Here is a 115,343-nt window from a genome sequence, read left to right on the forward strand (position 1 = left end):
TGATACCCAACGACAACTACCCCGTTGACCGGCCAAAATAGTTGTCGCTGACCGGCCGTGCTGCTTGACGCTCTCTACGCTATTGGAGCGAAGGAAACGTCGGTGCTGTTGCCATGGGCGTGCGACATGGGCTGGTCTGTGTCGGTTGCTGCTGGGCGCTAATGGCGGTGATGTTCGCCGTTGGTGCCATGAGCCTCACGTGGATGGCGCTACTGACTGTGTTTATGTTCGCCGAAAAGGTTCTGCCGCAGGGCAAAAAGCTAACGCTCCCGATCGCGTGCTTTCTTTGGGCCATGGGAATCTGGATCGCCGTTTCTCCCGGCACGGCGCCGCTTCTCAAGGATCCAATGATATTCGCCGGCCTCTGTCGCGCCCTCTGACCACGTGGCCGGAGTCGAGTTACTACATATGGCATTACGTCCCGTCATGGAAATCGGCATTGTTCTTTATCCGGGTGTGCAGCTTGCGGCTGTCCATGGTTTGACCGATCTTTTCGATGTCGCAGACCGTTTCGCCAAGCAGCACCATCGCGAGGAAAAGGCCTTTCTGAGAGTTAGCCAATGGCAAATCGAGGAGCCGGGTGCCACGCCAGTTCGGAGTCCCTCTAATGAGAACGGCGCCAACGTGCCACCTGATGTGCTTATCTTGCCTCCCTCCTTGGGCGGCCCGGTATCGCAAGAGGACGCAGCGCTGTTCGTCGACTGGCTGGTGAATCGCCATCGCGTGGGGACAACACTTGCTTCGGTCTGTGGGGGAGCTTTCGTTCTGGGGGAAACGGGTCTTTTGGCGGGACGATCGGTCACCACGCACTGGGCCCATGCCGACATTTTCCGGCAGCGGTTTCCGAAGGTGCGTCTCGACGTCGACAGACTCATCATCGATGACGGCGATTTCATCAGCGCGGGCGGCATGATGGCGTGGGTCGATCTCGGGTTGAAGTTGGTCGATCGCTTTCTTGGGCCAACCATCATGTCCGAGACCGCGCGCTTTCTGCTGGTCGATCCCCCGGGGCGCGAGCAACGCTACTACAGCGCCTTCTCTCCCAACCTGAATCATGGAGACGCTGCGGTACTCAAGGTGCAACATTGGTTGCAGGCCACGGGGGCGAGAGATGTGACTCTCGCGGCGCTCGCTTCGCATGCCGCTTTGGAGGAGCGAACGTTCCTGCGTCGATTCCGGAAGGCGACAGGCTTGACTGCAGTCGACTACTGTCAAAGATTGCGAGTAGCAAAAGCGCGCGAGTTGCTGCAATTCAGTACGACCCCCATCGAGACGATTGCCTGGGACGTCGGTTACGGTGACGCAGGCGCGTTCCGACGAGTATTTGTCCGGGTCACGGGGCTCACGCCCGGTGAATATCGCCGACGGTTCAAGGTCGGCCACTCGTAGGACGCGGATATGCTGATGCGGCGCCCTTCCTGTTTTTGACGGCCGGCCACGGTTGACACCTGAAGGTGCGCTTGCCTCAACCGATTGAGGGGCTGGAACGATGGGCCTCCTAGGAGATTCGGCCATGGCAACTGTACGTCTTTACGGAGCGGCTACAGGCAACTGTCGAAGGGCGGCTATTGCCCTGGAAGAGGCTGGCATTTCGTATTCTGTCATCCGGGTGGATCCGAGAGCCGGAGAGCACAAGACTGCAGCGTTTCGAACGCTTAACCCACGTGGCCTCGTCCCGGTCATGGTCGAAGCACGGAATGCGCAGCCGGATCTCGTCCTCACCCAGTCGAATGCGATCATGCTGCATGCAACGAGCCGAAGTCGGGAACGACTAATGCCCGACGCGGGGCCGGCAGCAAGCCTGTTTTTCGATCGGTTGTTCTATTCCATTACTAAAGTTATCGCGCCCAGCGGCAGTGCTTTCTCGCTAACACAAGACGGCCACAAACACAGCGCCGGATTACTCGCCCGCTGCTCCATCGAGGCGCTCGCTCAGGCCGAAGAACTCCTCAGCGACGCCCCATACATGACAGGTGACAGTTTCACGCTCGCCGACATCGCGGCCTACACGAGTGTCTTTGCCGCGAGGCATGACCTCGACTGGACGAGGCTGCCTCTGCTCGCCGCCTGGTACGCGAGGATCAATACGCGGCCCGCTGTCATCCGTGGCATGGGGGCTTTCTAGTGCGCCCCTCATCTACGCTCCAGGAGGCGCCGCATGGCTGCCCCGCATTGCGCACGAAATATCAAGGGAAACAGAACTTGCACATACGTGCATATGCACCAATAGTGACTAACACGAGCATATGTGCTTAATGTTCGAAAGGATCAAGACCATGAATGAGTCGACCATTCTCGTAAGCGGCGCAACCGGCCGTTGCGGCCGAATGAATGGCCGCGCCGAAAGGAGGGCGCATCGCCGATCCCTCCATTCGCTGCATCGTCTACCGAACGCACTCGCTTTGAACCGTCGCCCAGACGGCAATGCGTTTACCCCTGCCCCGCGGCGCGATGCTAGATGATGACCCATCCGCGATCCTGGAAGTCGCGGACGGTTGCTTCCACCCGGTTAGCCGCATCACGCAGGTCGGGTAGAACGTTGGCCGACAGATCCTCGGGCGTGCGCCTCGACCTGTGAGAGGCAAAGCTCATTGCGGCAATGACCCTGCCTGTCCGTTCCCGCAGCGGGACCGCAAGCGACAGCGTCCCGGGTTCCATTTCATCGATCGCCAGTGCGTAGTCCACCGTCCTGACCTGTTGCAGGGCAATCTTCAACGTTGCAACGTCCGTGATCGACGCCGGGCCTTGCGCCTTCAGCGTCACGCCGTCCAGCCGTCGATCCAGTTCCGCTTCCGGCAGGTTGGCGAGGAGAACCTTGCCGCTCGCCGAGCAATGGGCGGGAAGCCGGTCGCCAATGCCGAGCCGTGACGTAAAGATGCGACGTGTCGCGTCGCGGCACACGAACAGGATGTCGAGCCCCTCCAGCACGGAGATCGAGCACGCGTCATCGAGCCGGTCGGCGAATTGAAGAACCTCCGACGCAACCGTGCTCCAGAGGCTGCCTTTCGCCAGCATGCCGCGACCCAGGGACAACACCTTGGGCGACGAATTGTATTCGCCTCGGTCTTCGGCAACGTAGCCCAAATGCGTGAGCGTCAGCAGGATGCGGCGTGCCGCCGCGCGGCTCACGCCCATTGCAGTCGCGACTTCGCTGCATCCCAACGGGGCAGTCGCATCCGCCAGCACCTCGAGGCATGCAAGGCCTCTCGCGAGGGTTTGGGCGAAGTCCTGCTTCTGTAATTCCTTGGTCGAGTCCATAGCCGCCGATACCGAATGTCGTGCCCGATTGTCTCATGCGTGCGATAAACGCGCAATCGTGCGAAATATTAGGTGTTTTCCCGGAAACATTGAACCGAACGGCCCCGGATCAGGTTTGAAAAAATCCATACGGCTCCTTATAGGACGGGCATCTCGTGGGAATTTCACGTGTGTCGAGCGATTCATGTGCGATAAACGCACAAGCGCGCGATATGTTGACACTGATCGGGGCCACTCCTACACTGAACTCATCAACCGCATGTAGACGATGAACTTTTCAGGAGACGAACGAAATGGCACGTTGGCTCAAGCAGGGCATGGACGAAGCAGCGCGACGCGAGATCGACAGCAAGGTCAGGCAGACGGTCGAGGACGCGATTCGCGACGTCGAGGTCCGCGGAGACGAGGCGGTGCGGGAAATGTCGATCAGGTTCGACGGCCTCGATCGCGAGAGTTACCGGTTGACCGACCAGGAAATTCAGGCATGCCTGAGCGAGTTGTCGGAAGGCGAACTCGAGGACATCCGGTTTGCGCAGGCGCAAGTGCGCAACTTCGCGGAAATCCAGCGTGCGTCGATGCTCGATGTCGAGCAAGAGACACTTCCCGGCGTATTTCTCGGCCACAAGAACATTCCGATGAATTCGGTCGGTTGTTATGTGCCGGGCGGGAAATACCCGCTTCTCGCGTCGGCGCATATGTCGGTGCTCACGGCGAAGGTGGCTGGCGTGAAGCGTGTCGTGACGTGTGCGCCGCCGTTCAAGGGCAAGCCGGCGGCGGCGATCGTCGCCGCGCAGCATCTGGCGGGTGCTGACGAAATCTACGTGCTGGGCGGCATTCAGGCGATCGCGGCGATGGCCGTCGGTACGAAGACGATTCAGCCGGTCGACATGCTGGTCGGGCCGGGGAATGCCTTCGTCGCCGAGGCGAAGCGCCAACTGTTCGGGCGAGTCGGCATCGACCTGTTTGCGGGGCCGACGGAAACGCTGGTCATCGCCGACGACACGGTCGACGGCGAAATTTGCGCGATCGACCTTCTGGGTCAGGCGGAGCATGGCGCGAATTCGCCTGCGATCCTTCTCACGGTTTCGGAACAGCTGGCACGCGACACCCAGCGGGAGATCGAGCGCCTGCTCGACCTGATGCCCACGGGGCAGACCGCGCGTGCGGCGTGGAACGACTATGGCCAGATCATCGTTGCGGACGACTATGAAGACGCGCTGCGCGTGGCCGATGGCATCGCATCGGAGCATGTGCAGGTCATGACCGACCGTGACGACTGGTTCCTTGAAAACATGACGAACTACGGCGCGCTGTTTCTCGGGCCCCGGACCAACGTTGCGTATGGCGACAAGGTGATCGGCACCAATCACACGCTCCCCACGCTCAAGTCGGCGCGTTATACCGGCGGGTTGTGGGTCGGCAAGTTCCTCAAGACCTGCACTTATCAGTATGTGAAGACCGACGCGGCGACGACCCTGGTCGGCGAGTATTGCTCGCGTCTGTGTGCGCTCGAAGGGTTCGCCGGGCACGGCGAGCAGGCGAATATCCGCCTGCGCCGGTTCGGCGGTCTGGACGTCAAACCCTATACCGCCGCTCCCCGCACCGCGGCGAACGCAATCGGCTGAGCGGACGATCATGATGCTCCCAGTCACTCCTTCCATGCGTCTGGATGGCCGTCGTGCGCTGGTCACGGGCGCGGGCCGCGGCCTCGGCCTTGCCGCTGCGTGTGCGTTGGCCGCGGCGGGTGCCGAAGTGGTTCTGGCGGCCCGCTCACCGGAGGAGGTGAACGAGGCGGCGACGGCGATTCGCGAGGCTGGAGGCGAGGCGAGCGGCGTCGCGCTGGATGTTGTTGACCTGGATGCGACTTCGGCCTGGCTCGAGCGCTCGGCCGCCTTCGACATCCTCGTCAACAACGCCGGAACGAACCGGCCGGCCGCCTTCCTCGATACCGAAGCGAGCGACTACGACTTCGTGTTCGACGTCAATGTGCGCGCCGCATTCTTCGTTGCGCAGGCGGTGGCCCGAAAGCTGGTGCGCGAAGGGCGACCGGGCTCGATCATCAATGTGTCGTCCCAGATGGGGCACGTCGGTGCGGCGCGCAGAACCGTCTATTGCGCGACCAAGCACGCGGTGGAAGGCATGACCAAGGCAATCGCGGCCGAACTGGGCGAGCACGGGATACGCGTGAATACGATCTGCCCGACGTTTATCGAAACACCGATGACGAAGCCGTTTTTCGCCGACAGTGCATTTCGCGACTTCGTGCTCGGCAAGCTGAAGCTCGGCCGCCTCGGCGTACCCGAAGACATCATGGGCGCGGTCGTGTTTCTCGCCTCCGATGCGTCGGCGCTGATGACCGGATCCGCGTTGATGCTCGACAGCGGCTGGACGACCACGAGCTGACCCGCGCGCGCCCCCCAACAAAATCATTTGGAGACAATCAGGATGGAAACGGTTCGTTTGACCCTTGCACAAGCCATCGTCCGGTTTTTGATCGCGCAGAAGATCGATACGGACGGGGAAGTGCTGCCGCTGTTCTCGGGCGTGCACGCCATCTTCGGGCACGGCAACGTCACGTGCCTCGGCTCGGCACTGGAAGAGGTCCAGGACACGCTGCCGACTTATCGCGGTCAGAACGAGCAATCCATGGCGCTCGCGGCCGTGGCCTACGCTCGAGCCCGGCGGCGCAAGCAGATCCATGTCTGCTCGGCGTCGGTGGGCCCGGGGTCGTCGAACATGGTCACCGCCGCGGGCGTTGCATTGTCCGATCGCCTGCCCGTATTGCTCCTGTGCGGGGACAACTTCGCGTCGCGTTTTCCCGACCCGGTGCTGCAGCAGGTCGAGCATTTCCACGACCTGACGATCACCACGAACGATGCGTTCAAGGCGGTGTCGGCATTCTTCGACCGGATCACGCGCCCGGAGCAGATCCTCAGCTCGCTGCCGCAGGCCGTATCGCTGCTGCTCGATGCGGCCGATTGCGGGCCCGCCACGATTTCGCTTGCCCAAGACGTGCAGGGCGAGGCGTTCGACTACCCGGTCGAGTTCTTCAAGGAGCGCGTGCATCGCATCGAGCGCTATCAGGCGCCCGACATTCAGCTCGACGAAGCAGCCGAGATAATTCGTAATGCGAAGCGGCCGCTGATCGTTGCCGGCGGCGGCGTTCATTACTCGGGCGCCTGCGAGGAACTCGCCCGGTTCTCCGACGCGTTCGGCATTCCAGTCGTGGAGACCGTGATGGGCCGCTCGGCGCTTCTGCACGAGCATCGTCTCAACCTGGCTTCGATTGGCGTGATGGGGGGCCATGCAGGCAATCGGATCGCGGCGGAGGCCGACGTCGTCATCAACATCGGCACCCGTCTGGCCGACATGACCACGGGGTCGTGGAGCGTCTTCCGGAATGGCGACGTCCGGTTCGTCTCGCTCAACACCAACCGCTGCGACGCCAACAAGCATATGGCGCATCCGGTCGTCGGCGACGCGAAGCTCTCGCTGAACGGATTGAGCCGGCGGCTCGAGGGGTGGACCGCGCCGGCGGCGTGGGGCGCGCGTGCCGTCGAGGAAAAGGCTTTGTGGGACGCCATCGTCGAGCGGGATACGGCGTTTCGAGTGCAGCCGGTGCCGAACTACGCGCAGGTCATCGGCGCCGTTCAACGCAATGCCCGGCCGACCGACGTCATCGTTTCGGCAGCCGGCGGTTTGCCCGGGGAACTGTATTGCACGTGGAAGTCGGTCGGCGTGGGGACGTTCGAGTCCGAGTACGGCTTTTCCTGCATGGGGTACGAAATCGCCGGCGCGTATGGGCAGAAGATCGCCAATCCGGACCGCGAGATATTCGCCATGCTCGGTGACGGCTCGTACCTGATCATGAATTCCGACATTTATTCGTCGGTCCTGACCGGGAACAAGTTCATCTGCATCGTGTGCGACAACGGCGGGTTCGCCGTCATCAACCGCTTGCAGACGAGCAAGGGCGGCGCCGAGTTCAACAATCTCTTTGCGTCGTCGAAGCGTTCCGGCGATGTGCCGCGTATCGACTTCGCGATGCATGCCCGCTCGATGGGGGCGCTCTCGGAGAATGTCACGACGATCGCCGAGTTCGAAGCGGCGCTCGTGCGCGCGCGAGAAGCGGATCGAACCTATGTCATCGCGATTCGCACGCATCCGTACGAATGGGCCGAAGGCGGCTCCTGGTGGGATGTGGGCATGCCGGAGGTGACGCGTCGGGCATCGATCGAAGAAGCCCGCAACGCGCAGGAATCGCAGCGTGCCCATCAGCGCAAAGGTATCTAGGAGGCGCCATGACTGCGGCTAAGCGCGTTCTGGTGACCGGATCGACTGGAAACCTCGGAGCGAAGGCGATGGCAGCGTTGAACACGCTCGACAACCTCGAAGTCACGGGTATCGGGCGGAATTCGACGGGCGACCCGAACGTCATCACGGCCGATCTCGAGTGCTTCGACCGCTCGTGGGCGCAACACTTCGACGGGGTGGATGCCGTGCTGCATCTGGCGGCCGATCCGAAGCCGGTCGGCTCGTGGGATTCGATCACGCGGCTGAACATCGAACTGGCGCTGAACGTTTTTCGTGCGGCCGAGGAGGCGCACGTCAGGCGGTTCGTCTTCGCCAGTTCGAACTGGGTGCTGGGTGGGTATCGCTTCGGCGACGAGCGGCTGACCAGCGGACTCAGCCCGCGGCCTGTCAATCCGTATGGCGCGTCCAAGCTTTTCGTCGAGCGCTACGGTCTGGCTGCCGCCGAGCGCACCGGCATGTCGGTCATCTCGCTGCGCATCGGCTACTGCCAGCCCGGTGCGAACGTGCCCGGCCCGCATATGGCGTTCGGGCGTTGGGGCCAGGAAATGTGGCTGGGTAACGAAGATTGGGCGCAAGCGGTCATCCGGTCCGTATCGAGTCCGTACGAAGGCGCCGCGGTTCTCAATATCGTGTCCCGCAATCACGGCAGCCGGTGGGATCTGGACGAGGCGAAGGACACGATCGGCTACCTGCCGGTCCAGTCCCACCGGCCGATATTGACTGCAGGAAACCTGATGAAAGACCGGGGCGCCGCGCTACGCGAACGGTTCGTTCCGACGGGCGCGTCGGTGCCGCTTTTCGGCGCGCGCTGGTGAGACCGCTGGTGACACATGAGACAGACATGAAAAAGATACTTTGCATCCAACCGCTCCATCCCGAAGCGCTTCGCCTGCTCGATGCGCGAGCCGACGTCACCTATGAGGTCGTGACCGATTTCTCGCGCGAGAACCTGCTGAAGCACGTGAGCGACGCCAATGCGATCACGGTGCGCGACGCGCTGTTGCCCGCCGACGTTCTGGACGCCGCTCCGGGGCTTCGGATCGTATCGCGCCACGGTGTCGGTTACGACAATATCCCGGTCGAATACTGCACCGGACGGGGCATACCAGTGACCGTCGTCGGCGACGTCAATTCGAATTCGGTCGCCGAACACACGCTGTTCCTGATGCTGGCGGTCGCGCGCTCGGGGATCCAGCTGGATGCCGCGGTGCGCGCCGGAGACTTCTCGGCCCGCGCGAAGATTCCGTGCTTCGAATTGCGGGGCCGCAGGCTGCTTGTCATCGGGTATGGGCGAATCGGTCAGGAGGTTGCCGCGCGAGCGCGAGCCTTCGGCATGGACGTCCTCGTTTTCGATCCGTTCGCGAAGCAGGCGAATTTCCCGGGTGTTGCGTTCGCGAACACCCTCGACGAGGGGTTGGCAAGCGCCAACATCGTGACGCTGCACGTGCCGCTCGCACCTGAAACACGCAACCTGATCGGCGCGCGTGAGCTCGCGCTGATGCCGGCAGGCGCCGTTCTGATCAACAGCGCGCGTGGCGGCATCGTCGACGAGGCGGCGCTCGCCGAGTCGATCAGGAATGGGCATCTGCGCGGAGCGGGTATCGATACGTTCGCGGTCGAGCCGCTTTCCGCCGATTCACCGCTTGCCAGCGAGAAAAACGTCGTGCTGAGTCCGCACTCGGCGGCGCTCAGTACTGAAGCCCTGATCGGCATGGGCGTGATGGCGGTGAGGAATGCGCTGGCCGGCCTCGACGGGAATCTCGATCCCGCGCTGGTCGTGAATCGTTCGGTTCTCAATGATGAGGTGTCCAATGCGTCCAAATAAGGTGCGCGATTGCTGGGAACGCGGCGCCGCCGCGGTATCGGCGTGGCTGTCGATCGGCAATAGCTACAGCGCCGAAATGATCGGGTGGAGCGGCGTCGATTGCGTCACGGTGGATCTTCAGCACGGCATGACCGACGTTCAGACGATGATCGGCATGCTGCAGGCCATTTCCGCCACGCCCGCGACGCCGTTCGTGCGGGTTCCGGATTGCGATCCCGCGCTGCTGATGAAGGCCCTCGACGCGGGCGCTTACGGCGTCATTTGCCCGATGATCGACAACGCGGAGCAGGCGCGCGCATTCGTCGCCGCGACACGTTATCCGCCGCACGGCGACCGTAGTTTCGGTCCGTCCCGAGGGCTGCTCTATGGCGGTCCGGATTATTTCGAGCACGCGGACCGGACCATCGTTCGCCTGGCCATGATCGAAACCGTCGCCGGCCTCGATGCAGTGGAGGAGATCGTTGCGGTCGATGGCCTGGACGGCATCTTCATCGGGCCCAACGACCTGGGACTGACATTGGGCAAGGGCACGGCCTCGGACCCGACCGATCCGGTCGTGCTGGCGGCAATCGAACGATGCAGGGAAGCTGCCCGGCGCGAGAACAAGCATCTCGGCATTTTCTGCCCGTCGGGCGCGGTCGCTGCACGCTGGTCCGCGCAGGGATTCGATTTCGTCGTGCCCAATAGCGATGCCAATCATCTCAAGGCGGCGACGGCGGCCGAGGTGCGGGCGGCGCGCCAGCATCACCGGACATAAGAAATCCGTCACGGCGAGCGGCATCGACGGACGGGTGAGCTTGCCGAACAGCGTTGAAGGCGGAAGCCCGATCAAAGTGAGTGGAGGAGACGTGTACGAGACTGTCAATGAAAAGCGACTGATCGATCGATTGACGCTGCATCTGATGCCGCTGTTGGGGCTGCTTTACCTCATGGCGTACATCGACCGGCAGAACGTGAGCTACGCCAAGCTGCAGATGGTCGATAGCCTGCACATGAGCGAGGTCAGCTACGGACTCGGTGCATCGCTTTTCTTTATCGGGTACCTGCTGTTCGAGGTGCCGAGCAACATGGCGCTGTATCGCGTCGGCGCACCGCGCTGGCTCGCGCGAATCATGCTGACCTGGGGTGCGGTGACGCTGATGCTGGCTTTTACCCGCAACGCGCCGATGTTCTACGTTTTGCGCTTTTTGCTCGGTGCCGCGGAAGCGGGCCTGTATCCGGGGATCATCTATTACATAACGTTGTGGTTCCCGGCGCGCCATCGGGCCAGGATCATGGGTTACTTCGTGCTGGGGAGCGCGGTCGGCAACATGTCCGGTGCCGCGATCTGCGGCGCGCTCCTCGACCTGCAAGGACTCTGGGGGCTGCATGGCTGGCAATGGGTATTCATTGCGACCGGTCTCCCGCCCGTCGCCCTGGCGTTCGTCACGTGCTTCCTGTTGCCCGCCGGTCCGGCCGCGGCCCGGTTTCTCAGTCACGACGAGCGGGCGTGGCTTGCCCAGGAGTTGAAAAAGGATGCGGCGGGACATCCGGCGCACGGCCCGGTGCTCAAGGTTCTGGTCGATCGCCGCGTGCTGCTCCTCTCCGGCTATTTCATGATGGTGTCGATGTCGATCGCGGCAGTGAGCTATTGGATGCCCACCCTCGTGAAAGGGTTCGGCGTGTCGAATACGGCGAACGGACTGCTCGGCACGATCCCGTGGCTGATCGTGACCGCGATCCTGATGTCGCTTCCCAAGCGTATGGGAAGCGGAGCGAAGCTGCTCAAGGGAATCGCCATTGCCGCCTCCATCGGCGCCGTCGCCTTCGTGTGCAGTGCCTTGTTCCCGAACAACGCATGGAGATTCGCAGCGTTGTGCGTGGCCGCTCCGTGCATGTACATCATCGTGCCGTGCTTCTGGACGTTGCCAGCCGAATTCCTGTCTGGCGCACGGGCCGCGGCGGGAATCGCGGCAATCAACTCGATCGGGAACATGGGCGGCTTCCTGGCGCAAAACCTCGCGCCGTGGATTCGCAACCAGACCGGCAGCGCCGCGGCGCCGATGCTGATGCCGGCGGTTTGTCTGTTCATCGTTCTGGGCGGGACGCTGGTGATGCTGGCCCGGCGCGGACGAGAGGGTACGGATGCCATGCCGGCCTGCTCATCTGCTCAGACTGCTCGAACCGGAGGTATTGCGCATTAACGTGCCCATCAATTGTCGTAGACCGAAAAACTATCGATATCAGGAGACGAAGATGTTGAATGCATGGAAGAAACTCAAGACCCTCGTGCTGGCCGGTACCCTGGCGGTCGCCGCGGCGCATGCCGGTGCCGCGGAGTCGGAGAAGATCATTCTGATCACGCATGGCCTCGCGAGCGATCCGTACTGGAATATCGTCAAGCACGGCGCCAACGACGCAGCCAAACAGCTGGGCGTTACCGTCGAGTACCGTTCCCCGCCTACGTTCGACATGGTGCAAATGTCGAATCTCATCAATGCGGCCGTGAATCAACGACCGGCGGGCATCATCGTCAGCATCCCAGATGCAAACGCGTTGAGCGGTGCAATCAAAAACGCCGTGGCGTCCGGCATCCCGGTGATCTCGGTGGACTCGGGCGCGGATGTGGCAGCGAAGTTCGGCACGCTCCTTCACATCGGACAACCTGATTACCCGGCCGGCAAGGCGGTAGGGGAGCGCCTGAAGGCGTTGGGCCTGAAGAAGGCCATCTGTATCAATCACGAAGTGGGCAATACGGCGCTCGACGATCGTTGCCGCGGCGTGAAGGACGGATTCGGCGGCAATGTGACGGTGCTGCCGACGACCGCCGACTTCCAGCAGGTGAAGGCCAAGGTCGCTGCCGCGCTCGCACAGGATCCCTCGGTCGACGCGGTCGTCGCGCTGAGCGCGGGTCAGTCCGGCGAGCCGGCCGTGGCCGCCGCACAGGAGTCGAAGCGCGCGAATCTGAAGGTGGTGTCGTTCGATCTCTCGCCGGGCTTTCTGAAAGATGTGGCCGAAGGCAGGGCGCTCTTCGCCGTCGAGCATCAGCCCTATCTGTTCGGTTACCTCGGCACGGTCTTGCTGGTCAACGAAATCCGCTATGGCCTGCTTCCGACCAACAAGGTCATCGAGACGGGGCCCAAGTTCATCACCAAAGCCGATGCGCAGCGCGTGACGAGTCTGTCCGCGAAGGCCATCCGGTAACAGGAGGAAACCATGCAACACATTCGTGCTTCGAGAGCGCCAGCCATGCCGGATGAGCGACTCAAGAACGTCTCGCAGCTCCGGCGCCTGATGCGGCGCCCCGAGCTTGGCGCAATGGCGGGCCTCATTCTGGTGGGTCTGTTTTTCTTCGCGACGGCAAGCAGCTCGATGTTTTCGGTCGCCGGGATCATGAACTTCATGACGCCCGCCTCGCAACTGGGCATTCTGGCCATCGGCGCGGCGCTGCTCATGATCGGCGGGGAGTTCGACCTTTCGATCGGATCGATGATCGCGTTTGCGGGGCTTGTTTTCGGCACCTGTCTGGTGGTGTTCCACCTGCCGCTCGTCATCGCGATCGGTGTCACGTTTCTGGTGGCGGCCCTGTTCGGCGCGATCAACGCGCAGATCGTTCTGCGCACCGGGCTGCCATCCTTCATCGTGACGCTGTCGTTTCTGTTCATGCTGCGCGGGCTCACGCTGGTGGGCCTGAAGAAGGCGACGGGCGGGCTGACCCAGCTTCGGGACATCACCGAAGCAGCGGATGGCTCGTGGCTCGTTCACGTGTTCTCCGGCAATGCCCTGACAGGGCTGTTCAGCTGGCTCGCCCAGCACGACCTGATCGCGACGTTCCCGAATGGCGAGCCGAGCGTGAAAGGCGTGCCTGTTTCGGTGTTGTGGTTTATCGGCCTGACCATCGTCGCGACGGTCATCCTGGTCCGGACCACCTTCGGCAACTGGATCTTCGCGGTCGGCGGCGACACGGCAGCGGCCCGCAATTCGGGGGTGCCGGTCACCCGCGTCAAGCTCATCCTGTTCATGACGACGGCCTGCTGCGCCGCGCTGGTCGCGGTGCTGACGGTGCTGGACGCCGGATCCACCGACGCGAGTCGCGGGTTCCAGAAAGAGTTCGAGGCCATTATCGCGGCGGTCATCGGCGGGTGCCTGCTGACGGGTGGGTACGGCTCCGTCATCGGCGCGTTTATCGGCTCGCTCATCTTCGGCATGGTGGTCATCGGTTTGAGTTACACGGGCATCGACCAGGACTGGTACCAGGTGTTCCTGGGCGCCATGCTGCTCGTGGCCGTGCTTTTCAATAATGTCGTGCGCAAGCGCGCGACGGGGGAGCGTTAAATGGAAGCCACGCCACTTATCGAAGCTCGCAATCTCGTCAAGCACTTCGGTTCGGTGATCTCGCTGAACGGCGTGTCGCTGACGGTGTACCCGGGCGAGGTCCTGTGCCTGCTGGGTGACAACGGGGCAGGCAAGTCGACGTTGATCAAGACGCTGTCCGGCGTACACAAGCCGACCTCCGGTGAACTGTTGGTCAGCGGCAAGCCGGTCGAGCTGGACAGTCCACGGGATGCGCTGGATCAGGGCATTGCGACGGTGTATCAGGATCTCGCGATGATTCCGCTCATGTCGATCGCGCGCAATTTCTTCATGGGGCGCGAACCGAAGAAGGGTTTCGGACCGCTCAAGTTCTTCGACGCGCAGCATGCGCTCAAGGTGACGCGCGAGGAGATGCTCAAGATCGGTATCGACGTGCGCGATCCGGAGCAGGCCGTCGGCACGCTGTCGGGCGGTGAGCGGCAGTGCGTGGCGATTGCCCGTGCGGTCTACTTCGGCGCAAAGGTCCTGATCCTGGACGAACCGACCTCGGCGCTCGGTGTGCGTCAGACCGCGATGGTGCTGCGCTACATCAATCAGGTCCGGGCAAAGGGGCTGGGCGTGATCTTCATCACGCACAACGTGCGTCACGCGCATACCGTGGGCGATCGGTTCGTCATTCTCAAGCGCGGCACGACGCTCGAGACGCGCAAGCGCGGCGACGTGACCCTCGAAGAGCTTTACAACCTGATGGGCGGAGGCGACGAGCTCAACGAAATTGCCAACGATGTCAACGAAAGCAGCATCAGTCGCAGTCGCGATGCGGTATCGCATTGAGTAAGGCCATTCACGTGGGGGGAGGACGTTGCTCGTCCGAAGCCCGCTGTTTCCAAAACCAGATTCAAGGAACGTTTGAAATGTCAGTGATTCGAGTCGGAATGATCGGCGCCGGTTGGATGGGGCGTGCGCACGCGGCAGCGTTCGAGAGTGCGACACGCATTTTCGGTACCGAACCCGCAACACTCAAGATTGTTGCAGTGGCAGACGTGAGCGAGGCAGCAGCCGGCGACTTCGCGCAACGTTTTGGCGTCGACCGCTGGACGACGGATTGGCGCACGGTGGTGAACGATCCCAACATCGACGTGATCGATATCACCACGCCCAATGACGTGCATCCGGAAATCGCGCTGGCCGCGATTGCGGCGGGCAAGCACGTCTATTGCGAGAAGCCGATGGCGAACTCGGCCGCCGAAGCCAAGGCCATGCGGGACGCCGCGGAGGCCGCGGGGGTTGTCACCATGGTCGGCTTCAACTACCTCTGCAGTCCTATTCAAGCGTATGCGCGCCAGCTCGTGCAGTCCGGTGCGCTCGGCGAGATTTTCCATTTTCGCGGCATGTTCGACAACGACTACATGGTCGGGCCGGAGTTTCCGTTCACCTGGCGCACCGATGCCGCGGTGGCCGGCCGGGCCGGCGCGCTGGGCGACATGGCCAGTCACGTGCTGAGTCTCGCGCACTACCTGGTCGGTGATGTCACCGAGGTATGCGGCACCCGTCAGGTTCTGCATGCCGAACGCAAGACGGCCGCGGGCGTGGTGCGCAAGGTCGAGAACGACGATCTGGCGCAGTTCGTCTGTCGCTTCGAGAATGGCGCGTCGGGTTATATCGAGGCCAGCCGCATCGGCACCGGCCGGAAGCTCTATCTCGCCTACGAAATCCAGGGCACGAAGGGTTCGCTGCTGTTCGATCAGGAGCGCATGAACGAGCTCTACTTCTACCGACAGACCGACGATCCGGCCGAGCGCGGCTACAAGCGGATTCTGGCGGCACCCGAGCATCCCGACTATGCGGCCTTCTTCGGCCTGCAGGGGAATCCGCTCGGTTACAACGACCTCAAGATCATCGAGGCGCGTCGCCTCATCGAGTCCGTCGCGCTCGGACAACGCTGGATCGCCGATTTTTCGTTCGGCTATCGCGTGGACCGCGTGGTCGAAGCCGTACTGACTTCCGTCGAACAGAACCGTTGGGCCAGCACCGAGGAGATTGCATGATGTCGTCGAACTACCGTCTTGCCAATGCGCCCTGCTCGTGGGGCGTGGACTTTGCCGATCGACCGGAAAACCCGGCCTGGACCCGTGTGCTCGACGAGGCTGCCGCCTCGGGATTCGCGGCCATCGACCTGGGGCCGGTCGGCTATCTTCCCACCGACCCGGTGCGTCTCGCGCATGAACTCCGCGAACGCGGACTGGGCCTGTCCGCGGGCGGCCTGTTCGATCCGCTCACCGATGCCGCGGCCTTGCCGAAGGTCCTCGACAAGACCCGCAGGACCTGCGAAATCCTGAAGGCACTCGATGCGCCGCGCCTGGTGATCATCGACTGCGTGTCCGCCGAACGCGGCAGGACGGCCGGGCAGTCGGCCGCCGCGCCGCGGCTCTCCGATGCGGAGTGGGGGGCGATGATGCAGCGGATCATTCAGATCGCGCTGATCGCACGGGACGAGTACGGCGTGAAGTCGTATCTGCATCCGCATGCGGGCTGCTACATCGAGTTCGAGGACGAAGTCGATCGCGCGATGCGTGATCTTCCCGAAGACCTCGTGGGTCTCTGCGTCGATACCGGTCACTCGGCGTATGCGGGAATCGATCCGGTGAAACTGATCGAGCGGTACGGTTCGCGAATCGGTCACATGCACTTCAAGAACATCGACCGCGACGTGCACGCTCGATGCGTCGCGGAGGGTGTCGATTTCTTCAGCGCGATTGCGCGCGGTGTCTTCTGTCCGCTGGGCAAAGGCGTCGTCGATTTCGTGGCCGTGCGCGATGCCTTGAGCCGGATCGGCTACAAGGGGCTGGCGGTGGTCGAGCAGGACGTCGATCCGTCGGGCGCCGCGTCGCCTTTCGACAACGCGCGCGAGAGCTACGACTATCTGGAATCGGTCGGCATCGCGCCTGCACGCAGGTCCGTCGCATGAATGCAACCTGTCTGGTCGACGCACGCAATACCCTGGGGGAAGGGTGCGTCTGGGATCCGCGCGACGACAGCCTGTACTGGACGGACATCGAGGAGAGCCGGATCCATCGGCTGTCCTCCACGCAGGAGGTCACGTCGTACGCGCTGCCCGAGCGGGCCGGTTTCATCTTGCCGCGCAAGGATGCCGGATTCATCGTCGGTCTGGCGAGCCGGATCGCCCGGGTCGACGCGGGATTCTCGCGCTTCGACACCGTGACGGAAGTGGAGCCGGCCCTTGCGCAAACCCGTGTGAACGACGCGGCGGTCGACCCGTTCGGGGGGATCGTGTTCGGTACCTTCGACGAGCGTGACAGGCAGCCCGTGGCGAGCCTGTACCGGCTGTCCCCCGAGGGCGAACTGCGACAGCTGCTTCGCGACATTACGATCAGCAACGGGATCGCGTTCTCGCCGGACGGGCAGATCATGTATTTCGCGGACACGCCCGTCGGTGTCATCCGGCGGTTCAAGGTCGGCGCGGCGTTCGCAAGCCTCGACGAGATCGAGCCGCTGGCCGCCGCGCAGGTGGCGCCCGGCTCGCCGGACGGCGCCATCGTGGATCGCGAGGGCGGCTACTGGAGTGCCCGCGTGTGGGGCGGATGTGTCGTGCGCCTGTCCGCCGACGGCGCGGTGACGGATCGGATCGACCTGCCGACGAAAGGCCCCACGTGCGTGGCATTGGGCGGCCCGGCCGGCAATCGTCTTTTCATCACGACGCTGCGCGTGAGGCACACGCAAGAAGAACTCGAAAGTGCCCCGCATGCGGGCGGACTGTTCGTCGCCGATGTCGCCGTGCCCGCGCAGTCGCCGCGACTCGCGTTGCTTTAGAGAGAACATCACCATGTCGAAAAAAGTACGGATTTGCGTCTTCGGTGCGGGCCGCATGGGCGAGCGGCACATTGCGAACGTCGCGGCGAACGAGCGCGCCGAACTCGCGTACGTCGTCGATACGGATCTGTCCCGTGCGACGGCGCTGGCTGAAAAATATGGTTCACGGGCAGTCGACCAGCCGTCGGCGGCCTTGTCGGACCCGAGTGTCGACGCGGTCATGATTTCGTCCGCGACGAATACGCACGTCGACCTGATCGTCGCGTCGGCCAAGGCGGGGAAGGCGATTCTGTGCGAAAAGCCGATCGATCTCGACATGTCGAGGGTCGATATGTGCGCGAAGGCGATCGAGGGCTGCAACGTCCCCATCATGATCGGCTTCCAGCGCAGATTCGATGCGACGCACCTCGCCGTGAGCGACGCGGTCAGGCGCGGCGAGGTCGGTGACGTCGAGGTCATCTCGATCGTCAGCCGCGATCCGAGCCCGCCGCCGGCTGCGTACATTGCCGTCTCCGGCGGCCAGTTTCACGACCAGATGATTCACGATTTCGATCTGGCGTTATGGCTGTCGGGCGCGACAGGACGCGTCGAAGTCTTCGCGATGGCCAGCAATCTGGTCGATCCCGCGATCGGTGAACTGGGCGATTCCGACACGGCTCAAGTGACGTTGAGATTCGAGAACGGCGCATTTTGTCGCATCGATTGCAGCCGGCGCGCTGCCTATGGATACGATCAACGGGTGGAAGTGTTCGGGTCGAAGGGCATGGTATGTTCCGCCAATCCCAGCCGCACCGCGATCGAGCGATATTCGGCGCACGCCACCTCCGCCCGCGACGTGCTCAACCCGGGCTTCATGGAACGCTATTGGCCAACTTACGCGGCGGAACTCGATGCGTTCCTGGACGTCGTGTGTGGCACTGCACGCGCTGCGCCCGACTTAGAAAGCGGTCGGCGCGCGCTGCTGCTTGCCGATGCGGCGCGTGAGTCCAGCAGGGCCGGGCGGATCGTCGTGGTCGACATCGGCTCCGGCGAGCACCGCTGAAGATTCGATCCGATGGTTCCTCCTCCGGCGCGCTTCGACGCACCGTGCCGGGGAGGCCCGCGGCGTATTTTTCGACGAGTCAGCACGATGTCGACCGGCTGGCTGGAGTCCCGGGTGCCAGTCGCCGCTCGAGCGGTCTCGGATGATCGACCGATCCGGATGCCGGCCGTGGAAATGCCTTGATCATCCGATTTCATGGCCGCATGAATTGCCATCTGGCGTCCACCAGTTGGCTCGCATTGCAGTTGGATCATTCAGTCTTCATCTAATTAAATAGGATGGCTGATAAAAATGACTGAGAGACGCATTGAGGAATTTTCCGATATTGACGGCGAATCTCTTCAACGCGTGAACATGGTGGTGGCTTTGAAGTGACTGTAACGGCCCGCTAGAGGCCAGGATGTTGTCAATGGAGATCTTTTCGTTAAGGAAAACGAAATGTACAGGAAATCGGTGTGTGGCCTCATTTTGTCCGCCGGATTATGCGGCGCTCACGCGCAGAGTAGCGTGACGCTGTACGGGCGGGTTGCTTCCGGACTTGATTTCGTCACGAACGTGGCGACGCCAAGCGGTCAATCAAAGACCAACTATCGTTTCGGAAGCAATCAGTACGGGATCAGCTGGTGGGGATTGACGGGCAAGGAAGATCTTGGCGGCGGGTTGAAAGCGGAATTCAAACTCGAAAGCATGTTCACCGCCGGAACGGGTCAGTTGCCCGGGCAAAGCCTGTTCAACCGATACGCGTACGTAGGCCTCGGCAAGGACGGTTGGGGAAGCGTGTGGGCAGGCCAGGTCATGAGTCTGACCGACGAGACCGGATTCTATCTCGACCCGTTCGGGCAGCAGGCAACGGGTATCGCGAACTTTGCCAAGGGGCGTGCGTGGGGTTCGCGTTCCAATACGTTGACCTATAACTCGCCGAAATGGGCAGGCTTCTCGTTCCGTCTTCAGAACGGCTTCGGCAACCAGGCCGGAAATTTCCGCGGGAGCCGGCAGTTCAGCGGAAGCGCGGCCTATTCTCTCGGTGACTTCAACGCATACGGGGTCTACGAGGAGATCCGCGACGCCAACGGGAAATTCTCGGATCCCTACACCGCATCGCGCGAATACATGATTGGCGGTACCTATCAGTTCGGCGCGCTGAAGGTTTACACGGGGTATCAGGCGCTGGTCTCATCCGGGCGCGATACGGTCGTCAGTTCGGACAATCCGTCGGGCGCCACGCGGAACGAACAGGAATGGCTGGGGGCAACCTATCAGGCGAACGCCGCGTTGGCATTCCAGGCAGGGTGGTACCACGGCAACGCGAATCACGGCGGCGGCAGCGGAAACCTCGGGGTGGTCGGCGCGACGTACAGCCTGTCGAAGCGCACGTTCGTGTATGCGACGTTCGGCGCCATGTTCAATGGCCGGACGTCAAACTTCCCGGTCGAAACGGCGGATTCCTTGCCGTTGCCGGGGCACAACCAGCAAGGCGGGTACTTCGGCATGATGCACTACTTCTGAAATGTGACGGAGGCCAGGAGGACGGGCGTGTCGGTGCCGGTCCTTCATCGGCGGGGCGCCCCGTTTTCGCGGGGCGCTTTGGTCATGCAGGAATCGGACCGGCGGCGAGCGCGCTTATTTTCCGACCTCGACGGCACGGCTTCGCGGCAGTCTCCCATGGAGCAAGACAAATCATGAGTAAGCGAATTCTTTTCGAGAACACCCTCGCCCGCCACGTCGCAACCGGCCAGCCGAGACTTCCTGGCGCGGCGAACGACAGCGCCTCAACGCCCGCGTCCTCGTATGCGAAGCTTCTCGAGGGGCCCGTTTCCAAGATCGCCGGTAACGTACCCGAGCGCGCAGACGCCACCTCGGTTGCGATATTGGGCTATAACTGATGCCTCGCGAGCAGGGTGTCGGGGCTGCTTGCTTCCGGTTGCGCGGTGTCCGGCAGAAAGTGAGAGAAGCACGCTGTCACGCTTGACGGCCATGGCCGGGGAACGGTGCGCCGCTTCCCGCCCAAGTGCGACCGAATCGGCAAGGCAAAGGGAATCGAGTTCGGCGCAAACAATTACAAAACGTAATGAGATGTTATATCATCTCAAAATCGATCGGTCGCGCATATTCTCGTGATTCGTTGCTTTGACTGCCCAGGTGAGGCCGTTGAACAAGTCCCGATTCGACGTTCTCCACTCCGTACCTTTGCTCAATGTCTCCTCGTTCCATTCCTGTTGCGCTTGTTGCGCCAGCGAACGGCGGCGCTCGCTTGATCGCGATCGATGCGCTGCGCGGTCTTGTGATGCTGCTGATGCTCATCGATCACGTTCGCGAAACGTTCTTCCTGCATCGACAGGTGTCGGATCCGATGGATGCGCTGAGCGTTGATCCGTCGCTGTTCTTCACGCGACTCACGAGCCAGATTTGCGCGCCGGCGTTCGTATTCCTCACCGGCCTCTCCGCATGGCTGTACGGTCGCGACCGTCCGGTCGCCACCACGACGGCCTTCCTCGTCAAGCGTGGCGCATTCCTGATCTTTCTCGAGCTGTCCTTCGTGTCCTTTGCGTGGACCGCGGAATTCCCGCCGTCGACGCTCTGGTTGCAGGTCATCTGGGCAATCGGTTTTTCGATGCTCGTACTGGCGGCGCTGTTGCGCCTGCCACGGGCAGGGCAGTTCGTGCTTGGCGTCGCGATTGTCGCCGGGCACAACCTGCTCGATGGCTTCCGGCTCGAGCCGAACTCGACCGGCTTCGTGCCGTGGGCAATCCTGCATCAGCGCGCGTTCGTCGATCTGTGGGATGGCATCAAAGCGCGCACCAGCTACCCCGTTCTGCCGTGGATCGGCGTGATCCTGCTCGGCTACGCGGCCGGCCCATGGTTCGCGCGTGGCGTCGCGCCCGGCGCGCGGGCCCGACGGCTGATCGTGCCTGGCATCGCATTGGTCGCCGCCTATGTCGGGCTGCGCTGGCTGAACGTGTATGGCGACAAGCCATGGATCGCGACCGGTGACGCGCTACGCACGACGATGAGCTTCCTTGCCGCGACGAAATATCCGCCGTCGCTGATGTTCCTGCTGCCAACGCTGGGCGCCACGTTGCTGTTGCTCGCATGGTTCGAACGGCGCGACCGTTGCCCTGTCGCGCAGCGGCTCGCGATACTCGGTGGCGCGCCGATGTTCTTCTACTTGCTGCACCTGTACGTGCTCAAGGTGCTCTACCTGGTCGCACTCGCGACGTTCGGCGCGAATCAAGGAAAGTACTTCGGTTTCGATGCGCTATGGGGCATCTGGCTGACCGCGGCGCTTCTGATCGTTCCGCTGTACTGGCCAGCTGCGTGGTTCGCGCGGCTCAAGCAAGGCCGCAAGGATATCGGATGGCTGAAGTATCTGTGAGCGTCCGGACGAGCCCGCGTGCCGCGATGCACGCCAGCGTCGCGCTCGCGCTGCTGGCGGTTGACGACGCGGGCGCATCGTCGGTCGCGCTTTACGGGATTGTCGACACGAGCGTCGTCTACACACGTGGCAGCGGCACGGCCGGCGGAATCGAACTGCAGAGCGGCAGCTTGTCCGGTTCGCGTGTTGGCGTGAAGGGCGTCGAGCCGCTGCGCGGTGGTGCGGCGGCGTTGTTCCAGCTTGAGAACGGCTTCAATGCGGTGAACGGCCGAGCGAACCAGGGCCGCCGGCTGTTCGGTCGCCAGAGTCATGTGGGTTTGCGCACGTCCGGCGGGCACACACTGATTGCCGGGCGGCTGTACGACCCGCTGACCGATCTCGTGCAGCCGCTCCAGGGAGACGGTTATCTCGGCCAGACATTCTCGACACCGGGTGACGTCGACAACGCTGACGCCAGCGCGCGGTTGAATCACGCATTCAAGTGGTCGAGCCCGCGTACGGCCGGCTGGCAGGCGTCAGCGCTCGTGTCGCTCAACGGTGTGCCGGGCTCGACGGGTTCCGGGCTTGCGCATGGTGCGGCGGTCGCGTATCGGCGCGGTGCGTTCGCGGCTGCGGCCGGTTATCTGCACGTCGACCTCGGTCATCAGATGCACGGGAAACGCGGTGAGTCCAGTGCGGATTCACTGTTCAACAGCGCCGTCAATGCCGCCTATGCGTCGGCGGCTTCCGCGCATATCGTCCGCATCGCGGCGCAATACGCGTTGGGTGCGATGACCTTTGGCGGCTACTACAGTGACGCGCGCTACCGGCCCGATGGGGCATCGCGGTTCGCGCGCACGCAGGTGTTCCGCAACGCCTCCGTTTATGGCGTCTGGCAGGCTACGCCGGCACTCATGGCCGTCGTTGCGTTCAACCAGTTGCATGCATCCGGAGATTCGGCGGCGCGTTATCGACAATTGAGCGCGGGAGCGAGCCTGTTTCTCAGCAAGCGAACCGATCTCTACGCGATGGGCGGTTACGCGCATGCCGATGGCGTGAACGGACGTGGTGCCGCGCAGGCTGTCATCGGTGCGACCGGGATCGATGCAAACGGATCGTCCCAGCTCCGGCTGAATGCCGGATTGCGCCATCGCTTCTAGCCGTCCTCGCCATGGTCCGGATGCAGGCTGCCGCGTTGACCATCGCTCCTGCTGCCGCTCAATTCCGCCCGGTGGCAAGCTGACGGCTGCGGTATCCCCATTGCGGTCCGTTGCCGCTTGAGCTGACCGTGGGCAAGCCGTGTTCCGCCGGCATGTATACGCCGGCCGTCTATCCGCGGCGTCGAAATGGATGCGCGGTAGGCGGCCGGTCGTGGAGTCGCACGTCAGTGCGGGATATCGACGATGCCGTTCGCCACCTGGATCGCATTCGCGGCGGGCACGCTCGCGATCGGCGGCAGATTCGCCACGGCGAGCTGCGGCGCCTGTCCGGGCACGCCGCCACGCGGTGTCGTCCGAACCACTTGCGACGGCGGCAACGGCGTCCCGCGCGTCAGGTGATCCCACATCAGGTTCAGCGCCTGCAGATAGTAGTAGTGAACCGGGATGAAGCGCGTATCGAAGCCGGCCACGGACAGGAACGCGTCGAAGTGCTGGCCATTCGTGATTTCATAGAACGACAGCGGGCTATGCGCACCGTCGGCGATGCTGTTCTGCGCAAGATACGCGCGTGACGCATGGTTGACTGGAACGAGCGCATCGCTGCGGCCCTGCACGATGATGGTCGGCTTGTTCTGCAATTTGCCCGTCACCCGCACGGCCGAGACGCTGGCCGCCATCGCCGGATTGCCTTGCGCCCACAGCGCGTGCAGGCACGCGGCGCCCGCGTAGCTCGCGTCACCGGTGGCGAGCCGATGGTCCGTCGCCCCGTTCGTGCCGGCGTTGTAAACGAGATTGATGCCGTTCGTCGGCGGCACGCCGTTGCCCGTGCCGAAGATGTTGAGCATCGGCGAACTACCGGCAGGTGCCGCCGCTGCGCCCGAGGCATTCGTCGTGCCGAAGCTGAAACCGCACAGGTTGTCGGTGACGCTCGAACGCGTATAGGCATTCGCATAGGTGACCGCGACGGCCGGCACGGCCTGCGAATCCCACATCGGTGCCTGCAGGAAATCCGAATCGGTTTCATAGCCCGCCGCATGCAATTGCGCGAGCGCACTCGAAGCCTGGCTTTGCAGGTCGCTGCCGGAAATGACGCCCGCCGCCGCGAGGGACGAGCAGCGTGCCGCACGGATCGCATTCGTGGTGGCGCGCGGCAGCGCGCTCAAATACGGTGCCGTAGCGAGTTCGCTGGCGGCCGCGGCACACGGCTGAAGCAGGTTCGCGAGCGTCATGTAATCCGCCAGCGGTTTGCCGGCGGAACTGATCGCCGAACCGCCTTCGCGGACCTGCGCGCCCGCGCCCATGTTCACGTTGACCTGCGGTTCGCCGACGACCACGGCCGTGATCCAGCCTTGCGTGTCCTGCTCGGCGGCAGCGAGCGACGCACCGCCGCCGTTGCTGACCGATGCGGCGATCGTCGCAATGCTGCCGGGAAGATAGCGGACGCCGCGACGTGCCCCGTCCAGCAGCGGCCCGAATTGCTGGTTGAGTGCCCAATAGGCGAACTGCACGGCCTCGAGCGTGTCCTTCCCCCAGCTCTGCTCCGGGTTCTGCTGCGAATGCGCATGCTTGAACGCGTAGCGGTTCGGGAAGTCGCGGTTGTATGCCGCGAGTGCCGCTGCACCCACGTTGGCGGTGAAGATGCTGCGATGCCCGGCCGATGCGGCGCCGGCGAGTGTCCCGTCGATCAGTGTGACGGTATCGGTCGCGAGTTCGTGCGCGCCGTTCCCGGTGCCCTTGTCGGTATAAGCGACCGCGCAGGCGCGTTTGAGGCCCCATTCGCCGGCCGCCGAAATCGCGCCGTATACGCCGCGCGAGCCCGACGAGGTCGCGGTGACGATACAGGGATGGACCGGATCGAACCCGGCGGGCACCTGGACGAGCAGGCTGACGTTTTGCGTGCCGCTGCCGTCGTCGGCGAACGCGAGATACTCGGTGCCGGCGATCTTGCCTTCCCCGAGCGTGTCGTTGCCGGCGAGATCGACATTGGGCCCCCAGAAGCGGCCATACCCGCCGTTGGACGACATGTCGACCAGCGCCCGATAGTTGGACCAGATGGCCAGCCGGCGCAACTCGGCCGCAGTGGGGCTGGCGGCATTCGCGAACGAGGGCGGCGTTGCCGACGCGAGTCCTGTTTTACCCAGGCCGCCTGTCAGCAGGTCGTCCGCATTGCCGTCGTAGGTCGTGGTTCGAACGTCTCCGGCGACAAAGGCCGGCAATTGATTGGCCTGCGGCTTGACGGTGTCGTCGCCGTTGCATCCGGCAAGGGCCGTCGTTGCCAGCACGGCGGCGCACATCGTCGTGAATGCGGATACGGGATGGCGTTGCCGGGTGGTCGCCGTGTCGTGTGTCATGCATGTCTCCGTTCGTCGCATTGTTTGTGTCGGACTTCGTCGACGAGCAGAGGAGCAATATCCGGACCATGGAGCAACGCCGATCGGTGCCTGGGGCGGATGATCGGCTTGAGAGGGGCAACGCGATGAAGCAGGACAAGAAGGTGTCTCTGGCGGGAGACGCTCTGTCCATGAATGGAGACGGATGGCGCACACCGATGCCGTCGCGCGCCATTCCCGCGCATGTCGGCCACTTGGCTCGAGACGGCTCGGCCGGCGTGCGAAACGGCGACGCAGGACGACGGACGTCGATCGACGTCAGATCCCGAGCGCGGCCATTTTCTTGTAGAGCGTCGCGCGCCCGATGCCAATTCGTGCTGCCGCCTTCGATACACATCCGTCTTCGGATCGCAGCGCGGCGCGGAGAAAGCGCTTCTCGAACATCCGCATCGCGTCCTCGTAGCTTGCGCCGTCGATGTCCATGTCCTGCGCCGCGGCCGGTTCCCGGACAAATTCCGGATCGCAAAGCGCCCCGTCGATGTTGTCGCCGACGAACGGAGCCAGCACGTCCGCGGTGATGCACGGACGCTCGGAAAACATCACCGCGCGCTCGAGCGTGTTGCGCAATTCGCGCACATTCCCCGGCCACGCGTGCTCGCGCAGCAGTTGCAGCGCGTCTTCGCTGAGCGTCGGGCGATCGAGATGGTGGTGTGCCGCCAATTCATCGAGGATCATGTCGGACAGCGCGGCGATATCGTGCGTGCGCTTTCTCAGCGGCGGCGTTTGAATGGTGAGCACGTTGAGCCGGTAGTAGAGGTCGGCGCGGAAGCGGCGTGCGGCGACGAGTTCGGCAAGGGCGACCGAGGTTGCCGCAATGATTCTCGCATTGCTCACGACGACGCGATTCGTGCCAAGCGGTTCGAATTCCTTTTCCTGAAGCACGCGCAGGAGTTTGCCCTGCAGCGACAGCGGCATGTCGCCGATTTCATCGAGGAAAAGCGTGCCGCCGTGAGCCAGTTCGAACTTGCCGACCCGGCCTTTTCGGTCGGCGCCGGTATAGGCGCCCGCGGCCGCGCCGAACAGTTCGACCTCGAGCAGTGAATCGGGAATCGCCGCGACATTGACGGCGACGAACGGCTTGTCGGCGTGCGCCGAGGCGCTATGTATCGCATGGGCGATCAGTTCCTTGCCGGTACCGGTTTCACCGAGCAGAAGCACGGGGGAATCGACCTGCGCGGCGCGCCGTGCGAGACGCTTCACTTCCATGCTGGCGGGGCTCGTGCCGACGAAATTCGACAGCCCGTATCGGGCTCGCCGTGTCTGGGCCAGTGCATGGCGCGCGGCGATGAGTTCCGCTTGCAGGCGCGAGTACTGGCTGAACAGCGGCGTGAGTGCCTTCAGCTCTCCAAACAGCGCAAAACCGATGGCGCCGATGATGGCCCCGTTGTCGTCCTTCAGCGGCAATCGCGTCACGACGAAGGGTTCGTGCCCGGTTTCCAGTATGTCCAGCAGGATGGGTTTGCCGGTTTCGACGACCTCTCGCATGAGGCTGTTGGGGATGACCGACTCGCAGTCGAGACCGATCGCGATCTTGGGATCGGCAAAGCCGAAGTGGGCGGCATACTTTTCATTGATCCAGACGACCTTGGCCTGTCGGTCGACGATCAGCGTGCCCTCGCTGGAATTGTTGAAGGTTTCGAAGAGCGAGCGCATGGCGCGCCCCCATACATAGCTGTAGTCGCTCAGGATGGTGCCGACCTCGGTTGCCATTCGGATTTTCTCCTTGTTGTGTGACAGTGCCGCTCGGTCCTGCTTGCCGCGAACCGTCTCGGGTTGGAGACGAAGGCGAGCAGTGTCTCAACTTGTGGATTTTCGGGGGAGTGGTAATTCCCCTGATCAATCGCGTTTCCTCGCTTGTCTCGGCACATTCGCGGAAATGAAGTGCGGATTCCTCACTTTCCGTTATGGATCGGAATGGCGACGGGAGGGCGGCGCGAAGCGGGTTTGGCTTGCGAAGAGGCTCGCCGCGGCAATGATTGCGGCGGCGCCGGTCGCGCAATGCCGATCGATGGCGGGCATGGATGCTGCTTGTGATCCGTACGGCATCGGGGACTGGCTGCTGTTCGCTCGTTTCCCGACGCGGTGGGTGATGTGTCGATCCGCTCGACCCGAACCGGCAGGCCATTCAAGACGGGACGGTCATCACGTCCGTCGAGCCAGCCTCGTACGCAGTATCCAAACAAGTAAAGGAGACGTCATGCAATTGCTTTCACGACGCCAGTGGCGATGGCTTGTGGGTTTCTTCGCTGCGCTCGCAACGACTTCTGCATTGGCCGCTGTCACGCCCGGCCCCGGAACCTGGAGTGCGCAGCAAACCTGGGCCGCGGATTCCGTCAATGGCGGCAACCTGACCGGCTATTTCTACTGGCCGGCGAGCCAGCCAACCACACCCAACGGTCAGCGGGCGCTGATTCTGGTGCTGCACGGTTGCCTGCAGACCGCGTCCGGCGACGTGATCAACAACAGCAATGCAGCCGGTTTCAACTGGAAGGCGATTGCAGATCAGTACGGTGCGATCATCCTGGCGCCGAACGCGACCGGCAACGTCTATAGCAATCACTGCTGGGATTATGCGAACACGTCCCCGAGTCGTAGTGCCGGCCATGTTGGCGTGCTGCTGGATCTGGTGAACCGCTTTGTATCGAACTCGCAATACGCGATCGATCCCAATCAGGTGTATGTTGCGGGCCTGTCTTCCGGCGGCGGCATGACGATGGTGCTGGGTTGTATCGCACCCGATATCTTCGCCGGGATCGGGATCAATGCCGGGCCGCCGCCGGGAACGACCACGGCGCAGATCGGTTACGTGCCGAGCGGTTATACGGCGACGACAGCGGCGAACCAGTGCAAGGCGTGGGCGGGATCCAACGTGAGCAAGTTTTCGACGCAGATTGCCGGGGCAGTTTGGGGGACATCGGATTACACGGTTGCTCAGGCCTACGGTCCGCTCGACACGGCGGCCTTCCGGAGCATTTACGGCGGCACCTTTACTCAAGGCGCGAAAGTGACGATTCCGGGTGGCGGAACGAACACGCCGTATTCCGACAGCAGCGGCAAAGTCCGGACGCACGAGATTTCGGTCTCCGGGATGTCGCATGCATGGCCGGCCGGTTCCGGCGGCAACAACGCGAACTACGTGGATGCCACTCACATCAACTATCCGGTGTTCCTGATGGATTACTGGGTCAAGAACAACCTCCGCGCGGTGTCGGGGCCGGCGCCGTCGGGCTCCGCGCCGACCGGCCTCGCGGTGGCAGGCACGACCCAGACGAGCGTTTCGCTGTCGTGGAATGCCGTTGCCAACGCAACGAGTTACAACGTTTATCGTAACGGGAGCAAGGTCGGCTCTTCCGCATCCGCGAGTTACACCGATTCGGGATTGATCGCGGGGACGACCTATTCCTATACGGTGACCGAAATCGATCCCAATGCAGGGGAGAGCGCTCAATCGTCCGCGGTTTCGGCGACGACGCAATCGAACTTCGCGTGTACCGAGACGACGGCGACGAACTATGCGCATGTGCAGGCCGGCCGTGCGCATGATTCAGGCGGTACAGCCTATGCGAACGGGTCGAATCAAAGCATGGGGCTGGACAACGTCTTTTATTCGAACACGCTGGCGCAGACCTCGGCCGGATACTACGTCATCGGCAACTGCCCGTGACGCGGGACGCATGCTCAACAGTTGATTGAACGGGCGACCGGCCCGTTCGATCGGCGGCATTGCCGGGGCGATCGGTGCGCCCCGGCAATGCGGTCATGCATCGATCCGGATCTGTATGCCGGACGAACCGTAGCGTGCGGTTGCCTTGAATCCGTCTTCAGATCCGCTGCTGGCCGCCATCGACGAACCGTTCGATGCCGTTCACGAAGCTCGCGTCGTCCGACGCGAGGAGCATTGCCCGACTACTTCGCCGAACACTTGTCCGATCCGTCCTGGCAATGGCCGACGTGATCGGGTGGCGGGAAAGTGATTCAGTCGAACGTGACAAGCACCTTCATGGCTCTCGTGCGATCGCCAGCCGTCTGAAATGCCTTGACGCAATCCTGATACGGAAAGATGTCGGAAATCAGCGGCTTGACGTCGATCAGCCCGTTGTTCAGCATGTCGACGGCCATCGCGAATTCCTCGTGGAAGCGGAACGCCCCGCGCAAATCGAACTCCTTCGCGACAATCGCGTTCATCGGCAGCGCGCTGTCGCCGCCGAGCCCGATCTGCACGATGATCCCGCGCGGCCGCAGCACGTCGAGCGCCGAACGTAGCGCGGACGCATTGCCACTCGCCTCGAACAACACGTCGAAGGTGCCTTTGCCGGCCGCATAGGGCGCGAGCCCGGCCGGTGCTTCCGCGACGTTGATCGCGACGTCAGCGCCGACTTTCCTCGCGCTGTCGAGTGGCATCGCGTTGACGTCGGTCGCAACGATCATGGCCGCGCCCGCGCGGCGGGCCGCCGCGACGACCAGCGAGCCGATCGGCCCGCAGCCGGTGACCAGTACGCGCTTGCCGAGCAGCGGACCCGCACGGCGCACGGCATGCAGCGCGACCGACAGCGGTTCGGCCATCGCCGCTTCCGCATCGCTGACGTTGTCGGCAACGCAATGCGCCTGCGCACGATCGATCACGACCTCCTGCCGAAACGCGCCCTGCACGTGCGGCGTACGCATCGCGCTGCCGTAGTAGCGCATGTCCATGCAATGGTTCTGCAGGCCTTGCTGACAGTATTCGCACAACCCGCACGGGCGGCTCGGGCTGATCGCGATGCGCGTGCCGGGCGTGAAATCTCGTACGTTCTCGCCGACACGGGAGACGACGCCGGACACTTCATGCCCGAGCACCATCGGTTCCTTGATGCGAACCGTGCCGAATCCGCCGTGGTTGTAATAGTGCAGATCGGAGCCGCAGATGCCGCCAGCGCGAACGCGAATCAGCATCTGGTCCGGGCCGACCTCGGGCGTCGGAACGTCCTCGATCCGCAGATCGAGCGGGGCGTGAATGACAAGTGCTTGCATGGCGGGTCTTTGACGTTGAAAAGTGATTGACGGAAGGATTCAGGTGCCGGCGCAATGCGCAAAGGACGATGTTCGTCCGGCTCGGCAAGCACCACGCACGATGGTCAGTCCAGCGCTTTCGTCATGTTCTCGATGACCTTCTTCGCATCGGAGAACACCATCATGGTCTTGTCCATGTAAAACAGCTCGTTGTCGAGCCCTGCGTACCCCGACGCCATCGAGCGCTTGTTCACGATGATCGTGCGGGCCTTGTAGGCCTCGAGAATCGGCATGCCGGCGATCGGCGACGACGGATCGTTCTTCGCGGCCGGATTGACCACGTCGTTCGCGCCGAGCACAAGCACGACGTCGGTCTGGCCGAATTCCGAGTTGATGTCGTCCATCTCGTAGACCTGGTCGTAGGGCACCTCGGCCTCGGCCAGCAGCACATTCATGTGGCCCGGCATCCGGCCCGCGACCGGATGGATGGCGTAGCGCACGGCGATGCCCTTGCCGGTCAGTTTGTCCGACAGTTCCTTGAGCGCATGCTGCGCGCGGGCGACCGCGAGGCCGTAGCCGGGCACGATGACGACCGACTCCGCATTGCCGAGCAGGAACGCCGCATCGTCGGCCGAGCCCGATTTGACCGGGCGCTGTTCCTGTTTCGTGCCGCCCTGCGCGGACGCTTCCGCGCCGAAGCCGCCCAGAATCACGTTGGCGAACGAGCGGTTCATCGCGCGGCACATGATGTACGACAGGATCGCGCCCGACGAGCCGACCAGCGAGCCGGAAATGATCAGCATCGGATTGTTCAGCGAGAAGCCGATGCCGGCCGCGGCCCAGCCCGAGTACGAGTTGAGCATCGACACGACGACCGGCATGTCCGCGCCGCCGATCGGAATGATGATCAGGACGCCGAGCACGAACGCGATCGCGGTCATCACGATGAACGGCAGCCACGATTGCGTGACGACGAATGCGCCGCCGAAGCCGAGCATCGCGAGCGCGAGCGCGAGATTGACCGCATGCTGCCCGCGAAAGACGACGGGCGCGCCCTGAAACAGGCGGAACGTGTACTTGCCCGCGAGTTTGCCGAACGCGATGACCGAGCCGGAGAACGTGATGGCGCCGATGAAGGTGCCGATGAACAGTTCGACGCGGTTGCCGTACGGGATCGTGCGGCCGTCGGCGGCGAGCCCGAACGCGGACGGTTCGCAGACCACCGCATACGCGATGCACACGGCCGCGAGGCCGATCAACGAATGCATCGCGGCGACGAGTTCGGGCATCTTCGTCATTTCGACGCGCGCCGCGACGGTCGCACCGATGATGCCGCCGATCGCGAGGGAGGTGGCCAGCAGGCCGAGGCCCAGCGTCAGGCTCGCGCCGAGCGTCGCGGCCTGCTTCGCGATCAACGCGATCGTCGTGAGGATCGCGATCGCGATGCCCGCCATGCCGAACACGTTGCCCAGGCGGGCGGTGCGCGGATGCGAGAGTCCCTTCAGTGCCTGAATGAAGCAGACCGACGCGACGAGATACAACAGCGTGACGAGATTCAGGCTCATTGCGCGGCTCCGGAGGCGGGCTGACGGCTGTCCTTCTTGCGGAACATCTCGAGCATGCGCCGCGTGACGAGGAAGCCGCCGAACACGTTCACGGCAGCGAGCGCGACGGCGACCGCGCCGAAGGTCTTGCCCGAGGTGCCGGTCGTCAGGCCGGTCGCGAGCATCGCACCGACGATGACGATTGCCGAGATCGCATTGGTGACGGCCATGAGCGGCGTATGCAGCGCCGGCGTGACGTTCCAGACGACGTGGTATCCGACGTAGATCGCCAGCGTGAAGATGATGAGATTGAGGGTGGTGTGATTGATCAATTCCATGATGCGGCCTCTAGGCGGATTTCTGGCGCGACGCGTCGTGACCGAGCAGCGTGGCGGCGACGATGTCGTCGGTCGTATCGATCCTGAGCTGGCCGCCTTCGTCGACGATCAGCTTCAGGAAGTCGAGCACGTTGCGCGCGTAGAGCGCGGATGCGTCGGCGGCGACCATCGACGGCAGGTTCGTGTAGCCGGCGATCTGGACGCCGTATCGCGTGACGACGCAGTCCGCTTCGGTGAGCGGGCAATTGCCGCCGCGATGCCCGTTCGTTTCGGCACCGCGCCCGGCCGCGAGATCGACGATGACGGCGCCGGGCTTCATCTCGCGAACCATGTCCTCCGGCAGCAGCGTCGGTGCGGTTCGGCCCGGTATCAGCGCGGTCGAGATCACGATGTCGGCAGCCCGCACGCGCTCGCGCACGAGCACGCCCTGACGTGCCAGCCACGAAGCGGGCATGGGGCGCGCATAGCCGCCGCTGCCGTTGGCCGCATCGCGTTCTTCGTCGGTTTCGAACGGCACGTCGAGGAATCGGGCGCCGAGCGATTCGATCTGTTCCTTCACCGCCGGGCGCACGTCCGATGCTTCGATCACGGCGCCCAGGCGCTTCGCGGTGGCGATCGCCTGCAACCCGGCCACGCCCGCGCCCAGGATCAGCACGCGCGCGGCCTTGACGGTGCCCGCCGCGGTCATCAGCGTGGGAAAGAAGCGCTGGTAGAGCCCGGCGGCGACCAGTACGGCCTTGTAACCGGCGATGTTCGCCTGCGACGACAACACGTCCATGCTTTGTGCGCGCGTCGTGCGCGGTATCGCTTCGAGCGCGAATCCGGTGATGCCCGCGTTCGCGAGACGGGCGATGCGTTCGGTATTGAACGGATCGAGCATGCCGACCAGCACGGTGCCTTTTTTCAATCGGTCGAGTTCGGCATCGGTCGGCGCCTGGACCTTCAGCACGACCTCGGCGTCCAGCGCAACGGATGCGTCGACGAGCGTCGCACCGGCCGCGGCATACGCGGCGTCCGAAAAATTCGCGCGGTCGCCGGCGGCGTGCTGAACGCGCACGGCATGCCCTTGCGCGACGAGCTTCTTGACGGTTTCCGGCGTAGCGGCGACGCGCCATTCGCCTGCCACGATCTCGGCGGGAATGCCGATTCTCATGAGTTCCTTCTCCTGTATGGATCGCACGGTTCGCCGGTCGGCGATGCCCCGGCCGGGATGTGAACCGGCGGAACGGGCCGACTCGCGGCCAATTCCGCCCGGTGCGATCGTCAGAACTTATGTCGCAGGCCGATCGCGGCCTCGAACAGCGAGTTGTAGCCGAAGAACGGCTGATTCGAGCCGGGTGCGGCCGCAAGGCTCGTCCATGCGCCGGTCAGATGGTTGTAGTCGACGCCGACGTAGACGTCGGTCCGCTTGCTCAGCGCATAGTCGAGCGTCGGCCCGCCGGTGAGGCGGGTGCCGCTCTGGCCGGCGTGATGCACGACGTCGACGTAGAACGGGAGCTTCAACGTGAGGGCGGGCGTGAAGGAATAGTCGATCGCGGCGGAGAACGAGTCGTTTCGATAATCGGCCGGATAGACGTGGCTGTAGATATACGAGGCGTAGATCTTCGCGCGGCTGAACGTATAGGTCGCGCCGACGGTGAAGACCTTCTGTGAGCTGTCCGGGATCGTGATGCCGAAATACGTGCTGCCGTAGGCCGTCGTCGCGGGCGTCAGGCCGCCGATGTCGTTGACGATCTGGTAGGCGGCGCCGACGCTCAACGGACCGTTGTCGTAGGACAGGCTGACCGCCGGCGAGGAATTGCGGTGGAAATCGCCCGCGTTCTGGCCGAACGTAAACGAGGCCTTGCCCGTGAACCCGGCGATCGTCGGGGACGTGTAGCGCACGGAATTGTCGAGGCGGCCGCCGCCCGTCAGGCCAGCGCCCTGGAAGCCGATCGTGCCGGTGAAGTTGGAGAGGGCATAGGCATCATGCGTCCATGCCATCTCGTGAACGAGCGTATACATGCGCCCGGCCGACAGCGTCCCGTACGGCGTGGCCAGGCCGACCATCGCGGTCCGGCCGAACAGCCTCGGCGTGCCCGACGGCGTCGACTGCTGCGTCACGCCGGTATTCGGCGTGAAGCCGGATTCGAGCTGGAAAATCGCCTTGTAGCCGCCGCCGAGATCTTCCGCACCCAGCAGCCCCCAGCGGCTTCCCTGGATCTGCCCGCCGCTGCCCATCGTGAACAGCTTGCCGCCGGTCTTGTTCTGGTGCGTGTCGAACCGGATCGCCTCGTCGATGATGCCGTAGAGCGTGACGCTGGACTGCGCGCGAGCGGTCGTCGCGGTGACGGCTCCGCATGCGATAAGGAAAACTAACAGTTTCGTATTCATGTGAATCCCCTGGTCGAAAAAGAAGGACGCGGCCCATCCGGCCATCGCGTCCGCGTGCCGCGGCGCGATATGCCTTTTTGTCACGCGGACGGGCGGATGTGCCGCCGGTCCGGACGATCTTTCAGTTCAGTGCGCCGACCGCGGCGGCGATTTTCCGGCAGCCGTCGTCGATGATCTCGACCGCGGTCGCGATCGACATCCGGAAGTACGGCGACACGCCATACGACGTGCCCGCGACGAGTGCGACGCCTGCGTGCTCCAGCAGATACAGCACGACATCCGCGTCGGTGTCGAGGCGTTTGCCTTGCGGTGTGATGCGTCCGATCAGCCCGCCGCAGTTCACGTACAGGTAGAACGCGCCGTCGGGCGCGCGGCAACTGAGGCCGGGAATCGCGTTGAGTGCTTCGAGCGCGCGATCGCGGCGGCTACGGTATACGCCGACCGATTGCGCGACGAAACTCTGGTCGCCGGTCAGCGCGGCAAGGGCGGCGGCCTGGCTGATCGAACTCGCGTTGCTGGTCGATTGGGATTGCAGCGTGTCCATGGCCGCGATCAGATCGGCGGGGCCGGCGGCATAGCCGATTCGCCAGCCGGTCATCGCATAGGTCTTCGACACGCCGTTGACGACCAGCGTGCGCGACGCCAGCGCGGGCTCGATCGCGAGCAGATGCGGCGTCGCATCGGTCGCGTATCGAATATGCTCGTAGATGTCGTCCATCATCACGAGCACCTGCGGATGACGCAGCAGCACGTCGGCGAGTGCGCGCAGCTCGTCGGCCGAATACGCGGCGCCGGTCGGGTTCGTGGGCGAGTTGATGATCAGCCATTTCGTGCGCGGCGTGATGGCGGTTTCGAGCGCGGCCGCGGTGAGCTTGAAGCCGTCGTCTTCGCTGCACGGCACGACGACGGGCGCGCCGTCGCAGGCGAGCGTCATGTCCGGATAGGACACCCAGTACGGCGCGGGGATCAGCACCTCGTCGCCGGATTCGACGGTGATCGCGAGCGCATTGAAGATGGCATGCTTCGCGCCGCACGTGACGATGATGTGCTTCGGATCGTAGACGAGCCCGTTTTCGCGCGCGAGCTTGTCGGCGATCGCGGCGCGCAGGGCGGGCGTGCCGGCGGTCGGCGTATAGCGGGTTTCGCCGCGCGCCATCGCATCGGCCGCTGCCTGCCGGATGTGTTGCGGCGTATCGAAGTCGGGTTCGCCGACGACGAGATTGACGATCGTTTTCCCCTGGCGGCGCAGTTCGGCGGCCCGGTCGGCCGCCGCGCTGCTCGGGGACGGCTTGATTCGCTGAACGCGGGTGGCAATGCGCGATGCACTCACTCTGGGCTCCTGATCGAAAATGAACAGCCCTAACAGTAAGCGGGCGAAAACGCAGGCGCCAAGATGACTTTCCGCTGGGGCGAGAGCATCCGCTTATGACTCGCTTGTCGGCACTGCCGCGAGATGCCGCCGTGATTCTTCCGGTGGCGGGTACGGCCGAATATCGCTAGGGTTTTTGTCCACTATTCACGCCGATAGCGCCGATCTATCATTAAACGATCCTCGTCCTGAACATGTGACCACCGTGAACCTGCGGCGCCTGAAGTATTTCGTGAAGAGTGTCGATATCGGCAGCCTGACGCAGGCCGCCGAGGTACTGCACATCGCGCAGCCTGCACTGAGCCAGCAACTGATCACGCTCGAGGACGAATTCAAGCAGCAACTCCTCGTACGAACGAAGCGTGGCGTGACGCCGACGGAAGCCGGCGCGACGCTTTACCGGCATGCCCAGTCGATCCTGCGGCAGTTCGAGCAGGCTCAGGCCGACGTGCGGAATGCGGGACAGAACCTGTCCGGCCCGGTATCGGTCGGGCTCGCGCCCGGCACCGGTGCGTCCGCGCTGGCGTTGCCGTTGCTGCGCGCGGTGCGCGCGCGGCATCCGTCGATCCTGCTCTATATCAACGAGAACTTCGGTACGACGCTGAGCGAGCTGATCATGAACGGCCGCATGGACATGGCGGTGCTGTATGGCGACAAGCCCGTTCATGGCCTGTCGTTCCAGTTGCTGATGAACGAGGAATTGTTCCTCGTCGCGCCGCGCAGCATGGACATCGCGCAGGGCGAGATCGACGCCGCCGCGCTGCGCGAAGTGCCGATGCTGCTCCCGCGCCCGTACAACTATCTGCGCAAATACGTCGACGAGGCCTTCGCTCGCCTGCAGATGACCCCGAACGTGATTGCCGAGATCGAATCCGCGTCGACGCTGTCCGCCGCCGTGTCGGCCGGGATCGGCGCGACCATCCTGCCCGATTCGACGGCACGCGTCGTCGCGGCCGCCGGCGACATCGTGTGCTGTCGCATCGTGTCGCCCGTGATCAAGATTCCGCTGTCGGTCTGCCTGTCGGACCATCTCCCGCTGTCCGAACCGGCCACCGCGGTCAAGGACATCCTGCTCGAGCTGGCCGGGGACCTGGCTCTCGACACGCGCTCGGCCTCGGACGCGAATACATAAGCTGCTCTTATCGCTACAAAGCGAATCCGTCTTGGCGCAATTTTTCTGCGCCCGATACATTGAGTCCATCGTCAGTTGACGGGCGTCATGCGCCCGGCAACGGCGCTTGCCGCGACGCGGCCGGTGCGGCGGGTGAAGCCCGTGCATCGATCGCCGTCGCGCAACGAATGCATCGGCGGATCCTCGTTCGCCGTTGCCGGCCAACCGGGCTACGGACCGAACGATGGATCTCAAGAAGATTAAGTCTCTGATCGACCTGCTCGCGGAGTCCCCGCTGCTCGTGGAACTCGAACTGCTCGAGGGCGACGACAAGGTCAAGCTGGTCAAGCGGCATCGGCGGGATGCCGATGCCGCGCCCGCGACGGCGGCGGACGCCGTCCGCGCTCGTGCGCCGCAACCGCGCGCCGCGGCGGGTCAGGAGGCCGAAAAGCCGTCCGCCGCCTCGCCTGCCGCTCGACCGGACGCCGCGCCGCGTGTCGTGCGTGCGCCGATGTTCGGCATCGCCCATCTGCAGCCCTCTCCGGGCGATCCCCTGTTCGTCGCCGTCGATGACGCCGTGAAGGCGGGGCAGGTGCTCTGCACGATCGAGGCCATGAAGGTATTTCATGCGATCGAATCGGAATACGACGGTCGCGTGGCCGAAGTACTCGTGAAATCCGGTGAAGAAATCGAAGCCGGCCAGCCGCTCTTCCGGATCGAATGATGACGCGACGTTCCTCAAGCATGCCGGCGGCAAACGGCCGCCGCGCGATCGCGCACGACACCCGAGGCGCCCATGTTCGATAAGGTTCTGATCGCCAATCGAGGCGAAATCGCGCTGCGCATTCAGCGCGCATGCCGCGAGCTCGGCCTGAAGACGGTCGCGATCCATTCGGAAGCCGACGCCGACGCCCGCTACGTTCGTCTGGCCGACCAGGCGCTGTGCATCGGGCCGGCGGCGCCCGATCGAAGCTACCTGAACCGCGAGGCGATCCTGCTTGCCGCACGGGTGAGCGGCGCCGGCGCGATTCATCCGGGCTACGGCTTTCTGTCGGAAAACGCGGAGTTCGCGGAGCAGGTCGAAGCGGCCGGCATGGCGTTCATCGGCCCGAGCCCCGAATCGATTCGCACGATGGGAGACAAGGTGGCGGCCAAGCGCGCGATGCGCGTCGCGGGTGTGCCCTGCGTGCCCGGTCCGGACGGCAGCCTGCCGGACGATCCCGACGCAATCCTGGCCATCGGCAACGACATCGGCTATCCGGTGATCGTGAAAGCCGCCGGCGGCGGCGGCGGGCGGGGCATGCGCGTCGTGCGCACGGCCGCGCAGCTGCTCGATGCGGTGGCCGTGACGCGCGAGGAGGCGCGGCGCGCGTTCGGCAAGCCCGAGCTTTACGTCGAGAAATTCCTGCAGCATCCGCGGCACGTCGAAATCCAGGTGCTGTGCGATACGCATGGCAGCGCGCTGTGGCTCGGATCGCGCGATTGCTCGTTGCAGCGGCGTCATCAGAAGGTGCTCGAGGAGGCGCCCGCGCCGCATATCGCGCCGGAGCTGATCCGCGAGGTCGGCGAACGTTGCGCCGACGCGTGCCGACAGATCGGCTATCGCGGCGCCGGGACCTTCGAGTTTCTGTTCGAGAACGGCCGCTTCTACTTCATCGAAATGAATACGCGGCTGCAGGTCGAGCATCCGGTGACGGAGGCGACCGCGGGCATCGACATCGTGCGCGAGCAGATTCGCATCGCGCAGGGCCATGCGCTGACGTGGACGCAAGCGGACATTCGCGCAACCGGACACGCGCTCGAGTGCCGCATCAACGCGGAAGACCCGTTCACGTTCGTGCCCTGCCCCGGCCGCATCGCGGGCTGGGAGGTGCCGGGCGGCAACGGCGTGCGTGTCGATTCGCATTTGAGCGCGGGGGGCGTCGTGCCGCCGTATTACGACTCGCTGATCGCCAAGGTCATCACGCATGGCGCCACGCGAGACGAGGCGATCGCGCGCATGCGGGTCGCGTTGTCCGAAATGCGAATCGACGGAATCCGCACCAACCTGCCGCTGCATCGCGCGATACTCGACGACGCCGCGTTCGGCGACGGCGCGGTGGACATCCACCATCTCGAACGCTGGCTCGCCGCGCGGGAGGCCGTATGACGCAGATCGCCGAGACCGTTGCGGCCATGCTGCGGAACAACGCGCCGGACACCTGCGACGAGCCGCAACGAAGAACCTTCGCCATGAAACAGGACGATTCGGAAGAAACACTGCGCATCAGTCTGCTCGGCACCACCGCGATGCTGTTCGAGGCACCGGGCGTGCTCGATCTGCACGTGCAGCGCCGCATCTGGTCGCTCGCGCGCACCGTGAGCGACTGGCCCGGCGTGCGCGAGGCCGTGCCCGGCGTGACGAACCTGATGCTCACGTTTACGCACCCGCCGAAGGACCCGGCCGCGCTCGAGGCCCGACTGCTGGAGACGTGGAACGGCACCGGGGAACTGGAGATCGCCGGCAGGCTCGTCGAACTGGCCGTGCAGTATGGCGGCGAGTTCGGTCCGCATCTCGACGATGTCGTCGCGCATACGGGGCTGTCGGTGGACGACGTCGTGGAGATTCACTGCGCGCCGCTCTACACCGTCTATGCGCTCGGCAGCCATCCGGGCTACTGCTATCTCGGTGGAATGGACGCGCGCATTGCGACGCCGCGGCGCAAGGTACCGGTGCTCGGCTTGCCGGGCGGCGCCGTATCGATCGGCGGGGTGCAGACCGGCGTGTCGGCGTCGGCCGGCCCGAGCGGGTGGAACACGATCGGGCGCACGGCGATGACGTTCTTCGACCCGTCGCGCGAGCAGCCGGCGACACTCGCGCCCGGCGACATGATCCGGTTTCGTGCCGAAAGGATAGTCCGATGATCGAAATCCTGTCTTCATCCGCGCTGGCGACGGTGCAGGATCGCGGCCGCGACGGCTACCTGCGCTTCGGCGTCGGCACATCCGGTGCGATGGACCGCGTCGCGCTCGCGATCGGTAATCTGTTGCTCGGTAATCCGGACGATGCGGCGTCCATTGAAATCCCGATGTTTCCGTTTCGCGTCCGGTTCCTCGAGGACGTGGCGTTCGCGATCACGGGCGCGGATTGCGATGCGCGGCTCGACGATCGACCGATCCTGCCGTGGTGGACGATCGAGGCAAAGCAGGGCGAAGTGCTGACGATCGGCGTCCCCGTGTCGGGCACGCGCTGCTATTTGTCGCTGGCCGGCGGTGTCGACGTGCCGCCCGTGCTCGGCTCGCGAAGCACGCAGCTGCGGGGCGCGTTCGGCGGATTCAACGGACGACAGCTTCAGAAGGGCGATGTGCTGCGTGCCGTCGGCCTCGCGGAGCGTCCCGCGCTGCAGTCGGCCGCCCAGGGCGGCTTCGGCGCGGTGCCGCCCGAGTATCGGTTGCCGCCGCCGGTGGCCACGCCGGTCGCGGCGGACGGCGAAACGGTCGTGCGCGTCTTGCCGGCCGCCGAGTACGACTGCTACGACGACGCATCGCTCGATGCGTTCTGGCGCGAAGGCTGGAAAGTGACGCCGCAGAGCGATCGCTACGGCTACCGCCTTGCCGGCCCGACGCTCGCCGCGCGCCGCGCGATCGAGAAGCGCTCGCACGGCATCGTGCCCGGCGTGATCCAGGTGCCGCACAGCGGACAACCGATCATCCAGTTGCGCGATGCGCAGCCGTCCGGCGGCTACCCGAAGATCGGCACGGTGATCGAGGCCGACCTGTGGCGGCTCGCGCAAGCCCGGATCGGCACGCGCATTCGCTTTGCCAGAACGACTTACGACGAAGCTGTCGCCGCGCTTGACGAGGTGGAGGCCTACCTCGCCAGGGTCCGCAACCTCGCAGGGCTGTTCCGTGCGTCGAGATACTGACCGATGACAATCAACAACGAAGTGGACATTCAGGAACTTCGACAGGTCGCGCTCTGGCTGGCCGACGCCGACGTCGAGTTCGCCGAGATAGGGTACGCGGGTTCGACGATCCGGCTCACGTTCTCGACCGGGCAGCCAGGCGACGACGCCCCCGGGGACGCGGACGCCGCCGCGGCGCCGTCGCCGGCGGGTGCGCCCGCGTCGGTGGTCAACGCGCCGTCGACGGGGATCTGGGTCGCGACGCATCCGGATCGGCTCGCGCCGCAGGCGGCGATCGGCGCTCGCGTCGAAGCCGGGAGCGTCGTCGGATTGCTGCAGATCGCCGAGTTGTATCGGCCTGTCGTCGCCGCGTGCGGCGGCGTGATTTCCGATGCGCTCGCGGACGAGGGCGACGTCGTCGGTTACGGCACGCCGCTATTCGAACTGACGGCCGAGCCGCCGTCGCCAACGCGTCAAGAGACTGAAAGAGCGAACGATGGAAATTGACCTGAACGCCGATGTCGGTGAAGGATTCGGCCCGTATCGAATGGGCGACGACGAAGCGATGTTCGACATCGTGTCGTCGATCAACATCGCATGCGGTTATCACGCGGGCGACCCGGTCATCATGGACCGAACCGTGCGTCTCGCCGGCGCGAAGGGCGTCGATCTCGGCGCCCATGTCGGCTTTCCGGATCTGATGGGATTCGGGCGGCGGCCCATTCAGGCGGACCCGCTCGAACTCGCGAAGTACGTGCTGTACCAGATGGGCGCGCTCGAGGGCATCGCGCGAGCGGCGGGCCATCGCCTCACGCACATGAGTTTTCACGGCGCGCTGGGCAACATGGCCGCGGCATCGTACGCGCTCGCCGAGCCATTGGTGCGGGCCGTTGCCGAGTTCGACCGCGATCTCGTGATCAGCGTCTCGACGAACACCGAAATCGAGCGTGCGGCCGATCGTATCGGGATGCGCACCGCGACCACGTTTCTGGCCGATCGCGCGTACGACGACCAGGGTGCGCTCGTGTCGCGCAAGCTCGACGGCGCGGTGATCAAGGATCGCGATGCGGTGCTCGCGCGCGTGCGCCAACTGCTCGAGGACGGCACGGTCACGACGATCTCCGGCAACGCCATCAGGATGCGCGTCAAGTCGATTCTGCTGCACGGCGACACGCCGGGCGCGGTGGAGCTCGCGCGCACCGTTCGCGGCGGGATCGAAGCGGCGGGCGGGCACATCGTGCCCGTATCGAGGCTCGTCGCCGGGACGGCGCAGTCATAAGCGCGTCTTATCGCGGCACATCAATTCCGTCTTGGCGCGCGATTGCGGTGCCGAATACATTGACAGATATCGACAGCGTCGAGCGACGAACCGATTCGACGCGTTACCAGAGAGGTGATTCATGCCGTTTTCCGATTACAAGACCGCGCTCGTCACGGGCGCTTCGAGCGGGATGGGCGCCGCGATCGTCGAGCGCTTTTGCCGGGAAGGGCTCGAAGTGCATGCGCTGGCCCGCAGCGCGGATCAGCTCGCCGAACTCGCCAAACGCACCGGGTGCATTCCGCATGCGGTCGATGTGCGCAATCTCGATGCGATCACGAAGCTGGCACAGGAAGTCGAGTTCGACATCGTCGTCAACAACGCGGGCGTATCGACGCCCGGTTCGATTCTCGATGCCGATGCGAAGGACATCGACCTGCAGATCGAGGTCAATCTGCAGGCCGTGCTGCATATCGTGCGGCTGACGATGCCGGGCATGGTCGCGCGCGATCGCGGGCACATCGTCAACATCAGCTCGATCGCGGGCATCTACAACTTCAACGGCAACTCGATCTATCACGCGACGAAGGCGGGCATTCATGCGCTGTCGCGTCAGCTGCGCGTCGACGCGACCGGCAGGCGCGTGCGCGTGACGGAGATCTGTCCGGGCCGGGTCGCGACCGACATTTTCGGCCATGTGCACGGAGACATCGAAGCCGCGCGCAAGCAGTTCATCGAGGGCTTCGAGCTGCCCCAGGCGTCCGACATCGCGGACGCGATCGCCTTTGCGATCGCCGCGCCGCTGGCGGTCAACATCAGCAACATGGAAATCCTTCCGACGCTGCAGGTGCCGGGCGGACTCACGACGATCAAGCGCGACGACGCGCCCGGGCACGTCGCGTAAGCGCGGCCCGATCAAGCCAACATGAACGGAGAACACATCATGGAACAACGTATCGGCTCGCGGAAGAACGCGTCGGCGCCGCAGGCGGCCCCCGAGATCATCGCGGCCCTGCGCGACATCCCGGCCGCGTTGATCAGCGACAACATGCGCCGCATCGTCGGTACCGCGGCGCTGCGCCCGTACCACAAGTCGGGCGGTCTCGTCGGCACCGCGGTGACGGTCCGAGTGCGTCGCGGCGACAACCTCGCGATCCATCGCGCGTTCGATTACTGCCGGCCGGGCGACGTGCTGGTCGTCGATGGCGGTGGCGACCTCACGCAAGCGCTGATCGGCGAAATCATGTCGATGTATGCGGAAAGTCTCGGCATGGCCGGACTCGTGCTCGACGGCGCGATTCGCGACGTCGCGGCGATTCGCGAGAAGACCTTCCCGGTGTTCGCGCGCGGCGCCACGCACAAGGGGCCGTACAAGGCCGGACCGGGCGAAATCAACGTGCCGGTCTCGATCGACGGTCTCGTGATCCATCCGGGCGACATCATCGTCGGCGACGACGACGGCATCGTCGCCTTTCCGCAGGAAGAGGCCGAATATCTGATCGGGAAGGCACGCGCGCAGATGCGCAAGGAAGCCGACACGATCCAGTCGATCCGGGAAGGGCGCTTCGATCGCTCGTGGATCGACGCCTTCGAAGCGAACATGGCTGGCTGAACGATGGAACGTCGCGGCGAGGACGGCAACGGGGCGACCCGGACGCTGTCGGAAGAGTTGCTTTCGATGACGGACGCGGCGCGAGCGCGTGCGGTGGGCGATCCGTTCGCGAATCCGGTGCTGTCGCTGGCATTGTCGATGATGGACGCGATGCGCGACGGACGCATCGACGACGAGACGATCCTCGCATTGGTGCGACATCTGCGCGACCAGGCGTTTTCGGATCGCGCGGTCCGGATCGCGGCGTACGTCGGCGGAATCGACAGCGCCGAGAACGAGCGTGCGCTCGAAGCCGTCGCCGAACGCGTGCTGTCCGTGAACGGCGCGGGCGACGCGGACGACTGGCAGGGCTTTCGGGAACGCGCCGAGCGCACGCGTTACGCGGCGGTCTTCACCGGTCACCCGACGTTCGCGCTCGATCCCGACGTATCGCGCCATCTCGCGGAACGCGCGTGCGGCGCACTGCCCAGGACGTTCGAATCGCATCGGCCGGGGCCCGTCACGCTCGACGGCGAGTTCGAGCAATCGGTGCGTGCGATCGATCACGCGCGCGATGCGCTCGATCGCTTCAATGCCGCGTTGCTGCGGGTCGCGCGCCGTGTCCATCCCGATCGCTGGCTGGAACTCGTGCCACGGCCGCTGATCGCGTCGACATGGGTCGGGTACGACACCGACGGCCGAACCGACATCGGCTGGTGGGATACGCTGCGATTCCGCCTGCGCATGAAGCGCCTGCAACTGGCGCGGATTCATCGGCAGACGAGCGCGATCGCCAGCGCGCCAGCGATCACGGCATGCGTCGCGCGGGCGCTCGAAGCCGTCGATCGGCAGATTGCCGCATGTCCGCAAGGGCCCGACGCGCGTCAGGCGTCGGCCTTCGCGCAGGTACTCGTCGGATGCCGCGACGACGCGCTCGTCGACACCGGCGCATTGATCGGGTTGTATCGCGATGCGATTGCGGACGCACCGGACGGCGACAGGCTCGCGCTCGCGGTGTCGCGTGCGGGGCTCGCGTCGCACGGCCTTGCGCTCGCGCATACGCACTTCCGGCTGAACGCGGCGCAACTGCACAATGCGGCGCGTCAGCGGCTCAACATCGTGGACTCCGTCGATGCGCCGCTGCATCGGCGCGCGATGCTGGCGGCCATCAACGCCGAGCTGGACAAGCTTCAGCCGCTGCCGGTCGACTTCGGCGCGCTGGTGCGGGAGCAGGCGACGGCCGTGCGGACGATGATGACCGTCGCGCAGCTCGTCAAGCACATCGACGGTTCGACGCCGGTGCGATTCCTGATCGCCGAGACGGAGAGCGGATACACGTTGCTGGTCGCGCTGTGGCTCGCGCGCCTGTTCGGCATCGATCGGCACGTCGAAATCAGCCCGCTGTTCGAAACGGAAGATGCGCTCGAACACGGCGCGCACGTGCTCGATGAAGCGCTGCGCAGCCCGCATTACCGCGATTACGTGCAATCGCATGGCCGGCTCGCGTTGCAATTCGGTTATTCCGATTCCGGTCGGTACGTCGGCCAGCTTGCGGCCAGCTATCTGATCGAGCGGTTGAGAATGAAGATCGCCGGCGTGCTGGCACGCCACGGATTGCAGGATGTCGAGGTCGTCCTGTTCGATACGCACGGCGAAAGCGTCGGGCGTGGCGCGCATCCCGGCTCGCTCGCGGATCGTCTGAAATACCTGTCGCCGACGGCGTCGCGCCATGCGCTGAATCGCGCTGCATTGCAGGTGCGGGAGGAAAGCGCGTTTCAGGGCGGGGAAGGCTATCTGCTGTTCGGCACGCCGGCGATTGCGCTCGCATCGGTGGCGCGGATCGCGGAACACGCGTTCCATCCGGCGGTCGGCCCGGTCGACGATCCGATTTACGACGATCCGGATTTCGCGGCCGATTTCTTCGGCTCGATCCGCGCGACGATGACGTCGCTCGTCGACGATGCCGGCTATACCGCGATGCTGAGCACATTCGGGCCCGCGTTGCTGGACCGGACGGGATCGCGGCCGGCCGCACGGCAGGCCGACGGCGTGGTTCGCACGCAGATCCGCCATCCGAGCGAACTGCGGGCGATTCCCAACAACGCGATCCTGCAGCAGCTCGGCTGGTGCGCGAATACCGTGCATGGGCTCGGCGCCGCCGCCGCCCGGCAGCCCGAGGGATTCGCCGACATGCGTGCGCGCAGCCGGCGATTCAGGCGCGCGCTCGATCTGGCCGATACGGCGTTTGCGCATTCCGATATCGACGTGCTGCGGGCGATCACGTCGTCGCTCGATCCCGGTACGTGGCTCGACTGCGCGCGGCAAACGGCCGAGGGCGGCGGTCGCGACGCGATGATCGCCGTGGCCGGCATGCTCGAGCGGCTCGGCACATCCGCGGCGACGCAGGCGATGTGCCGCCGCGCGTTGTCCGACGATCTGGCGCTTCGCTCCGTCTGGCCGAATCGCGCGCGCATGAGCGATCGCGAAATGCTGCTGCATGCGCTTCGCCTTGCGCTGATTCATCGTGTCTGGCTGAAAGCCACCGAGATTCCCGAATTTTCGCCCCGGCCCGACGTGACGGCCGACGACTTGCATCGCGCGATCATCGGGCTCGACGTGTCGTCCTTGCTGCCCGTGCTCGCGCGAATATTTCCGGAGCGAACCGACGATTCGACATCCTACGAATACGCGGAGCCCGCGGCGCCGCGCACGTCGGGTTCGTACGCGCGGGAGCATCGCGAGATCTTCGCGCCGATGCGCCGATGGTTCGAATCGATCCGCGAAATCTCCGTGGCGATCACGCACGAAGTCGGCACGTTCGGCTAACGGCGCGTCGGCGATTCCTCCCGGACCACGCCGTCGACACGGCCGATCGCCATCGCGCGGCCGCTGCCGATGCCGTGGTTCGGGCATCTCACGAGTTTCCTCAATCTGACAAGGAGTCTTGACATGCGAGCGTCGATTCTTGTGACACGCGCGTCGTTCCCCGACATCGTCGATCGTCTGCGGGACCATTTCGACGTCACCGACAACGCCGCCGACACCATCTGGACGCAGCCGGAACTGATCGCACGATTGCAGGGAAAGCGCGGCGTGATCGTCACGAACACGCCGGACGTGCTGACCGACACGACGGCCGATTTCGGCTTCGCGTTGATGATGGCGGCCGCGCGGCGCCTCACCGAATCCGAGCATTTCCTGCGCAGCGGGGCATGGACGAAAACCGGTCGATACGACATGTTCGTCGGTAGCGACATCCACGGCGCGACGCTCGGGATATTCGGCATGGGTCGCATCGGCCAGGCCATCGCGCGGCGCGGAGCACTCGGCTTCGGGATGAACGTGATCTATCACAATCGCGCGCGTCTATCACCGGAGGTCGAGGCAGGTTGCGGCGCGCGCTACGTCGACAAGGACGCGCTGCTGCGCGAGTCCGACCATCTCGTCGTCGTGGTGCCGTATTCCGCGAGTTCGCATCACGCGATCGGCGCGCAGGAGCTCAAGCAGATGAAGTCTACCGCGACGCTGACCAATATCGCACGCGGCGGCGTGGTCGACGATCACGCGCTTGCGATGGCGCTCGCCGAGGGCGGCATCGCCGCGGCAGGTCTCGACGTATTCGAGGGCGAGCCGGCAGTGTGCCCGGCGCTGCTCGCGCAGCGCAACGTGGTGTTGACGCCCCATATCGGCAGCGCGTCGGTGTCGACGCGCCGTGCGATGGCGTCGCTCGCCGTCGACAACCTGATCGCGGCGCTCGGGGAGGGGGCTCGCGCTGGTCATCCACCGACTCCCGTCAATCCGGACGTGCTGGCCGCGACGCGAGGGGCCGCGCGATAACCGCCGCGGCGCTGCGTTCGTCGTGCGGCGATCGGTGGCCGGTGTTTACCCGCGCCGTCGTCGCGCGACGCATCCGCGGCAGCCTGGCGGGTGGCCCGGAGCCCCGCCGGACGGGGCTTCATGGCAGGGCGCGGTGGGTCATCTCGTGAACTTATCGCACCAGAGGAAAGGCATCTGCAAGCCTGTTTTTTTGCGGGCTAGTATCAATTCAGCGCGGTCGTCGAAGCTTGCCGCCGCGCCGAACGACGAAGTGACGACGGATCGGGCGACATGCGATGCCGCGATTCGATTGCAACCAGAGGCGCGGAAAAATGAAGCTGCATTTCAATCTTTCTGCAGTGCTGCAAGGCGACTACGGCGCACTGTTCCTGCATGGCATCGGGCTCACCGTGGCGATGGCCGTTTCGGCGTGGCTGTTGTCGCTCGTGATCGGGCTGACGCTCACGCTGATTCGCATGACGAATATCCGGATCGCGGAGCGCATCGTCGACGGATTCGTGGCTTATCACCGCAACGTGCCGATGCTCGTGCAGATCCTGTTCTGGTACTTCGGTATCTCGAACATCCTGCCCGTGAACGTTCAGGATCTTCTGAACCAGTACAACGGGCAATTCGTGTTCGCCGTGATCGCGATCGGCCTGTGCAGCGGTGCCTACTTTTCGGAAGACATCCGCAGCGGTCTGCGCGCGGTCCCGTACGGCCAGTATGAGGCGTGCCGCGCGCTTGGCCTGAACTTCCTGCAGGGGATGCGCCATGTCGTGCTGCCGCAGGCGCTGCGAAACGCGATCCCGCCGATGATCAACAACGCAGTGGTGCTGTTCAAGAACACGAGTCTCGCGATGGCGATCGGCGCCGCCGAGCTCACCTACGTGACGCGCAAGATCGAGAACGACACGTTCCTGTCGTTCGAGTCGTACCTCGTCGCGACTGTCGCCTATCTGGCCATCTCCCTGCTGATCATGCTCCTGGGTGCACGGCTTGCCGCGTTCTATCGCATTCCGGGAGTGAAGTGACCATGTTCGAGATCATTCGCGACAACTGGACCTTGCTGCTGATCGGCCAGTATCCGCACGGACCGCTCGGCGGCATCGTGCTGACGATCCTGCTGTCCCTCGCCGCGCTGGTACTGGCTTTCCCGCTCGGGATCCTCATCGCGCTCGCGCGGATCAGCCCGTTCGCGCCCGTGCGCGCGCCCGCCACCGCGCTCGTCTACGTGGTGCGCGGCGTCCCGCTGCTGATGGTCGTCTTCTGGGTGTACTTCCTGGTGCCGGTGCTGACCGGTTACCCGGTGACGGGATTCGTGACGATGCTGTGCGCGCTCGTCGTCTACGACTCGGCGTATCTCGGGGAAATCATCCGCGGCGGTATCGAGGCATTGCCGAAAGGACAGATCGAAGCGTCGCGCGCGCTCGGCATGAGCTACCTGAAGACGATGCGCCACGTGATCCTGCCGCAGACGCTCTACAACGTGGTGCCGAGCATGCTGACGCAGTTCGTGTCGACCATCAAGGAAACGTCGCTCGGCTACATCATCAACGTCCAGGAAATTTCGTTCGCGGCGGACCAGATCAACAATCGCCTGATGACGAAGCCGTTCCCCGTGTACCTGATTCTCGCGCTCAGCTACTTCGCGCTCTGCTATGCGCTGACGCAACTGGCCAAATACTGCGAACGCCGCGTCACCAGCAAGCGTGCCGGTATCAATGCGCGCCGGAAATCGGCGAACGCCGTTTCGCTCGCGGGCCCGGTTTCCCCCGGGAATTGAATCGCCTGAACTTTCAAGGAACTCGCATGATCAAGTTTTCCGACGTCAACAAGTGGTACGGCGAATATCACGCGCTCGTGAACATCAACGCCGAGGTGCACAAGGGGGAGGTCGTCGTCGTTTGCGGTCCGTCGGGATCGGGAAAATCGACGCTCATTCGCACCGTCAATCGCCTCGAGGAGATCAACCAGGGCGAAATCTCGTTCGACGGAAAGAGCATCCACGATCGCAAGCTGAGCGTGAACGAATACCGCAGCCGTATCGGCTTCGTCTTCCAGCAGTTCAATCTCTTTCCGCATCTTTCGGTGCTGGACAACATCACGCTCGCGCCGATGCGCGTCAGCGGCGTGAAGCGCGCGGACGCCGAAAAGCAGGCGCTCGATCTGCTCGCGCGCGTCGGATTGTCGAACAAGGCGAACGCGTACCCGCCGCAGTTGTCGGGCGGGCAGCAGCAGCGCGTCGCGATCGCGCGGGCGCTCGCGATGAATCCCCCGGCGATGCTGTTCGACGAACCGACGAGCGCGCTCGATCCTGAAATGGTCGGCGAGGTGCTGAACGTGATGAAGCGCCTCGCGCAGGAAGGGATGACGATGATGTGCGTGACGCACGAAATGGGGTTCGCGCGCGAGGTGGCGGACCGCATCTGGTTCATGGATGCGGGCACGATTCTCGAGACGGCGACACCCGACGCCTTCTTTACGGCGCCGAAGCATGAGCGCGCGAAGAAATTCCTGTCCGACCTGCGCTCGCATTGACGGTGCGCCTGATCGGCCGGAAGTTGCAGTAATCCTGGTGTTCGCTCCATTCAACGATGGACAGTCAAGTCTAAAAGGGGTTGCACGATGAAGAACTGGAAGGTTTTGGCGGGCGCGCTCGTCTCGTTCGGCGCGATGGCGAGCGCACTGCCGGCTCATGCCGATCAGCTGGCCGACGTGAAGGCGCACGGCGAACTGAATTGCGGCGTGTACTCGAACGTCGAGCCGTTTTCCTACCCGAACGCGCAGACGCGCCAGCTCGAAGGTATGGACGTCGATCTGTGCGATGCGATCGCGAAGCAGCTCGGCGTGAAGGCGAAGCTGTCGCCGCTCGCCGTCGAGGCGCGCATTCCGCAATTGAAGCTCGGACGCGTGGACGTCGTCGTGGCCAATCTTGCCTATACGAAGACGCGCGCGACGCAGGTCGCGTTCAGCGATGCGTACTATTCGACGAAGGAAGTGCTGGTCGTGAAGAAGGCCGACGGCGGCAAGAAGCTGGCCGATTTCGCCGGCCAGAAGATCAGCGCGGCCGACGGGTCGACGTCCGCGCAGTCGATTCCGATTTCGATCAAGGACGGGCAGGCCGTGACGTTCCACGATACGAGCTCGGCGTTCCTCGCGCTCGCGCAAGGGAAGGTGAGGGGCTTCGTGACCAACCAGATGACGGCGATCAAGATCGCGAAGCAGGTCGAGAGCACGGACGGCGCGGTGGCGATCGCTTCCGAGCCGATGCTGATCGAGCCGATTGCCGTCGGGCTGCGGCTGAACGAGCCGTCGATGCTCAACGCGGTGAATCAGGCGCTGGCGTCGCTCGAGAAGAGCGGGCAGATGGAAGCGATCTTCAACAAGTGGCTTGGCCCGAAGACGCCGTACGGCCTCGTGCGTACCGACAAGGTCACGCCGATCAATCAACTCAAATTCACGCCGGTGTCGTGACGCGTGCGGTCGATGGCGTGCATGCGCGCCATCGACCGGAATCTGGCCGGCTGTCGAAAACGGTGCATGAGAATCGGAATGGGATCAGGCGACGCGGTACGTAAGGTTGTCGTGATGGGCGTGTCGGGCTGCGGCAAGTCGACACTGGGTGCGATGCTCGCGACGGCGCTCGACGGCGTGTTCATCGAAGGCGACGCGCATCATTTGCCGGAAAGCCAGCGCAAGATGCGCGACGGCATCGCGCTTGACGACGGAGACCGCGAACCCTGGCTCGACGTGCTGGGCGGCATGATGGCGGACGGACGCACATCGGTGGTGGTGTCGTGCTCGGCCTTGAAGGCAGCCTACCGAGCGCGATTGCGCGCGCGCGTGCCGGATCTGCGGTTCGTGTTTCTCGACATCGACAGGACGGAAGCATGGCGGCGCGTCGCGGCTCGCCTGGGGCACGCGTTTCCGCCCACGCTCGTCGCGAATCAATTCGAGGCACTCGAGTCGCCGGTCGGTGAAGATCGCGTGCTTCGTTTGTCCGCCTCCGACCGGCGGGAAGCGAACCTCGTGTCCGTGATTGAATGGCTGGCTGGATCGACTCACGGCATCGGGCGTGACGAAGGGCGGCAAGACGGGCCGAAAGCATGGAGGTAGGGTGCTGCGACGTGCGACGGAACGACACGTGCTGCCGGTCCTCCGTACACACTGGATCGCAGGCGTGTGCACGTCGAACCGTCTGCCGCTGCTTGCCGCGATCGGCAACGCACTTGCCGGCGTGATCGAGCGCGGCGTCACGCACGAACCGGTCGTCGATGGCGGCCCCGCCCGCCTCAGCTCCGCTCCTGTTCCAGCCAGCGTCGCTGCGACGCATAAAGATGCGTGCGCATCGCCGCCTGGGCCATCAGCACCTCGCCGTTTTCCAGCGCGTGCAGAATGGACTCATGTTCGTCGAACGCCTTGGCCCACGTCTGCTTGCTTTCGGCGCGCGCGCTGACGCGCGACGAGATCGGACTGTGGCGTCCGTCGAACAGCTCGCCCACCAGCCTGACCAGCACCGAATTGCCCGTCATTGACGCGATCGCGACGTGAAACTCGCGATCGTGCTGCAGCGGGGAGCGGCCCTCCGCAATGGCCGAGCGCATGGCTTCCACCGCGCGGCGCACAGGCTCGAGCAATTCGGGCGTCGCGCGCGCGCAGGCGAGTTCGACGACGCTGCCCTCGAGCGCGGCACGGGCGTTCGTCAGCTCGATCGGGTTTTCGCCCAGCGGTGTCGCCGGCGCGTTCGACGCCTTCGCCGGAGGGCACACGAACACGCCGGAGCCCATCCGGACCTCGACGATGCCTTCGATCTCCAGCGCAATGAGCGCCTCCCGAACCGACGGGCGCGATACGCCCAATTGCTGGGCCAGATCGCGTTCCGGCGGCAGGCGTTCTCCGTCGGCGAACCGCCCGTCTTCGATGAGCGAACGAATCTGGTCGGCGATGCGCTGATACAGGCGGCGGGTATCCACCTGTTTGAACTGGTCCAGCAATGCTCCCCCTTGCCCGCGTACCGCGGATGTCTGTTCTGAAGCAGTCAGTCTACTGCACTTTGAATGGCCTGACCAATTTACGGGGGGCAGGCCAAGCCTTCGCGTGGCGGCGGAAAGCCGGTTCGTCAAATTGGCCTTACCAAATGCCTGGCACTCGAGCGGGTTGCCAATTCCGCGCCGTGCCTAATGGCGGCGTGTGCTAGGGCGGAGCGGCATTCTTCCGACGAAATACGCCCTGTCGCCGCGCGAACTAGGGATTTTCCATGAAATCCTGAAATTGGCTTGACCAATGCTGGCCAGACCAATAGCCTGTGTTTGGTCAGGCCAATTTGCGGGCACGTTCCCGCGCCGTCCCATTTCAACCGTTATCGAGACATCGATGAGAACTGTCATTTGTGAAGAACCCGGCCGCCTTGTCGTGGCCGAGCGCCCGATGCCGGCAGCCGGACCCGACGATGTACTGATTCGCGTGAAGCGGGTCGGTGTATGCGGCACCGACATGCATATCTTCACCGGCAACCAGCCGTACCTCGCCTATCCGAGGGTGATGGGGCATGAACTGGCGGGCGTCGTCGAGACGGCGCCGGCCGGCGCGCGCGTGAAGGCCGGCGACCAGGTCTACGTGATGCCGTATCTGTCGTGCGGGTCGTGCGTCGCGTGCCGCGCGGGCAAGACGAATTGCTGCACCCGAATCCAGGTGCTGGGCGTGCACGCCGATGGCGGCATGGCCGAATACCTCGCCGTTCCGCACGCGTTCGTGTTCAAGGCCGATGGCGTCACGCTCGATCAGGCCGCGATGATCGAATTCCTCGCGATCGGCGCGCACGCGGTCGCGCGTGCCGACGTCCGGCCGGGGCAGCGTGTGCTGGTCGTCGGCGCCGGGCCGATCGGCATGGCCGCACTGATCTTCGCCATGCTGCGCGGCGCGCGGGTCAGCGTGCTCGACGGCCGTGCGGACCGGCTTGCAGTCTGCGAGACGGCACTCGGCGCGCACGCCGCCGTGCTGCTCGACACGACGGGCGCCGCCACGGACGTCGCGCGTCTTGCCGAGCTCACCGACGGCGAGTTTTTCGACGTCGTGTTCGACGCCACCGGCAACCTCGGCGCGATGGAGCGCGGCCTCGAGTTCGTCGCGCACGGCGGCAAGTACGTGCTGATCTCGCTCGTCAAGGGACGCATCTCGTTCTCGGATCCCGAATTCCACAAGCGCGAGACGACCTTGCTCGCGAGCCGCAACGCAACGCCGGCGGACTTCGAAACGGTGCTCGACGCGATGCGTGCGGGCCGGGTGCCGACCGACGCGCTGAAGACGCACGCGCTGACGCTCGCCGATCTGCCCGACCGGTTCGCGCAGCTCCTCGAGCCGGATGCCGGCGTGATCAAGGCGCTCGTCGAATGCTGAGCGCGGGGGGCGAACCGATGGGCAATCCGATCCTGCAATTCGGTACCAGCCGCTTCCTCCAGGCGCACGTCGACCTGTTTACGTCGGAAGCGCTGGCCGCGGGCCGCGCGCTCGGCGCGATCACCGTGGTGCAGACGACCTCGAGCGCGGAAAGCCGCGCGCGGATCGACGCGCTGCGCGCCACCGGGCGCTATCCGGTGCGGATCCGCGGCCGGCGGCACGGCGAGACGATCGATCACGTGGTCGACTGCACGGCGATCACCGAAGCGCTGCATGCGGCGGAAGACTGGGCGCGGTTGCGCGAGCGCGTCGCAGGCGAGGTCCGGACGATCGTGTCCAACACCGGCGACAGCGGCTACGCGCTGTTCGACGATGACGGGGCCGATCTGCTCGACGGCTCACGGCCGCCGCGCGGCTTCGCGGCGAAGCTCGCGGTGCTGCTGCACGAGCGCTTCCGCGCCGGCGCGGCGCCCGTCACGCTGCTTCCGTGCGAGCTCGTCGCGCGCAACGGCGACACGCTGCGCGACCTGGTGGTCGGCGTCGCGCGGCGATGGGGCGCGGATGCCGCGTTCGTCGACTACCTGCTCGGCGGCTGCGTGTGGGTCAACTCCCTCGTCGACCGCATCGTGTCGGCGCCGATCCACCCGGTCGGCGCGATCGCCGAACCGTATGCGCTGTGGGCGGTCCGGCGCACGGCGGGGATGACGCTGCCGTGCGAGCACCCGGACATCGTCGTGACCGACGACCTGGAACGTTACGAGCGCCGGAAGCTGCTGTTGCTCAATCTCGGGCACACGGTGCTCGCGGAGCAATGGCTGGAGCGCGGCAGCATGCCGGACATGACGGTCGGCGCGGCGATGGACGATCCCGCATACCGCGCGCCGCTCGAAGCGGTATGGCGCGACGAGGTGATGCCGGTGTTCGATGCGCTCGGCGAACGCGACGCGGCGCTGGCGTACCTGGACGAGGTGCGCGACCGGTTCTCGAATCCGTTCCTTGCGCATCGGCTCGCCGATATCGCGGGCAATCACGACCTGAAGAAGGCGCGGCGACTGCGCCCGGCGGTCGAGCTGGCGCGCGCGCTGAGGTTGCCGATCGGTCAGCCGCGCCTGAGCGCGGCGCTCGGATGAACGCCCGCGGCGGAGCGGTCCGCCGCGGCACGCGATGAAGTGAAATGAAAGGGAGACACGCAACGATGACGACACGCATTATCGATGTGCAGGTACGTGACATTCGCTTTCCGACGTCGAGGAGCATGGACGGCTCGGACGCGATGAACGGCAATTCCGACTATTCGGCGACCTACGTGACGCTCGTCACCGATGCGGGCAACGGCCTCCAGGGACACGGGCTGACGTTTACGATCGGCCGCGGCAACGAGCTGTGCGTCGAGGCGGCGCACGCGCTCGCGAAGCTGTTCGTGATCGGCCGCTCGCTGGAGGAGATCACGGCCGACTTCGGCGCGTACTGGCACGAGATGGTTGCCGGCGACTGCCAGTTGCGCTGGGTCGGCCCGGAGAAGGGCGTGGTGCATCTCGCAACGGCGGCGCTGATCAACGCGATCTGGGATCTGTGGGCCAAGACGGCACGCAAGCCGGTCTGGAAATTCCTGGTGGACATGCCGCCCGAACAACTCGTGAACTGCATCGACTTCACGTACATCGACGACGTGCTGACGCGCGACGAGGCCGTCGCGATGCTGCGCCGGGTCGCACCGGGCAACGCGCAGCGTGAGCGGGAGATGCGCGAGCACGGTTTTCCCGGCTACACGACCGCGGCCGGCTGGCTGGGGTATTCCGAGGACAAGATGCGCGCGCTCGCCCGCGCGGCGGTGGCGGATGGCTGGACCCACCTGAAGCAGAAGGTCGGCGCGGATCTCGCGCAGGACGTGCGGCGGGCGGGCATCCTGCGCGAGGAACTCGGCTGGGACCGCAAGCTGATGATGGATGCGAACCAGAACTGGGGCGTCGACGAGGCCGTCGCGAACATGCGGGTGCTCGCCCGGTTCGATCCGTGGTGGATCGAGGAGCCCACCAGCCCGGACGACATTCTCGGTCATGCCGCGATCCGCCAGCGGATCGGGCCGATCGGCGTCGCGACCGGCGAGCACGCGCACAACCGCGTGATGTTCAAGCAATTCTTCCAGGCCGGCGCGCTCGATTTCTGCCAGCTCGATCCCGCGCGGCTCGGCGGGCTCAACGAAGTGCTCGCCGTCGTGCTGATGGCGGCGAAGTTCGGCGTGCCGGTCTGTCCGCACGGCGGCGGCGTCGGTCTGTGCCAGTACTCGCAGAACATCGTGATGTTCGACTACATCGCGGTGTCGGGCTCGCTGGAGCGGCGCGTGCTCGAATACGTCGACCATCTTCACGAGCATTTCGAGGCGCCGATCGTGATTCGCCGCGGGCGCTACATGCCGCAGGAGGCGCCCGGTTACGGCGTCACGATGAAGCAGGCCTCGCTCGATTCATACGCGTACCCCGACGGACCCGAGTGGCGAGCGTAATCGGACACGCATCACGACAAGAATCATTCCGGAGACAACGATGGATCACGATCCGCATCAATCGAAGCACCTTGCCAGCGCGGTCAGGAAGGCCGCGATCCGGCTCCTGCCGTTCCTCACGCTGATGTACGCGCTGGCGTTCATCGATCGCGCGAACGTCGGTTTCGCGAAGATCGCCTATCAGGCCGATACGGGCCTGAGCGATGCGGCATTCGCGTTCGGCGCCGGCATTTTCTTCATCGGTTACGCGCTGTTCGAAGTGCCGAGCAACCTCATCATGAATCGCATCGGCGCCCGGGTCTGGATGAGCCGGATCATGGTGACGTGGGGGCTCGTGTCGGCCTCGATGATGTTCGCGCATACGCCGACGCAGTTCTACACGATCCGCTTCCTGCTCGGCGCGGCCGAGGCCGGGTTCTTTCCCGGGATCATCCTGTACCTGACCTACTGGTTTCCCGCGAAGGGGCGCGCGCGTGCGCTGGGGCTGTTCTACTTCGGCGTGCCGATCGCGATGCTGATCGGCAACCCGCTGTCGGGCTTCCTGTTGCAGATGCATGACGTGTTCGGTTTGCGCAACTGGCAATGGATGTACGTGGTCGAGGGGCTGATGGCGACGGTGGTGGGCGTGATCGCGTTCTTCTACCTGACGAGCCGGCCGAAAGACGCGCGCTGGCTGACCGATGACGAAAAGCGCGCGTTGTGCGACACGCTCGACGCGGAAGAGCGCGCGAAGTCGCGGCATCTGTCCGCGACCGTGTTCGGTGTGCTGAAGGACCGTCGCGTGCTGACGTTCATCGCCGCGTACTTCTGCATCCAGATCGGCAATGCGCCGCTCGCGTTCTACCTGCCGTCGAAATTCGCCGCGACGATGGGCACCCAGATCGACGGAAAGATCGGGTTGCTGCTGATGATCCCGTGGCTGTGCACGATTGCGGCGATGATCGTCGCGACGCGTTTCGCGGATCGCCACGACAACCATCTGCAGGTCGCGACCGGCATGCTGACGGTCGGGATTCTCGCGTTCGCATCGATATCCGTGATCACTACGCCGGTGCTCGCGCTGCTCGCCTTCTGCATCGCGATTCCTGGGCTGGTCGCGTGCCAGCCGGTGTTCTGGTGCCTGCCGACGCGCTATCTCGGCGGGACGGGCGCGGCGAGCGGCATTGCGTTCATCGTGTCGATCGGCAATCTCGGCGGCTTCGTGTCGCCGCAGATCAAGGCGTTCGCGGACGCGGTGTCGCACGATTCGCGCACGGGCTTCGTCGTGGTCGCCGCGCTGTGTTTCGTCAGCGTGCTGCTGCTGCGCTCGTTGCGCGGGATGGGGCACGCGGCCGCGGAGCGCACCGCGGGCGGAGCGCAGGCCGGCTCGCATCGATGAACCGTTCGCCGGCGCGCGATTGTCACGCGCCGGCGCCGAACCACCCGTCAGGGATCCAGGATCACCTTCATGTCCTTCCACGTTACCGAGCCGGCCGCGATCCGGCTGCATCCGAACGATGACGTCGTGATCGCGACGCGCCAGCTGGTTTCCGGCACCGGGATCGCATCCGAGGCGCTCGTCGTTGCCGGCCTGGTGCCGCCCGGCCACAAGATCGCGACACGCGACATCGCGAAAGGCGAGCCGGTCAGGCGCTACAACCAGATCATCGGCGTCGCGCGCGAGGCGATCGCGCGCGGCCAGCATGTGCACGTGCACAACCTCGGCATGGCCGAGTTCGCGCGCGAGCACGCGTTCGGCGCCGGTGCGAGCCCGACGCAGTACGACGAAACGCCGGCGACCTTCATGGGCATTCGCCGTGACGATGGCCGAATCGCGACCCGCAATTACATCGGCATACTGACGAGCGTCAATTGCTCCGCGACGGTGGCTCGCGCGATCGCCGATCATTTCCGGCGCGACGTGCGCCCGCAGGCGCTGGCCGACTATCCGGCCGTCGACGGTGTGATCGCGCTCACGCACGGGCTCGGCTGCGGCATCGATTCGCAGGGAGACGGCATCGCGATCCTCCGGCGCACGCTGGCGGGCTACGCCGCGCATCCGAATTTCCACTCGGTGCTGTTCATCGGGCTCGGCTGCGAGACGAACCAGATCGGCGATGTGCTGCGCGAAGGCGGGCAGGCGGACGCCGCGCGCCTGCGCCACTTCACGATCCAGGAGAGCGGCGGCACGCGCAAGACGATCGAGCGCGGCATCGCGATGGTCACGGAGATGCTCGCGGACGCGAACCGCGCGGCGCGAGTCCCGATGCCGGCGGCGCATCTGGTGGTGGGCCTGCAGTGCGGTGGCTCGGACGGCTACTCGGGCATCTCGGCGAATCCCGCGCTGGGCGCGGCGGTCGACCGGCTGGTCCGGCAGGGCGGGACGGCGATCCTGTCCGAGACGCCGGAAATCTACGGCGCCGAGCACCTGCTCACCCGGCGTGCCGTCAGCCGCGACGTCGGCGAAAAGCTGCTCGCGCGAATCGCGTGGTGGGAAGCGTATTGCGCACGTCACGGCGCCGCGCTGGACAACAATCCGTCGGCCGGCAACAAGGCGGGCGGGCTCACGACGATCCTCGAGAAATCGCTCGGCGCGATCGCGAAGGCCGGCACCACGAATCTCGTCGACGTATACGAATATGCGCAGCGGATCGATGCGCGCGGCCTCGTCTTCATGGATTCGCCCGGCTACGACCCGATGTCGGCGACAGGGCAGGTCGCGTCGGGCGCGAACCTGATCTGCTTCACGACGGGCCGGGGGTCGGCATACGGCTGCGCACCGTCGCCGTCGCTGAAGCTCGCGACGAATACGGCGCTCTGGACGCGCCAGGCGGACGACATCGACATCGATTGCGGCGGCGTGATCGACGGCAAGTCGAGCGTCGACGCGCTCGGCGCCGAGATCTTCCGCGCGATGCTCGACTGTGCGTCGGGCCGGCGCTCGAAAAGCGAACTGCACGGCTATGGGCAGAACGAGTTCGTGCCGTGGCAGGTCGGCGTGATCACGTAGCCGCGCGTTGCGCGCGACCTCGTGCTTCAGGCGCCCGCGCCGCGGCAATCGTACCGTTCGCGCGGTCGTCCCGCATGCGTGGTTCGCGGCATCCGCTCAGGCCGGCGCGCCGCCCGTGGCGTCCTTGCGTTCGTCCCCGATCCAGTCGCCGAACAGCTGGATCTTCTGCTGCTGTTCGGCACCGCCCGGATACACGAAGTAATAGCCCATCCCCGTCGGCAACGAGATGTCGAACGGCATCACCAGCCGGTGCGCCGCCACGCTTTCGTCCGCGAGCGTCCGGTCGCCGATCGCGACGCCGTAGCCGTCGATCGCCGCGTGCGTCGCGAGATCCAGCGTTTCGAAGCTCAAGCCGCGCGTCGAGTCGACGTGCGGCACGCCCGCATGGTCGAGCCATCGTTTCCAGTCCCGGTGATCGCGGGTCGGATGCAGCAGCGTATGACCGGCCAGGTCGTCGGGGCTCGCGAGCGGCTGCCGGTCCGGCAGGTTTGGCGCACAGACCGGCGTGAGCCGTTCCTCGAACAACGGGATCGCGTGCATGTCGGGGCCGGCGCCGGCAGCATAGATCACCGCGGCGTCGAACGGTTCCGTGCGGAAATCGACGTGATGATCCCAGGTCGTCGTGATCTGCACCTGGAGTTCGGGATGCTCGGCCTGGAACCGCATGATGCGCGGCAGCATCCACTGCATCATGCAGGTCGGCACCTTCAGCGCGAGTTCGGTACGCCGGCGCGACAGGCGCATCGATACCTCCTCGATGCGCGCGAAGCTTTCGCGCACCGTCGGCAACAGCAGTTCGCCTTCGGCCGTCAGCGTCAAGCCCTTGGGCGTGCGCTTGAACAACGCGAACTGATAGAAGCCCTCGAGCGCGAGGATTTGCCGGCTCACGGCGCCCTGCGTCAGGCACAGGTGCTCGGCGGCGCGCGTGAAGCTGCCGTGACGGGCGACGATGTCGAAGATCTGCAGCGCGTTGAGGGAAGGCAGTCGTTTCATCGGGACAGCGGGTTCTGGAAATGGCGGCCGGCGGGGCGGTTGGCGCATGCCACGCGCACGAAGCGCGTGATGCATACGCGCTCAGTGCAGGATCTTCGCGAGGAAGTCCTTCGCGCGATCCGACTTCGGATTCGAGAAGAAATCGTCCTTGCGGTCGTCCTCGACGATCGCGCCCTTGTCCATGAAGATCACGCGATGGGCAACCTTCTTCGCGAAGCCCATTTCGTGCGTGACGACCATCATCGTCATTCCTTCCTGCGCGAGTTCGACCATCACGTCGAGCACTTCGTTGATCATCTCGGGATCGAGCGCCGACGTCGGCTCGTCGAACAGCATCGCGATCGGGTCCATCGACAGCGCGCGCGCGATCGCGACCCGCTGCTGCTGACCGCCCGACAGCTGGCCCGGGAACTTGTGCGCATGCGCCTTCAGGCCCACGCGATCGAGCAGCTTCATGCCCTTCTCGGTCGCTTCGTCCTTGCCGCGGCCGAGCACCTTGACCTGCGCGAGCGTCAGGTTCTCGGCGATCGACAGGTGCGGGAACAGCTCGAAATGCTGGAACACCATCCCGACCTTCGAGCGCAGTTTCGACAGGTTCGTCTTCCTGTCGCCGACCGACTGGCCGTTCACGAGGATCTCGCCCTGCTGGAACGGCTCGAGGCCGTTCACGGTCTTGATCAGCGTCGACTTGCCCGAGCCCGACGGGCCGCACACGACGACCACCTCGCCTTTCCTGACCTCGGTCGTGCATTCGGCGAGGACCTGAAACTGGCCGTACCATTTCGAAACGTTGCTGATGGAAATCATGGAAGGTCCTGGATCGTAATGAGGCGCGCGCGGCGCCGGTTCAGCGCGCCTTCGCGACGCGATAGCGGCGCTCGAGCGCGCGGGCATACCACGTCAGCGGGAAGCACATCGCGAAGTAGAGCAGCGCGACCATCGCGTAGATCGGAAACGGCTTGAATACCGCGTTGGTAATGATGTTGCCGGTCTTGGTCAGTTCGGTCAGCCCGATGATCGACGTGAGCGCGGTGCTCTTCACCGCCTGCACGAGGAAGCCGACGGTCGGCGGCAGCGCGATCTTCCACGCCTGCGGCCACACCACGTAGCGCAGCTGCTGAATCCACGTCATGCCGAGGCTTGCCGCCGCGTGCCACTGGCCGCGCGGTACCGCATCGACGCAGCCGCGCCAGATGTCGGCCAGATAGGCGCTTGCGTTCAGCGTCAGCACGACCGACGCGGCGACCCAGGGCGTCACGTCGATGCCGACGAGCGGCAATCCGAAGAAGCCGAGGAACAGTTGCATCAGCAACGGCGTGCCCTGAAACAGCTCGACGTAGAGCATCACGAAGCGGCGCAGCGCCGCCGACGCCGAGATGCGCATCGCCAGCAGCGCGAACCCGGCGACGCTGCCGCCGACGAACGTGATCAGCGACAGCAGCACGGTCCAGCGTGCGGCGAGCAGCAGGTTCCACGCAATATCCTGGAAAGTGAATTCGATCATCGTGCACGCTCCGTGGGAAGGCGGGTTTCAGGGGAGCGGGCGCGCCACGCGAAGCGGGCAACCCGAGTGCGCGGCGGCGCCGCTGCCGCGCCGCGACCCGCGCGGCCCGAGAACAGCCGCCGGCCGATGCGATTGAGCAGCATGCGCAGGGCGATCGACAGCAGCAGATAGATCGCGGTCACGACGATGTAGATCTCGAACGCACGGAAATTGCGCGACTGGATGAAGTTCGCCGCGTAGGTCAGGTCGGGCACCGAGATCTGCGACACGACCGCCGAGCCGAGCATCACGATCAGTACCTGCCCGAGCAGCGCGGGGTACACGTTCGCGAGCGCCTGCGGCAGCACGACGTGACCGAACACCTGCCGGCCGTGCAGCCCGAGCGCCCGCGCCGCCTGCACTTGCCCGTGCGGCACCGATTCGATCCCGGCGCGCAGGATCTCGACCGCGTACGCGCCCAGGTTGACCGTCATGGCGAGCACGGCCGCCTGCACTTCGTCGATGTGTACGCCGATCCCGGGCAGCCCGAAGAAGATGAAGAACAGCTGGACCAGGAACGGCGTATTGCGGATCAGCTCGACGTAGGCCGCGACGAGCGCGCGCGCCCAGCGCGGGCCGCCGAGCGCGATCCACGCGCCGCCGGTGCCGATCAGGCCGCCCAGCACGGTGGCGGCCGCGGTGAGACCGAGCGTCACGCCGATGCCGCGCGCGAGCATGCCGGCGTAGAGGCCGAAGTCGCTGAAGTCGAACACGTAGGTCATCGCGATGCCTTTCGTCGTGAATGCGGGGCGGAGGCGGTGCGCATCACAGATCGGCCGGCAGTGCCGCGTGCAGCCACTTCTGCGACAACGTGTTCAGCGTGCCGTTCTTCTTCGCGCCGGCGATCGCGTCGTTGACCTTCTGCATCAGGCGCGGCTCGTTCTTGTTCAGGCCGACGTGATCGGGCGAGCTGAACAGCGAGAACTTCTGCTCCGGATCGATCGACGGATGACGCGCGATGATCGTCGCGCCGACGTCGTTGCCGACCACCAGCAATTGCGCCTGTCCCGACAGGAACGCAGCGATCGCGCCGTTCGGGTCGTCGAAGCGCTTGATCGTCGCGCTGGGCGGCGCGACCTTGCTGACGCTCAGGTCCTCGAGCGTGCCGCGCGCGACCGCGACCGATTTGCCGGCGAGATCGGCGTTGCCCTTCACGGCCAGCGATTTCGGGCCGAACACCGCGAGGTAGTACGGCGCATACGCGTTCGAGAAGTCGATCACCTTCGCGCGTTCCGGCGTCTGTCCGACCGACAGCAGCAGGTCGGTCTTGCGGTCGGCGAGATACGCCATCCGGTTGTCGCCGGTGACCTGCACGAGTTCGACTTTCGCGTTGAGCGCCCGGCCGATCAGGTTCGCCATGTCGATGTCATAGCCTTGCGGCTTCATGTCGGGGCCGATCGAGCCGAACGGCGGGTAGTCCTCGAACACGCCGATGCGCACGACGCCGGATTTCGCGATCGTGTCGAGCGCGTCGGCATGCGCGAGCGGCGCGAAGGCGGCAAGGCTCGCCGCGCCGGCACAGGCGCAGAGGAGGACGGTACGGGCGAGCAGGCGCTGCACGTGACGGGTGGCTTGGGTCGTTGCGTTCATGGTGAGATCCTCGTTGCTGCGCTGGTGAAAGGGAGGGGAGATCAGGCGCCGCGGGCGGCGATGAGCTTGCAGGCATGGGCGGGCAATTCCGCGAGTACCGGCATGCCGACGTGGAGGTCGGGGGTCTCGCGCGGCGTCGTCGCGGCCGTCAGCGTGAAGCCGCGGCAGTCGATCGTCGCTTCGATCGACGCGCCGACGTCGCGCACGAACGAGATCGTGCCGGCCAGCGTATTCGGTGCGGCCGCCGCCGCGTGGCCCGGGCGCACGCAGACGTCCTCGGGACGGATCAGCAGGCGCACGGCGTCGGCCGCGCGCGGCGTGTCCGGCGCGCGCCGGATCGCGAGACGCTGTCCGCCCGGCAGGACGATCGCGTCGTCGCCGTCGCACGCGACCGGCAGGATGTTGCCGAGGCCGATGAAGTCGGCGACGAACTCGTTGACCGGATCGCGGTAGATGTCGAGCGGCCGGCCGACCTGCTGGATCCGGCCTTTCTCCATCACGACGATCTCGTCGGCCATCGTCATCGCCTCGCGCTGGTCGTGCGTGACCATGATCGTCGTGATGCCGAGCCGTTGCTGGAGCAGCCGGATCTCGACCTGCATCGCCTCGCGCAGCTTCGCGTCGAGCGCCGACAGCGGCTCGTCGAGCAGCAGCAGGCGCGGCGACGACGCGATCGCGCGCGCGATCGCGACGCGCTGGCGTTGCCCGCCGGACAGTTGCGTGACGAGCCGGTCGGCCATGTGCGGAAGCTGGATCAGCTCCAGCAGCTCGGCGACGCGCCGTGCCTGCGCGGCCTTGGCCGTCTTGCGCAGCCGCAGCGGGTACGCGATGTTCTGCGCGACGGTCATGTGCGGAAACAGCGCGAGCGACTGGAACACCATGCCGAAGTCGCGCCGATTGGCGGGCACGTGCGTGAGGTCGCGGCCGGCGAACGTCAGGGTGCCGGAGGTCGGCGTTTCGAGGCCGGCGATGATCCGCATCAGCGTGGTCTTGCCGCAGCCGGACGGGCCGAGAAAGCAGACGAGCTTGCCGTCCGGCACCGACAGGTCGACGTGATCGACCGCATACGCTTGATGGAAGCGCTTCGTCACGTTCTGGAGGATGAGCTGGGTCATGAGGGTTCCTTGCACGGGCGAGGGCGAGGGCGAACGCGGTGCGCGCGTCAGAGCGCGACGCCCTTGTCGCCGACGAGTTTTTCGAGCATCCAGATCAGCGCGAAGTCGATCGCGACCGTGAACACGGCGAAGCAGAACACGGTCGGGTCGAGCGACGACACGGTGCGGCTGTAGAGCCAGACCGGCAGGGTCATCGTGTCGATGCTGTACAGGAAGAACGTCACCGTGAATTCGTTGAACGACACGATGAACGCGAACAGCATCCCGGCGAGGATGCCGGGCCGCATCAGCGGCAGCACGACGTCGACGAGCGCGCGGCGCGGGCTCGCGCCCATCACGCATGCGGCTTCCTCGAAGTCGGGGCCGATCGACGCGACCGAGGCCGCGCAGTTCTTCACCGTGAAGGGCAGCGTGAGGATCACGTGCGCGACGACGAGCCGCACGATGCCGAGCTCGACCGGCAGCGCGTTGAACACGATCAGCAGCGCGAGGCCGAGCATCACGAGCGGATAGACGATCGGCAGCGCGACGAGCTGCTCGACGAGCGTCTTGCCGCGGAAGCGGCAGCGCGACAGCGCGTAGGCCGCGGGCACCGACACGGCGGTCGCGATCAGCATCGTCGCGACCGCGACGACGAGGCTCGTCGTCAACGCGGCGCCCATCGACTGCGCGCTGCCCGCATCGGACGACACGAACGTCTGCCATGCGGCGCGATACCAGTGCAGGCTGAAATCGCGCGGCGGGAATTCGAGCGTGCCCGATGCGCCGAACGACATCGTGATCATCGTCAGGATGGGCAGCGCGGCGAGGAACAGCACGAGCGTCGCGAGCGCGCCCGTCACGCGTCCGAGGCGGCCGGGCATGGGCGCGCGCAAGAGCAGGGCATTCATCGGTTCACCTCGTCGGCACGTTGCAGGGTGCGCACGAGGCGCTGGGAGACCGCCATCACGACGAGCGTCGCGCCCATCAGCACGACGCCCGATGCCGAGGCGGCGGGCCAGTTGAGCAACGGTGCGACCTCGTCGTGCACGAGCACCGCGAGCATCGGCACGCGTCGGCCGCCGAGCAGCAGCGGCACCGCGAACGCGCTGGCGTTGTACGCGAACACGAGCAGCGCGCCGGAGACGAGGCCGGGCATCGCGAGCGGCAAGGTCACGTGCCGCAGCGTCTGCCAGCGGCTCGCGCCGAGCGTCGCGGCGGCTTCGTCGTACGCGCGGGATACCGCACGCAGCGCGCTCGACAGCGGCAGCACGGCGAGCGGGAACGCGGTCTGGATCAGCCCGAGCAGCACGCCGTGCTCGCGGTACAGCAGCTGCAGCGGCCGTTCGATCACGCCGGTGGCCAGCAGCGCGCGGTTGAGCAGCCCGGCCGGGCCGAGCATCACGAGCCAGCCATAGCCTTGCAGCAGCAGGTTCACGAGCAGCGGCAGCAGCACGCCGGCGAGCAGCAGCCGGCGCGCGAGCCGCGATTCGGTGCGCGCCATCGCGAGCGCGACCGGGATCGCGAGCAGCACCGCGCACACCATGCTCTGGAACGCGAGGCGCAGCGTGAGCCACAGCGACTTCGTGAAGTACGGGTCCGCGAGGTCGGCGTAGTTCTGCAGCGTGAAGGTCCGCCATTCGTCGCCGGACACGCCGACGCTCATGCGCAACACCGTGAGCGTCGCGGCGGCGAGTACCGCGAGGAACGCGAGGATCGGCGCGAGCAGCAGCCACGGCGGCACGCCGCGCAGCGCGGGCCCGGCGTCGGCACCGGCCGGTGCCGCGGCGGCCGGCCCCGCATCGCGGGAGGAGGACAGGGAGGCCATGTCGTTACGCCGAGAAGAGGCCCGTATAGCGCTTGATCCACGCGGGCTGGACGGCCGCGAGCGCCTTGTCGTCGTGCAGCACGGCCTTCTCCGCGATCTGCTGCGGCGACGGCACGAACGCGCGGCTTGCCGCGGGAATCACGGCCTTGCCGTTCACGGGGCCATTCAGCACGTCGGCCGCCATCCGGCCCTGCACGCCCGCGTCGAGCGAATGGTTGATGAACGCGTGGATCAGGTCGAGGTCGCCCGGGTGCGCCTTCGGGATCACGGTGAACATCAGCTGCGTCGCGAAGCCTTCCTTCATCCCGTACGTCACGCCCATCTTGTAGTCGGGCTTGCGGATCTGGTCCGGGAAGAACGCGGGCGAATAGATGCCGCCGATGTCGAGCGAGCCGGTGCGGAACAGGTCGGCGACCTGGTTCGGGTTTTCGCCGAGGGTCATCACGCGGTCCTTCAGCTGCGCGAGCTTCATGAATCCCGGATCGATGTTCTGTTGCGAACCGCCGGCCAGCTTCGCGGCGATGATCGCGAGGTCGACCGCCTCGGCCCACTCGGGCGGCGGCAGGAACAGGCGGCCCGAATACTTCGGGTCCCACAGCGCCTCGTAGCTCGACGGGGCGCTTTTTACGGTCGCCGTGTTGTAGATCAGCCCGTCCGACCACAGCAGGTAGCCGATGCCGAAGCCGTTCGCGCCCGTGCGGTATTGCGGCGCGACGTCCTTCAGGTTCGGCAGCCGGTTCAGGTCCGGCTTCGCGAGCAGGCCCGCATCGGCGAGACCGGCCGCGCCGACGCCGGCGAGCGTGATGACGTCGTAGGTCGGCCGCTCGCCCGCGGCCTTGACCTTCGCGACCATCCCGGACGTGCCGTCCGCGCGATCGGCGATCACGCGTGCGCCCGTCTGCTTGCTGAAGGTTTCCGCGATGTTGCGCAGCGCGGCCGCGCCGGTATCGTCAGACCACGTGAGCAGGCGCAGCGTCTTGCCCGCGAAGCGGTTCGACTGTGCCTTCGCAGTACTGATGAACGGCATCGGAAGGGCGGATGCGGCGAGTGCCGTGCCGAGGGTTTTGATCACCTGCCTTCTTCCCGCCTTGAAGTGTTGCATGGCCGTCTCCTGATGAACGATGCCGTGTGGTTCGATGCCGGTCGCCGAACTGCGGCGCGGGGTGTGGATGAACTGTAGGGAGGTCAAATTTCCGCAACAAACGAAATATCCGCATGCGCGGCATGACATAAATGCATGGGCCGGCGGCCTCAGCCGGCCGGCATCATGACCTGCTTGACCTCCTGGAATGCGGCCAGCCCGAACGGGCCGAGCTCGCGTCCGATGCTGCTGCGCTTGTAGCCGCCCCATGAGGTTTGCGGATAGATCAGTTGCGGCGTGTTGATCCAGACGACGCCGGCCTCGAGCGCATTGGCGACCCGCCTGCCGCGCGCCGCGTCGCGCGTGACGACGGTGGCGACGAGCCCGTATTCGGTATCGTTCGCGGCCGCGATCGCGTCGTCCTCGGTGTCGAACGCGCGGACGCACAGCACCGGCCCGAAAATCTCGTCGCGCCATAGCGCGCAGTCGGCCGGCACGTTGGCGAACAGCGCGGGCCGGATGAAGTAGCCGGGGCCGGCGAGCGCGTCGCCGCCCGTCACGAGCCGCGCGCCGTCGGCCCGGCCTTGCGCGATGTGGCGCTTCACGCGTTCGTATTGCGCGCGGTTCGTCAGCGGGCCCATCTGTACGCCGGGCGCGAACGGGGGGCCGACGACGGTCGCGTCGATCCGTCGCGCGAGACGCGCGATCAGGTCGTCGGCGAGCGGCGCGGCGACGAGCACGCGCGAGGTGGCCGAACACATCTGCCCGGCATTGAACAGGCCGCCGCCCGCGATCAGTTCGACCGCGTGATCGAGGTCGGCGTCGTCGAACACGACGATCGACGACTTGCCGCCGAGTTCGAGACCGATGCCCTTGATCGTGTCGGCGGCGGTCTTCATGACCTGCGCGCCGACAGCGGTGCTGCCGGTAAACGACACCTTCGCGACGAGCGGATGCGCGCACAGCCGAGCACCGACGTCGTGGCCGGTGCCCGTCACGACGTTCAGCACGCCGGGCGGCAGGCCCGCTTCCGCGATGATCGCGGCGAGTTCGAGTTCGGGCAGCGGCGTGATTTCGGACGGCTTCAGCACGACGGTGCAGCCGGCGGCGAGCGCGGGCGCGAGCTTCCACGCGGTCGTCACCATCGGGAAATTCCACGGCACGATCAACGCGGCGACGCCGGCCGGCTCACGCCGGATCCAGGCGCGATGGTCGCCGCCGGGCAGCGCGATCTCGGTGTCGCCCTCCGTGTCGAGGCGCTCCGCGAGGCCCGCGTAGTAGTCGAAGGTGGCGATCACGTCCGCGACGTCGATCTCGGCTTCGGCGAACGGCTTGCCATTGTTGATCGACTGCAGTGTCGCGAGCCGCACGCGGCGTGCGTCGACGCCGCGCGCGATCGCGCGGAGCAGGGCGGCGCGCGTGGCACCCGTCGTGCGCTTCCAGCCGGGAAACGCGCGCGACGCGGCTTGCACGGCACGCTCGACGTCCGCCTCGCCGCCCGCGCTGACGTCGGCGAGGACCGCTTCCGTCGATGGATCGACGACCGGCAGCGTCGCGCCGCCGAAGCTCGTGCGCCACGTACCGTCGATGAAGTGGCGCGTGTGCAGCGGCGGATCGAACGCGAGATTCGGCGTCGTGCTCATCGCTGCACCTGACCGAACCAGGTTGCCTCGTCGATTTCGATCACGGTCGGAATCGTGCGTGCCGTGGCATCGCGCAGCGCGTCGGCCAGCGCGCCGGGTGTCGCGGCCGCGTGCGCCGCGCAGCCGAAGCCGCGTGCGAGCGCCTGGAAATCGGGCGTATACGGATCGACGCCGACCGGCGTGATGTCGCGCGCGACCATGTATTTGCGGATCTCGCCGTAACCGCGGTTGTTCCAGACGATCACGATCACCGGCACGCGTGCCTCGACCGCGCTCGCGAGCTCCGGCAGCGTGAACTGCAGGCCGCCGTCGCCGATCAGGCACACGACCGGCCGCGCGGGCGCGGCGAGCTTGGCGCCGATCGCGGCGGGCAGCCCGTAGCCGAGCGTGCCGTAGCCGGTCGACGAGTTGAACCAGCTGCGAGGTGCCGGCGCATCGTGGGTGAAATTGCCGACGTAGACGGGGCTGGTCGAATCGCCGGCGATGATCGCGCCGGGCAGCGCCGCGACGATGGTGTCGATCAGCAGCGCCTGGGCCCGCGCGGCGCCGTCGTGGCCGGACGCGATCGCGGCACGCACGGCGGCGACCCGCTGTGCGCCCCAGCCGGGCTCGGGGGGCGGCGCCGGTCTTTCGTGCAGGCGGGTCGACAGCGCGCCGAGCGCCAGCCGCGAATCACCGGCGATGGCGATCTCCGCGCGGGCATTGCGCATCAACTGTTGCGCGTCGATGTCGATGCGGATCAGCCGGCCGTCGATCGCGAAGCCGCCGTCGAACGTGACGTCGTAATCGGTTTCGCCGAGTTCGGTGCCGACGGCGAGCACCACGTCCGCATCGCCGATCGCCTCGCGGGTGGCCGGCAGCGACTGCGTGGAGCCGATCAGCAACGGGTGGCCGGCCGGCAGCAGGCCCTTCGCGTTGATCGTCAGCGCGACGGGCGCATGCAGGCGTTCGGCGAGTTCGCGCAGTTCCGCCGCCGCGTGGATCGCGCCGCCGCCGGCTAGTATCAGCGGCCGGCGCGCGCGGGAGAGCAGGTCGGCGGCCGCCGCGAGCGCGTTCGCATCCGGCGCGGGGCGCGCGGGCAGCGCGAGCGGCGCGGCGGGCAGCGGGGGCGCCGGCATCACGATCACGTCGAGCGGAATCTCGATATGCACGGGCCGCGGTCGCGCGCTTTCGAACACCGCGAATGCGCGCGCGAGGACCTGCGGCAGGTCGGCCGCGTCGAGCAGCGTGTGCGAGAACGCGGTGAGTCCGGCGAACACGTCGCGCTGCGACGGCAGCTCGTGCAGGCGGCCGTCGCCGCTGCCGAGCTCGCGTCGTGCGTTGACGCTCGAGATCACCAGCATCGGAATCGAATCCGCGTAGGCCTGCGCCATCGCGGTCGCGATATTGGTCATCCCCGGCCCGGTGATGATGAAGCAGACCCCCGGCCGGCCCGTGACGCGGGCATAGCCGTCGGCCATGAAGCCGGCCCCTTGTTCGTGGCGCGGCGTGACATGGCGGATCGACGATGCGGCGAGGCCGCGATAAAGCTCGACGGTATGCACGCCGGGAATGCCGAACACGCATTCGACACCCTGGCGTTCGAGGAGGTCGACGAGCGCTTCGCCGCAGGTGCGGGGGCGCGCATGGAACGGTGCCGCCGCGGCCGTGCGGGCGTCGGCGATGCAGGAGACGTTGGCTGGATGGCTCATGGATCGTGATGTGCCGATTGGAAGGATGAGAGGCCCGTACCGAAAACGAGGGGGCATGAAGCGGATTGTCGGCGTCGATCCGCGCTGCCAACAATCGATTAGTTCTCATGCGGCGCATGAGCGCCTTGCATGGCGGAGTCGATTCGCGGTGCGGCGACGCCCCGGTCGTCATGCAAGCCGGTTCGGCATTCCCGTCCTCGCACGCCGCGTCGCGGCACCCTCGCGATCGAATTCGGAATTTGTCTAGTCATCCTTGCGATTGGAGCGTCCCGTTTGCACCAAGTGCGTGCCTGAATTCACCGCGACGAGGCATGCCGGAGGCCCGAAATTAAGGGATTTCCCGCGTTTCCCCGGTTTTTTTTGATCGCTGCTTGTCTCGCCGTTTTTCTTCTTGCATGCTTGTATAGACAAATTCCTGAGGCGGCTTGCTGCACCGAGGGGATGACGAACTTCAACGCAAGGAGAAAACTCGTGAACGGCAAGCGCATCAAGTGGGCACTCAAGACCATCGGCGTCATCGCGGCTGCAGCGGCAACGCTTGCCGCGCCGGTGCAGGCGAAGGAATGGAAGACGGTGACGGTCGCGCTCGAAGGCGGCTACGCACCGTGGAACCTCACGCTGCCGGGCGGCAAGCTGGGCGGTTTCGAACCGGAACTGCTCGCCAACGTGTGCGAGCGGATCAAGGTGCAGTGCAACATGGTCGCGCAGGACTGGGACGGGATGATCCCCGGCCTGCAGGCCGGCAAGTTCGACATCCTGATGGATGCGATTTCCATCACGCCGGAGCGCGAGAAGATCCTGCTGTTCTCGCGTCCGTATGCGGCGACGCCCGCGACGTTCGCCGTCACCGATACCAAGATCCTGCCGAAGGCCGCGCCGGGCGCGCCGATCGTCAAGCTGACGGGTGACGCGAACGCGGACAAGCCCACCGTCGACACGCTGCGCAAGCAGCTGAAGGGCAAGACGATCGGTATCCAGTCGGGCACCGTCTATACGAAGTTCATCAACGACAGCTTCAAGGACATCGCATCGATCCGCGTGTACAAGACCTCGCCCGAGCGCGATCTCGACCTCGTCGCCGGGCGCATCGATGCATCGTTCGACGACGTCACGTACTACGCGGCGAACAACGCGAAGAAGGACAACGCGTCGATCGTGCTCGCGGGGCCGAAGCTGGGCGGGCCGATCTGGGGGCCGGGCGAAGGCCTCGCGTTCCGCAAGCAGGATGCCGATCTGAAGACGAAGTTCGATACGGCGATCGGCGCGGCGCTCGCGGACGGCACGGTGAAGAAGCTGGCCGACAAGTGGTTCAAGACCGACGTCACGCCGTAAGCGCGCAACCGGTGGCCGCCGCGTAAGCGAATCGAACGACGCGCGGCGGCAGGCATCCTGCAGATTCACTCAACGCTTGCCGGGAGGCACGCATGGCGATTCTTGAAATGCTCGGCTTCGGAACCGAAGGCTGGGGCGGCGTGCTGTTGCTCGCCGCGCTGATGACGGTCGCGCTGACGCTCGCCGCGCTCGCGGTCGGCGCCGTGATCGGCGCGGCGATCGCGGCGGCGAAGCTGTCGCGCTACCGGAGCGCCCGCCTGCTCGGCGACCTGTACACGACGGTGTTTCGCGGGGTGCCCGAACTGCTCGTCATCTATCTGTTCTACTTCGGCGGCTCGACGCTCGTCACGGCCGTCGGCCAGTGGTTCGGCGCGGAAGGCTTCATCGGCGTGCCGCCGTTCGTGATCGGTGCGCTCGCGGTCGGGATGATCTCGGGCGCCTACCAGGCCGAGGTGTATCGCGCCGCGGTGCTCGCGGTGTCGAAGGGCGAGCTCGAAGCCGCGCGCTCGATCGGCATGCCGGGCAGCATGGTGCTGCGCCGCATCCTGATTCCGCAGGTGCTGCGCTTCGCGCTGCCCGGTATCGGCAACGTGTGGCAACTGAGCCTCAAGGACTCGGCACTGATCTCGGTCACGGGTCTCGCCGAGCTGCTGCGGACGAGCCAGATCGCGGCGAACTCGACGCACCAGTACTTCGTGTTCTTCGTCGCGGGCGGCGCGCTCTATCTGGTCATGACGGGCCTGTCGAACCGCGTGTTCAACCGGGCCGAAGCGATCGTCGGTCGCTCGTTCCGCCGCAATTTCGCGCGCAACTGACGGAGAGCACGCATGTCATTCGATTTCGACTTTCTCCTCGACACGCTGCGCCAGCTGCTCGCGGCCGTGCCGACCACGCTCGGCCTGTTCTTCGCGTCGCTCGTGCTCGGCGGCCTGCTGTCGCTCGTGATCGTCACGATGCGCGTGTCGCCGCGCTGGCTGCCGAACCGCTTCGCGCGTGCCTACATCCTCGTGTTTCGCGGCTCGCCGCTGCTGATCCAGATGTTCCTCGTGTATTACGGGCTCGGGCAGTTCGGCGTGATCCGTGAAAGCTTCATGTGGCCGCTGCTGCGCGAGCCGTACGTGTGCGCGGTACTGTCGCTCGCGCTGTGCACGGCGGGCTACACGGCCGAAATCCTGCGCGGCGGGCTGATGGCCGTGCCGGTCGGGCAGATCGAGGCCGGCTATTCGATCGGCCTGTCGGGCTTCGCGCTGCTGCGGCGCGTGATCGGCCCGATCGCGTTGCGCCAGTGCCTGCCCGCGTATTCGACCGAAGCCGTGCTGCTCGTCAAGTCGACCGCGCTGGCCAGCCTCGTCACGGTGTGGGAAGTGACGGGCGTCGCGCAGCAGATCATCCAGCAAACCTATCGGACGACCGAGGTGTTCGTCTGCGCGGCCATCATCTATCTGGGCCTGAACTTCATCGTCGTGCGCCTGCTCGGCGCGCTCGAATGGCGGCTCTCCGGGCACCTGCGTGCGCCGAAGCCGTCCGGTGCGCCCGCCGCGGCGACGCGCCATCCCCGGCGCGTCGCATCCTGAGCGCCCCCATCCATTCCAGGAGAATCCGATGAACACCGCTGCTCCCGTTGCGCTGTCGGTCAAGAACATCCACAAGTCGTTCGGCGATCATCATGTGCTGAAGGGCATCTCGCTCGACGCGCACGAGGGTGACGTCATCTCGATCCTCGGCGCGAGCGGATCGGGCAAGAGCACGTTCCTGCGCTGCCTGAACCTGCTCGAAACGCCCGACGACGGCTCCGTCGCCCTCGCCGGCGAGGAACTGAAGATGAAGCGCGCGCGCGACGGCAAGCTGCATCCGAGCGACCGGCGCCAGGTCGACCGGATCCGCTCCCAGCTCGGCATGGTCTTTCAGAACTTCAACCTGTGGTCCCACATGACGGTGCTCGACAACCTCGTCGAGGGACCGCTGCGCGTGCAGAAGCGCAGCCGCGCGGAAGCGGTCGAGGAGGCCGAGGCGCTGCTGGCGCGCGTCGGCCTCGCCGACAAGCGCGGCTACTATCCGGCCCACCTGTCGGGCGGCCAGCAGCAGCGCGTTGCGATCGCCCGCGCGCTCGCGATGCATCCGAAGGTGATGCTGTTCGACGAGCCGACGTCCGCGCTCGACCCGGAGCTGGTCGGCGAAGTGCTGCGCGTGATGCGTTCGCTCGCGGAGGAAGGGCGCACCATGCTGGTCGTCACGCATGAGATGGGCTTCGCGCGGCATGTGTCGAATCGCGTGATGTTCCTGCATCAGGGCGAGGTCGATTCGGACGGGCCGCCCGACGCGCTGTTCGGCGGCCAGTGCTCCGAGCGCTTCCGGCAATTCGTGTCGAGCCACCACGACCGCACCACGAACTGAGGCTGCCATGACCGTATTCCGTGCGGCGCAGCCGCTTGACTGGCGACAGGTCGCGGCGGTGGCGGCCGGCGAGCCGCTTGCACTGACCGACGACGCGCGCGCGCGTGTCGTTGCCGCACGCGAACTCGTCGACGAGATCGTCGCGCGCGGGATTCGCGCGTACGGCGTCAATACCGGCGTCGGCGCGCTGTGCGACGTGATCGTGTCGCCGGCACAGCAGAGCACGCTGTCGCGCAACATCCTGATGAGCCACGCGGTCGGCGTCGGCATGCCGCTCGGCGCGGCCGAAACGCGCGCGATCATCGCGGCCGCGATCAACAACTTCGCGCACGGGCATTCGGGCGTGCATGCCGACGTCGTCGAACAGCTCGTCGCGCTGCTCGAGCACGATTGCCTGCCGGAGGTGCCCGCGCACGGCTCGGTCGGCTATCTGACCCACATGGCGCACGTCGCGCTCGTCTGCATCGGGCACGGTCATGCGCGCCATCGCGGCGAGCGCATTCGCGGCGACGAGGCGCTGCGCCGCGTCGGCCGCAAGCCGCTCGTGCTCGGTGCGAAGGAGGGCCTGAGCCTGGTCAACGGCACGCCGTGCGTGACGGGGCTCGCCGCGCTCGCACTCGCGCGAGCGGAACGGCTGCTCGACTGGGCCGACTGGATCGCGGCGACGAGCTTCGAGAATCTCGGCGGACAGCTCGCGGCATTCGATCCGGCCTCGCTCGCGCTGCGGATCTCGGCCGGCATCGGGCACGTTGGCGCACGCTTGCGGACGATGCTGGCCGACAGCCCGATGCTTGCGGCGGCGAGCGGCCGGCATACGCAGGATCCGCTCAGCCTGCGCACGATTCCGCACGTGCATGGCGCGGCGCGCGACGTATTCGCGGTGACGGCGGAAGTCGTCGATCGCGAGCTCGCGTCCGTCACCGACAATCCGATCGTCGCCGGTACGCGCGACGCGCCGGCCGTTCATTCGCAGGCGCATGCGGTCGGCGCGGGCATCGCGCTGGCGATGGACAGCCTCGCGGCCGCGATGGCGCAGGTGGCGGCCATCGCCGAGCGGCGGCTGGACCGTCTCGTCAATCCGCTCGTGAGCGGGCTGCCGGCGTTTCTCGCGGCGCCGGGCGGCACGTGTTCGGGGTTCATGATCGCGCAGTACACGGCGGTCGCGCTGGTCGCGCAGAACCAGCGGCTCGCGGCGCCGGCGAGCCTCGACGGCGGCATTACGTCCGGGCTGCAGGAAGACCACCTGTGTCATGCGACGCCGGCCGCGCTGAAGGCGCTCGACATCATCGAGAATGCGACGCGCGTGCTCGCGATCGAGCTGCTGGCCGCCGCGCAGGCCTACGATCTGCAGGCGAACGGCGCGGGGCCCGCGCCGTCGACCGACGCGCTGTGGCGGACCGTGCGCGAACGCGTACCGGCCTATCACGACGACCGGCCGCTTGCGGACGACATCGCGATCGCGGCGGGCATCGTCGCGGGCGAACCGCCGCCTCTGCAGTAGCGTCGGGTGGCGACTGACGGATCATCCATCAATCATTCGGTCGAGGGCGCATGAACGAAACGGAACGACACCCTTCCGCACGACCGGCGAGGGCATTGGGCGATGCGGTGCCGGCGCGCGCGCTGCCGGCCTATCAACAGATCAAGCGCTACGTCGTCGAGCGGATCGCGAAGGGCGACTGGAAGCCCGGTGGCGCCATCCCGACCGAGGCCGAGCTGGTCAAGGAATTCGGCGTGGCGCGGATGACGGTGTCGCGCGCGCTGCGTGAACTGACGGCCGAGCGCGTGCTGACGCGCATCCAGGGGGCCGGCACGTTCGTCGAGCGCCGGCATTACGAATCGACGGTGCTGGAAATCCGCAACATCGCGGACGAGATCGCCGAACGGGGTCATCGGCACAGCGCGCGTGTGTTGCTGATCGAGCGCAGCGTCGATCCGGAAGCGATCGAGGCGCTCGGGCTTCGCGCCGGGCCCGTGTTTCATTCACGCATCGTGCATTACGAGGAAGACGAGCCGATCCAGTTCGAGGATCGCTACGTCAATCCGGCCTTGTTTCCCGACTATCTGGAGCAGGATTTCACGATCGAGACGCCGAACCACTACATGGTGCGACTGGCGCCGATCCAGCGCGCGGAGTTCCGGATCTATGCGGAGAAACCCAATGCGCAGGTGCGTCGGCATCTCGTGATGGAAATCGGCGAACCGTGTCTGGTGTTGAGGCGCCGCACGTGGGTCGGCGAGCACGTCGCCACGTCCGTCAGGTTGTGGCATCCGGCGTCGCGGTTTCATCTGGCGGGGAAGATGTAGGGGCTGTCTTGAGCCGCTGGTTCTCGCCGGGCAGGTGCTTCAGTCCGCGGACCTGATTCGAGGCCAGGCCCGCGTACTGTTGCTTCCATCGGCAAGACGGCTGCCCGGATACCCGCGGTTGCCGAGCCGGATCAGCCACCGGCATACCCGGCTCGGCCTGCAAGCGAGCCCGCTACGGTCAGTGCAGTTCGCTGACGCGCGGATCGATATACGCGTCGACGTCCTGCGACTGCTTGTACACGGCGTTACGCACGTTGAACGCATTCGCGTTGCGTGTCGAGCCATAGATCGAATCGAGCCCGTCGCCCTTGCGGAACGCACGCTTCGCGGCAGCCGCGTCGAGCAGGTGCGTGCCCTTCAGCAGCGGCAGGTACTGCTCCGGCGCGAGCCCGACGCGCGCGGACATGATCCTGACCGCGTCGGCCTGCGTCTTCGGGTCGTTGATGTAAGCGACGCAGCGATACCAGACCTTGACCACCTTCGCCCAGTCGGCCCGGCGCGCGGCGAGGCTCGCCGGCGCGACCGTGATCGCATCGTAGATCAGCCCCGGCGCATCCGCCGACGTGAAGATCGCCCGTGCGCCCGGTGCGCGCTTCAACGCCTCGCCCGCGTTCGGCTGCCATGCGGCCACCGCGGCGATGTCGGACGACGAACCGAGCACCTGCGGCAGTTCGTTGGTTTTCGCATTCACGAGCGTGACGTCGCCGTCCTTGAGCCCGTGCTTCTGCAGCGCGGTTTCGAGCAGCAGGTGATCGACCAGGCCGAGCTCGACGCCGACCTTCTTGCCCTTCAGCGCCTCGACGGTGCGCAGCGGCGGCTTCGCGACGATCATGTCGTTGCCGGCCGAATAGTCGGTCAGCAGGATCATCACGTTCTTCGCGCCGGCCGCGCCGGTGACGAGCGCATCGCCGTTGGTCGCCGCGACCGCATCGAGCTTGCCTGCGGAAAACGCGTCGAGCGATGCCGAATAATCGAACCATTCGAAATCGACGTCGACGCCGGCTTCCTTGAACCAGCCCTTGTCGAGCGCGACCTGGAACGCGACCCAGCCCGGCCAGTCGCTATAGCCGATCTTCAGTGGCGCTGCCGCGTGCACGGCGGGCGCCGCCAACAGCGCGGCCGCCGTGACGGCGGCCCCCAATGCGTGACGGACGGAACGGAGGGACGGCAGGCGGCGGAACGCCAGGGCGGGACGGGTCATCGTTGTTCTCCAGGAGACCGGGATCGGGATCGTCGATTCGGACCGTGCCTGTGCGCGGTCCGGCCGCGTGGCCGGTTCCTGCGGATGCGGAACGAATGAAGCGGCCACGGAGAGGCGCGACGGCCGTTGCCATCGCCAATCTCCCGGGCTTTTGTCCCGCCGTGTAGCGCGCGTGCATCCGGTCTCGCGATCGGACGCACCCGCGCCGGGCTGCTCTCGGACCAGACGTTCGATGAACCGGAACCCTAGCACCCCTAAGATGCGAAGCCGCCGCACCTCTCGGCGTCATGCCGAGCGAGAAGCGTGCCAATGGCGTGCGGCAATGCGATTCAACGGCGGCGTGCGGCGCGCTGAAGTTCGATGAAGCGGGCGGAGAACAGCGCGCTCAATGCGCGCCGGAGCAGGTCGAGCTTGTTCATGAAGGGTGGCATATCGAGTGACGTTGCATCCATTCAGCAATGCCCATGCCATCGCGGATCGCGCGGTGCACGTGCGCGCGATGCGCACTGCGCCGGTGCGCGATCGCGTGCGCATGGTGCGTCGCACGCCCGCTGCGAGGGCACGCGTCTGCCGCCGATTCATGCATGCCGCGCGTCATCGCGCCGCCGTGCCGCGTCGCGCGGTCCTTGCACGGCAGCTGGCACGCAACTCGCTTCATCGACGCTCGAGAGGTGCGAAGCAATTTGCATCATCTTCAGGATCGCTAGGGTTCCGGTCGTGCGGCGTTCGCGCCGCGCGATGACTGGTCCGAGAGCAATCCGGTCTTGCCTTCGCCTCGATTCGAGGAAACGGCGAGGCTCCACGGAGGGATAAAAGCCCGGGAGGTCGCGATGTCGTTCGGTCGCCCTCTCACGCCTTTTGTCCAACCGACCACGGAGCCGCCATGTCGCCGAGCCCCCAAGCCGTCCCCGTCCCCGTCCTTGTTCCGCCGCCACACGTCGTGTGGGAAACGCTGATTCCCGCAGGAACCCACTGGTCTGGCATCCTGCGCCGCGGCCTCGCGCTGCGCATCGTCGATGTCGACGGCGGCGCGAACCTGTCCGCCGTCTTTCATCGCCAGGAAGACCCGCTCGAACGCTACAACATGGCCGATACGCTGAAGGCGCAACACACCGCGCATCTCACGCGCGGCCATGTGCTGTACACCGACATGGGGCGCGTGATCGCGTCGATCACGGCCGACACGCTCGGCTGGCACGACCCGCTCGGCGGCGTCGGCGATGCGCGGTGGTTCGCGCACAAGTACGGCACGACGTCGTACCAGGCCGATCGCAACGCGATGATCCGCAACGGCCGCGACAGCCTCGTGCTCGAGCTCGCGAAATACGGGCTGTCGGCGCGCGATCTCACCGCGAACGTCAATTTCTTCAGCAAGCTCGACACGCGCGACGACGGCGCGCTCGATTTCGTCGCCGGACATTCGCCGGCCGGCAGCGCGCTCGACCTGCGCTTCGAGATGAACACGCTCGCGGCGTTCTCGACCGCGCCGCATCCGCTCGATCCGCGTGCGGACTATGCACCGAAGCCCGTGAAGCTGATCGCGTACCGTGCGTATCCGGCGGATGGCGCCGCGCCCGAGGACGACCCGTGCCGCCGCGCGTGCGCGGAGAACACGCGCGGCTTTGCCAACACCGACCGCCTGTTTGCGTAAGGAGCCGAGCCATGCCGATCATCGAAAGCCGTCTCGACCCGCGCGACGCGATCCACGACACCACGCTGAACGCGGGCGAACCGTGGCTGCACGACCTGAAGCGCGGGCAAGTCTTCCGCATCCTCGACCTGGAGGGCAACCAGGCCGTCGATACGTTGTTCTACCGGTCCGACGACACCGAGGAGCGTTACAGCGCGCAGGACACGATTCGCGCGCAGCGCAACCTGTACCTGAGCGCGGGCAGCGTGCTGCTGTCGAGCCGGGGCAACCCGATGGTGACGATCGTCGCGGACACCTGCGGCCGTCACGACACGCTCGGCGGCGCTTGCGCTGCCGAGAGCAACACCGTGCGCTATGCGCTCGACAAGCGCTACATGCACAACTGCCGCGACAGCTTCCTCAACGCGATCGCGCACTGCACGTGCGGCGCGGGCGCGCGGCTTGGCAAGCGCGACCTCGTCGGCAACGTCAACTTCTTCATGAACGTGCCCGTCACGCCACTCGGCGGGCTGACTTTCGAGGACGGCATTTCCGCGCCCGGCAAGTACGTCGAGATGCGTGCGGAGATGGACGTCACGGTGCTGATCTCGAACTGCCCGCAACTCAACAATCCGTGCAACGGCTACAACCCGACGCCCGTGCGCCTCACGGTTTGGGAGGCTGAATGAACTACCCCCACGCTCACTATTGTTCGCTGCCCCCCAAGGGGGCGGTTGCCTCCCTTGGGGCGGCCCGGCGGGAGGCAACATGAGATTCGCCAAGGTCCTCGTCGCGAACCGCGGCGAAATCGCGTGCCGCGTGATCCGCACGCTGAAGCGGCTCGGGATTGCGTCGGTCGCGATCTACTCGGACGCCGACCGCGATGTGCGTCATGTGACGCTCGCCGACGAAGCCGTGCGGGTCGGTCCCGCGCCGGCGGCGGACAGCTATCTGAACATCGACGCGATCCTCGCCGCCGCACGTGAAACGGGCGCGCAAGCCGTGCATCCGGGCTACGGCTTCCTGTCCGAGCATGCCGGTTTCGCGGATGCATGCGAAGCCGTGGGCCTGCGCTTCATCGGGCCGCGCGGCGATCAGATGCGCGCGTTCGGGCTCAAGCACACCGCGCGCGAACTCGCCGCTGCGCAGGGCGTTGCGCTGCTGCCGGGCACGGGCCTGCTCGACGATGCGCGGACGGCACTCGCCGAAGCCAATGCGATCGGTTATCCGGTGATGCTGAAAAGCACCGCGGGCGGCGGCGGGATCGGCATGTCCTTGTGCCGCGACGCCGCGCAGCTCGAAGCCGCGTTCGAATCGGTCGTGCGGCTCGGCAACGCGAACTTCGCGCATGCGGGCGTCTATCTCGAGAAGTTCGTCGAACATGCGCGGCACATCGAAGTGCAGATCTTCGGCGACGGCCGCGGCGATGCGATCGCGCTCGGCGAACGCGATTGCTCGGTGCAACGGCGCAACCAGAAGGTGATCGAGGAAACGCCCGCACCGGGTCTGACCGATGAAGAGCGCGACGCGCTGCACGCGAGCGCGGTGCGGCTCGCCCGCGCGGTCGGCTACGCGTCGGCCGGCACGGTCGAATTCGTGTTCGACGCGAACGCGCGGCGATTCTATTTCCTCGAGGTGAATACGCGCCTGCAGGTCGAGCATTGCGTGACCGAAGCGGTGACGGGCATCGATCTCGTGGAATGGATGATCCTGCAGGCCGAAGGCGACCTGCCGCCGCTCGACACGCTCGCCGTCACGCCGCGCGGCGCGAGCATCCAGGTGCGGCTTTACGCGGAGGATCCGCACAAGCAGTTCCTGCCGAGCGCAGGCCTGCTCACGCACGTCGCGTTTCCGGACAACGTGCGCATCGACGGCTGGATCGACGCGGGCACCGAGATCAGCGCGCACTACGATCCGTTGCTCGCGAAGCTGATCGTGCGCGGCGATACGCGGCGCGATGCGCTGGATGCATTGCAAGCCGCGCTGGCGCATACCGAACTGTACGGGATCGAGACCAACCTCGACTACCTGCGCGCCGTGGTCGGCTCGGACACGTTCGCGCGCGGCGCGCCGACGACGGCATTCCTGTCACGCTTCGCGTTCGCACCGCACACGATCGACGTGCTCGACGGCGGCGTGCAGACCACCGTGCAGCAGGCCCCCGGGCGCGTCGGCTACTGGAGCGTCGGCGTGCCGCCGTCCGGGCCAATGGACGATCGCGCGTTCGACCTCGCGAACGCGCTGCTCGGCAACGCGCGCGACGCGGCCGGGCTCGAATTCACGATGGTCGGCGCGACGCTGCGCTTCAACACGGCGACGCTGTTCGTGCTCGGCGGCGCGCCGCTCGCGGCCACGCTCGACGGCGCGCCCGCGCCGTTCTGGCAGGTGCTGCGCGCACGGCCGGGCACGGTGCTGAAGCTCGGCGGCGTGACGGGTGCGGGCGTGCGCGCATGCCTGGCCGTGAAAGGCGGGCTGCAGGTGCCCGACTATCTGGGCAGCAAGGCGACCTTCACGCTCGGCCAGTTCGGCGGCCACGCGGGGCGCGCGCTGCGCAAGGGCGACGTGCTGCATCTGCACGCGGACGCGGGGCGTGGCGACGCGGGCGCGATGCTGGCCACGGCCGACATTCCCGCGCTGACGCATGCATGGACGCTCGGCGTGTTCGACGGTCCGCACGGCGCGCCGGATTTCTTCACGCCCGACGACATCGCGATGCTCTACGGCACGCAGTGGACGGTCCATTACAACTCCAGCCGCACCGGCGTGCGGCTGATCGGCCCGAAGCCGCAATGGGCGCGCGTGGACGGCGGCGAGGCAGGCCTGCATCCGTCGAACATCCACGACAACGCGTATGCGATCGGTGCGGTCGATTTCACCGGCGACATGCCGGTGATCCTGGGTCCCGACGGTCCGAGTCTCGGCGGCTTCGTCTGTCCGGTGACAGTCGTGCGCGACGAGTTGTGGAAGCTCGGGCAGTTGCGCCCGGGCGATACCGTGCGGTTCGTGCGCGCCGGCGTGTCGCCCGCGCATGCCGCCGCGGCGGTCGTGCCGGCGGCACCTGCCGGCGCGCCGGACGATTGCGTGCTGCATCGCGACCCGTCGGCCGGCGGCGGCATCGGCGTGGTCTACCGGCGCTCGGGCGATCGCAACGTGCTGGTCGAATACGGGCAGCTCGTGCTCGACCTCAACCTGCGCTTTCGCGTGCACGCGCTGATGTGCTGGCTCGACGCGCACCGGCTGCCCGGCATGCTCGACCTGACGCCGGGGATTCGTTCGCTGCAGGTGCAGTTCGACGCGCGGACGTTGCCGCTTGCCACGCTGCTCGCGCATCTGCAGGTGGCCGAACGCGAATTGCCGGAAGTTGCCGACATGCGCGTGCCGAACCGCATCGTGCATTTGCCGCTGTCGTGGGACGACCCGTCGACGCGCATCGCGATCGAGCGCTACATGCAGTCGGTGCGGCCCGATGCGCCGTGGTGCCCGAGCAATATCGAGTTCATCCGGCGCATCAACGGCCTGGCGAGCATCGACGACGTCAAGCGCATCGTGTTCGACGCGCGCTATCTGGTGATGGGGCTCGGCGACGTCTACCTCGGCGCGCCGGTCGCGACGCCGATCGATCCGCGGCACCGGCTCGTGACGACGAAGTACAACCCCGCGCGCACCTGGACGCCGGAGAACGCGGTCGGCATCGGCGGCGCGTATCTGTGCGTGTACGGGATGGAAGGGCCCGGCGGCTACCAGTTCGTCGGCCGTACCGTGCAGATGTGGAACCGCCACCGCACCACGCGCGAATTCGAGGCCGGCAAGCCCTGGCTGCTGCGCTTCTTCGACGAGATCCGTTTTTACGAAGTCAGCGAGGCCGAGCTGACCGCGCTGCGCGCGGATTTCATCGCGGGCCGCGCTGCGCTGCGGATCGAGGAATCCGTGTTCGATCTCGGTGCCTACAACCGCTTCCTGCGCGACGAGGCGGATTCGATCGCGACGTTCAAGGCCGCGCAGCAAGCCGCGTTCGATGCGGAGCGCGAGCGATGGCGGGCGGCCGGGCAGGCGGAATACGTCGGCGAGGCGGAGCAGGGCGACGCGCAGGCGGCGCGGGCAGCGGGCGCGCTCGACGACACGCAGCGGGCGATTGCCGCGGACGTGTCGGGCAGCGTGTGGAAGGTGCTGGTCGAGGCCGGCGAGCGCGTGACGGAAGGGCAGGTCGTCGCGATCGTCGAGTCGATGAAGATGGAGGTGGCGGTGACGGCAACGGAAGACGGCACGATCGAGACGATCGATTGCGCGCGGGGCGCGGCGGTGGTGGCCGGCCAGCGGCTGATGGTGATGCGGGCGGGCGCTGCCGAGGAGGTCGCATGAGCACGACGGAACGCTCCATCCTGCCCGGGCTGCGCTCGATTGCCGCGCTGCGCGCGCGCTATGAAGCGGGCGACCTGACGCCGCATGCGCTCGTCGATGCGATCGCCGCGCATGTCGGCGCGGGCGACCCGCATCATGCGTGGATCCGGCCACTGACGCGCGCGGAGATGACGCGGTATGCCGACGCGCTCGCCGGGCGCGACATCGCGTCGTTGCCGCTCTACGGCGTGCCGTTCGCGATCAAGGACAACATCGACCTCGCCGGCATCCCGACGACGGCGGCCTGCCCGGCCTATGCGTACACGCCGGCACGCAGCGCGCCCGTCGTCGAGCGGCTGATCGCGGCCGGCGCGATTCCCGTCGGCAAGACCAATCTCGACCAGTTCGCGACCGGGCTCTCGGGACAGCGCTCGCCTTACGGCGCGTGCCGCAATGCGCTCGATCCGCGCTATGCGTCGGGCGGGTCGAGTTCCGGGTCGGCGGTAGCGGTCGCGCTCGGCGTCGCGACGTTCTCGCTCGGCACCGACACGGCCGGCTCCGGGCGCGTGCCGGCCGCGTTCCACGGCCTCGTCGGGCTTAAGCCGACGCGGGGCGTGCTGAGCACGCTCGGCGTGGTGCCGGCCTGCCGGTCGCTCGATTGCGTGTCGGTGTTCGCGCACTCGCCGGTGGATGCACGGGCGGTGTTCGACGCCGCGCATGGCGTGACCGACGGCGATCCGTACGGGCGCGCATGGCAGCCGCTGCCGGGCGCGGACGGCCTGCGCGCGCAGCCGGCGCGGACGCTCGGGCAGTTGAGATTCGGCGCGCCGCGTGCCGATCAGCTCGAATTCTTCGGCGACGAATCGTATCGCGCGGCATGGGGCGCGGCGCTCGAACGCCTGCGTGCGACCGGCGCGCGGGTCGTCGAGATCGATTTCGGCCCGTTCCTGGCCGCCGCGCGGCTGCTGTACGAAGGCCCGTGGGTGGCCGAGCGGCTCGCCGCGATCGGCGCATTCGCCGCGCGGGAACCCGATGCGCTGCATCCGGTGATCCGCGAAATCATCGGCGGTGCGTCGCGCTTCAGCGCGGCCGACGCGTTCGCGGCATTCGACCGGCTCGCGGCGCTGCGTGTCGAGGCGGGCCGCGCCTGGGGCGGGCTCGATGCGCTCGTGATGCCGACCTCGGCGACGACCGCGACCGTCGACGCGCTCGAGGCCGACCCGATCGGCGTCAACTCACGCTTCGGCTACTACACGAATTTCGTCAACCTGCTCGACCTGTCGGCGATCGCCGTGCCTGCCGGCCTATGCGAAACCGGGCGCCATGCGGGCTTGCCGTTCGGGATCACGTTCGTCGGCCGCGCGCACGACGATGCGCGGCTGCTGGATCTCGCACGGGCGTGGGCCGACGGCACCGTCGCCGCGGACGATGCGGCTGTCGGTGACACCGGGTCACCCGCACCGGTCGCACCTGCGCCCGGCGTGTCGTCCGGCGTCGTGCGCGTGGCCGTCGTCGGCGCGCATCTGCGTGGCGAGCCGTTGAACGGGCAGCTCACGCAGCGGGGCGCACGTTTCGTCGCCGCGACGACGACGGCAGCCGCCTATCGCCTCTACGCGCTGTCCGCGGCGGCATGCGGCGGCGTCGCCAAGCCGGGCCTCGTGCGCGTGCCGGACGGCGGCGCGCCGATCGCGGTCGAGATCTGGGAGATGCCGGTCGACGCCTATGGCAGCTTCGTCGCCGGGATCGCGGCGCCGCTCGGCATCGGCACGCTGACGCTCGCGGACGGCGCGCGGGTGCAGGGTTTCCTGTGTGAAGGCGCGGCGCTCGACGATGCGCAGGACATCACGCGCTTCGGCGGCTGGCGCGCGTATCGCGCACAGGCCGCCAGCGGCGCATTGCAATGAACGCCCGGTCGCGCGTTGCAGCGGCATCCGCGCGACCGGCACCCGAAACGATACGGAGATTCCCATGTCAATGACCCGCAACACGACCGGATGGCTGGCCGTGCGCCGCGAACTGACGACGCGCGGCAAATGGACGCTCGGCCTCGCGTCCTTCCTGCTGCCGTTCGCCGTCTGGTGCCTGATCAGCTATGTGCCGTTCGTCTGGCATCCGCAAATGCGCATCACGAATCCGGGGAGCGTCGACTATTTCCAGACCGGCATGCAGATCGACCGCGACGTGTTCGACGACGAGCTCGCGCATGCACGAGCGACGCACGCGGCCGTGCCCGAAGGCGTGCGCGCGAACCCGGTGTACCTGCCCGCGCCGCACCAGGTGCTGCGCGCGTTCTACACGGCGTTCACGACGCCGCCCGCGTCGCGCGACGGCGTGTGGCTGCACGAGAGCCTGTGGCACAGCATCCGGATCATTTTCTGGGGCTTCGTGATCTCGTCCGCGATCGGCGTGCCGGTCGGCATCGTCTGCGGCACCTTCAGTGCGCTCGCGCGGCTGCAGGAGCCGTTCCTGGAATTCTTCCGCTACCTGCCGGCGCCGGCGTTCGGCGCGCTGATGGTCGCGATTCTCGGCATCTACGACGCGCCGAAGATCGCGATCATCGTGATCGGCACGCTGTTCCAGCAGGTGCTGATCATCGCGAACACGACGCGCAAGCTCGAATACGGGCTGTTCGAGGCCGCGATGACGCTCGGCACGAAGAAGCTGAAGCTGCTCACGCACGTCGTGATTCCCGGCGTGCTGCCGGACCTGTATCGCGACCAGCGGATCCTGCTCGGCTGGGCATGGACCTATCTGATCGTCGCCGAGCTCGTCGGCACGAGCTCGGGCATCACGTGGTACATCAGCCAGCAGGCGCGCTACCAGCATTTCGACAACGTATACGCGGCGATCCTGATGATCGGGATCATCGGCCTCGGCACCGACATCGCGCTCGGACTGCTCGGCCGCAAGCTGTTTCCGTGGGATCGCACGCTGAAAGCGTGACGCCCGTTGACGCGCATCCATCGACCGATTTCCGTAGAGGGCATCATGCAGAATCCGCAAGCCGTTCCCGATTACCTGATTCAATCCGACGCGGTGCGCGAGCGCTTCGCGCGACTGAAATCCCGCGACGTGATTCTCGACGTGCGCCATGTCGGCAAGCGTTTCGCGACGCCGCAGGGCGAGTGCGTCGCGCTCGACGACATCAGTTTCCGTACCCACCGGCGCGAGTTCGTGTGCGTGATCGGACCGTCCGGCTGCGGCAAGTCGACGCTGATTCGCATCCTGGCGGGGCTCGAGGCGCAGACGAGTGGCGAGGTGCTGCTGGACGGCAAGCCCGTGCAGGGGCCGGGCGCCGATCGCGGGATGGTGTTCCAGGGCTATACGCTGTTTCCGTGGCTCACCGTGAAGAAGAACGTGATGTTCGGTCTGCGGATGAACGGCAGCAGCAGCGGCGAGGCTGAACGCGAGGCGCTGCAATGGCTCGATCTGGTCGGGCTGACGCGTTTTGCCGACGTGTATCCGCATCAGTTGTCGGGCGGCATGAAGCAGCGCGTGGCGATCGCCCGCGCGCTCGCGAACCGTCCGCGCATCCTGCTGATGGACGAGCCGTTCGGCGCACTCGATGCGCAGACGCGTGCACGGATGCAGACACACCTGCTCGACATCTGGCGCAATATCGACGTGACGATCCTGTTCATCACGCACGATCTCGACGAGGCGATTTTCCTGGCGGACCGGATTCTGGTGCTGAAGGCGAACCCGGGGGGCGTGCAGGAACTGATCGAGGTGCCGGTGGCGCGGCCGCGGGAATACTCGCAGGTCAATACGCCCGAATTCATTGCGACGAAGGCGCGGCTCGAAGCGCTGATCCATCCGAAGGAGGCGGCGGCGGACGACGATGGCGTCAAGCCGCACATGATCCGGATGACGGACGTTTCCGACAATGTCGAGTAGCGGGGAGCCAGCCGCGCGGATGTGCCCGCGATCCCGTACCACGGGCGATCAGGACGACTGCATGACGGGATCTCGCCCCCGATCGAGTGCGAATATCCATCGTCAATGATTCCGGTTCGGATTTTTTCATAATCGCGCCTGATGGAACGCAGGACAAAATAATGCCGTCTAAAGTGCGGTTAAGTAATGCCGAAGTCCGGCGCGGCTCGTGAAATTCCTTTTGTTTCGATTTTGCGTGCAATATAAGAATCAATTCACCTATGTGCACATCAAGGTCATGGATTCGGGTCGGAAAGGGCGGCCTTGATAACCGTATTGCTGAAACTGGGACATATTTCTTTTGGCCCGCGCCCCGCCGGCCGACGGTGACAACAAATCCATCTCCCCTTGATCGACAAGGCGCCCCGGCCAGTGCGCGCGTGGCGCATCCGGTCTGAGTCCCGCCCCATCTCCCGAAGGCTTCGCGCCTGAAATGTCGATTTTCCGTTCTTGAAACTGTATGAAATATCGAGTCAATCAATAATATTGTTTTGGCAAATTTGAATTTCTATAAAAATAAGCGAGAACTGTCATTATTTACAGGTCATTGGATTAACTGCTCGATGTAAATTTAAATCGCGGGACAGTTTGAAGTTTCAAGATTTCATGCGAATCGTCATCCACTCGGTGATGGCGAATCGTGTGAAACAGTCCGCGCGCCGGCAACCCCATTTACCTGAACGGGAGTTCCTATGTCACGCGTTACCGATGTGCTCGTCTCGATCGATACCGAAACCATTCTCCAGAAATATCCGAATCCCAGCCGGGATCCGAAAACCCCGACGCTGATCGACTGGAAGCACGTGTACATGGTCACGAACCAGGACAACGTCGTTTCCGGGCAGGCGGGCGGCGAACTCGACCTGAGAGCCCAGGTCGGCGACCTGATCCGATGGCGTGAAACGAGCCTGTCGCTGGGCTTCGAGAAACAGGTGGTCTTCTACGGCTTCATCGCCAACCAGGGCAAGGACCTGATCTCGACGCCGACGCCGCGCAAGGCCACGGCATCGGTCCCGATTCCGAATCCGAGCTCGCCGTCGACGCCGACCTGCCAGAAGGTGGACAACTACTACTGGTCGTCGGAAACGCTGTCGGAAGGCCGTGTCACCTACCACTTCTACTTCCAGATCATCGATCGCAACTGCCAGTCGCTGGGTTGCTATCAGTGGGATCCGTTCATCTCGATCCACAACTGATCTCGGCAGGCGGGCGGCCGCGCGGCGGGCGCCCGCGTCATTGTCCTGTTCCGGAGGAAGTGCCATGTCTGGTCTTCGTTGCGATGTGCTTGCGATCGTCGATGCCGTCACGCTGCTGTCGGCCTACCCCGATGCGAGCCGGAACGCCGATGCGCCGACCGTGATCGACGGCCGGCACATCTACGTGGTGAGCCCCGGCGACACCGGGCAGCTCGGCCGCAACGACAGCCGGCTCTTTGCCGGCCTGTCGCCGGGCGACCAGCTCCGCCTGCGCGAAACGGCGCTGGCGCTGCGTGCCGAAGCGAGCGTTCTGTTCATCCGGTTCGCATTGAAGGATGCCGGCATCGTCGCGCCGATCGAACCGGAGGTGCGCGACGCCGCGACGCCGTTGCCGTCCGAAGACGACCTGCTCCATCCGCAGTGCCGGCCGATGCGGGACCATTACTGGCGCGGCGACGTGCTGGCCGCGGGCGCCACGACGTGTACGGCCGATTTCGCCGTACTCGACCGCGACGGTGCCGTGTCCGGCTATTTCCGCTGGGAGGCGTCGATCGAGATCGCCGCTGGCCAGGCGGACTCGAAGCAGCCCGGTTTCAAGCCGTCGTCGGACCGCGACGGCAACTTCAACCTGCCGCCCAATACCGCATTCAAGGCGATCTTCTACGCGAATGCGGCTTTCAAGCAGGACCTCAAACTGTTCATCGACGACGCGACCGAACCGGCCGCGGCGTTTCTGGGAAGCAGTGACGATGGCGTCAGGATGTTCACCCTGAACTCGAACGGCGGAAAGATCCGGATCGACGCATCGGCGAACGGCAGGAAATCCGCAACGGATGCCCGGCTGGCGCCGTTGGCTGCAGGGGATCGAGCGTGGCTGGGTTGGCTCGGCGCCGAGGATGGCGTCGATAGCGATTTCAACGATGGCATCGTCATCCTGCAATGGCCGATCGGCTGATGCCGCGCGTGCAGGATGACGCGGGATTCGGTGTCCAGGGGCGATCCATGTACGTGACGGCGGTGCGGGGTTGAGCGCACATCGCGCTCGCGCTGCTGTTTCACCGGGTACCGCATCTTTTGCCGTTGAACCGACGATTCCTCCACTTCCCGGCCTGATTCCCCGGGGAGAGTGGCGCATAATGTTTTGAGGTCGACCCTTGGCTGGAAGAGGGTTTTATGCGCTGCACAATCTGCGGATCCGAGAATCCTCCCGGGGCGAGGTCCTGCCAGGAATGTCAGGCCGTGCTGTCCCGCACGTGTCCGCATTGCGGGCATGAGGCAGAGCCTGCGGCCCGCTTCTGCAGCCATTGCGGGGCGTCGCTGGCTGCGCCTGCCGCTGAGCCGCCATTGTCTCGACCGTCGGGGCAGGCGCCGTCGCCCACCCCGATTCACTACACACCCGATCATCTTGCCGAGCGCATCCGTGCCGAACACGCGGCCATGGAAGCGCGCGGCGAGCCTGCCGGCGAGCGCAAGACCGTCACCGCGCTGTTTGCCGACATGGCCGGATCGACCGCGTTGATCCACGATCTCGATCCCGAGGTCGCGCATCGCCTGATCGTGCCCGTGGTCGAGCTGATGATGGAAGCGGTTCACTACTACGAAGGGTACGTCGCCAAATCGCTCGGCGACGGCATCCTCGCGCTGTTCGGTGCACCGATCGCCCACGAAGACCATGCGCAGCGCGCGCTCTTCGCCGCATTGCGCATGCAGCAGGCGATGCGGCAACATGGCGACCGCATTCGTCTGCAGGAAGGCATTCCGCTGCAGATTCGCGTCGGCGTTCACACGGGCGAGGTCGTCGTCCGTTCGATCCGCACCGACGACTTGCACACCGATTACGATCCGCTCGGGCATACGATCCACATCGCGTCGCGGATCGAGGGCATCGCCGCGCCCACGTCGATTCTCGTCAGCGAGTCCACCCACAAGCTGGCCGAAGGCTATTTCGAGTTCAAGGCGCTGGGGGCGACGCAGCTCAAGGGGATTCCCGCGCCGCTGTGCGTCTACGAGGTGCTGGGCCTGGGCGCGTTGCGCACGCGCCTGCAGCTGGCGGCGCACCGCGGTCTTGCGCGGTTCGTCGGTCGCGAAACGGAGATGGAACACCTGAACCGGGCGCTGGAGACCATGAGGGCAGGACACGGGCGCGTGGTCGGCGTCGTGGGGGAGGCCGGCGTCGGAAAGTCTCGTCTTTTCCACGAGTTCAAGGAGCGTTCGCGGCGCGGGGCGCTGGTGCTGGAGACGTTCTCGGTCTCGCACGGCAAGGCGTTTCCCAATCTGCCGCTCATCGAACTCCTGAAGAATTATTTCCAGATCACGGCGCAGGACGACGAGCGGCGCTGCCGGGAAAAGGTCATCGGCAAGGCGCTCGCGCTCGAGCGCGGTTTCGAGGACCTGGTGCCCTACGTCCTCTATCTGCTTGGTATCGGCGAAGGCGGGCCGGTACTCGTCGAGATGGATCCGCAGATCCGGCGCGAGCGTACCTTCGATGCGATCCGGCAGCTTTTCGTGCGAGAGAGCCAGAATCAGCCGGTCCATTTGCTGTTCGAGGATCTGCAATGGCTGGACCGTGAAACGGAGGCCTTCCTCACCTACCTGATCGACCACGTGCCGGACGCACGCATCCTGCTTCTGGTGAACTACCGGCCCGAGTATCGGCCCGCGTGGGCGCACGCCGCGCATTGGAGCACACTTCGCCTCGAACCGCTTGGCCCCGCCGATGCGCAAGGACTGCTGGCGGCGCTGCTCGGCGAGGATCGCTCGCTCGTGCCCCTGAAGCAGCTCATTCTGGAGAAGACGGAGGGCAACCCGTTCTTCATGGAGGAAGTGGTCCAGACGCTCGTCGAGGAGCAGTCGCTGCTCGGCGATGCCGGGCGCTATCGCATCGTGGAGACGCCCGCGACGCTGCACATTCCGACCACCGTGCAGGGCGTGCTCGCCGCGCGGATCGACCGGCTGCCGATCGAGGAAAAGGAACTGCTGCAGGCACTCGCGGTGATCGGCCACGAGTTTCCGTTCAGCCTGATCCGGCGGATTTGCGGCGAGGAGCCGGCGCGGGATGACGAACTGCGGCGCCTGCTCGCGCATCTGGAAGCGGCGGAATTCATCTACGAGCACCCCGCCTTTCCCGAAGTCAATTATTCGTTCAAACACGCGCTGACCCAGGAAGTGGCCGGGCGCTCGTTGCTCACGGAGCGGCGTACCACGCTGCACGAGCGCACCGCGCAGGCGATCGAGGTGCTGTTCCCGACGCGCATCGCCGATTACTGCAGCGAACTGGCGCACCACTACAGTCAGAGCGGCAACATTCCCAAGGCGGTCGAATACCTGCATCGTGCGGCCCAGCAGGCATTGCGCCATGCCGCCCATCACGATGCCATGAATCACCTCGGCGCGGCGCTTGCGCTGCTGAAGCGCTTGCCGGACACACCCATGCGTGCGCATTGGGAACTGACGCTGCTGCTTTCCCTCGGCCCGGTCTTGATGGACGTGCACGGGTATGGCTCCACGGAGGTGAGCGAGACCTATCGGCGCGCGCTCGAATTGTGCGAGCGGACGGGCGAGGTATCGCAACGCTTCGCGACGCAGCTGGGATTGCGGATACACCATGCGGTGCGCGGCGAGTATGCGATCGCGAGCGCGCTGGGCAAGCAGATGCTCGATACGGCGCGGGAGGCGAATGACCCGGGCCTGCTCGTGGAGGCCCATAGTGCACTGGGCGGGTGCTTGTTTCTGCAGGGCGATTTCGGCGCCGCTCGCGCGAGCCTGGAAGAGGCCCTCGCGATCTACGATCCGAAGCAGCATCAGGCACACGTCTTCACACACGGGGTGGATCCCGGCATTCGGGCGCTCAGCTACCTCGCGTTGACCTTGTGGTTTCAGGGATATCCGGAACAAGCGCTCAAACGCAGCGGCGAAGCACTCGCGCTCGCGCAGGGTCTTTCCTACGGGCCGTCCCTGGCGTTCGGCCTGACCTACGCGGCCCACTTGCATCAGCTGCGCAGGGAGCCGGTGCTGGCCGGTGAGCGTGCGGATGCGGTCATTGCCGTATCGGCCGAGCACGGATTGCCTTACTGGCTCGCATGGGGGACGCTGCTGCGAGGCTGGGCGACGAGCGCACAGGGAAGCATCCAGGACGGCATCGCGCAGATGCGGCTGGGCCTCGATGCGCTGCGGGCAGCCGGCGGCGAAGACTTGCGGCCGTATTCTCTCGCGTTGCTCGCCGACAGTTACTGGCGCGCGGGCGATGAGCGCGCGGCACGGGACAGGCTGGAAGAGGCGATGGCGATCATCGAGAAATCCGGCGAGCATTGCTACGAGGCCGAGCTGTACCGGCTCACCGGTATCCAACTGGCCGGCGGCGCTGGCAAGGAGGGCACGGCAGCTGAAGGTGACGACGAAGCGGTCGACTGCTTTCAAAGAGCGATCGCACGCGTACGCCGGCAGGGTGCCCGATCGCTCGAATTGCGGGCAGCGTCGGACCTGGCGCGGCTGTTGCAACGGCAGGGGAAGACGGCAGAGGCAAGGCAAGCGCTGTCCGAGGTGGTCGGCTGCTTCACGGAAGGCTTCGACACGCGCGACCTGCGGGAGGCGAAAGCGCTGCTGGATGCATTGGACGCGCGCACGGGATGAAGGGAACGACGGCGCACGGCGATGTATCGCGTGACGACGTGCGTTCCATGACCTGCCGCTGCGCCGCATGCGCGGCGCGCCGAGGAGACGTGCATGACAACCACAAACACAAGACGCCGCAACGATGTCCCGCGCAAACCGATCGCGCTCGCGTTGCAGGGCGGCGGCATGCACGGCGCCTTCACCTGGGGCGTGCTCGACCGCATGCTCGAGGACGGCCGGCTCGAAATCGAAGGCGTCAGTGCCACCAGTGCCGGCGCGATGAACGCCACCGTGCTCGCATACGGGATGCAAAAGGGCGGCGAAGACGGTGCGCGTCAGGCTCTGCACGACTTCTGGCGCGCGGTCGCGCAATCGGCGGAGCGCTACAACCCGCTGCGCTGGGCGCCCTGGCTGAAGGGCACGCACAGCTTCGGGCTCGATCATTCGCCGCTCTATGCGTTCGCCGACATGATGCTGCGCGTTTTCTCGCCCTATCAGTTCAATCCGAACAACCTGAATCCGCTGCGCGAGGTGCTCGAGAGCCAGGTCGACTTCGACGCGCTGCGCAAGCACTGCCCGATCCGGCTGTACGTGTGCGCGACCAACGTCGAGACGGGGAAAATACGCCTCTTCACGGGAGAGGACGTCAGTGCCGACGCGGTGCTTGCATCGGCATGCGTGCCGACACTGTTCCAGGCGGTCTCGATCGATGGCGAGTTCTACTGGGATGGCGGGTACATGGGGAATCCGGCCATCTATCCGCTCATCTACAATTGCGCGACGCGCGACGTCGTGATCGTGCACATCAATCCCCTCGTGCGCCGCGGTGTACCGATCACGGCCGCGGAGATTCTCAACCGCATCAGCGAGATCAGTTTCAATTCGTCGCTGATGCGCGAGATGCGCGCCATCGCGTTCGTCACCGACCTGATCCAGCAAGGCACGATACAACGCGGCGAGATGAAGGAAATGCTGATCCATTCGATTCGCGCCGACGACGCGCTGAGCGCGTTGAGCGTATCGAGCAAGTACAACGCGGATTGGGGATTTCTGAGCGAGCTGCATGACCACGGGCGACGCGAGGCGGATGCGTGGCTCGCGCATCACTACAGCAACATCGGACAGCGGTCGAGTATCGACATTCGCAGGGAATTTCTCTGAGCGCATCGCGGTAATGTCGGCATGGGGCGCGCAGGCGCAGTCGTCCCGGGCCAAGGAGCGAACGTGAACCGGACGCAGGCGCGGTTCGTCGCGTTGTGGTCGTGCAGCGGCGGGACACATGCCGAGGATGTTTATCGCATGCTGGCGCAATGCTATGCGGAGCCGGCGCGCCATTACCATACGCTCATGCATGTCCGGCGATGCTTGCGTCATCTCGACCTGGCGCGCGGCGCGATTGCCGAGCCGGACGCCGTTGAACTCGCGCTCTGGTTCCACGACGTGATTTTCGTTCCGGGCGCGCAAGACAACGAGCAGCGCAGCGCGGACTGGTTCCGGCACCAGGCGCGGGGGCGAATCCGCGCGTGCGACCCGATCTGCGCGATGATCCTCGCGACGACCCACTCGGGGATTGCCGCGGAACCGGATACCCGTTTCGTGTGCGACATCGACCTGGCCGTGCTCGGCGCGTCCCGCAGCCGATTTCGCGAAGATGGCCGGCGCCTGCGGGCGGAGCGCCCCGATCTCGACGACCGGGCATACGACCGCCACGAACGGACGATTCTGCGCGGGCTGCTCGACCGTCCGCGCATCTATCTGACGGATTTCTTCTACATGCGCTGCGAGGCGCGAGCGCGCGGCAACCTGAGCTGGCGGCTGGGTTTGCCGATTCCGGCGTGACGGCGAGTGCGGTCGATGAAGTTGCGCACACGTGCGTGCCTCGCGCTGGCCAGTCTGCGCCACGGTCTCGTGCCCGGGCTGCACATTCAGAAAAATTCAGGATGCCGCCATGACTTTAAGGCTCATCTTCTCTAGTCTTGCTGACGTACCGCCGCACGGGCCGCGCGCCAGTCGGCAAGCTCAAGGAGAACTCGATGATTGCCCCGAAGTTGCGACAGGTATTGCTGACGACCGCCGTGTTCGGCGCATTGCTGGCGACCGCGCCGGCCCATGCCGATACGACGCGCCTCGTCGATTCCGCGTCCGGACGCGTACCGGCCGTCGCGGTCGGCCCGCAATACGATACGACGCACGTCTGCGTCGCGCCGGAAGATTTCGATCGCTTTACCGACAGCTTCGTCGCGACGTTCGGCGGCAAGAAGTCGAAGCAGGGCGTGTTCCAGGTCACGCCGACGCCGAGCCAGACGATGTCGCAACTCGTGCTCACGCCGGTCGGCACGGTGTCGGTATTCGGCTTCAAGACACCGATCCCGTACCCGTTCTGTGACGAGCGCACCGGCTATCTCGTCACCGACATGGACGTCGCGGTGAAATCGGCGCGCGCGCACGGCGCGGACGTGATCGTCGACACGTTCCCGGACCCGATCGGCCGCGACGCGATCGTCCGCTGGCCCGGCGGCGTGAACATGCAGCTGTACTGGCACACCGAAGCGCCGCATTACGACGCGCTGCAGACGGTGCCGGAAAACCGGGTGTACGTGTCGCCGGAAAGCGCGAACAAGCTGGTGCACGATTTTGTCGCGTTCTCGCGCGGCAAGGTCGTGTCGGACGTGCGCCACGCGCCGGGCGTCGAGATCGGCCGGCCGAACGATACGTACCGCCGCATCCGCATCGAATCGGGCTTCGGCAAGATGACCGTGCTCGCGACGGATGGCCATCTGCCCTATCCGTTCGGCCGCGAGATGACGGGCTACGAAGTGTCCGATCTCGCCGCAACGCTGAAGCAGGCGCAGGCGGCCGGCGTGACGGTGCTCGTGCCGACGTTCACGTCGGACGGCCGCGACGCGGCGCTCGTGCAGTTCCCGGGCGGCTATGTCGCCGAGATCCACGCGCGGTCGAAGTGATGGGACACCGGTCGAGGAAACGCGCGTGGCGGGGCATGCTGCCGGCCGCCATGCTGGCGGCGGGCGCCGCGACGTATGCCGGTACGGCGGCCGGTGCCGACGCGTCACCGGCGCCGTCCTCGGCCGACGGCGCGGCGTGTACCGCGAAGCGGCCCACCGTGCTGTTCAACCGCTGGCAGGAGGACTGGTCGGTCCTCGCGAATCCGTGCGTGCCGCGCAAGCCGCTCGATGCGCTGAAATACATCCCGCTGGGCGGCGACCCGTCGACGTACCTGTCGCTCGGCGCGAACCTGCGCGAGCGCTTCGAGCTGAACAACGCGCCGCTGTTCGGGCTCGGTGCCGCGCATGACGACCATTACGTGATCCAGCGCGCGAACGTGCACGCGGACCTGCGCTATGCCGGGCATGTCCAGGCGTTCGTCCAGTTCGAGGATGCGCGGCCGTTCGGCAAGGATACGGTCGGGGCGGTCGATCGCGACCAGCTCGACATCGAACAGGCGTTCGTCGCGTATGTCGACCAGTTGGGCGGCGGCACGTTCAAGACTCGCATCGGCAGGCAGGAGATGGCGTTCGACTTGCAGCGGTTCGTGTCGGTGCGCGACGGGCCCAACGTGCGTCAGGCCTTCGACGCCCTGTGGGCCGATTACGAAATCGGCAAATGGCGGCTGATCGGCTATGTGACGCGCCCGGTGCAATATCGCAACGACGCGGTGTTCGACGACGTGTCGAACCGTCACCTGAGATTCGACGGCGTGCGCGTCGAGCGATCCGGCGTGGGGCCCGGCGACCTGTCGGCCTACTGGTCGCGCTATACGCGCGACAACGCACACTATCTCGCCGGGGCCGGCACCGAACGGCGCGACGTGTTCGACGTGCGCTACGCGGGCAAGTCGGGGCGGCTGGACTGGGACGCCGAGGCGATGCTGCAGACGGGGCACATCGGGCAGGACACGATCGGCGCATGGGCGTTCGGCACGCTGGGCGGCTACACGTTCACGCAGACGCCGGGCACGCCGCGCATCGGCATCCAGGTCGACGGCGCGTCGGGCGACACGCATCCCGGCGACGGGCGCATGGGCACCTTCAACCCGCTGTTCCCGAACGGCTATTACTTCACGCTCGCCGGCTACACGGGCTACAGCAACCTGATTCACGTGAAGCCGTCGCTGACGTTCAAGCCGGCCAGCAACGTGACGGTGCTGACCGCGGTCGGTTTCCAGTGGCGCGCGACGACGGCCGACGCGATCTACGGACAGGGGATGTCGGCCGTGCCCGGCACGGCCGGCAAGGGCGGCGCGTGGACGGGCATGTATGCGCAGGCACGCGTGGACTGGCTCGTGAATGCGAACGTGGCGCTGGCCGTCGAGGCCGTGCACTTCCAGGTTGCCGACTCGATTCGCGCGCTCGGCGCGCGCAATGCCGACTACGTCGGCATGGAGGCCAAGTTCGGCTGGTAACGCGGCGCGCCGTGCGATTCAGTGCGGCGCGCGAGCCAGCGCCTCGACGAAATCCATGAACGCCGTGACGCGTTTCGAGCCGCGCTGATTCGGCAGGTAGAGCGCGGTGACGACCGAGCGGGCCGTATCGGGCGTGACGTCGTACTGCTCGAAGAGCCTGCGCAAGCGGCCCGACCGGACGTCGGCGTCGACGAGCCAGTCGGGCAGCAGCGCGATGCCGGCGCCGCCGAGTGCGGCCTCGCGCAACACCTCGCTGTGGTTCGATCTGAATCGCCCCGCGACGAACACCTTCGCAGCGCCGTGCGCATCGACGAACGACCAGGCCTGCTGGTCGCAGCCGAAATGAAAGCGCAGGCACGTGTGCTCGACCAGCTCGCCCGGCGTCGACGGCGCGCCGTGCGCATCGAGATAGTCGGGGCTCGCGACGACGTAGCGCTGGAACGTGCCGAGCGGGCGCGCGACGACCTCCGCGGACGGTGCCGCCTCGCCGAGCCGGATTGCCACGTCGATCCGGCCGGCGACGAGATCGACGCGTTCGTCGCTGAGTTGCAGATCCACGTCGAGCTTTGGATAGCGCGCGAGGAAGGCGGCGACGTGCGGTGCGATGCGGCGTACGCCGTATGCGACCGGCACGGACACGCGCAGCGGTCCGGACGGCTCGTCACCGCGATCGGCGACGAGTGCGTCGGCCTCCGCGAGTTCCTCCAGCAGCCGCTTCGCACGTGCGTAGTAGACGGAGCCGGCATCGGACAACGTGACCTGGCGCGTCGTGCGATTCAGCAGCACGGTGCCGAGCGACGCCTCGAGCGCGTCCACTGCACGCACCACCGACGAAGCCGCGAGATCGAGGCGCCGCCCCGCGCTGGAGAAGCCGCCGGCTTCCGCTACTTCCACGAACGCGCGCAGCGCGGAGAATTTGTCCATGTCGTCGTCTTTTTGCGTGCCGCAACGATGCGTTGCATGCCGCTCGCATTCTATCTTCCGGCCGACGGCATGGATCGCACCGGGTGCCGCCTTCAGAACGATTCATGTGTCGCTCAGGATGGTTCACGATCCTGACGGGCAAGCCTGGCGTTACGCGATGACGTCGATACGCAAGCTGGAATCGGACATGAAGCACGCCAACCGGCGCACCCGCTCGGGCAGCATGCAGCGTGTCGACGCGACGCCGCTGCAATCGTCTGTGAACCGGCCTTCGGAACGGAGGGCTCAGCGCGACATGCCGCGCCGCCATGCGCCGGGCGGATGGCCAACGATGCGCGCGAAGACGCGGTTCAGGTGGCTCTGGTCCGCGAAGCCGCAGACGCCCGCGATTTCCGCGAGCGTCATGTCGGTCGTCTCGATCAGCTGGCGGGCGCGGATCACGCGCTGTTCGAGCAGCCATTGATGCGGCGTGCGCCCGGTCGTCCGCGAGAACGCACGGATGAAATAGCCGCGCGACAGATCGCATTCGTTCGCGACTTCCTCGATCGACACGCCGAGGTTCGCCTTCTCCATCAGAAGCTCCTGGGCGAGCGCGACCTTGGCCGGCGACAGGATGCCCTTGCGCTGCAGGTCGCGCGCGCGCGCATGGCCGTAACGGCGGGCCAGATGCGTGCCGATCGCGAGCCCCATCTGCTCGACGAACAGCGCGTTCAGCGCGCCGGGCCCGTCGAGGCTGTCGGCGACCGCGTGCGCGAGATGGCCCAGCACGGCGTCCTGCACGTCGGGCGCGCAACTCAGGCCGCCGATTTCCATGCCGTCGTGCTCGCGGACGAGGTCGTCCAGGTAGCGCCGCGACAGCTCGACGAGGACGAAATCGAACTTGCCGTACAGGTCGGCGCGGAAATGCCGCGAAAAATCGCGAACGTAGATGGAGTGGGGCTGAAACCACCGCTCGGACTGGCCGGACCCGCGGTAGATCGTGCGCCGGTGACCGCCGTTCAGCGACACGCCGACCAGGAAGCCGCGATCGCTGGCCGCCATCTCGATGCGCTCGAACTGTTCGTCGCGCATGCATTTGCGGTGGAGCGTCAGGCCGCCCGCGGACCTTTCAATATCCTTGGAGAGCAGGCTCGAGATGCATCCGAGCGTGTCTTTCGGTGGCGCCGGCGGTGGCGCGACGAGGGGATGGGGCATGTCGGAAAATCCTTCGGAGTCGGACGGAGGGCGAACGTCCTTGCGTCCGGTACATACGGCGGGCCCGATAGGCCGACGATAACTTGAACAAATGTCCGCTGCTTGACGAAATGCTTGCAGCGGACTGCTGCGCGCGGTGCCGGGGCACGATCGGCACGCAAACACGCGATTCCGAATGATATCGCCCGATCCGCATTCGCGCCGCACCGGGTTGGCCGCTGTCGCCGGCGCGGCGGCAGCAGCGCATTTTCCTTCAAGATTTTTGCGAATGCCGCGTATACACTCGGCCCACTTTTTCGACACTTTGAACCCGCCTGAAGGGCAGGCCGGGTGCGGACTCCCGCTGGTGATCTGCTGCGTTCACATGGCGGTCATCGTGGGGAACCTGGAGGCGGCCATGATCCAGATCGGGGCTTTATCGGTGGATTTCGAGCAGCGGGACATTCGCCGTCACGGCGCGTCGCTGCGTATTGGCGGGCGCGCGCTCGACATCCTGGAAGTACTGCATCGCGCCAACGGTTCCGTCGTGTCGAAGGACGACATCATGGATGCCGTCTGGCCCGGCCTGATCGTCGAGGAAAACCGGCTGCAGGTGCATGTCGCGACGTTGCGCAAGGCGCTCGGCGCGAGCCGCGACCTGATCAAGACCGTGCCAGGCCGCGGGTACCTGCTGATCGCGAATCCGCCTGTCGCGCACGCGGTGGCGCCGCACCCGGCCGCCGCGGCACCGGACGCCGACGCGGCACATCCGACCCCATTCGTCGGACGCCAGGCCGAGCTCGAGCAGATCGTCGACATGATCGACCGTGTGCCGGTCGTCACGCTGGTCGGCACGGGGGGCATCGGCAAGACGAGTCTGGCCGACCGGGTGGCACACGCACTGCGCGGCCGGGCCGGCGAGCGCGTGCTGTTCGTGGAACTGGCGCGCGCCACGACGCGCGACGACGTGCTGCTCGCGATTGCCGCCGAACTGGGGCTCGAGACGGACGGCGTGCCGGCCGTCGACCGGATCGGCGCTGCTTTCGCCGTTTCGCGCAGCCTGCTCGTGCTCGACAACGCGGAGCACGTCGTCGACCTGGTGGCTGACCTCGTCGAGTCGCTGACGGCGCGCGCCGCACCGCTGCGGGTGCTCGTGACGAGTCGCGAACCCCTTCATATCTCGATCGAAACCGTGTTTCGCGTGAGTCCGCTGGCGGTGCCCGACGGCGCTGCAACGGTCGACGAGATCGCGCGTCATGCGGCCGTCGAGCTGTTCCTGGCGCGCGTTCGCGCGGCCACGCCCGATTGCGTGGTCGACGCGGCCGGCATCAGGCTGATCGGCGATATCTGCCGGCGGCTCGACGGGCTGCCGCTCGCCATCGAACTGGCTGCCGCGCGCGTGGCGACGCTCGGGCTCGAGGTCGTCGCGTCGCGTCTCGACGACCGGCTGAACCTGCTGACGGGCGGGCTGCGTTCCGCGTTGCCGCGCCATCAGACGCTGCGCGCGACGTTCGACTGGAGCTACGTGCTGCTGGATCCGGCCGCGCGTGCGCTGTTTCGCCGGATGGCGTGCTTCGTCGGCCCGTTCACGTTCGATGCCGCCCGCGAAGTCGCGATGGATCCCGGCATGTCGCCCGCCGACATGACCACGGTGCTCGGCGAACTGGTCGCCAAGTCGCTGGTGACCGTCGAGTTCGACGGCGCGCAGGCGCGCTACCGCCTGACCGAATCGACCCGCGCGTACGCACTCGAGAAATTGCACAACGAGGGCGAGTTCGACCGCATCGCCGAGCGTCATGCGCGTCATGAACACGCGCAAGCGGAAGCCCGTGCGTCGGCCCGCGCGCACGCCGCGCGCGTGGCCAGCGCGCCCGAGCCCGCGCCCGCGGCGGTCGAGCCGCCCGTCCCGGAAGCCGACGCATTGGCGCGCGCGTTGCGGGAGCCGGCGCGCATGCGCGACTGTTCGATACCGGCGAGGCGTGCGCTCGATGCGATCGACGCCGGCGCGCTCGGGACCGTCGATGCGGCGCGCGAGATGCGCTTGCGCGCGGCCTACGCGTTGGCGCTGCTGCATACGGACGGCGATACGCAGACGGTCGCCGCGATGTGGGAGCGCACGCTCGGTCTCGCCGGGCAGGTCGGCGACGACGCATTCGACGCGTGCGCGCTGGTCGGGCTGTGGAACACGATGCTGACGGGCGCCGACATTCACGAATCGCTGCGCTATGCGATGCGCTTCGAGCGGGCCGCCGAGCGGCGCGGCGACCGGTCGCAACGGGTGCTGGCGAACGCGATGGTCGCGACTTCGCTGCATTACTTCGGCGAGCATGCGCAGGCGCGCGAGCGGCTGGAGGCGGCGACGGCCGAGCTGGCCGAAGCGGGCGAACCGCCTTGCGCGGTGGCGGCGCTCGGCGTCGACGTCGCGACGCTCGGCCGGACGATGCTGGCGCGGCTCGTCTGGATGCAGGGCGATCCGGAACATGCGATGCGGCTCGGTGCGCAGGCGGTCGAATCCGCGCGCCGCAGCGGGTCGGCGCTGGCGCTGTGCATCGTGCTCGGCGCCGCGGCCGTGCCGATCGCGTTGCGATATGGCGATCACGACGTGATCTCCGACTATCTCGCGGCGCTGCGATCGACCGCCGAGGCGAACGGCTTCGACATCTGGTTGAGCCACGCGGAATGTCTCGCGGGACAGTTCGACATGCAGGCCGGCCATCCCGGCGCCGGGCTGGCGCGGCTCGAACCCGCGCTGCGACGCATCGAGGCGAGCGGATTCCGGCGCCTGCTCGCGCCGCTGGTGGTCGCGTATGCGGAAGGGCTGACGCGCACGGGCCGTGCCGCCGAGGCGCGCGCGAAGCTCGACGCGACGCTCGCGTGCTGCCGCGCGCGAGGCGAGCATCTGTTCGTGCCGGAACTGCTGCGTGCCAGGGGGCTGGTGATGCTCGAACAGGCACGCACGGCCGACGCGGAGCGCGCGATCGCGTGCGAAGCGGACGGGCACCGGCATCTCCTGATGGCGATCCATGCCGCGAACGGGCAGGGCGCGGCCATGTGGGCGCTGCGCGGCACGCTCGATCTCGCCGATCATCTGATCGAGCGCGGGCGTATCGGGCAGGCGTCGTCGCTGGTGGCCGACCTGTCCGGGCACGTCGACCCGCAATCGCGCGCGTTCGACATGCGCCGCCTGGCGCGGGTGAAGAGCTTCATCCGCCCGGAGACGATGCAGCCGGCGGGCGATGCACGCATGCGGCACGAGATGGCCGACACGATGCAATCGGCGGCATGACGGCGCGCGCGGACCGCACGGGACACGCCCGCGCGCCGCGGCCATCCGTCTGGCCGATCGTTCAACATTCAAGGGAGGGTGGATGGTCCGTGTAACGTCAAACCGCAGGCATGCCGCGCGCGGTCGTGTGCCGGCCCGCGGCGCGAGCGGGGAGGCTGACGGTGCTTAGGGCGACGCAATCCGCGGAGTCGGCGGACCTCATCGTCTACAACGGCAAGATCGCGACGCAGGACGACACGCGATCGTTCGTGACCGCGCTCGCGGTGAAGGACGGCCGGATTCTCGCGGCCGGCAGCGGACACGAGGTCATGCGTCATGCGCACGACGACACGCTTCACATCGATCTGAACGGCCGCACCGTGATCCCGGGGCTGAACGACTCGCACTTGCACGTGATTCGCGGTGGCCTGAATTTCAACCTGGAACTGCGCTGGGACGGCGTGTCGACGCTGGCCGAGGCGCTCTGCATGCTGCGTCGCCAGGTGTTGCGCACACCTGCGCCGCAGTGGGTGCGCGTCGTCGGCGGCTGGACCGAATTCCAGTTCGCGGAAAAGCGCGGGCCGACGGTGGCCGAACTCAACGCGATCGCGCCCGACACGCCGGTCTTCGTGATGCATCTGGGCGACAGCGCGCTGCTGAACGCGGCCGCGCTGCGCGCGATCGGTTATGGCCGCGACACGTCCGATCCGCCCGGCGGCGAGATCCAGCGCGATCGCGCTGGCAGGCCGACCGGCATGCTGATCGCGCGCCCGGACATGGCCGTCCTGCATGCGGCACTCGAGAAGGGCCCCAGGCTCGGCTTCGACGAGCAGATGAATTCGATGCGGCACTTCATGCGCGAACTGAACCGCCTCGGCGTGACCAGCGCGATCGACGCCGGCGGCGACTCCCAGGCCTATCCGGACGATTACGCCGCGATCATGGCGCTCGCCGAGCGCGGGGAAATGACGGTGCGCATCGCATACAGCCTGTTCGTGCAGCATGCGGGGCGCGAGATCGACGACTATGCGCGCTGGATGACGCTGGCGAAGCCCGGCGACGGCGACGCGTTCCTGCGGATGAACGGCGCCGGCGAACTGCTGGTGTATTCCGCAGCCGATTTCGGCAATTTCCTCGAACCGCGCCCGGACCTGCCCGACGTGCTCGAGGCGGAACTGACCGCGGTCGTCCGGCTGCTGGTCGGGCGCCGCTGGCCGTTCAGGCTGCACGCGACCTACGACGAATCGATCGGCCGCTTCCTGAACGTGCTCGAAGCCGTGAACCGCGATGTTCCGTTCGACGGCCTGCGCTGGTTCTTCGATCATTGCGAGACGATTTCGGATGGGAACATCGCGCGCATCGCGGCGCTCGGCGGCGGCGTGACGGTCCAGCACCGGATGGCGTTTCAGGGCGAGTACTTCATCGCGCGCTATGGCGCGCAAGCCGCCACGCGCACGCCGCCGATCCGCGCGATGCTGGCGGCCGGCCTGCCGGTCGGCGCCGGCTCCGATGCGACACGTATCGCGAGCTACAACCCGTTCATGTCGCTGTACTGGATGGTGTCCGGGCGCACGGTTGGCGGCACCGTGCTCTACCCGGAAGGCAACCGGCTGTGCCGGATGGAGGCGCTGCGCCGCTATACGGTCGGCAGCGCGTGGTTCTCGAACGAAGACGACCGCAAGGGTGCGTTGGTGCCGGGCCGGTATGCGGATTTCGCAGTGCTGACGGACGACTACTTCACGATCGACGAGGCGTGCATCAAGCACCTGTCGTCGGTCCTGACGATCGTCGACGGCAAGGTCGTGCACGCGGACGACGAATTCGCGCCGCTGGCGCCGCCGCCGCTGCCGGTGAGTCCCGCGTGGTCGCCCGTGGCCGAGTTCGGCGGCGGCAGCCGGCGGCGTCCGGCCGCGTCGGCGCAGCCGCGCGTCGCGGCCGATGGCGGCCGCGAAACCGGTTTCGCGCGCGAATACGGACGCCGTCTCGCGCGGTGCCTGCAGGCGGCCGCAACGGGATTCGTCGAGCCGTGCAACGCATTCGGCTGCCTCGGCGCGGCCTGCTAGACGATGGATGCCGGCACGTGTGGTCGCCACCTCGACGCGTGCCGAGCGAAGAATAAACAACGTTCCGGTCCCGGCACCGGGCACAAGGAGACAACATGAATGCTGCGCACACGTGCGCACCGGCCGACGACGAAGTCGCCGGCGTGCGCATTCCGCGCACGCCGATCGCGATCGAGGCCGCCGAAGCCGCATGCGCGTCGCTGCCGCGCGTGATCACCGATCACGCTTGCCGGGTGTTCGTCCTCGCATCGCTCGCCGCGCGCCGCGCGAGCGAGGCGTGCGATGCCGAGGCGCTGTACGTGGCCGCGATGTACGCGAACATGGGCCTGAGCACCGCGTATTGCCGCTCGAGCGCGCGCTACGAACTCGATAGCGCCGATGCCGCGCACGCGTTCCTGCTGCGGCACCGGACGCCGCCGCACGTATGCGACGACGTATGGCGCGCAATCGCGCTGCATTCGACGCCCGCCGTGGCCGCACGCGTGTCGCCGCTCGCGCGTGCGCTGTCGTCCGCGGTCGCGACGGACCTGATGGCCGCGGACTTCGACGCGTATTCCACCGACGAGCGCCGCGCGCTGCTCGCCGCGTACCCGCGCGGCGACGGGTTCGGCGCGGCGTTCCTCGATGCGGTCGCGCGCGGCGTCGCGCACCGGCCCGCATCGACGTTCGGTACGTGGAGCGCCGACGTGCTCGAGCGGGCCGATCCGGATTTTCATCGGCCGAATTTTTGCGGACGCGTGCTGGGTGCGCGCTGGAACGACGCCTGAAGGCGCCGTTGCGAAGAGACGGCCGGCTTCCGCCACGGCCGGCACGTCCCGACGGTCATTGCGCCGGGCCGCCGACGCGTGACGGCGTTCAGGCGGTCGCTTCCGCTGCGTCGTGCCGTGCATAGTCGACGTATCCCGAGCGGTCGCCGCCATACCAGCCGACCGACCTCGGCGCGGCGAGCGGCGCGTGCATGGCGATGCGTTCGACGAGATCCGGGTTCGCGATGTAGGCGCGCGCGAATGCGACGAGATCGGCGTCGCCCGCATCGATCAGCGCGTTCGCTGCGTCCGGCGCGATGCCGCCGTTGACGATCAGCGTGCCGCCGAAGGTCTTGCGCGCGTTCGCGACGATGCGCGGCAGGTCGGGCTCGCCGCTCCAGCCGTTGGTGTCCGCCGCGTGCAGGTAGGCGACACCCGCTTCGTCGAGCATGCGGCCGACGTACGCATACGTCGCATCCGGATCCGCGTCGCGCACGTTGTTGTATTTCGCGTACGGCGAGATGCGCACGCCCACGCGGCTGATCGGCATCACGCCGCCGACCGCGTCGACGATCTCCGCGAGGAAGCGCGCGCGGTTCGCGACCGAGCCGCCGTAGCGGTCGTCGCGGCGGTTCAGCGTCGACGACAGGAACTGGTGCGGCAGGTAGCCATTGGCCGCGTGGATCTCGACACCGTCGAAGCCGGCCGCCATCGCGCGGGCGGCCGCGCGGCGGAATTCATCGACCGTCGCGGCGACTTCGTCCGTGGTCATCGCGCGCGACGGCGTCGCGTGGATCTTCGTGTAGTAGCCGTTCTGCAACTGCGCCCACACCTGCAAATGCTCGAGGTCGTCGTTGATGCCGGACGGCGACAGCGGCGCGTCGCCGCCGAGCAGCGTGAGCGAGCTGACGCGGCCGCCGTGCCACAGCTGCGCGAAGATGCGGCCGCCGTTCGCATGGACCGCGTCTGTGACCTGCTTCCAGCCGGCCGCCTGCTCGTCGGTGACGAGCCCGGGCGTGAGTTCAAATGCCGCGGATGCGTGGCTGACGTTGGTCGCTTCGGTGACGATCAGGCCGGCGGACGCGCGCTGTGCGTAATACTCGGCCATGAGCGCGGTCGGCTGGCCGCGCGCCGGCGCGCGAGAACGCGTCATCGGCCCCATCACGACTCGGTTGGGAAGCGGCAGGCCGCGCAGATCGTAGGTGCTGAGCAGGGAAGACATGGTGGATTCCTTGTGCATGGCGCAGGGCGCCGCCGCCATTGCCTCGAGGCGAACGGCGGGTCCTGCGGAAAGTCGGGGTGACATGTCGGCAAGGTGCCGGCGCGCGAACGACTCGGGCGGTATTCGTGCGCGAACCGGCAGCCGGTTTCGGTTCAGGCGGTTCAGGCGCGTGCGTGGCGTTGCGCGTACGGCCGCCCGATTGCGAGGTAGTGCGCGAGCGCGACGATCGGGAATGCGCCGGCGACCGCGGCGACGAGCGGCCAGCCGCCATGCTCGTACAGCGGGCTCGCGAGCGCGGAGCCGATGGCGCCGCCGACGAAGATGCTGGTCATGTACAGCGCGTTCAGGCGGTTGCGGCTCGTCGCATCCAGCGCGTAGATCTCGCGCTGTCCCAGCACCATGTTCATCTGCACCGCGAAATCGAGCACGATGCCCGTGACGACGAGGCCGTACAGGCCGACGCCGTGAATCAGCGCGACGGCGTACGACAGCGCGCCGGCGACCAGCGCGATCAGCGTCGCCCGCACGGTATGGCCGGCATCCGCGAGGCGGCCGGCGACCGGCGCGGAGGTCGCGCCGATCGCGCCGACGAGCGCGAACAGGCCGATGGCGGACTGCGACAGCCCGTAGTGACGCGCCAGCTCGACCGGCACGGCCGTCCAGAACAGGCTGAACGACGCGAACATCAGGCCCTGGTAGAACGCGCGATGGCGCAGCACCGGCAACGTGCGAACGAGCTGCAGCAGCGAGCCGATCAGCGCGAAATAGGTTGCGCGATGCTCGGGCTGGCGCGACGGAATCGTCAGCGCGAGCACGGCCGTCACGAGCGTCATCAGCACCGCGGCGGCCGCGAACACGAAACGCCAGCCGAACGCGTCGGCCACCACGCTCGACAGCGGGCGCGCGAGCAGGATACCGAGCAGCAGGCCGCTCATGATCGTGCCGACCACGCGGCCGCGCGAATGATCCGGCGCGAGGTGCGCGGCGAGCGGCACGAGAATCTGGACCGCGACCGAACTGAAGCCGATCAGCAGCGAGATCGCGAGGAACAGGCCCGGCGTCCGGGTCACCGCGGCCGCTGCGAGGCTCGCGATCGAGATCACGGCCGTGACGATCATCAGCTTGCGGTTCTCGAGCAGGTCGCCGAGCGGCACGATGAAGAACAGGCCGAGCGCGTAGCCGATCTGCGTCAGCGATACGATGAGGCTTGCCGCTGAACCGGACATGTGCAGCCCGGGCGCGATGAGCTCGGTGATCGGTTGCGCGTAGTACAGGTTCGCGACGATCGCGCCGCAGCTGAACGCGAACAGCAGGATGAGGCCCTGCGAGAGCCTGGCCCCGTGGCCGTTGGCCGCGAGCGGGGTGGATTCCGTTGACATGGTCGACTCCTTGAACGAGATGTCGGGCGCCCGTTTGCCGGGCGGCACGTGGCGATTCCGCAAGCGGCGCGCCGGGCACGCCGCATTGCCGTCAAGACTATTGATCGAGCGATCACAGCGGAATACGTCCGTCGCGCAATCGAGCATTGCGTGACGCGCAAAGGCGTGGAATGCCCGCGGGCACCGGCGCCACCGCGCGGCGGCGCAGGCGGTGTCGAGGACGTGTCGAGGCCATGAAAGCGGTCGGGGCGGCGGCGCGCGTTGCGCGTCCGGGCAGGATCGCCGGTGGCCGCGTTCAGCCGCGCTCGCCCTGCAGCGTCGGAATCCGCGCGAACAGGCCCGCCAGCCAGTCGACGAAGATCTTGAGCTTCACGGGCGTATGCCGATTGGGCGGATACAGGATCGAGATCGGCCGGGGCGGCGTGTTGAAATCGGTCAGCACCTCACGCAACCGTCCCGATTTCAGGTACGGCTCGACCAGGTACAGCGACGTCTTGATCAGGCCGATGCCCGCGACGCCGCACGCGATGTAGGTATCGGCGTCGTTGACCGCGACCGTGCCGCACATCTGCACGATGCGCGTTTCGCCGTCGACGACGTAATCCCACGGCCGCGGCCGGCCGGTATCGGCCGAGATGTGGCTGATCGCGACATGCTGCGCGAGATCGTCGACCGTTTCGGGCGCGCCGCATCGCTCGAGATACGCGGGGGCCGCGCACGTGCAGGTGGTCAGGCTGCCGATCCGTTTCGCGATCATGCCCGAGTCGTCGAGCGCGCCGATGCGCACCACGCAATCGACGCCCTCGCCGACGAGGTCGATCTGGCGATCGGTCACGCCGAGTTCGATCGAGATGTTCGGATGGGCGGCGAGAAATTCGGGCAGCGCCGGCACCATGATCTGCTTGGCCATGGCCGGCGGCAGGTTCACTTTCAGGCGGCCGCGCGGCACGTTGCGCGCCTGCGATACCGCCGCTTCCATGTCGTCGATTTCGCGCAGCACGCCGACGCAGCGCTCGTAGTAAGCCTGCCCGTCCTCGGTCAGCGAGATGCGGCGGGTCGTGCGGTTCAGCAGCCGGCAGCCGAGATGCTTTTCGAGCGTGCTCAGCAGGGCGGACACGCGCGGCGTGGTGAGCCCGGTCGTATCCGACGCACGCGTGAAACTGCCCGTTTCGACGATGCGCGTAAACACGCGCATCGAAAGCAAGGTATCCATCGTTCAGCAATCTCCAGCCTGTCGAGTGTCGGCGCCGGTTCGTGCCGGCGCGATCGGTGGTGTGACGACGCTATGCGTCGATGCGTTTCCTGAGCCCTTCGCCGGCAAACGGCATGTCGCGCGGGCGCTGGCCGGTCGCGTCGAAGATCGCGTTGGCGAGCGCGCCGGCGGTCGGCCCCATGGAGGCTTCGGCCGCGCCGAGAAACGGTGCGCCGGGACGATTGATCAGGTGCACCTTCACGCCTTGCGGCGCGGCCGAGAAGCGCAGGATCGGATAGCTGCTCCAGTCGAAGCTGCGGATGCGCTGCGTATCGTATTGCAGCGCCTCGTACAGCGACCAGCTGGCGGCCTGCACGATGCCGCCCTCGATCTGGTTGCGGATGCCGTCCGGCGACACGATCTGGCCCGCGTCGACGGCGACTTCCGCGTGATCGAGCGTCACCTGGCCGGTTTCCGGCACCACCGAAATTTCAACCGCGATCGCGACGTAGGCCATCAGGTTCTTGTATTTGCCGAACGCGAAGCCCACGCCGCGGTTGCGCGCGCGCGGCGGGCGGGGCCAGCCGAATTTCGTCGCGGCGAGCTGGATCACCTGGCGTGCGCGGGGATCCTGCATGTGACGCAGCCGGAATTCGACGGGATCGATGCCGGCCGCGTGCGCGAGCTCGTCCATGAAACTTTCGATCGACCAGATGTTCGTGTGTGCGCCGAGCGAGCGCATGGCCGACGTCTGCAGCGGCATCGTCGGCGAGAAGTGATTCACGATGTGCAGGTTCGGCAGCGCATACAGCGGGATCGCATTGCGATCGCCGCCGCCCTCGGGCTGCAGCATCGGCGTCGACGGCGCGGGGACGAACGGCGGCTCGAGCATCCGCGCGGGCAGCAGCCGGCCGGCATTGACGATGCGTTCGTTGTGCGAGCTGCTCCACAGCGCGTATTTCCAGTCGACGATACGGCCGCCGGCGTCGAGCGACGCGCTGATTTCGGTGACCATCGCCGGCGTGAAGTGGTCCCACGTGTGCTCCTGTTCGCGCATCCACTGGACGCGAATCGGCTTGCCGGGCATCGCGGCCGCGATCAGCGCCGCATGCGCGGCCGCGTCGTCCGCGCCGTTGTGCCCGTAGCAGCCGGAGCCCTCCATGTGAATGCAGCGGATCGCCGCCTTCGGCATCGACAGCATCTCGGCGAGCGCGTCGCGCAGCGGATACACGCCTTGCGAGTGGGTCCACACGGTCAGCGTGCCGTTCTCGAGATGCGCGACCGAACAGGACGGCCCGATCGAGCCGTGCAGCAGGTAGTTCTTCCGGAACGTGGCGCTCAGCGTCTTCGCCGCCGGCGCGGTGGCCGCCTGCGTGCTGGCGATCTCGATGTCCTGCGTGGCGATGCGCTTCAGGTCTGCATGGACCGTCGCGCGATCCGGCAACGGGCGGCCCGCCGACCAGCGGCTGCCGGCGGCCAGCGCGCGCTGCGCGACGACCGCCTGCCATTCGCCCTGGGCGACGACGGCGAGCATGCTGCCGTTGCGCACGATCCGCACGACCCCCGGCATCTTCAGGATCGCGGCTTCGTCGAACGACTGCAGCTTCGCGTCATACACCGGCGGCATCACGACGCGCGCATGCAGCATGCCGGGCAGCGCCATGTCCTGCACGTAGCTGACGCCGCCCGTGACCTTGTTCGGAATGTCGACACGCGGCAGCGACGTGCCGATCACGGCGAACGTCGCCGGATTCTTCAGCGGCGACGTCGGCGTCGCGTTGCGATGCAGGTCGACGATGCGGACCGCATCGCCATAGCGCATCGTGCGGCCGTCCGGCGCCTTGATGACCGCGTCGGCGACCGTCAGCGTACGCGGATCGACGCCGAACTGCTTCGCCGCGCCGTCGACCAGCAGCCCGCGCACCTGCGCGGCGGCGTTCAGCAGCGCGGAGCCGCTGTCCGCCATCGTGTGGCTGCCGGCGGTCAGGCCTTCGTCCGGCGATGCGCCGGTATCGGCGGTCAGGAACGTGATCAGCGAGGGCTTCATGTTCAGCTCCTCGGCCGCCACCTGCAGCAATGCGGTGCGCACGCCGGTGCCGAGCTCGACCTTGCCCGTGAATACGGTGACCCGGCCGTCGGGCGCGATCTTGATCCACGCATCCAGCAGCGGGTTGGTCTTCAGGCTGCCGGCGAGCGTTTCGGTGGTTCTGGATACATGGACGGCCGCGCCTTCGTCCGCGATCACGACCTCGGCGGCGGCGCGAGCGGCCGGCGCGAGGCTGAACGCGACGAACAGCGCGCCGGAAACCATGAAGTGCCGGCGGCCTTCGTCGATGTCGTCGGGTGCGTTCATCAGAGCCCCTTGCTGATCGTGACGGGCGCGCCGGCCGGCTGCGGATCCGGCAGGCCCGCGACCTGGCGCACGGCCGCCAGGATTCGCAGATGGGTGCCGCAGCGGCACAGATTCGGTTCCATGTGGGTGCGCAGTTCGCGTTCGGTCGGTTTCGGGTTGCGTTCGAGCAGCGCCTGCGCGCGCATGATCATGCCCGCGATGCAATAACCGCACTGCGCCGCCTGGTGATCGATGAACGCCTGCTGAAGCTTGCCCGGCCGCTCGGCGGTGCCGAGGCTCTCGATGGTTCTGACGCTGCGCGTGCCGACCGCCGAGACCGGGATCAGGCACGAGAACATCGGCTTGTCGTCGACGATCACGGTACAGGCGCCGCACTGCCCGAGACCGCAGCCGAACTTCGCGCCGTGCAGGTGCAGGTCGTTGCGCAGCGCATACAGGAGCGGCGTGGACGGATCGATGTCCAGCGTGTGCCGCGCACCGTTGACGGTGAGGGTGATCATCGCGTGCTGTTCTCCTTTCTGAGCTGCGCTGCCATGGCTTCGACGCCGTTCCACGCGGGGCGATCCGAATACGTTTCGCGGATATAGGCGGCGAGGTCCGCGATCTGGCGGTCGTCGTACGGGTCAATGTACGACGGCATGTAGTTCAGCGTGTCCTCGCCGTGCCAGCCGATGCCGTTGAACATCATCTGGATCGCATTGCGCGGCGTGTCGGCGGCGATCGCCGTGCTGAACGCGAGCGTCGGCCGCTCGCCGATCGATTGCATCGGCGCCGCCGGCCCGTGGCACTGCGCGCACGAGGCCTGGAACAGCACCGCACCGCGTTGTCCCTCGGGCGTCGTGGGCGGGCGCGCGGCTTCGACCGCACTGGTCCGCGGGCTGCCCGGCTTCTGGATCGACAGGATGTACGCGGCGATCGCCTCGACGTCCTCAGCCGGCACGGTCGCGAGATCGCGCGTGACGGGCAGCATCGGTCCGGCGGCCGCGCCGTGCTCGCTCGCGCGGCCGGTGCGCAGGTACGTCACCAGTTGCGCCCGCGTCCACGGACGTGCCGCGTTGCCGAGCGTATTCAGCGGCGGCGCTTCCCAGCCGTCGACGATGCCGCCGTCGAACGCCTTGCCCGCCTGTTCGCCGCCGATCGCATTCAGCGGCGAGTGACAGGACGCGCAGTGGCCGAGACCGTCGACGAGCGCCTTGCCGCGATTCCACTGCGCGGATCGCGACGGGTCCGGCGTGTACGCCCCCTCGCGCAGGAACAGGACGTTCCAGAACGCGACCAGCGGACGGAAGTTGAGCGGGAAGATCAGGTCGTTCTTCGGCGTCTTCGCGTGAACCGGTTCGCGCGTCATCAGGTACGCATACGCGGCCGCGATGTCGTCGTCGGACATGCGCGTGAAATGAATGTACGGGAACGCCGGGTAGAGCGGATGACCGTCGCGGGCGATGCCGCGGCGCAGCGCGCGCGCGAAGGCATCGCGCGACCAGCGGCCGATGCCGGTATCGGCGTCCGGCGTGATGTTGGTCGCGTAGATCGTGCCGAACGGCGTCGCGAGCGGCAGCCCGCCCGCGAACGGCTGGCCGTCCTTCGCGGTATGGCAGACGATGCAATCGCCGAGCGCGACCACGCGCGCGCCGGCCCGCACGAGTTGCGGATCGAACGATGCGCGCGCGGGCGGATCGATCGGCGCGATCGACGGTCGGACCATGATGGCTGCCGCGATGGCCACGCCGACGATCGCGACGCCAGTCAAACCGAACCAGAGTCGTGTGTGCTTCATGCGCGCTCCACGCGAATCGGCTGCTCGTGCCCGATTCGACGTGCGGGGCAATGTGCGACGGAAATCATGCGTCACTCCAGGATGGGCACCGCGCGCTGCCAAATGTCCGCGCAACGGTTCGTGCAGGCAGTCTACGCGTGCACTGTCGCCATTTCCTGAAGTTGCGCTGAAACGTTCTGAAGTCAGTGTGCCGTCGACACCGGCAGCCGGAACGTGAGCGCGGTACCGCCGCCGTCGCGCGGCGCGGCCTCGAGCGTGCCGCCGTGCGCCTCGATGATGGAGCGGCAGATCGCGAGGCCCATCCCCATCCCGTGCGACTTCGTCGTGAAGAACGGATCGAAGATCCGGCTGGCGATGCCGGCGTCGATGCCGGCGCCGCGATCCGCGACGCAGATGACCACGTGGCCGTCGTCGGCGTGCGACGTGACGTCGAGCTCGCGCGACGTGGCCGGGCCGTCCATTGCGTCGAGCGCGTTGGTGACCAGGTTCAGGATCACCTGCTGGAGCTGCGTGCGATCCGCCATCACGCGGATGTCGCCGCAGTGCAGGTCGACGCGCAGTGCGACCTGCTTGGCGTCGATTTCGGTCGCCGTGAGATGCAGCATGTCGCGAATCAATTCGTCGATCGCGAGCGGTGCCAGCGCGAGCGGCGCCTGGCGTGCGAGCGATCGCAACGCACGGACGATGTCGGCGGCCCGTACGCCGGACGCGCGAATGTCCTCGAGGCTCGAGAGCGCTTCGCCGAGGTCGGGCTGCGTGCCGCGCAGCCAGCGCATGCCGGCCCCCGCGCTC

At 66.3% G+C, this 115,343-nt stretch carries 96 protein-coding genes, 2 pseudogenes and 2 riboswitches (1 of these 100 running past the window's edge); of the genes and pseudogenes, 65 read left to right on the plus strand and 33 right to left on the minus strand.

Annotation, left to right across the window (positions count from 1 at the left end; genetic code table 11):
* Nucleotides 1–86 precede the first annotated feature (86 nt).
* The 3 genes and pseudogenes from DIE23_RS15510 to DIE23_RS15520 form a co-directional block, all read left to right on the plus strand.
* Nucleotides 87–380, plus strand: a pseudogene (locus tag DIE23_RS15510) (DUF2182 domain-containing protein); the annotation flags it as partial.
* 28 nt (nucleotides 381–408) lie between these two features.
* The gene (locus DIE23_RS15515; protein ID WP_124612938.1) at nucleotides 409–1,389 is read left to right on the plus strand and encodes a GlxA family transcriptional regulator; all 981 of its coding nucleotides are present in this window, start codon (nucleotides 409–411) and stop codon (nucleotides 1,387–1,389) included.
* Between the two features lie 124 nt (nucleotides 1,390–1,513).
* Nucleotides 1,514–2,125 carry a glutathione S-transferase family protein gene (locus DIE23_RS15520; protein ID WP_185646462.1) on the plus strand — a complete coding sequence of 204 codons (612 nt, stop codon included), beginning with the start codon at nucleotides 1,514–1,516 and terminating at the stop codon, nucleotides 2,123–2,125.
* A 329-nt stretch (nucleotides 2,126–2,454) separates the two neighbouring features.
* Here the strand turns inward: DIE23_RS15520 and DIE23_RS15525 are convergent, their stop codons facing one another.
* Nucleotides 2,455–3,258, minus strand: coding sequence for an IclR family transcriptional regulator C-terminal domain-containing protein (locus DIE23_RS15525; protein WP_124612940.1), 804 nt, complete (start codon nucleotides 3,256–3,258; stop codon nucleotides 2,455–2,457).
* Nucleotides 3,259–3,551: 293 nt separating this feature from the next.
* On the opposite strand from DIE23_RS15525, the gene hisD reads away from it, so the two are divergent.
* The 18 genes from hisD to DIE23_RS15615 all read left to right on the plus strand — a co-directional run bounded on the left by hisD (nucleotide 3,552) and on the right by DIE23_RS15615 (nucleotide 23,075).
* On the plus strand, nucleotides 3,552–4,883 hold the full coding sequence (hisD, locus tag DIE23_RS15530; protein WP_124612941.1) for a histidinol dehydrogenase: 1,332 nt from the start codon (nucleotides 3,552–3,554) through the stop codon (nucleotides 4,881–4,883).
* A gap of 34 nt (nucleotides 4,884–4,917) precedes the next feature.
* Entirely contained in the window at nucleotides 4,918–5,661 is a 744-nt protein-coding gene (locus DIE23_RS15535; protein ID WP_311767817.1) for an SDR family oxidoreductase, read from the plus strand.
* A gap of 42 nt (nucleotides 5,662–5,703) precedes the next feature.
* On the plus strand, nucleotides 5,704–7,551 hold the full coding sequence (gene iolD, locus DIE23_RS15540; RefSeq protein ID WP_124612942.1) for a 3D-(3,5/4)-trihydroxycyclohexane-1,2-dione acylhydrolase (decyclizing): 1,848 nt from the start codon (nucleotides 5,704–5,706) through the stop codon (nucleotides 7,549–7,551).
* Between the two features lie 8 nt (nucleotides 7,552–7,559).
* Complete coding sequence (locus DIE23_RS15545; RefSeq protein ID WP_185646463.1) at nucleotides 7,560–8,387, plus strand: NAD(P)-dependent oxidoreductase; 828 nt, start codon at nucleotides 7,560–7,562, stop codon at nucleotides 8,385–8,387.
* A complete protein-coding gene (locus DIE23_RS15550; RefSeq protein ID WP_124612944.1) occupies nucleotides 8,384–9,397 on the plus strand; it encodes a hydroxyacid dehydrogenase in 1,014 nt (337 codons plus the stop codon). The genes DIE23_RS15545 and DIE23_RS15550 overlap by 4 nt, the downstream gene beginning before the upstream one ends.
* Nucleotides 9,384–10,154: an HpcH/HpaI aldolase/citrate lyase family protein gene (locus DIE23_RS15555; protein WP_124612945.1), complete on the plus strand. Its 771-nt coding sequence runs from the start codon at nucleotides 9,384–9,386 to the stop codon at nucleotides 10,152–10,154. The genes DIE23_RS15550 and DIE23_RS15555 overlap by 14 nt, the downstream gene beginning before the upstream one ends.
* 145 nt (nucleotides 10,155–10,299) lie before the next feature.
* The gene (locus tag DIE23_RS15560; protein ID WP_124613033.1) at nucleotides 10,300–11,580 is read left to right on the plus strand and encodes an MFS transporter; all 1,281 of its coding nucleotides are present in this window, start codon (nucleotides 10,300–10,302) and stop codon (nucleotides 11,578–11,580) included.
* A gap of 52 nt (nucleotides 11,581–11,632) precedes the next feature.
* Entirely contained in the window at nucleotides 11,633–12,580 is a 948-nt protein-coding gene (locus DIE23_RS15565) for a substrate-binding domain-containing protein (protein ID WP_124612946.1), read from the plus strand.
* Nucleotides 12,581–12,592: 12 nt separating this feature from the next.
* Entirely contained in the window at nucleotides 12,593–13,711 is a 1,119-nt protein-coding gene (locus DIE23_RS15570; protein WP_124612947.1) for an ABC transporter permease, read from the plus strand.
* Nucleotides 13,712–14,524 (plus strand): ATP-binding cassette domain-containing protein, encoded by an 813-nt coding sequence (locus tag DIE23_RS15575; RefSeq protein ID WP_124612948.1) that lies wholly within the window; start codon nucleotides 13,712–13,714, stop codon nucleotides 14,522–14,524. It begins immediately after the preceding gene.
* Between the two features lie 101 nt (nucleotides 14,525–14,625).
* Nucleotides 14,626–15,738, plus strand: coding sequence for a Gfo/Idh/MocA family protein (locus DIE23_RS15580; RefSeq protein ID WP_185646464.1), 1,113 nt, complete (start codon nucleotides 14,626–14,628; stop codon nucleotides 15,736–15,738).
* Entirely contained in the window at nucleotides 15,735–16,658 is a 924-nt protein-coding gene (locus DIE23_RS15585; RefSeq protein ID WP_124612950.1) for a TIM barrel protein, read from the plus strand. Before DIE23_RS15580 ends, DIE23_RS15585 begins: the two co-directional genes overlap by 4 nt.
* A complete protein-coding gene (locus DIE23_RS15590) occupies nucleotides 16,655–17,521 on the plus strand; it encodes an SMP-30/gluconolactonase/LRE family protein (RefSeq protein ID WP_185646465.1) in 867 nt (288 codons plus the stop codon). Before DIE23_RS15585 ends, DIE23_RS15590 begins: the two co-directional genes overlap by 4 nt.
* 13 nt (nucleotides 17,522–17,534) lie before the next feature.
* Nucleotides 17,535–18,563 carry an inositol 2-dehydrogenase gene (gene iolG, locus DIE23_RS15595; protein ID WP_124612952.1) on the plus strand — a complete coding sequence of 343 codons (1,029 nt, stop codon included), beginning with the start codon at nucleotides 17,535–17,537 and terminating at the stop codon, nucleotides 18,561–18,563.
* Nucleotides 18,564–19,001: 438 nt separating this feature from the next.
* Nucleotides 19,002–20,069: a porin gene (locus DIE23_RS15600; protein WP_124612953.1), complete on the plus strand. Its 1,068-nt coding sequence runs from the start codon at nucleotides 19,002–19,004 to the stop codon at nucleotides 20,067–20,069.
* Between the two features lie 173 nt (nucleotides 20,070–20,242).
* Complete coding sequence (locus tag DIE23_RS15605) at nucleotides 20,243–20,446, plus strand: hypothetical protein (protein WP_124612954.1); 204 nt, start codon at nucleotides 20,243–20,245, stop codon at nucleotides 20,444–20,446.
* 311 nt (nucleotides 20,447–20,757) lie between these two features.
* Entirely contained in the window at nucleotides 20,758–21,936 is a 1,179-nt protein-coding gene (locus tag DIE23_RS15610; protein ID WP_124612955.1) for a DUF1624 domain-containing protein, read from the plus strand.
* Nucleotides 21,918–23,075 (plus strand): porin, encoded by a 1,158-nt coding sequence (locus tag DIE23_RS15615; RefSeq protein ID WP_124612956.1) that lies wholly within the window; start codon nucleotides 21,918–21,920, stop codon nucleotides 23,073–23,075. Before DIE23_RS15610 ends, DIE23_RS15615 begins: the two co-directional genes overlap by 19 nt.
* Nucleotides 23,076–23,299: 224 nt before the next feature.
* Here the strand turns inward: DIE23_RS15615 and DIE23_RS15620 are convergent, their stop codons facing one another.
* The gene (locus tag DIE23_RS15620) at nucleotides 23,300–25,369 is read right to left on the minus strand and encodes a D-(-)-3-hydroxybutyrate oligomer hydrolase (protein WP_124613034.1); all 2,070 of its coding nucleotides are present in this window, start codon (nucleotides 25,367–25,369) and stop codon (nucleotides 23,300–23,302) included.
* A gap of 354 nt (nucleotides 25,370–25,723) precedes the next feature.
* Nucleotides 25,724–27,175, minus strand: coding sequence for a sigma-54-dependent Fis family transcriptional regulator (locus DIE23_RS15625; RefSeq protein WP_124612957.1), 1,452 nt, complete (start codon nucleotides 27,173–27,175; stop codon nucleotides 25,724–25,726).
* Between the two features lie 487 nt (nucleotides 27,176–27,662).
* On the opposite strand from DIE23_RS15625, the gene DIE23_RS15630 reads away from it, so the two are divergent.
* Complete coding sequence (locus DIE23_RS15630; RefSeq protein ID WP_124612958.1) at nucleotides 27,663–29,129, plus strand: PHB depolymerase family esterase; 1,467 nt, start codon at nucleotides 27,663–27,665, stop codon at nucleotides 29,127–29,129.
* A gap of 157 nt (nucleotides 29,130–29,286) precedes the next feature.
* Here DIE23_RS15630 and DIE23_RS40725 read toward each other — a convergent pair.
* The 7 genes and pseudogenes from DIE23_RS40725 to DIE23_RS15665 all read right to left on the minus strand — a co-directional run.
* A pseudogene (locus DIE23_RS40725) lies at nucleotides 29,287–29,376 on the minus strand (oxidoreductase); the annotation flags it as partial.
* A gap of 64 nt (nucleotides 29,377–29,440) precedes the next feature.
* Complete coding sequence (locus DIE23_RS15640; RefSeq protein WP_124612959.1) at nucleotides 29,441–30,475, minus strand: L-idonate 5-dehydrogenase; 1,035 nt, start codon at nucleotides 30,473–30,475, stop codon at nucleotides 29,441–29,443.
* Nucleotides 30,476–30,579: 104 nt separating this feature from the next.
* Nucleotides 30,580–32,019: an NAD(P)(+) transhydrogenase (Re/Si-specific) subunit beta gene (locus DIE23_RS15645; RefSeq protein ID WP_124612960.1), complete on the minus strand. Its 1,440-nt coding sequence runs from the start codon at nucleotides 32,017–32,019 to the stop codon at nucleotides 30,580–30,582.
* Complete coding sequence (locus DIE23_RS15650; RefSeq protein ID WP_124612961.1) at nucleotides 32,016–32,336, minus strand: NAD(P) transhydrogenase subunit alpha; 321 nt, start codon at nucleotides 32,334–32,336, stop codon at nucleotides 32,016–32,018. The genes DIE23_RS15645 and DIE23_RS15650 overlap by 4 nt, the downstream gene beginning before the upstream one ends.
* A gap of 10 nt (nucleotides 32,337–32,346) precedes the next feature.
* On the minus strand, nucleotides 32,347–33,489 hold the full coding sequence (locus DIE23_RS15655; protein ID WP_124612962.1) for a Re/Si-specific NAD(P)(+) transhydrogenase subunit alpha: 1,143 nt from the start codon (nucleotides 33,487–33,489) through the stop codon (nucleotides 32,347–32,349).
* A 110-nt stretch (nucleotides 33,490–33,599) separates the two neighbouring features.
* Nucleotides 33,600–34,709 carry a porin gene (locus DIE23_RS15660; RefSeq protein ID WP_124612963.1) on the minus strand — a complete coding sequence of 370 codons (1,110 nt, stop codon included), beginning with the start codon at nucleotides 34,707–34,709 and terminating at the stop codon, nucleotides 33,600–33,602.
* A 121-nt stretch (nucleotides 34,710–34,830) separates the two neighbouring features.
* Nucleotides 34,831–36,039 carry an aspartate transaminase gene (locus DIE23_RS15665; RefSeq protein ID WP_124612964.1) on the minus strand — a complete coding sequence of 403 codons (1,209 nt, stop codon included), beginning with the start codon at nucleotides 36,037–36,039 and terminating at the stop codon, nucleotides 34,831–34,833.
* Between the two features lie 244 nt (nucleotides 36,040–36,283).
* On the opposite strand from DIE23_RS15665, the gene nac reads away from it, so the two are divergent.
* The 16 genes from nac (at nucleotide 36,284) to DIE23_RS15745 (ending at nucleotide 51,857) form a co-directional block, all read left to right on the plus strand.
* The gene (gene nac, locus DIE23_RS15670) at nucleotides 36,284–37,210 is read left to right on the plus strand and encodes a nitrogen assimilation transcriptional regulator NAC (protein WP_124612965.1); all 927 of its coding nucleotides are present in this window, start codon (nucleotides 36,284–36,286) and stop codon (nucleotides 37,208–37,210) included.
* Nucleotides 37,211–37,433: 223 nt separating this feature from the next.
* Entirely contained in the window at nucleotides 37,434–37,913 is a 480-nt protein-coding gene (locus tag DIE23_RS15675; protein ID WP_124612966.1) for an acetyl-CoA carboxylase biotin carboxyl carrier protein subunit, read from the plus strand.
* Nucleotides 37,914–37,985: 72 nt separating this feature from the next.
* Nucleotides 37,986–39,338, plus strand: a complete 1,353-nt coding sequence (gene accC / locus DIE23_RS15680) for an acetyl-CoA carboxylase biotin carboxylase subunit (RefSeq protein ID WP_124612967.1) — start codon at nucleotides 37,986–37,988, stop codon at nucleotides 39,336–39,338.
* A gap of 83 nt (nucleotides 39,339–39,421) precedes the next feature.
* Nucleotides 39,422–40,093, plus strand: a complete 672-nt coding sequence (pxpB, locus tag DIE23_RS15685; protein WP_124613035.1) for a 5-oxoprolinase subunit PxpB — start codon at nucleotides 39,422–39,424, stop codon at nucleotides 40,091–40,093.
* Nucleotides 40,090–41,094 carry a biotin-dependent carboxyltransferase family protein gene (locus DIE23_RS15690; protein WP_124612968.1) on the plus strand — a complete coding sequence of 335 codons (1,005 nt, stop codon included), beginning with the start codon at nucleotides 40,090–40,092 and terminating at the stop codon, nucleotides 41,092–41,094. Before pxpB ends, DIE23_RS15690 begins: the two co-directional genes overlap by 4 nt.
* A 3-nt stretch (nucleotides 41,095–41,097) precedes the next feature.
* Nucleotides 41,098–41,580: a hypothetical protein gene (locus DIE23_RS15695; RefSeq protein ID WP_124612969.1), complete on the plus strand. Its 483-nt coding sequence runs from the start codon at nucleotides 41,098–41,100 to the stop codon at nucleotides 41,578–41,580.
* Nucleotides 41,570–42,352 (plus strand): LamB/YcsF family protein, encoded by a 783-nt coding sequence (locus DIE23_RS15700; protein WP_124612970.1) that lies wholly within the window; start codon nucleotides 41,570–41,572, stop codon nucleotides 42,350–42,352. Before DIE23_RS15695 ends, DIE23_RS15700 begins: the two co-directional genes overlap by 11 nt.
* 121 nt (nucleotides 42,353–42,473) lie before the next feature.
* Nucleotides 42,474–43,235: an SDR family oxidoreductase gene (locus DIE23_RS15705; RefSeq protein ID WP_124612971.1), complete on the plus strand. Its 762-nt coding sequence runs from the start codon at nucleotides 42,474–42,476 to the stop codon at nucleotides 43,233–43,235.
* Nucleotides 43,236–43,274: 39 nt separating this feature from the next.
* On the plus strand, nucleotides 43,275–43,943 hold the full coding sequence (locus DIE23_RS15710) for an RraA family protein (protein ID WP_124612972.1): 669 nt from the start codon (nucleotides 43,275–43,277) through the stop codon (nucleotides 43,941–43,943).
* Nucleotides 43,944–43,946: 3 nt separating this feature from the next.
* Complete coding sequence (locus tag DIE23_RS15715; RefSeq protein WP_124612973.1) at nucleotides 43,947–46,748, plus strand: phosphoenolpyruvate carboxylase; 2,802 nt, start codon at nucleotides 43,947–43,949, stop codon at nucleotides 46,746–46,748.
* 123 nt (nucleotides 46,749–46,871) lie between these two features.
* Nucleotides 46,872–47,759 (plus strand): D-glycerate dehydrogenase, encoded by an 888-nt coding sequence (locus DIE23_RS15720; RefSeq protein WP_124612974.1) that lies wholly within the window; start codon nucleotides 46,872–46,874, stop codon nucleotides 47,757–47,759.
* Between the two features lie 311 nt (nucleotides 47,760–48,070).
* Nucleotides 48,071–48,772, plus strand: coding sequence for an amino acid ABC transporter permease (locus DIE23_RS15725; protein ID WP_124612975.1), 702 nt, complete (start codon nucleotides 48,071–48,073; stop codon nucleotides 48,770–48,772).
* 2 nt (nucleotides 48,773–48,774) lie between these two features.
* On the plus strand, nucleotides 48,775–49,524 hold the full coding sequence (locus tag DIE23_RS15730; protein WP_124612976.1) for an amino acid ABC transporter permease: 750 nt from the start codon (nucleotides 48,775–48,777) through the stop codon (nucleotides 49,522–49,524).
* A gap of 26 nt (nucleotides 49,525–49,550) precedes the next feature.
* Nucleotides 49,551–50,279: an amino acid ABC transporter ATP-binding protein gene (locus DIE23_RS15735; protein ID WP_124612977.1), complete on the plus strand. Its 729-nt coding sequence runs from the start codon at nucleotides 49,551–49,553 to the stop codon at nucleotides 50,277–50,279.
* 87 nt (nucleotides 50,280–50,366) lie between these two features.
* Nucleotides 50,367–51,215, plus strand: coding sequence for a transporter substrate-binding domain-containing protein (locus tag DIE23_RS15740; RefSeq protein WP_124612978.1), 849 nt, complete (start codon nucleotides 50,367–50,369; stop codon nucleotides 51,213–51,215).
* Nucleotides 51,216–51,236: 21 nt separating this feature from the next.
* Entirely contained in the window at nucleotides 51,237–51,857 is a 621-nt protein-coding gene (locus DIE23_RS15745; protein ID WP_260436076.1) for a gluconokinase, read from the plus strand.
* 176 nt (nucleotides 51,858–52,033) lie between these two features.
* Here the strand turns inward: DIE23_RS15745 and DIE23_RS15750 are convergent, their stop codons facing one another.
* Entirely contained in the window at nucleotides 52,034–52,735 is a 702-nt protein-coding gene (locus tag DIE23_RS15750) for a FadR/GntR family transcriptional regulator (RefSeq protein ID WP_124612979.1), read from the minus strand.
* 379 nt (nucleotides 52,736–53,114) lie between these two features.
* Here DIE23_RS15750 and DIE23_RS15755 point away from each other — a divergent pair, with 379 nt between their 5' ends.
* The 5 genes from DIE23_RS15755 to DIE23_RS15775 all read left to right on the plus strand — a co-directional run bounded on the left by DIE23_RS15755 (nucleotide 53,115) and on the right by DIE23_RS15775 (nucleotide 59,629).
* The gene (locus DIE23_RS15755; protein WP_124612980.1) at nucleotides 53,115–54,137 is read left to right on the plus strand and encodes a zinc-binding alcohol dehydrogenase family protein; all 1,023 of its coding nucleotides are present in this window, start codon (nucleotides 53,115–53,117) and stop codon (nucleotides 54,135–54,137) included.
* A 17-nt stretch (nucleotides 54,138–54,154) separates the two neighbouring features.
* A complete protein-coding gene (locus DIE23_RS15760) occupies nucleotides 54,155–55,267 on the plus strand; it encodes a mannitol dehydrogenase family protein (protein ID WP_124612981.1) in 1,113 nt (370 codons plus the stop codon).
* Between the two features lie 65 nt (nucleotides 55,268–55,332).
* The gene (locus tag DIE23_RS15765; RefSeq protein WP_124612982.1) at nucleotides 55,333–56,640 is read left to right on the plus strand and encodes an enolase C-terminal domain-like protein; all 1,308 of its coding nucleotides are present in this window, start codon (nucleotides 55,333–55,335) and stop codon (nucleotides 56,638–56,640) included.
* A 40-nt stretch (nucleotides 56,641–56,680) separates the two neighbouring features.
* Nucleotides 56,681–58,018, plus strand: coding sequence for an MFS transporter (locus tag DIE23_RS15770; RefSeq protein ID WP_124612983.1), 1,338 nt, complete (start codon nucleotides 56,681–56,683; stop codon nucleotides 58,016–58,018).
* A gap of 69 nt (nucleotides 58,019–58,087) precedes the next feature.
* Nucleotides 58,088–59,629 (plus strand): UxaA family hydrolase, encoded by a 1,542-nt coding sequence (locus DIE23_RS15775; protein ID WP_124612984.1) that lies wholly within the window; start codon nucleotides 58,088–58,090, stop codon nucleotides 59,627–59,629.
* A 96-nt stretch (nucleotides 59,630–59,725) separates the two neighbouring features.
* Here the strand turns inward: DIE23_RS15775 and DIE23_RS15780 are convergent, their stop codons facing one another.
* From DIE23_RS15780 to DIE23_RS15830, 11 genes are all read right to left on the minus strand, one after another.
* Nucleotides 59,726–60,622, minus strand: a complete 897-nt coding sequence (locus DIE23_RS15780) for a LysR substrate-binding domain-containing protein (RefSeq protein WP_124612985.1) — start codon at nucleotides 60,620–60,622, stop codon at nucleotides 59,726–59,728.
* Between the two features lie 81 nt (nucleotides 60,623–60,703).
* Complete coding sequence (locus DIE23_RS15785) at nucleotides 60,704–61,429, minus strand: amino acid ABC transporter ATP-binding protein (protein WP_124612986.1); 726 nt, start codon at nucleotides 61,427–61,429, stop codon at nucleotides 60,704–60,706.
* Nucleotides 61,430–61,469: 40 nt separating this feature from the next.
* Nucleotides 61,470–62,126, minus strand: a complete 657-nt coding sequence (locus DIE23_RS15790; protein ID WP_124612987.1) for an amino acid ABC transporter permease — start codon at nucleotides 62,124–62,126, stop codon at nucleotides 61,470–61,472.
* Complete coding sequence (locus tag DIE23_RS15795) at nucleotides 62,123–62,887, minus strand: amino acid ABC transporter permease (RefSeq protein ID WP_124612988.1); 765 nt, start codon at nucleotides 62,885–62,887, stop codon at nucleotides 62,123–62,125. Before DIE23_RS15795 ends, DIE23_RS15790 begins: the two co-directional genes overlap by 4 nt.
* Nucleotides 62,888–62,930: 43 nt before the next feature.
* Nucleotides 62,931–63,755, minus strand: coding sequence for a transporter substrate-binding domain-containing protein (locus DIE23_RS15800; protein ID WP_124612989.1), 825 nt, complete (start codon nucleotides 63,753–63,755; stop codon nucleotides 62,931–62,933).
* Between the two features lie 41 nt (nucleotides 63,756–63,796).
* Nucleotides 63,797–64,870: an ABC transporter ATP-binding protein gene (locus tag DIE23_RS15805; protein WP_124612990.1), complete on the minus strand. Its 1,074-nt coding sequence runs from the start codon at nucleotides 64,868–64,870 to the stop codon at nucleotides 63,797–63,799.
* Nucleotides 64,871–64,917: 47 nt separating this feature from the next.
* Nucleotides 64,918–65,760: an ABC transporter permease gene (locus DIE23_RS15810; RefSeq protein ID WP_124612991.1), complete on the minus strand. Its 843-nt coding sequence runs from the start codon at nucleotides 65,758–65,760 to the stop codon at nucleotides 64,918–64,920.
* Entirely contained in the window at nucleotides 65,757–66,677 is a 921-nt protein-coding gene (locus DIE23_RS15815) for an ABC transporter permease (RefSeq protein ID WP_124612992.1), read from the minus strand. The genes DIE23_RS15810 and DIE23_RS15815 overlap by 4 nt, the downstream gene beginning before the upstream one ends.
* A 4-nt stretch (nucleotides 66,678–66,681) precedes the next feature.
* Nucleotides 66,682–67,779, minus strand: a complete 1,098-nt coding sequence (locus DIE23_RS15820) for a PotD/PotF family extracellular solute-binding protein (protein WP_124612993.1) — start codon at nucleotides 67,777–67,779, stop codon at nucleotides 66,682–66,684.
* 149 nt (nucleotides 67,780–67,928) lie between these two features.
* On the minus strand, nucleotides 67,929–69,401 hold the full coding sequence (locus tag DIE23_RS15825; protein ID WP_124612994.1) for an aldehyde dehydrogenase family protein: 1,473 nt from the start codon (nucleotides 69,399–69,401) through the stop codon (nucleotides 67,929–67,931).
* Entirely contained in the window at nucleotides 69,398–71,092 is a 1,695-nt protein-coding gene (locus tag DIE23_RS15830; protein ID WP_124612995.1) for a 5-guanidino-2-oxopentanoate decarboxylase, read from the minus strand. Before DIE23_RS15830 ends, DIE23_RS15825 begins: the two co-directional genes overlap by 4 nt.
* Before the next feature lie 471 nt (nucleotides 71,093–71,563).
* Between DIE23_RS15830 and DIE23_RS15835 the strand changes: the two genes are divergently transcribed.
* The 6 genes from DIE23_RS15835 (at nucleotide 71,564) to hutC (ending at nucleotide 77,125) form a co-directional block, all read left to right on the plus strand.
* On the plus strand, nucleotides 71,564–72,424 hold the full coding sequence (locus DIE23_RS15835) for a transporter substrate-binding domain-containing protein (protein ID WP_124613037.1): 861 nt from the start codon (nucleotides 71,564–71,566) through the stop codon (nucleotides 72,422–72,424).
* A 92-nt stretch (nucleotides 72,425–72,516) separates the two neighbouring features.
* On the plus strand, nucleotides 72,517–73,239 hold the full coding sequence (locus DIE23_RS15840) for an ABC transporter permease (RefSeq protein ID WP_124612996.1): 723 nt from the start codon (nucleotides 72,517–72,519) through the stop codon (nucleotides 73,237–73,239).
* A gap of 12 nt (nucleotides 73,240–73,251) precedes the next feature.
* Nucleotides 73,252–73,998, plus strand: coding sequence for an ABC transporter permease (locus tag DIE23_RS15845; protein ID WP_124612997.1), 747 nt, complete (start codon nucleotides 73,252–73,254; stop codon nucleotides 73,996–73,998).
* 28 nt (nucleotides 73,999–74,026) lie between these two features.
* Entirely contained in the window at nucleotides 74,027–74,818 is a 792-nt protein-coding gene (locus DIE23_RS15850; protein WP_124612998.1) for an ABC transporter ATP-binding protein, read from the plus strand.
* A gap of 7 nt (nucleotides 74,819–74,825) precedes the next feature.
* Nucleotides 74,826–76,319 carry a histidine ammonia-lyase gene (gene hutH, locus DIE23_RS15855; RefSeq protein WP_124612999.1) on the plus strand — a complete coding sequence of 498 codons (1,494 nt, stop codon included), beginning with the start codon at nucleotides 74,826–74,828 and terminating at the stop codon, nucleotides 76,317–76,319.
* 50 nt (nucleotides 76,320–76,369) lie between these two features.
* The gene (hutC, locus tag DIE23_RS15860; RefSeq protein ID WP_124613000.1) at nucleotides 76,370–77,125 is read left to right on the plus strand and encodes a histidine utilization repressor; all 756 of its coding nucleotides are present in this window, start codon (nucleotides 76,370–76,372) and stop codon (nucleotides 77,123–77,125) included.
* On the opposite strand, the gene DIE23_RS40180 is transcribed toward hutC, so the two are convergent.
* Together DIE23_RS40180 and DIE23_RS15865 are read right to left on the minus strand one after the other, a co-directional pair.
* Complete coding sequence (locus DIE23_RS40180) at nucleotides 77,076–77,288, minus strand: hypothetical protein (RefSeq protein ID WP_409364235.1); 213 nt, start codon at nucleotides 77,286–77,288, stop codon at nucleotides 77,076–77,078. The genes hutC and DIE23_RS40180 overlap by 50 nt on opposite strands.
* 15 nt (nucleotides 77,289–77,303) lie before the next feature.
* A complete protein-coding gene (locus DIE23_RS15865) occupies nucleotides 77,304–78,326 on the minus strand; it encodes an ABC transporter substrate-binding protein (protein ID WP_124613001.1) in 1,023 nt (340 codons plus the stop codon).
* Nucleotides 78,327–78,464: 138 nt separating this feature from the next.
* Nucleotides 78,465–78,586: riboswitch (guanidine-I (ykkC/yxkD leader) on the minus strand.
* A gap of 432 nt (nucleotides 78,587–79,018) precedes the next feature.
* A riboswitch (guanidine-I (ykkC/yxkD leader) is annotated at nucleotides 79,019–79,152 on the plus strand.
* A gap of 57 nt (nucleotides 79,153–79,209) precedes the next feature.
* Between DIE23_RS15865 and DIE23_RS15875 the strand changes: the two genes are divergently transcribed.
* From DIE23_RS15875 to DIE23_RS15935, 13 genes are all read left to right on the plus strand, one after another.
* Complete coding sequence (locus DIE23_RS15875) at nucleotides 79,210–79,977, plus strand: urea amidolyase associated protein UAAP1 (RefSeq protein ID WP_124613003.1); 768 nt, start codon at nucleotides 79,210–79,212, stop codon at nucleotides 79,975–79,977.
* 11 nt (nucleotides 79,978–79,988) lie between these two features.
* Nucleotides 79,989–80,645: an urea amidolyase associated protein UAAP2 gene (locus tag DIE23_RS15880; RefSeq protein ID WP_124613004.1), complete on the plus strand. Its 657-nt coding sequence runs from the start codon at nucleotides 79,989–79,991 to the stop codon at nucleotides 80,643–80,645.
* Nucleotides 80,646–80,724: 79 nt separating this feature from the next.
* Nucleotides 80,725–84,315 (plus strand): urea carboxylase, encoded by a 3,591-nt coding sequence (uca, locus tag DIE23_RS15885; protein ID WP_124613005.1) that lies wholly within the window; start codon nucleotides 80,725–80,727, stop codon nucleotides 84,313–84,315.
* Nucleotides 84,312–86,198, plus strand: a complete 1,887-nt coding sequence (gene atzF / locus DIE23_RS15890) for an allophanate hydrolase (RefSeq protein ID WP_124613006.1) — start codon at nucleotides 84,312–84,314, stop codon at nucleotides 86,196–86,198. The genes uca and atzF overlap by 4 nt, the downstream gene beginning before the upstream one ends.
* Before the next feature lie 64 nt (nucleotides 86,199–86,262).
* Entirely contained in the window at nucleotides 86,263–87,237 is a 975-nt protein-coding gene (locus DIE23_RS15895; protein ID WP_124613007.1) for an ABC transporter permease, read from the plus strand.
* 45 nt (nucleotides 87,238–87,282) lie between these two features.
* Entirely contained in the window at nucleotides 87,283–88,191 is a 909-nt protein-coding gene (locus DIE23_RS15900) for an ABC transporter ATP-binding protein (protein WP_124613008.1), read from the plus strand.
* 731 nt (nucleotides 88,192–88,922) lie between these two features.
* Entirely contained in the window at nucleotides 88,923–89,426 is a 504-nt protein-coding gene (locus tag DIE23_RS15905) for an inclusion body family protein (RefSeq protein ID WP_124613009.1), read from the plus strand.
* The gene (locus DIE23_RS40185; RefSeq protein ID WP_260436077.1) at nucleotides 89,332–90,381 is read left to right on the plus strand and encodes an AidA/PixA family protein; all 1,050 of its coding nucleotides are present in this window, start codon (nucleotides 89,332–89,334) and stop codon (nucleotides 90,379–90,381) included. Before DIE23_RS15905 ends, DIE23_RS40185 begins: the two co-directional genes overlap by 95 nt.
* A gap of 218 nt (nucleotides 90,382–90,599) precedes the next feature.
* Nucleotides 90,600–94,055, plus strand: coding sequence for an adenylate/guanylate cyclase domain-containing protein (locus tag DIE23_RS15915; RefSeq protein ID WP_124613010.1), 3,456 nt, complete (start codon nucleotides 90,600–90,602; stop codon nucleotides 94,053–94,055).
* Nucleotides 94,056–94,148: 93 nt separating this feature from the next.
* Nucleotides 94,149–95,198, plus strand: coding sequence for a patatin-like phospholipase family protein (locus DIE23_RS15920; protein WP_124613011.1), 1,050 nt, complete (start codon nucleotides 94,149–94,151; stop codon nucleotides 95,196–95,198).
* Nucleotides 95,199–95,336: 138 nt separating this feature from the next.
* Complete coding sequence (locus DIE23_RS15925; protein ID WP_185646467.1) at nucleotides 95,337–95,876, plus strand: hypothetical protein; 540 nt, start codon at nucleotides 95,337–95,339, stop codon at nucleotides 95,874–95,876.
* A gap of 194 nt (nucleotides 95,877–96,070) precedes the next feature.
* On the plus strand, nucleotides 96,071–97,000 hold the full coding sequence (locus tag DIE23_RS15930; protein ID WP_124613013.1) for a glyoxalase: 930 nt from the start codon (nucleotides 96,071–96,073) through the stop codon (nucleotides 96,998–97,000).
* Nucleotides 97,000–98,457, plus strand: coding sequence for an alginate export family protein (locus DIE23_RS15935; protein ID WP_124613014.1), 1,458 nt, complete (start codon nucleotides 97,000–97,002; stop codon nucleotides 98,455–98,457). Before DIE23_RS15930 ends, DIE23_RS15935 begins: the two co-directional genes overlap by 1 nt.
* An 18-nt stretch (nucleotides 98,458–98,475) precedes the next feature.
* On the opposite strand, the gene DIE23_RS15940 is transcribed toward DIE23_RS15935, so the two are convergent.
* Both DIE23_RS15940 and DIE23_RS15945 read right to left on the minus strand, forming a co-directional pair.
* Complete coding sequence (locus tag DIE23_RS15940) at nucleotides 98,476–99,381, minus strand: LysR family transcriptional regulator (RefSeq protein WP_124613015.1); 906 nt, start codon at nucleotides 99,379–99,381, stop codon at nucleotides 98,476–98,478.
* Between the two features lie 285 nt (nucleotides 99,382–99,666).
* Complete coding sequence (locus DIE23_RS15945; protein WP_124613039.1) at nucleotides 99,667–100,575, minus strand: helix-turn-helix domain-containing protein; 909 nt, start codon at nucleotides 100,573–100,575, stop codon at nucleotides 99,667–99,669.
* 397 nt (nucleotides 100,576–100,972) lie between these two features.
* On the opposite strand from DIE23_RS15945, the gene DIE23_RS15950 reads away from it, so the two are divergent.
* The 3 genes from DIE23_RS15950 to DIE23_RS15960 all read left to right on the plus strand — a co-directional run bounded on the left by DIE23_RS15950 (nucleotide 100,973) and on the right by DIE23_RS15960 (nucleotide 106,649).
* Nucleotides 100,973–103,840: a winged helix-turn-helix domain-containing protein gene (locus DIE23_RS15950; protein WP_124613016.1), complete on the plus strand. Its 2,868-nt coding sequence runs from the start codon at nucleotides 100,973–100,975 to the stop codon at nucleotides 103,838–103,840.
* Nucleotides 103,841–104,001: 161 nt separating this feature from the next.
* Nucleotides 104,002–105,882 carry an amidohydrolase gene (locus DIE23_RS15955; RefSeq protein ID WP_124613040.1) on the plus strand — a complete coding sequence of 627 codons (1,881 nt, stop codon included), beginning with the start codon at nucleotides 104,002–104,004 and terminating at the stop codon, nucleotides 105,880–105,882.
* Nucleotides 105,883–105,977: 95 nt separating this feature from the next.
* The gene (locus DIE23_RS15960) at nucleotides 105,978–106,649 is read left to right on the plus strand and encodes a phosphohydrolase (RefSeq protein WP_124613017.1); all 672 of its coding nucleotides are present in this window, start codon (nucleotides 105,978–105,980) and stop codon (nucleotides 106,647–106,649) included.
* 88 nt (nucleotides 106,650–106,737) lie between these two features.
* Here the strand turns inward: DIE23_RS15960 and DIE23_RS15965 are convergent, their stop codons facing one another.
* From DIE23_RS15965 to DIE23_RS15995, 7 genes are all read right to left on the minus strand, one after another.
* Entirely contained in the window at nucleotides 106,738–107,850 is a 1,113-nt protein-coding gene (locus DIE23_RS15965; protein WP_124613018.1) for an alkene reductase, read from the minus strand.
* A 161-nt stretch (nucleotides 107,851–108,011) separates the two neighbouring features.
* Nucleotides 108,012–109,229: an MFS transporter gene (locus DIE23_RS15970; protein ID WP_124613019.1), complete on the minus strand. Its 1,218-nt coding sequence runs from the start codon at nucleotides 109,227–109,229 to the stop codon at nucleotides 108,012–108,014.
* 295 nt (nucleotides 109,230–109,524) lie between these two features.
* On the minus strand, nucleotides 109,525–110,442 hold the full coding sequence (locus tag DIE23_RS15975; protein ID WP_124613020.1) for a LysR family transcriptional regulator: 918 nt from the start codon (nucleotides 110,440–110,442) through the stop codon (nucleotides 109,525–109,527).
* Nucleotides 110,443–110,512: 70 nt separating this feature from the next.
* The gene (locus DIE23_RS15980) at nucleotides 110,513–112,774 is read right to left on the minus strand and encodes a molybdopterin cofactor-binding domain-containing protein (protein WP_124613021.1); all 2,262 of its coding nucleotides are present in this window, start codon (nucleotides 112,772–112,774) and stop codon (nucleotides 110,513–110,515) included.
* Complete coding sequence (locus tag DIE23_RS15985) at nucleotides 112,774–113,274, minus strand: (2Fe-2S)-binding protein (protein ID WP_124613022.1); 501 nt, start codon at nucleotides 113,272–113,274, stop codon at nucleotides 112,774–112,776. The genes DIE23_RS15980 and DIE23_RS15985 overlap by 1 nt, the downstream gene beginning before the upstream one ends.
* Nucleotides 113,271–114,551, minus strand: coding sequence for a cytochrome c (locus DIE23_RS15990; protein WP_124613023.1), 1,281 nt, complete (start codon nucleotides 114,549–114,551; stop codon nucleotides 113,271–113,273). The genes DIE23_RS15985 and DIE23_RS15990 overlap by 4 nt, the downstream gene beginning before the upstream one ends.
* 182 nt (nucleotides 114,552–114,733) lie before the next feature.
* Nucleotides 114,734–115,343, minus strand: the end of a protein-coding gene (locus DIE23_RS15995) for an ATP-binding sensor histidine kinase (RefSeq protein ID WP_124613024.1). Its footprint extends 4,475 nt past the window's final position; the window shows 610 of its 5,085 coding nt (coding positions 4,476–5,085); its start codon lies off the right edge, out of view; it ends in the stop codon at nucleotides 114,734–114,736.

The sequence above is a fragment of the Burkholderia sp. Bp9143 genome (genome assembly GCF_003853645.1).
In the GTDB taxonomy this organism is placed as follows: Bacteria; Pseudomonadota; Gammaproteobacteria; order Burkholderiales; family Burkholderiaceae; genus Burkholderia.

What these genes read in the sequence shown, in the direction of transcription:
- DIE23_RS15770 (WP_124612983.1), top strand. Translation starts at nt 56,681, where the DNA reads ATGGATCACGATCCGCATCAATCGAAGCACCTTGCCAGCGCGGTCAGG.
- hutC (WP_124613000.1), top strand. Translation starts at nt 76,370, where the DNA reads ATGAACGAAACGGAACGACACCCTTCCGCACGACCGGCGAGGGCATTG.
- DIE23_RS15935 (WP_124613014.1), top strand. Translation starts at nt 97,000, where the DNA reads ATGGGACACCGGTCGAGGAAACGCGCGTGGCGGGGCATGCTGCCGGCC.
- DIE23_RS15915 (WP_124613010.1), top strand. Translation starts at nt 90,600, where the DNA reads ATGCGCTGCACAATCTGCGGATCCGAGAATCCTCCCGGGGCGAGGTCC.
- DIE23_RS15660 (WP_124612963.1), bottom strand. Translation starts at nt 34,709, where the DNA reads ATGAATACGAAACTGTTAGTTTTCCTTATCGCATGCGGAGCCGTCACC.
- DIE23_RS15940 (WP_124613015.1), bottom strand. Translation starts at nt 99,381, where the DNA reads ATGGACAAATTCTCCGCGCTGCGCGCGTTCGTGGAAGTAGCGGAAGCC.
- DIE23_RS15570 (WP_124612947.1), top strand. Translation starts at nt 12,593, where the DNA reads ATGCAACACATTCGTGCTTCGAGAGCGCCAGCCATGCCGGATGAGCGA.
- DIE23_RS15900 (WP_124613008.1), top strand. Translation starts at nt 87,283, where the DNA reads ATGCAGAATCCGCAAGCCGTTCCCGATTACCTGATTCAATCCGACGCG.
- DIE23_RS15655 (WP_124612962.1), bottom strand. Translation starts at nt 33,489, where the DNA reads ATGAGAATCGGCATTCCCGCCGAGATCGTGGCAGGCGAATGGCGCGTC.
- DIE23_RS15640 (WP_124612959.1), bottom strand. Translation starts at nt 30,475, where the DNA reads ATGCAAGCACTTGTCATTCACGCCCCGCTCGATCTGCGGATCGAGGAC.
- DIE23_RS15675 (WP_124612966.1), top strand. Translation starts at nt 37,434, where the DNA reads ATGGATCTCAAGAAGATTAAGTCTCTGATCGACCTGCTCGCGGAGTCC.
- DIE23_RS15945 (WP_124613039.1), bottom strand. Translation starts at nt 100,575, where the DNA reads ATGCCCCATCCCCTCGTCGCGCCACCGCCGGCGCCACCGAAAGACACG.
- DIE23_RS15755 (WP_124612980.1), top strand. Translation starts at nt 53,115, where the DNA reads ATGAGAACTGTCATTTGTGAAGAACCCGGCCGCCTTGTCGTGGCCGAG.
- DIE23_RS15920 (WP_124613011.1), top strand. Translation starts at nt 94,149, where the DNA reads ATGACAACCACAAACACAAGACGCCGCAACGATGTCCCGCGCAAACCG.
- DIE23_RS15560 (WP_124613033.1), top strand. Translation starts at nt 10,300, where the DNA reads ATGCCGCTGTTGGGGCTGCTTTACCTCATGGCGTACATCGACCGGCAG.
- DIE23_RS15545 (WP_185646463.1), top strand. Translation starts at nt 7,560, where the DNA reads ATGACTGCGGCTAAGCGCGTTCTGGTGACCGGATCGACTGGAAACCTC.
- DIE23_RS15960 (WP_124613017.1), top strand. Translation starts at nt 105,978, where the DNA reads ATGAATGCTGCGCACACGTGCGCACCGGCCGACGACGAAGTCGCCGGC.
- DIE23_RS15625 (WP_124612957.1), bottom strand. Translation starts at nt 27,175, where the DNA reads ATGGCAACCGAGGTCGGCACCATCCTGAGCGACTACAGCTATGTATGG.
- DIE23_RS15610 (WP_124612955.1), top strand. Translation starts at nt 20,758, where the DNA reads ATGTCTCCTCGTTCCATTCCTGTTGCGCTTGTTGCGCCAGCGAACGGC.
- DIE23_RS15925 (WP_185646467.1), top strand. Translation starts at nt 95,337, where the DNA reads ATGCTGGCGCAATGCTATGCGGAGCCGGCGCGCCATTACCATACGCTC.
- DIE23_RS15630 (WP_124612958.1), top strand. Translation starts at nt 27,663, where the DNA reads ATGCAATTGCTTTCACGACGCCAGTGGCGATGGCTTGTGGGTTTCTTC.
- DIE23_RS15850 (WP_124612998.1), top strand. Translation starts at nt 74,027, where the DNA reads ATGAACACCGCTGCTCCCGTTGCGCTGTCGGTCAAGAACATCCACAAG.
- DIE23_RS15930 (WP_124613013.1), top strand. Translation starts at nt 96,071, where the DNA reads ATGATTGCCCCGAAGTTGCGACAGGTATTGCTGACGACCGCCGTGTTC.
- DIE23_RS15980 (WP_124613021.1), bottom strand. Translation starts at nt 112,774, where the DNA reads ATGAACGCACCCGACGACATCGACGAAGGCCGCCGGCACTTCATGGTT.
- DIE23_RS15810 (WP_124612991.1), bottom strand. Translation starts at nt 65,760, where the DNA reads ATGAATGCCCTGCTCTTGCGCGCGCCCATGCCCGGCCGCCTCGGACGC.
- DIE23_RS15845 (WP_124612997.1), top strand. Translation starts at nt 73,252, where the DNA reads ATGTCATTCGATTTCGACTTTCTCCTCGACACGCTGCGCCAGCTGCTC.
- DIE23_RS15795 (WP_124612988.1), bottom strand. Translation starts at nt 62,887, where the DNA reads ATGACCTACGTGTTCGACTTCAGCGACTTCGGCCTCTACGCCGGCATG.
- accC (WP_124612967.1), top strand. Translation starts at nt 37,986, where the DNA reads ATGTTCGATAAGGTTCTGATCGCCAATCGAGGCGAAATCGCGCTGCGC.
- DIE23_RS15650 (WP_124612961.1), bottom strand. Translation starts at nt 32,336, where the DNA reads ATGGAATTGATCAATCACACCACCCTCAATCTCATCATCTTCACGCTG.
- DIE23_RS15580 (WP_185646464.1), top strand. Translation starts at nt 14,626, where the DNA reads ATGATCGGCGCCGGTTGGATGGGGCGTGCGCACGCGGCAGCGTTCGAG.
- DIE23_RS15815 (WP_124612992.1), bottom strand. Translation starts at nt 66,677, where the DNA reads ATGGCCTCCCTGTCCTCCTCCCGCGATGCGGGGCCGGCCGCCGCGGCA.
- DIE23_RS15830 (WP_124612995.1), bottom strand. Translation starts at nt 71,092, where the DNA reads ATGAGCCATCCAGCCAACGTCTCCTGCATCGCCGACGCCCGCACGGCC.
- DIE23_RS15975 (WP_124613020.1), bottom strand. Translation starts at nt 110,442, where the DNA reads ATGGATACCTTGCTTTCGATGCGCGTGTTTACGCGCATCGTCGAAACG.
- DIE23_RS15600 (WP_124612953.1), top strand. Translation starts at nt 19,002, where the DNA reads ATGTACAGGAAATCGGTGTGTGGCCTCATTTTGTCCGCCGGATTATGC.
- iolD (WP_124612942.1), top strand. Translation starts at nt 5,704, where the DNA reads ATGGAAACGGTTCGTTTGACCCTTGCACAAGCCATCGTCCGGTTTTTG.
- DIE23_RS15905 (WP_124613009.1), top strand. Translation starts at nt 88,923, where the DNA reads ATGTCACGCGTTACCGATGTGCTCGTCTCGATCGATACCGAAACCATT.
- DIE23_RS15715 (WP_124612973.1), top strand. Translation starts at nt 43,947, where the DNA reads ATGGAACGTCGCGGCGAGGACGGCAACGGGGCGACCCGGACGCTGTCG.
- DIE23_RS15780 (WP_124612985.1), bottom strand. Translation starts at nt 60,622, where the DNA reads ATGAAACGACTGCCTTCCCTCAACGCGCTGCAGATCTTCGACATCGTC.
- DIE23_RS15590 (WP_185646465.1), top strand. Translation starts at nt 16,655, where the DNA reads ATGAATGCAACCTGTCTGGTCGACGCACGCAATACCCTGGGGGAAGGG.
- DIE23_RS15730 (WP_124612976.1), top strand. Translation starts at nt 48,775, where the DNA reads ATGTTCGAGATCATTCGCGACAACTGGACCTTGCTGCTGATCGGCCAG.
- DIE23_RS15615 (WP_124612956.1), top strand. Translation starts at nt 21,918, where the DNA reads ATGGCTGAAGTATCTGTGAGCGTCCGGACGAGCCCGCGTGCCGCGATG.
- DIE23_RS15535 (WP_311767817.1), top strand. Translation starts at nt 4,918, where the DNA reads ATGCGTCTGGATGGCCGTCGTGCGCTGGTCACGGGCGCGGGCCGCGGC.
- DIE23_RS15740 (WP_124612978.1), top strand. Translation starts at nt 50,367, where the DNA reads ATGAAGAACTGGAAGGTTTTGGCGGGCGCGCTCGTCTCGTTCGGCGCG.
- DIE23_RS15825 (WP_124612994.1), bottom strand. Translation starts at nt 69,401, where the DNA reads ATGAGCACGACGCCGAATCTCGCGTTCGATCCGCCGCTGCACACGCGC.
- DIE23_RS15720 (WP_124612974.1), top strand. Translation starts at nt 46,872, where the DNA reads ATGCGAGCGTCGATTCTTGTGACACGCGCGTCGTTCCCCGACATCGTC.
- hisD (WP_124612941.1), top strand. Translation starts at nt 3,552, where the DNA reads ATGGCACGTTGGCTCAAGCAGGGCATGGACGAAGCAGCGCGACGCGAG.
- DIE23_RS15760 (WP_124612981.1), top strand. Translation starts at nt 54,155, where the DNA reads ATGGGCAATCCGATCCTGCAATTCGGTACCAGCCGCTTCCTCCAGGCG.
- DIE23_RS15985 (WP_124613022.1), bottom strand. Translation starts at nt 113,274, where the DNA reads ATGATCACCCTCACCGTCAACGGTGCGCGGCACACGCTGGACATCGAT.
- DIE23_RS15710 (WP_124612972.1), top strand. Translation starts at nt 43,275, where the DNA reads ATGGAACAACGTATCGGCTCGCGGAAGAACGCGTCGGCGCCGCAGGCG.
- pxpB (WP_124613035.1), top strand. Translation starts at nt 39,422, where the DNA reads ATGAAACAGGACGATTCGGAAGAAACACTGCGCATCAGTCTGCTCGGC.
- DIE23_RS15800 (WP_124612989.1), bottom strand. Translation starts at nt 63,755, where the DNA reads ATGAACGCAACGACCCAAGCCACCCGTCACGTGCAGCGCCTGCTCGCC.
- uca (WP_124613005.1), top strand. Translation starts at nt 80,725, where the DNA reads ATGAGATTCGCCAAGGTCCTCGTCGCGAACCGCGGCGAAATCGCGTGC.
- DIE23_RS15695 (WP_124612969.1), top strand. Translation starts at nt 41,098, where the DNA reads ATGACAATCAACAACGAAGTGGACATTCAGGAACTTCGACAGGTCGCG.
- hutH (WP_124612999.1), top strand. Translation starts at nt 74,826, where the DNA reads ATGACCGTATTCCGTGCGGCGCAGCCGCTTGACTGGCGACAGGTCGCG.
- DIE23_RS15875 (WP_124613003.1), top strand. Translation starts at nt 79,210, where the DNA reads ATGTCGCCGAGCCCCCAAGCCGTCCCCGTCCCCGTCCTTGTTCCGCCG.
- DIE23_RS15765 (WP_124612982.1), top strand. Translation starts at nt 55,333, where the DNA reads ATGACGACACGCATTATCGATGTGCAGGTACGTGACATTCGCTTTCCG.
- DIE23_RS15520 (WP_185646462.1), top strand. Translation starts at nt 1,514, where the DNA reads ATGGCAACTGTACGTCTTTACGGAGCGGCTACAGGCAACTGTCGAAGG.
- DIE23_RS15735 (WP_124612977.1), top strand. Translation starts at nt 49,551, where the DNA reads ATGATCAAGTTTTCCGACGTCAACAAGTGGTACGGCGAATATCACGCG.
- DIE23_RS15790 (WP_124612987.1), bottom strand. Translation starts at nt 62,126, where the DNA reads ATGATCGAATTCACTTTCCAGGATATTGCGTGGAACCTGCTGCTCGCC.
- DIE23_RS15965 (WP_124613018.1), bottom strand. Translation starts at nt 107,850, where the DNA reads ATGTCTTCCCTGCTCAGCACCTACGATCTGCGCGGCCTGCCGCTTCCC.
- DIE23_RS15620 (WP_124613034.1), bottom strand. Translation starts at nt 25,369, where the DNA reads ATGTGCGCCGCCGTGCTGGCAACGACGGCCCTTGCCGGATGCAACGGC.
- DIE23_RS15970 (WP_124613019.1), bottom strand. Translation starts at nt 109,229, where the DNA reads ATGTCAACGGAATCCACCCCGCTCGCGGCCAACGGCCACGGGGCCAGG.
- DIE23_RS15725 (WP_124612975.1), top strand. Translation starts at nt 48,071, where the DNA reads ATGAAGCTGCATTTCAATCTTTCTGCAGTGCTGCAAGGCGACTACGGC.
- DIE23_RS15515 (WP_124612938.1), top strand. Translation starts at nt 409, where the DNA reads ATGGCATTACGTCCCGTCATGGAAATCGGCATTGTTCTTTATCCGGGT.
- DIE23_RS15605 (WP_124612954.1), top strand. Translation starts at nt 20,243, where the DNA reads ATGAGTAAGCGAATTCTTTTCGAGAACACCCTCGCCCGCCACGTCGCA.
- DIE23_RS15525 (WP_124612940.1), bottom strand. Translation starts at nt 3,258, where the DNA reads ATGGACTCGACCAAGGAATTACAGAAGCAGGACTTCGCCCAAACCCTC.
- DIE23_RS15705 (WP_124612971.1), top strand. Translation starts at nt 42,474, where the DNA reads ATGCCGTTTTCCGATTACAAGACCGCGCTCGTCACGGGCGCTTCGAGC.
- DIE23_RS15645 (WP_124612960.1), bottom strand. Translation starts at nt 32,019, where the DNA reads ATGAGCCTGAATCTCGTCACGCTGTTGTATCTCGTCGCGTCGGTCTGC.
- DIE23_RS15575 (WP_124612948.1), top strand. Translation starts at nt 13,712, where the DNA reads ATGGAAGCCACGCCACTTATCGAAGCTCGCAATCTCGTCAAGCACTTC.
- DIE23_RS15565 (WP_124612946.1), top strand. Translation starts at nt 11,633, where the DNA reads ATGTTGAATGCATGGAAGAAACTCAAGACCCTCGTGCTGGCCGGTACC.
- DIE23_RS15950 (WP_124613016.1), top strand. Translation starts at nt 100,973, where the DNA reads ATGATCCAGATCGGGGCTTTATCGGTGGATTTCGAGCAGCGGGACATT.
- DIE23_RS15840 (WP_124612996.1), top strand. Translation starts at nt 72,517, where the DNA reads ATGGCGATTCTTGAAATGCTCGGCTTCGGAACCGAAGGCTGGGGCGGC.
- DIE23_RS15585 (WP_124612950.1), top strand. Translation starts at nt 15,735, where the DNA reads ATGATGTCGTCGAACTACCGTCTTGCCAATGCGCCCTGCTCGTGGGGC.
- iolG (WP_124612952.1), top strand. Translation starts at nt 17,535, where the DNA reads ATGTCGAAAAAAGTACGGATTTGCGTCTTCGGTGCGGGCCGCATGGGC.
- DIE23_RS15555 (WP_124612945.1), top strand. Translation starts at nt 9,384, where the DNA reads ATGCGTCCAAATAAGGTGCGCGATTGCTGGGAACGCGGCGCCGCCGCG.
- atzF (WP_124613006.1), top strand. Translation starts at nt 84,312, where the DNA reads ATGAGCACGACGGAACGCTCCATCCTGCCCGGGCTGCGCTCGATTGCC.
- DIE23_RS15745 (WP_260436076.1), top strand. Translation starts at nt 51,237, where the DNA reads ATGCGCGCCATCGACCGGAATCTGGCCGGCTGTCGAAAACGGTGCATG.
- DIE23_RS15805 (WP_124612990.1), bottom strand. Translation starts at nt 64,870, where the DNA reads ATGACCCAGCTCATCCTCCAGAACGTGACGAAGCGCTTCCATCAAGCG.
- DIE23_RS15880 (WP_124613004.1), top strand. Translation starts at nt 79,989, where the DNA reads ATGCCGATCATCGAAAGCCGTCTCGACCCGCGCGACGCGATCCACGAC.
- DIE23_RS15690 (WP_124612968.1), top strand. Translation starts at nt 40,090, where the DNA reads ATGATCGAAATCCTGTCTTCATCCGCGCTGGCGACGGTGCAGGATCGC.
- DIE23_RS15700 (WP_124612970.1), top strand. Translation starts at nt 41,570, where the DNA reads ATGGAAATTGACCTGAACGCCGATGTCGGTGAAGGATTCGGCCCGTAT.
- DIE23_RS15990 (WP_124613023.1), bottom strand. Translation starts at nt 114,551, where the DNA reads ATGAAGCACACACGACTCTGGTTCGGTTTGACTGGCGTCGCGATCGTC.
- DIE23_RS15895 (WP_124613007.1), top strand. Translation starts at nt 86,263, where the DNA reads ATGTCAATGACCCGCAACACGACCGGATGGCTGGCCGTGCGCCGCGAA.
- DIE23_RS15785 (WP_124612986.1), bottom strand. Translation starts at nt 61,429, where the DNA reads ATGATTTCCATCAGCAACGTTTCGAAATGGTACGGCCAGTTTCAGGTC.
- DIE23_RS15820 (WP_124612993.1), bottom strand. Translation starts at nt 67,779, where the DNA reads ATGCAACACTTCAAGGCGGGAAGAAGGCAGGTGATCAAAACCCTCGGC.
- DIE23_RS15775 (WP_124612984.1), top strand. Translation starts at nt 58,088, where the DNA reads ATGTCCTTCCACGTTACCGAGCCGGCCGCGATCCGGCTGCATCCGAAC.
- DIE23_RS15865 (WP_124613001.1), bottom strand. Translation starts at nt 78,326, where the DNA reads ATGACCCGTCCCGCCCTGGCGTTCCGCCGCCTGCCGTCCCTCCGTTCC.